The sequence below is a fragment of the Salinadaptatus halalkaliphilus genome (assembly GCF_006543045.1).
Taxonomy (GTDB): Archaea; Halobacteriota; Halobacteria; order Halobacteriales; family Natrialbaceae; genus Salinadaptatus; species Salinadaptatus halalkaliphilus.
In genome coordinates, this window is the sequence record NZ_RBZW01000003.1 from 1 (window position 1) to 109872 (window position 109872).

Consider the following 109872-nt stretch of genomic DNA (forward strand, 5'->3'; position numbering starts at 1 on the left):
CCCTACGAAGAACTTCGCCGAGTCGTCAACAACAATGAGATGATCTCACGGACTCACGCTGTACCGGCTGTCGAGACTTCGGGGTAAACTCATACCAGTAAAACATTCCACGATGGTGGCGTCTGCGGGATCGACGTCCTCCTCTTCCGTCCGTCTGGCGACGACGTCGTCGACGTAGTACCAGGCGATCGTGTTCCCGTCGATGATCTCTCCGGTGTTCGGGGTCACTTCCAGGGCCACGAAAGTCTCGTCGACGGTCACGTAATACTCGTCGTCCTCACCTCGGGTAGACTCGAGGGGATCGGTCAGCAGAGAGTAGTTCTGATCGCGGTCTCGCCACCGCTGTAGCTGGTCTTCGTCGACCGCTTCGGCTGCGGTTTCGGCAGCGAGTGCGGCGTCGTCCGGAAGGTCGTCTCCGTCGATCGGCTCGACATCGTCCGGAACCTCTTCTCGCGGTTCGGCGCTGATCGTGACGTCTTTTCTGGTATTCGCCGACCAGATTGACTGCGTCTCCGCGACGAGCCCCGTCCCCTCCTCTTCGAGATCGTCGACCGACGTGTTCGGGGGAGCGGGAATGTCCCAGCCGTCGTAGGACGCTTCGATGTCTGCCAGCACGTATTCCGATTCGTACTCCTCGAGGAACGAGTCGACTGCGTTTTCGTCGACTTGCGCTGGCGGGGTGACCTCGAGGTCCTGCGTCACTGGACACTCCCGTGGCGTGTCCGCCTCGTCACTGTCTGCTCGGCCATTCGTCTCGTTGGTGGCTGACACACTCGAGTTGTCGGTCGTGTCGTCCGCTGCACTGTCGTCGAAGACGCATCCAGAAAGGCCGATCGTCGCTCCAGATCCCGCGAGCGCGAGGCAGCCCCGTCTGTTCATATTTCCAACAGATGGTTCGGCAGCCAAGTACTTTCTCCACGTCGGACTGGTCGAAACGGTGGGTGTTTCGCTCCTTCGTGCTGCTGTGTGTCGCCTCGAGTTCACTCTCGAAATCGTTACAGCAGACCGTCTCATACGGATTGTTGTAGCGTTTTACCGGTGATCACCGACTCCGTCCGGCTGATCACCGGTAAAGAACTACAACGGTCCGTATCAGTGGTTACTATAGACCCCCTCCTCACGAAAACGAACCACGTCGACGTCGATTGGGAGCGTCTCGAAGTCGTCATCACCGCCGGCGACGAGTGTCGCATCCGTCTCGTGGGCGAGTGCAACGCCGTGGGCGTCCGCAAACGAGATGTGACCATCTGCCTTCACCTCCGCGGCAAGCCGCCAATCCGCTCGCTCGATGTGGATCCCCCACCGCTCGAGCGCACGGAGATCGCGATCCGCAGTGCGAAGTGAGTCCATCGTTGGCTCGTCGTCGATCCCTTCGAAGCGAGCAACGAGATAGAGCACTTCACCGGCGTTTGTCTCTGCCAGCAATCCGTCGACAGTCCCGTCCCGAACATCTCCAAGAAACCGTTCGACGACGTTTCGACCCGGCTCGTCGTAGAGATATGCGATGATCGCTTCGGTGTCGAAGACGTACTGGTCGCTCATTCATCCTCCGTATCGGTCGGCCGGAGTCGATCACCACGGGCATCTTCACGCCGTCGTTCCTCGTGTTTCAGTTCACGAACTCGTTCGAGTACATCGCCACGCTCGCGGTCAGTATCAGCGTGAATCCCACCCAACTCCTCGAGTGACGGGATCGGTTCGACGATGATTCGCTCGTCTTCTTCGTAAATGAACACCTCTCCTGGGGTGTCGATCCCAAACTTCTCTCGTAACGCCTTCGGGATCGTCGCCTGCCCCTTCTGTGAAATACGTACAACTTCTGGGTTACGGGTGCTACTCGACATGTTAGGTTGTACTATGTTATCGGTGTACTACTAACTGTCGGTGACCCTCTCTTTCCGGTTCGTTCTACGTACCCACGTACTGGGATCCGGATTCGCGAAACCGATCTCCCCCTCCTCGAGTGTGTTCGTTGTTGTCGTTGCCACTATCGCCACTGGCCGTTTCCGCAACACCTCGAGAAAATCCGCTCGAGAACCCCTCAAACCGAGGGCAACTCGAGTTCCTCGCCGTCGACGAGCACGGTCGGCTCCCGGACGATTCCGTCGAGGTGCAGGGGTGCCTCCGTCTCGCCGCCGATGCCGGCGTTGTCGCCGATAGCGATGTGGACGGTGCCGGCAGCTTTCTCGTCTAACAGCACCGACCCAATCAGTTCGGTGACGCCGACGTTCGTCCCGATGCCGAGTTCGGCGAGGTTGTAGGCGGCGTCGCCGACCGTTTCGGCTCCCGCCTCGACTTGCTCTCTGATCTCGTCGTCGGAGATTTCGGTGACGTAGCCGCCCTCGACGACGAACTCGAGTTCCTGTCCCTCCTCGAGCAGGCCGTGGGGTCGCATCGTCCCGTCGACGACGTAGGTGCCGTCGGCGGATTTCGGGCTGACGAAGACCTCGCCGGCAGGGAGGTTCGAAAAGGAGCCGGGTTCGCTCACGTCGCCGGTATCGTCGTGCCACTCGCGGTCGCCGATGGTAAACGTGATGTCGGTGCCACGGTCGGTCGTGACCCGAATCTCCTCGGCGTCGGCGACGCGCTCGAGGGTGCGCTGGCATTCTGTGAGGATACGATCGTAGTCGGTCTCAAGGCCGGTGACGAACACCGCCTCGGTGATGCCCGGCAGCGTCGCGCCCCGGGCGCCGGCCTCGGTCGCGTCAGAGCGGGCCCGCGTGTGACTCAAGCTCTTGGTCGTCGGCGCGAGGAAGGCGTCGGCGCCCTCGAGGGCAGCTGCGACGGGGGCCGGCGGTTCTTCGCCGTGCTGGTCGCCCGGCGGGTACCGCACGATAGCGACATCGTCGGTGATCTCGCTCGCGACGTCGTAGAGCACCTCGCCGATGGGTTCGCGCTTGTCGTCGGTGACGATCACACACGACTCGTCGGCCCCGAGAGCCAGACACTGCTCGACGGCCGTCTCGGCGGCCGGACGAAGGTTGGACATACCTACGGTTCCCTCGAGGAGGCCGATAGGTCTTGCTGTCGGCTCGGCGTCGCACTCGATCGGTGAAACGGGACGGCCGTCGTCCGGTCGAGGCGCGGACCACGTCTGGATACCGGCTGCCGTCCGAAAGAACTCTGCGGCGAGTAAATCTCGGCTGAAACACCTCGAAACGATTATCAGCGTCGGTACTGCACATCCGACTACATGATTCAGGTCGCGATCAACGGCTACGGAACGATCGGCAAACGGGTCGCGGACGCCGTCCGGCAACAGCCGGATATGGACGTCTTGGGCGTCGCCAAGACCCGTCCGAACTTCGAAGCCGAGACCGCCCTCGAGAAGGATTTTGCCCTCTATGCGGCCATCGAGGAACGCGCCGACCAGTTCGCCGAAGCCGGCCTCGAGATCGCGGGGCCCGTCGAGGACCTCGTCGACGAAGCCGACATCGTCGTCGACGCCACACCCTCCGGCATCGGCGCCCAGAATAAGTCGATGTACGAGGCCCACGACACCCCCGCGCTCTACCAGGGCGGCGAGGATGCCGACCTCGTCGACACCAGTTTCAACGCTCGCTCGAACTTCGACGACGCGACGGGCGCGGATCACGTCCGCGTCGTCTCCTGTAATACGACCGGCCTCTCGCGGGTTATCGCGCCGCTACGGGAGGAATACGGCGTCGAAAAGGTCCGTGCGACGCTCGTCCGTCGCGGCGGCGATCCCGGCCAGACCGATCGCGGCCCGATCAACGACATCCTCCCGAACCCGGTGACGATTCCCTCACACCACGGCCCCGATGTCGAGACCATCTTCGCCGATCTGGACATCGACACGCTCGGGATGAAGGTCCCCGCCACGCTGATGCACATGCACAGCTTAAATGTCACCCTCGAGGCCGAGCCAGACGCGGCCGAGGTCCGCGAACTGCTTGCAGACGAATCGCGACTCTTTATCATCCCCGAGCGGATGGCCATCGACGGCAGCGGCAAACTCAAGGAGTACGCGATGGACGTAGGCCGTCCGCGCGCGGACATCTGGGAGAACTGCATCTGGGAAGAGTCGATCTCGACCGTTGAAGACGATCTCTACCTCTTCCAGGGCATCCACCAAGAATCGGATGTCGTTCCCGAAAACGTCGACGCGATCCGTGCCGTACTGGGCGAAGCCGACGCCGCCGAGAGCATCGAGCGGACCAACGAAACAATGGGCATCGGCCTGTAGCGTACCCGCTGCCCGCACCCGACGACCCCTCACGGAACCGCTCGAGTAGCGCGTCCGAAACGCCGTCGGAGGTCGTCAAGATCGACTCGACGTTGATGGCCTCTACACCGAGGTCGAAGAGCCACTCGAGGTGATATCCTCCCCGTGGTGAACTGAGAGGGATCGACGGCGATCCGATCAGCAAACGTGTTCCCGCCTTCGACAGCGAACCTGATCCACAATTCTACAGCCGTCAGAAAGTTTTTGCCACGTGGCCCCCAAGGTCACCCTATGCGACGAGACGACCGCGACGAGCCCTTCGACGACCTCTTTCGTGAGATCGAGCGCATGATGAACGAAATGATGAACGGTGCCGACCGAAACGTCGACTTCGACTCCCAACACGGCGCTGAGAACGGATTCGGCATGGACACTCACGTAGATATTCACGAGACCGACGACGAAGTTCGCGTTATCGCCGACCTCCCCGGGGTCGAAAAAGACCACATCGAACTCGAGTGTGACGGCACCGTGTTGACCATCTCCGCCGGCAGCGACCGACGCCAGTACGACGAACGCGTCTCCCTGCCGACCCGGGTCAACGAACACACCGCCGCCGCGACCTACAACAACGGCGTTCTCGAGGTCGTCTTCGAACCCGCCGAACAGTCCTCGGATATCAGTCTCGAATAACGTCGTCGCGGTCGCCGCGCTGTCGGTAGCTGTCCGTCGGTTTCTGGTTTTTGATCCATAGGACGACTCGTCTCAGTCCATCAGCGTCCGCTCGAAGAACTCCTGGGCCGCGTCGGCGACCGGCGCTTCCTGTCCAGCGAAGAAGTGGCCGGCCGACCGCTCGCTGACGTCGTCGCCCCGGTCGGTCGCGCGGTCGACGATCGGTTCCCACTCGACGCTCGTATCGCGCTCGCCGTACTGAATCTGTACCGGCACCTCGAGCACCTCGAGGGCCTCGAGAGCGTCCAAATCGGCCGCCAGTCGGGCGGTCGGGGCGAGCGCCGAGACGGCGTCGATCTCGCCATCGGTTTCGAGGTCGGCCGCGGCCAGTAGCGCAAGCGTCGCACCGAAGCTATAGCCGAAGAGTCCAACCCGTTCGTATCGCTCGGCGGCCCACCATACGGCGCTGCAAACGTCCTCGCACTCGCCGTAGCCCTCGTCCCACGCGCCGTAATCGAAGCGCAGGCAGGCGATGCCCGAGTCGGTCAGCGTCTCCGCGAGCGTGACGAGCCGACCGTCGTGTCTCGAGCCGCCGTGTTGGGGATGGGGTGGGGCAGCGACGACGATCACATTCGTCTCGGTTCCTGGCTGTGCATGCGTCGCACGGACATCGCGATTTCCGGGGATCACCACGCTCATGCGCGCTCGTTGGACCCGATCCATTGCAATCCTTTCGTCGGTGACTGTCGTTGATGTGATGTTTTTAAGGGTGCCCAGCGTTACATACGAGTATGGGCATCCTCTCTCGGACCTCCTACGTCATCCGGTCGAAGATCAACTCGCTGCTCAACCGGGCCGAGGACCCGACGCAGACGCTCGACTACTCCTACGAGCAGATGCGCGACCAACTCCAGGAGGTCAAACGCGGCATCGCCGATCTCACCACGCAGAAAAAGCGCCTCGAGATGCAGAAACGCCGCCTCGAGGACAACGTCGAGAAACACAACGAACAGGCCCGCACGGCGGTCCAGCAGGACCGCGAGGACCTGGCGCGACGCGCCCTCGAGAAGAAGAAGACGAAGATGAACCAGATCGAGGACCTCGAGCGCCAGATTTCGGAACTCCAGAGCCAGCAAGATCAGTTGATCGAGCAAAAAGACGAACTCCAGACCCGCATCGAGGAGTTCCGCACCAAAAAGGAGACGATGAAGGCCCGCTACGAGGCCGCCGAAGCGAGTTCGACCGTCTCGGAAGCGATGACGGCTACTGGCGAGGAGTTCGAGGATGTCGGTCGCGCCATCGAACGCGCCGAAGAACAGACCGAAGATATGGAGGCTCGCGCCGCGGCGCTGGACGAACTCCACGAGACCGGCGCCTTCGACGACGTGATGTCGGACAAGGACAACATCGATCGCGAACTCGAGGAGCTGTCGGCTGGCAGCGGCGTCGAAGCCGAACTCGAGACGCTGAAATCCGACGTCGGTGCCGAGGGCGGCGACGGCGAGACCGAGCCCGAACCGCCGGCGGAGACGGAGGTCGAAGGAGACATCGACGAATCCGAACTCGAGGACCTCGAGGCCGACGTCGAGGATAGCGAGGTCGAAGCCGAACTCGCGGAGCTGCAGGACGAGGAACGGTCCTCCTGACGCGGCGTCTCGGAACGCGATTGGTTCGCCCGCACGGTCGATTCGGCACGTGGCACCGAGGACAAGGATTACCACACTTGAGAACGATAGTCCTGTATGGCAGTCAATTCGATCGAGGATACGTTATCCCGAACTGAGCAGGTGGTCCTCCTCGGCGTCGCATACGCCCACCGAGAGGAACTGACGCCGGTCCAGACTCACGACCTGCGCCGGCTCTGTCGATCCAGCCTCGAGACGGGTGAGACCGATCTCGTCGGCACGCTCTCGGAGGCCGACGTCATGCGATCGCTGTACACCCTCGAGGCGACGGACGTCGTCGAGGAAGTCGAGACCGACGGGACCTCCCCGACCGGGAAAGGTCGCCCGTCGTATACGCTCGCGGTCGGCATCGACGTGATACTCGAGGGCGTCGACGACGATCTCGCCGAGTGGGCGCTGTAAGTCCCCGTCTGGGCGCTGTAAGCACTGGTTGTCGCCGCGGCGTTTATTTTGCACTTCCTCTTTCTCGGGGGACTCGCCTGGGCGATGGGTCAGCCATTTCTGTTCCCGAGTCTCGGCCCGTCGGCCTATCTCATGGCGACCGGCGAGCAACCGCGGGCGGAAGGGGCCTACCACGTGGTCGGCGGCCACGCGATCGCGACGGTCTGTGGACTCGTGGCCTATCTCACGATCGCCGACGGACTGCTCGTCGTCGACGCGTTCGACCAGGGTAATGTAACGGTGAGCCGTTCGCGACGGAAGTCGCCAGGCTGGTCGTCAGCGCGATCGTCGCGATGGTCCTGACGACCGTCGGCATGCTCTGGTCCGATACGAATCACGCAGCGGCCTGTGCGACGACGTTGATCGTCGCGCTTGGGCTGATGTCGACGGTCCCGGAGGGCCTCGTCATCATCGTCGCGGTGATGCTACTGGTTGGATTTCACGACATCGTCGTCGAACGTATCCAGGACAGTTACGGTATCGAACCGGAGGACGCACGGTGAGCCGTCCCGAGCGGGTGTCCTATCGGTCACGTCGGCGTTCCCAGAACGGTCACGTCGTAGCTGGCGATGTCCGCGGGCGACTCGAGCAAAATCACCTCGAACGACCACTCGTCGCTACCCTCGAGGTCGCCCGTCGTATCGAGGTATCGGCCCAGTTGAGCGTCGTCCGCGTCGTAGAGCCGAACGCGGAGCTCGACGAACTGGATGCGATCGTCGCCCGTGTTTTCGACCGTTCCTTGGACGGTCGGCCCGTTGAAACCGTCCTCGAGAACGAACTCGTGATCGACGATCGTAAGCGCCTCGAGCGGCGTGACGCTCTCGTGAATCTCCTGTTCGGCCAGCGCTTCCGCCGCCGTCATCTCTTCGGGTGTGCGGTCATCGCCGTCGACATCCTCGGCGGTGCCGTCTTCGTAGGCAGGCGATTCCTTGCCGCCGACGCCGGCACAGCCGGAAAGCGTCGAGACGACACCGAGTCCGGACACTGTGAGCAGTCGACGGCGGGTCGTCGACCGGTGCCGACTCATCGCCACCGAATTGGGGCGGGCTGGCGGTTGCTGTGGCTGATCATGGACGAGAGGATGGCATGGACGCATTTGAGTCTGGGCCCTGCAGGCTCGAACGCCGGATACGCGTCAGATCGCGCGGATATACAGCGGGATGTGCAAGGGGGACCTTATCGGTCGTGGAAGATGCGTGAGAGGATATGGGGTCCGCAGATAGCGAGGAGACGCTCGAGTCCTACGGGACCGATATCGGCAAACGGAAGCGGTCGCTGTCCCGACTACGGGACTGGGTGCTCGTGGAAGCCGATCGGTTGTTCGTGTCGACGGTCATCTCGGTGGTTGTGTTTCTCCTCTTTCTGGGGTTGCATGCGGTCGGGATCATCTCGTTCGTCAACGACGATTCGATCACGCGACTGGCCGGCGGCATGATCGCCGGCACCTTCTCGCTGGTCACCCTCGTCGTCTCGATCAACCAGCTCATCCTCTCCCGGGAGTTCGCCGCCGCCGGCGAATCCGAAGACCAGATCCAGGGCGTCATGTCGTTTCGATCGGATACCGCCGACGCAGTCGGGGTGCCGGCGACGCCAGCCTCACCGACGCGGATACTCGAGTTGCTCGTCGAAGCGATTCACGACCGGTCGGAGACGTTGGCAGCTGCAGTCGCCGATCACGATGATCCGGACGCGACGGAGCAGATAACCGCGTACACCAACCACGTCCAAGAGAGTACCGAGCGAGTCGACGAGACCCTCGAACACACGAAGTTCGGCACGTTTCGCGCCGTCTCGGCCGCGATCGGCTACGACAACGCCTGGCAGCTGTACGCCGCCAAACATCTGCGCGGGCGCTACGGCGATGGACTCCCCAGAGAGGGGACGGACGCGCTCGAGGGGCTCATCGACACCTTACAGCTATTCAGCGTCGCCCGCGAACACTTCAAGACCACGTACCTCCAACGCGAACTCACGCGATTCTCGCAGTTGACGATCTACTGTGGCATGCCGGCGATTCTATCGGCGATGCTCATCGGCTTTCTGTACGCCGACCTCGGCGGAGCCTCGATCAGTCTGGATTATCTACCCTACGTCGTCAGTGCGTTGATCGCCGTCGTCGTTTCGCCGCTTTCGTTGCTCGCGTCGTTTATCCTCCGAACGGCCACCGTCACGCGGCGGACCGCGTCGGTCGGCCCGATGCTCCCGAAGAAAGATCCCGACGAAGGCCCCTTCGACGTCAGCTACGGCGCGGAGCCGGGATCCCAAACGCCGACGGGATCGGACTGATATCGACGGCGTCGAGGGGACGAACCCCCGGCGACTAGATCATTCCGGGGGAGGTATTTTATCAATCGACGTGATGTGTGCTGACAGTCGTGAGTGATTCGGACGACGACTCGAGCGAGCAGGATCGGTTGGGCGGGCCGCGACTGTGGATACTACTGCAACTCAACCGGTGGATCCTCACGGGTGTCGTTTTGTCCGGCGTCTTCGTCGTACTCGTCGCGCTCAGCTTTCTCGAGTTGACGCCGCTTCGGGAGATTGTCGAGAACCAGGACGGTCTCGAATTCCTCTTTTCGGCCTTTATCGGCGCGATCATCACCGGCACCTCGATCGTCGTCACGATCAACCAGCTGGTGCTCTCCCAGGAGTTGGGTGCGGTCGGCGAACAACGCGACCGGATGCAGGATGCGATGGCGTTCCGACAGGACGTCGAGGACACGATCGACGAGGATGCGAGTCCGCCCGAACCCGCAGCCTTCCTCTTCGAGCTCGTCGATGGCGTCCAGGAGCGAGCGACCGAGCTCGAGAACGTCATGGAAGACGAGCGCGACAAGGAGCTCCGCGAGAAGATCGCCGACTACGTCGCCGACGTCGACGAAAACGCCGAAAGCGTCAAGAGCGAGCTCGAGAACGCCCAGTTTGGCAGCTTCGACGTGCTCTGGGCGGCGCTGAACTTCAACTACTCGCGGAAAATCTACGACGCCCGCAAGATCCGTGCCGATTACGGCGACTCCTTCTCCGAGGAGGCAAGCGAGAAAATCGACCACATGATCGACACGCTGAAACTGTTCAGCCCGGCCCGCGAACACTTCAAGACGCTGTACTTCCAGTGGGAACTGATCAACCTCTCGCGGGCGCTGTTGTACATTTCGGTGCCCGCCCTGACCCTGATGGCGTTCATGATCATGTACGTCGACGGAAGCGCGTTGCCCGGATCGGCGCTCGGGGTCGACTACCTGGTCTGGCTGACGAGCGCCGGCTTCGTCGTCGGCATCTCGCCGTTCGTCGTCTTCATCACCTACATCCTCCGGATCGCGACCGTCGCGAAGCGAACGCTGGCGATGGGACCGTTCATCCTCCGCGAATCCGAACGCGACGAAGACCTCGGTTAACAACTTCCCCGCGCGAATCGGGTCACATAGGCGACTCCGCACGAGCAGTGACAAAAACGTGCCTCTCGTAACAGCCGCCCTTACACTCCGTTCGTATGACACTACCGTCCCAAACTCCTATACGGTCGCAGCGGAATTGAGTAGCCATGTATACGGTCGTTATGCCGGTCAAATCCGATCGGAGTCTCGACACAGCAGCGTACGTCGCTGGACTGCCAGACAGTGAAACCGATGTCGAGGTCATCGTCCTCAACGTCTTCGAGGAGTTCGAAGTTACCGACGAGACGGGCGTTGTCCGCTCGAAAGACCTCTACGAGGACGCGACTGTGCCAAACAGCGTGACGGAAGTCGCCGAGTACCTCGAGGACCACGATGTCGATGTCACGGTCCGACGCGAACACGGCGATCCGGTCGAGGAGATTCTCCGGGTGAGCAACGAGGCCGACGCCGATACGATCGCAATCGCCGGGAGACGGCGATCCCCAACCGGGAAAGCGATCTTCGGCAGCGTCGCCCAGCGCGTCCTCCTCGAGTCAGATCGCCCGGTCACCGTGATGACCAGCGACTAATACTGGGGACGACCCGCGTTACGGATCAACGATCACCTTCGGTCGATTTATCTTCCGGCCCACCCTTGGCCCGGTATGAGCGAGGCCGACGCCGAGGCGGCGGAGCCAACCCCCGGCAAGACCGAAGTCTGGATCGAGAAGTATCGGCCGGAGCGACTCGACGAGATCAAAGGCCACGAGGATATCGTCCCGCGACTCCAGCGCTACGTCGAGCAAGACGACCTCCCCCACCTCATGTTTTCGGGGCCGGCGGGTGTCGGAAAGACGGCCAGTTCACAGGCCATCGCTCGCGAAGTCTACGGCGACGACTGGCGCGAGAACTTCCTCGAGCTCAACGCCTCCGACCAGCGGGGGATCGACGTCGTCCGCGACCGGATCAAGGACTTCGCGCGGTCGTCGTTCGGCGGCTACGATCATCGGGTTATTTTCCTCGACGAGGCCGACGCCCTCACGAGCGACGCCCAGTCAGCGCTGCGTCGCACGATGGAGCAGTTCTCGAACAACACCCGCTTTATCCTCTCGTGTAACTACTCGAGTCAGATCATCGATCCGATCCAGTCCCGGTGTGCGGTCTTTCGCTTTACGGAACTCGGCGAGGCAGCGATCGAAGCCCAGATCCGCGAGATCGCCGAGATCGAAGGAATCACGGTCACCGACGACGGCATCGATGCCCTCGTCTACGCCGCCGACGGCGACATGCGCAAGGCGATCAACGCACTCCAAGCCGCCGCCGTGATGGGCGAAACGGTCGACGAGGAGACTGTCTTCGCGATCACCGCGACCGCCCGCCCCGAAGAAGTCGAGGCGATGGTCGAACACGCCATCGGCGGCGACTTTACGGCCGCGAGAGCCGCCTTGGAGGAACTGCTGACCGATCGCGGACTCGCCGGCGGTGATGTCATCGATCAACTGCACCGGTCGGCCTGGTCGTTCGACATCCCCGAGAAAGAGACGGTGCGACTGCTCGAGCGACTCGGCGAGGCCGATTATCGCATCACGGAGGGCGCGAACGAGCGGCTCCAGCTCGAGGCGCTGCTGGCGTCGCTCGCGCTCGAGAACTGATCGAATCTGTTTCTACTGGGCGCTCGAGAACGCGACCCTACCCCGGCAAGAGGACGTTGATCCCGGCGACGACGATACCGGCCAGTCCCATCCGCACGGCCGCGACGTACCACCGCTGGCGCGAGATCGACGCCAGGTAGATGCCAAACGTCGCCAGAAGCAAGACGCCGACGGCGATCGAGGCGAGGACGGCCTGGAGCATCGAGAAGACGATTCCCTCGAGTGTCAGCGGGACGAGCGTGAGCCCGATTGCAAGGAGTGGACCCGTCGCACTCGCGATCGCGTGAACGATCTGAGCCGCCCGATTCTCGCGCTGGACGCGGGTGTCCTTGAGGTCGGTGAGCATCGCCCGTTCGAGGCGTTGTTGGTCGGCAAGCGCTTCGGCGCGTTCGATCTCCCAGACGCTCCAGACGCCCGAGGTTCCGAGCCCGACGGCCGCGCCGAGACCGATCGCGACCGCGGTGAGTCCCTCGCCGATGCCCGAGAGATACGCGCCGACGACGACGCCGATGCTCGTGAGCGTCCCGTCGAACCCGTTGGCGATGAAGTACCGCCGCGAGATCGAACGGACCTGTTCTTTCTCGAGGACGCGCCGGAGTCGGTCGAGTCGAGCACCCATTGTCAGCGCCCGAGCAAGGGATCCTCGACGATTTGTGAGCCGCAGGCAACCTGATCGACCGAGTGGATCGACGCGCTCAGATCCTCGATTTCGGCACGAACGCTCTCGAGATCGAGGTCGCTGCCTGCGATCGTCACCCGGAGGGTCTTGACGCTCTCGTCGACTTCGATAACCGTTGCAGTCGCGCCATCGATACCCTCGAGATCGCTTAGTTGCCTCGTGAACGTGACGACGCTCGGATCGTGGGGTTTCAACACGTCGAGAACGAGTCGCGTAACTGGTGCCATGCCCGTGGAGAGGACAGGGCGACAAAAAGAGCTACGGGAACCGGTGTGACCTCGATCGGCCCTGACCTGGCTGGACGGCAATCTCTTGTGCGGTCCCGTGATAATCCCGATATGGCCACCCTCGAAAAGCCGATCGAGATCGGCGGCGTGACGGTTCCAAACCGACTCTACCGCGCGCCGCTGCTCGAGTGTGCAGGCAACGGACCCGACGCCGTCGACGCGTTGATCGACGACCTCGAGCCGGCCGCTGAATCCGGCGTCGGGCTCGTCTGTCAGGGGGCGACGATCGTCCGCGGCGAGGGCGGCTGTGCCGCGCCGGGGATGACCCGCGTCCACGACCCCGCGTTCGTCTCGCGACTCTCGCGGCTGCCCGATCGGATTCACGACCACGGGAGCCGAATCTTCCTCCAGCTCGAGCACGGCGGCCTGCGAAGTATGGAAACCTGGCACGCCCAGTACCGCAGCCGCCATCCCGACCTCGAGCAACTCGCCGTTTCGTCGTTGCCCTGGCAGTTGCGCCTGCTCGATCGGGTCGGCGCACTGTCGTTCGATCCCCGCGTTCTCTCGAACGATGAAGTGTACGATCTCGCGGCCGATTTCGGTCGCTCGGCTGCGCTGGCCGTCGAGGCGGGCTACGATGGGATTCACCTCGCCGGGGCGAACATGGGGATCGTCCAGCAGTTTCTCTCGCCGTTTTACAACCGCCGTGACGACGAGTTCGGCGGCTCCCCCGAAGCCCGCCTCGAGTTCCTCGCGCTCGTCCACGACGAGATTCGGGATCGAGTGGGCGACGTGCCGTTGATAACGAAAGTTCCCGCCGAGACGCCAGCGCCGCCTGCACCGATCGTCAGCCACAAACTCTCGCTCGACGACGGCATCGAGATCGCACGCCGACTCGAACGGATCGGCTACGACGGTCTCGTTCCCGTCCAGACCTCGGTCGTCTGGGATATGAGCATCGTCCGCGGCGAGTACCCCGACCGCGCCTGGGACAACGCCACACTGCAGGACGGCTACGACGCCGCCTTCGGCGGCCCGTGGCGCAAGCGACTCGTCGCGCTGGGCAACAAACTGCAGTCGCTGCAATACGACCACGAGCCGGCCTGGAACGAGGACTTCTGTCGGCGGGTTCGCGAGCAGGTGTCCGTTCCCGTCCTCGCCGAGGGCGGCATTCGAGCGCGCACCGAGATGGATCGGCTGCTGGGGTGCGATCCGAACGCCGACGCGACGGCGTCGGCCGGAATCGGCTCGAGCGACGATGCGAACGTGGCGACCGATTCGACGCCAGCATGCGACATGGTCGGTATGGCTCGGCCGTTCTACGCCGAACCACGACTCGCGGCTCGACTGCTCGAGGCCGATACCGCCGACACGCGGGCGCTCTGTGAGAGCTGTAACAACTGCACCGTCCCACAGGTAACGGGTGCGCCGGGGATCTGTCGGACGCCCGCCGTACTAGGTAACCGCGGCGAGCTCGAGCGGGCAGGGGCCTACGAAACCGAGTGATACGGATTCCTGTATCGAGTTACGCACGGACCACGTCGTCCGTAAACTCCTCGAGCGACCCTTTCCGCGTTTCCTCGGGCGTCTTGAGTTCGACGACGGCGTCGGTCGGGGTGTCGACGAAGTGCAACGAGAGTTCGTATCGGCCGTCGTCGCCGATCCGCGAGGCTTCGCGCTGGCCGGTTTCGGGCTCTCGAACGAGGACCGTCTCGCCGGCGTGGACCGAATCCGTCTGCCCTCGAATCTCGTAGGACGTCAACTCGGCGTCGACGTTGCTCTCGGTCGCGTAGCCGTTTTCCCGCCACGGATTGAATCCACCTGCGAGGCCGTAGACGTTCGTATATCCCTCCTCGAGCAACGTTGCCCCTCGTTGGCCCGCCTGCGCGATCGGACAGACGCAGTAGGTGACGATCGGGGTCTCCGTGCTCCACGCTGCGACGGGGTCGTCCGCCTCGAGGCCGTCCGGCGCCGGGCTGAAGACTGCGCCGTCGATGTGGGCTTCGTTATACTGTGGTTCGGTTCGAGCGTCGACGAGCTGTACCGCATCTTCGTTCCACCAGTCGTAGACGGTCTCGAGGGGAACGAACGGTACCGATCGTTCTCCGAAACTCTCCGTCTCGTACTCGTCTGGCTCCTCGAACTCGCCCGACGTGGGGTTCTCGCCGTCGCTCGAGTCGGAGCCGAAACAGCCGGCGACGGCGCTGATACTTGCTGTCCCGACCGCCGACAGTACCGTCCGCCGATTCATATTTTGATACAGTATCCAATGAATTATAATAGTATCGACAGTCGTGGAATTCGATCGAAGACGGCCAGCAGTCGGACGACGACTCGAGTGTCGAACCCCCTTCATTTCGAGTGGAAACCCGGAGAGGGCGTAGGGAATAGCCTCGAGTCGAACGAACCGAAGAAGTAGTCCATGCTGGATTCGAACCAGCGTCTCGAGCCCCAGAAGCTCGAAGGATTGGCCGCTACCCTAATGGACTTGACACGTTCAGTCGGCCTCCATTACCGACGTACTCATCCGTACTCGGCGTTCGTATTAGAGTGTTACGAACTCGTACGAGAGTGGAGGAGAAGGCGGGGAAGTCATACTATCGGACAGCAGTCAATACGAAGCCGATCGTGAATTCGGGGTTGTCGCCGACGGTGACGATCCCAGCAGACCGATTGGCTTCACGTCGTTCTGTCCAACAGTATCAGTTCGTCGGTGCCGTGTAGTGTTCGGCCCGATGGCAGTTCGCACAGGGCACGGTGCATCGTTCCATCTCAGAACGAATGCGCTGCTTCGATTTGTTGTTGGCGGTCAGTTCCGCGATGGTCGCATCCTTTTCGTCTGTGGTGTGGTGAAAGTCTAAACAGCTAGGATCCGATTCTGAGCAGCGATCACAGCCACCAGCGTCTCGCTTGCGGCCGTATACCCAGCGTCGGAGTTCACTCTCCGGTGGCGAACGATGAGTTTTCCGATGACAATTTGCACACAGTATTTCGCATTTCTCGATTTCGGTACGAATCGCCTCCGTCCCGTATCCGTACGTCACCATTCGTCCGACTGCCAGTAGTTTCTCTTCGTCTTCGACGTGATGGAAGTCCAGGCAGGCAACAGTATCGGTCCCACATCGGGAACACGCTTCTCCGGACTTCTGATCGTACAGCCAGCACCGAAGCCGGGACCGACGACGTAATGTCCGTTCCGTATTCCACTCGACGTTTCGGTAATGCCACCGCTGGTCGACTGTCAATTCGTCCCAGGACGTTCCCGCCGGAAGTTCGACATCGTCCGGTTTCGGCCCGACGCGGGAACCCCTCGAGTACGCCGTTTCCAATCCTGCCTTTTCCTTCGCGTCGTTCCAGCCGCCACACGTTCGGATGATCGTCGCGGATGCCGGCGTCAACCCGAGTTCCTCGTACTGTGCTTTCGTCGGCGACTCGCCGAGTTCGTCCGCCGCCCGTTGCAACGCCTCGAGACACTCGCCTTCCGTCGTCACACCGGTCTTCGCCGCGCTTTCCCGTATAAATCCGTGGTCAGAGCCCACGTGAGTCCAGCCACGAGCCTCGAGTCGGAACCGACATCCCTTTTTCCCGTTCGCGCGCACCGACGAGTATGTACGTCGGACGATTCGTCGTCGTCGGTCCCGAAGTGGGCGCCTACCGCGTCTCCTCACGCTCGTTTCCCAACCGCGAAATCACGGCTCGAGACGAGGCTCTGACCGTGGGACCCACCGAAGATGCCCCCGAGACGGACAACCCTTACGTCTCCTACAACTGCCTGCGCGTCGTCGAAACGCCGACGGGCGAGACGGCCGCCTTCGGTAACGGCTCGCACGTCGATCCGATCGCGGAGAAACTCGAGTTGGGCTATCCAGCTCGCGACGCGCTCGCGGAGTGTTTGCTGGCACTCGATTACGAGAAAGACGACTACGATACGCCCCGCATCGCAGCGACCATCGGCGGCGACGGCGAGGCGATGATCGCTACCGTTCGCAAGGACGCACTGCTAGTCGAAACCGTCGACGAGCCGACGCTCGTGGCGACCTACGAGAAGGACGCCCCCGAATCGTACGCGTTCGACGCTGAGAACGCAGCCGACGCCGCGAGCGAGGCCTACGGCCTCGAGTTCGAACACGCGGTCTGTGCTGCCGGCGTCGCCCGGACCGCCGACGGCTTCGAAACGGCGATCGAGAACGGGGAGTGAACGCCTCGCTGCCGACCGTTTTATTCGACTGGACGCCGACCGTATTACCGATGGTCGAAGAATCCGTGTCCGACCACCAGACCGAGACTGGTGACGAGTCACCGACCCGCTGGGAACTGCTGGTCGCAGCCGTGACCTCGCTGTGGGCAGTCTGGATCCTCGCAACCGCCGACACGGTCGTCTGGAGTTGGGTTCTCGCCGGGTTCGTCGTGTTCGCCGTCGGGATCGGACTCGGCGCATCTTCGCCGGTCGGTCAGCGATTCGGTGCTTGGTTTCGGGCGATCGGGGTCGTGGGTCGGGGCGCTGTCGTCGTTCTCGTCGCAACCGTGATCTGGGGAGTACTGGCAGGTTCGGTGCTTCCGGTGGCCGCGACGGCCGGGTTCGGCGCCGGCGGACTCCTCGGTATCGGCGCGGTCGTGGTCGCTACCCTCCTCCGGTGACGGGCCGATGGTCGGACTCGACCAGCACAGGCCGCGGCCAACCTACAAATCACTCGCGCCGACTAGCTTCGAGCATGAAAATCGGACTCATTTCGGACGTCCACGGTAACCGGGTCGCCCTCGAGGCCGTTCTCGCGGACATGCCGCCGGTCGATCGGCTGTGCTGTGCGGGCGACGTCGTCGGCTACAACCCTTGGCCAGCCGACTGCGTCGACGAACTCCGCGACCGGGAGGTACCGACGGTGATGGGGAATCACGATGTTGCCACCGCCGACGAGACTGCCTTTCAGTTCAACGGCATGGCGCGGGCGGGTGTCGAACACGCCAGGGCGGAACTCTCGAGCGAGCAACTCGCGTGGCTGGCCGACCTCCCCGCAGAACGACTGCTGTGTGACGGTCGGCTGAAACTCGTACACGGGAACCCGGACGACCCGAAGCGCTACACCACGTATACGTATCCGCGACAGTTTTCGCCCGAGTTACTCGGCGAGGAGGACATCCTGGTACTCGGTCATACGCACGTCCAGTGCGTTCGCGAGTACGACGAGGGTATCGTCGTCAACCCTGGCAGCGTCGGCCAACCGCGCGACGGCGATCCGCGGGCGAGCTACGCGGTCCTCGACCTCGAGGCGATCACCGTCGACACCCACCGCGTCGAGTACGATATCGCGGCCGTCCAGAAAGGGGTCGCCGAGGCGGGCTTGCCGACTCGGATCGGCACCCGACTCGAGCAGGGCAAGTGACCTCGTCAGCGGGCGAGACGAGCGTCGCGCGTGTCGCCGCCGGGGCGCACCGGGAACGAACCCTTTTAGACGACCTAGCCAAGAAGTCCCTGGCATGAGAGTCACCGGTTACACCGCGTGTACCGAGTGGAACCGACCAGCGCACGCTCCGTACCGGTGTTCGTGTTGCCCGTCGACAGGCGACGGGACCCACGCACGACCTCTTGCCATCTCACCCCGGAGGACAGATGCTCAGTCGGCTGCGTGAAGATACCCGGGCGATGTGCGATCGAGACCCCGCCGCGACGGGCTGTCTCGAGGTCGCGCTCTGTTACTCGGGCGTCCACGCCGTGTGGGGTCACCGCCTCGCCCATCGGTGCTGGAACGCCGGCTTTCAGTTACTCGCCCGCTTGCTTTCCCAACTTGTTCGCTTTCTGACCGGCGTCGAAATCCACCCGGGGGCGACGATCGGTCGGCGCGTGACGATCGATCACGGGATGGGCGTCGTCATCGGTGAGACGGCCGAGATCGGCGACGATGTCCACATGTATCACGGCGTCACGCTCGGCGGGGACACGAACGAGCCGGTCAAACGCCATCCGACACTCGGCGACGAGGTCACGATCGGTGCCAACGCGACGCTACTGGGCGCCATCACGGTCGGCGACGGCGCGACCGTCGGTGCGGGATCGGTTCTCACCGACGACATCGAAGCCGGGAGGACCGTCGCCGGCGTCCCGGCACGACCCGTCGACGGCTGACGACAGGCCTAACTCGAGTGCGGTCGAACACTCGGGTATGACCGACGCCGACGCATTTCTCGAGACCGTCCGCGATCAGAACCAGACCGCCCTCTCACGACTCGGGTCCTCGAAATCGCTCTACGCCGACACCGGCGGCGACATCGACACCGAACCCGTCCTCGAGGCGACGGCAGACGCCGAATACGCCGCTTGCCAGACGTTTAGCGCGTGGGCCGACGACGAGGACCACGCCGACGCGAGCACGGCCTTCGAGACCACCGCCGCGGAGGAACGCGAACACTTCGAGACGGTCTGTGACCGCCTCGAGACCGACGACTACGAGCCCGAAACGGTGCCCGCCCTCCACGAGTACCTCCGCGAGCGCGAGTCGACGGTCGAACGCGTCGGCGCGTTCGTGGGCCGTCTCCTCGCGAGCAAACGCTCGAAAGAACAGGTCGTCGGCTACTTCGTCGGCGACGCCGACCCCCAAACTGCCGGCGTCTTCCGCGAGTTCGGCGACGATCTGGACGTCCAACTCGAGCGAGCCAGCGAGCTACTCGAGACCGTCTGTGCGAGTGACGACGACCGCGAGCGAGCGCTCGAGGCCGCGACGGGGGCGATCGAGGCGGCCTACGGCGAGTACGTCGAGAATCTGGAAGCGATGGGCGCGAATCCGAAACCGGTCTGTTGACGACCCGCGGACGATCAGGTGGCCCGTTCGGTGTGCGTTTCATACGGATTACTGTAACGATTTACCGGCCCAGCCGCCGCCCGGGTTGCGGGTGCGCCGGAACTGACTGACAGTAAACCGTATCAGACGCCTTCGACCGTCTCCCGGTAGGCGCGAATCGACTCGAGAGCGTCCTCGATCGCCGCTTCGACCTCGCCGCCGGTATCGTCGGCGATTTCGGTGAGTACGTGCTCGTGGCGGGCGAGTTTCCCGTGGTCCGGTCCGCGTTCGGCGTCGGCAAGCGCCGCGAACTGTGCTGATTGCGTCTGGAGCCGATCACGCGTCTCCTCGTCGGTGGCTTCGCCGGCTGCACTCTGCAGTGTGTTGGCTGCTGCTGTGAGCTGGTCTCGCGTCATGTGTGTCCTTTGGCTACCGGCGCTCAAAACAGTTTCAGGTGATCCGTTCGATCCGGTCCTCGAGGTCGAACGTGTCGGCGTCCTCGCCAGCCAGTCCGGCCACGGCGTCGTGGAAGTTCCGGCGGTAGCTCGCCGGGCCATCGTGGGCCATCTCGGCGGCGCGCTCGCCGGCGATACCGAACGCGAGCGTCCCGTAGAGCGCAGCAGTCAGATCGTCCGAAAGCGCCGCGTCGAACGCCGCGAGGGAGGCCCCGAGCATACAACCGGTGCCGACGACGGCCGCGAGCATCTCGTCGCCGGCCGATACGCGGTAGGACCCATCCGCGTCCGCGACGATATCCTCTACGCCCGAGGCGACGACGACCGCGTCGGTCGACTCGGCCACTGCCGTAGCAGTGTGTTCGATCTCGTCGTACTCGCCGACCGATTCGACGCCCTCGACCTCGGCTTCGACGCCCGCGAGGGCGCTGATCTCGCCGTAGTTGCCCTTGATAATCGAGAACTCGAGGTCCTCGAGGAGGGTTTCGGCGACCGACTCGCGGGTCGGGGTCGAGCCGACGCCGACCGGATCGAGGACGACGGGAATCTCGCGTTCGTTCGCGGTTCGGCCGGCCTCGTGCATGGCCTCGACGCGACCGTCGGGTACCTGGCCGATATTGATGAGCAAGCCGGACGCGCCCTGGGCCATCTCCCCGGCGTCGCCCGGCGAGTCGGCCATCACCGGGAGCGCGCCCCAGTGCAACACCAGGTTCGCGACATCGTTGATCGTCACCGTGTTGGTCAGCGACTGGACGAGCGGCTTGGACTCGGCGATCGTCCGCAGCGAGTCGGCGAGGTCGTCGCCGGATGGATTGACTGGATCGGTCATCGGTCCTGTTGTTCGCCGTCATCGGTCATCCCAGTTTCGACGGCTTCGGCGAGCGCTTCGGTCGCTGCACGCGGATCGTCGGCCGCGGTGATCTCGGAGACGACGGCGACGCCGACGGCTCCAGCGTCGACGACCGGCGCGGCGTTGTCGGCCGTCACACCACCGATCCCGACCACTGGGATCGACACCGCGTCGGCAATATCGGCGACGCGTTCGGGGCCGACGCCGTCTTTGTACGCTTCGACGTCCTTCGAGGACGTTCCATAGATGGTCCCCACACCCAGATAATCCGCGCCGTCGGCCTCGGCCGCTCGCGCCTCCTCGAGCGTGCTCGCCGAACAGCCGACGATCGCGTCGGGGCCGAGTAACTCGCGCGCGACGGCGACCGGGAGGTCCGTCTGGCCGACGTGGACGCCGTCGGCGTCGATCGCCTCGGCGATATCGACGCGGTCGTTGACGATCAGATCGACGCCCGCCTCGGCCGTGAGTTCCCGGAGTTCGAGGCCGAGTTCGTACCGCCAGCGGGTGTCGGTCTCTTTCTCGCGCAGTTGCACGACGTCGATGCCGCCGGCGATCGCCTCCCGGACGATCTCGAGGGTCGATCGGCCCGCCGAGATCGACGCCTGGGTGACAAGGTAGGTCTGCCAGTGATCGGCAATCATACTCGATACGGTGGGAGAGAGCTACTAAGCGACTTCGATCGCGTCTTCGCCGGTTCGGACGACCGACTCGAGGTCGGTGTCGACAGTCGACTGCAGATCGACAAACGGCGTGATCGGCTCGGGATCGGCGGATTTTTCGCCGATCGATCGGCGCCACCAGGCGACGTCTCGCCAGTCGTCGTCGCTGTAGCCGATCGCCGGGAAGTCGACCAGTCGATCGAATCCGAGCCGCTCGTGAAAGGCGACGGTCTCGGGGTTGGGCACCGTCGTAACGGCATAGACGTCACAGATACCCTGGCGCTCGAGGATCGCGAACAGCGACTCGTAGAGACCGCGACCGACGCCGGATCCTCGAGCGTCGTCGGCCACGTATACCGAGAGTTCGGCGACCCACTGGTAGGCCCGGCGCTTTCGCAACGAACTCGCGTAGGCGTAGCCGACGGCCTGTCCGTCGTGTTCACAGACGAGCCACGGATAGGTCTCGAGCGTCGACTCGATGCGGTCTGCGAGTTCGGATTCGGTCGGCGGCGTCTCTTCGAAGGTGACTGCCGTCGACCTACAGAACGGTGCGTAGATCTCGCGGGCGGCGGCCGCGTCGGCTGGTTCGGCAACTCGAATTCGGGTCGATGACGCTGTCCCCATCACTGCCTATCGGTCTCGACTCGAGAACTATAGTAACAACGAGCGTGTCATAGAAAGCGTCACGTACGAAGCAGCAGGGTGCGAAAAGTGTGTCCAGCACCAGCGCAACCCTGCAAGACGTAGCTTCGGTACAGCGTGTCATAGAATATGTCTTACTCTTGACCGGGCAATTATGCACCTCGCATTTCGCGTGTAACCTGTGGACCTCGCTAGTCGTAGGCTCTGTTCAAGATCAAGTCATCGGATAATGGCAAGAGAGTCATCGGATGCTAGCGAGATGGGAAATAGAGCGAAAGAACTCCCTGTATAGCACCACCTTATGACCAGAAGCACTTAAAGAAACACGCCTGTTCGACACGACGTGGTGGGACCGTATGAAGACTCATGGTGGCTATCGTGATACGAACAAACATTGCTTCCGGAATATGTGGGTTTACGGAGCGGGTCCCAGGAGGAGACCGACCAACTCGAAGTACGTAAGCACGCCACCGATTACGACGGCGATCACGAGGAGGAACGGAATTGTATTGCGAATTGGTACGGCCATACAGAAAGAGAGTCGACTCGAGCATAAATATTTTCCTTGAGTAACAGGTTTCGGTGACAGTACGGCGTCGGTGAAAGACAGGCTACTCGATAGAAGAGTACTACTCCCGAAAACGTGACGACCAGCGGTCTCCCGTCATAGCTCTACCTTGTGACCAGAAGCACTTAAAGGAACGCGGCGATCGGGGGTGCTTTAGAACTCGTAGCCGTCGACGACCGTGTAGCCGTCCATGTCGTACTCGTAGATGTCGTAGACGACGGCCTCGAGGTCGCCGTTCTCGTCGAAAACGATGTCGCCGGAGGCGCCCTGATACTGGACGGATTCACCGGCGGCAGCCATCTCGAGGCCCTCCTTGAGCGTGTCGGGCGTCACGACCTCGCCGTCGGGGTTTGCGACTTCGCGAATCTGGTCGCTCACCGCGGAGCCGGTCAACTCGTCGGCCGCGACGTTTGCGAGCAAGAGCACTGCCGTCGCGTCGTAGGCTTCGGCGTTGAAGACGCTCGGTGAACTGTCGTACTCGGCCTCGTACAGGTCGGTAAACGTGTCGTGACCCGGCCCAGCGCCGGAGGGAGCCGTGCCGACGACGTTCTCGAGCGGGTTGTCGACGGCACCCGGCAGGTCGTTATCGATGAGGCCGTCGGGAACGAGGATCTCCGTGCCGTCGTCGAACTCCGAGTAGAAGTCCCGAAAGATCTGTTCACCGCTGTCGGGATAGCCGACGACGAGCAGCATCTCCGGCTCGCTGGCCAGTGCCGTCTCGAGTTCGGAGTCGTAGGACGGCTGCTCGGACTCGAACGCGAGTTCGTCGTAGATCTCGCCGCCCAGGTCCTCGAAACTCTCGACGAACGTGTCGGCCAGTCCTTGCCCGTAGTCGTCGTTGAGATAGAGCGTCGAGATGGTGTCGACGCCGCGCTCTTCGACGGCGATTTCGGCCATTACCTCGCCCTGCCAGGCGTCGCTCGGACAGGTTCGAAGCAGATAGTCGCCGTCCATCTCGGTAATCGACGGGGTCGTGCTGGCCGGCGAGATGCCGACGACGTCGTTCGGAAAGAGGACGTCCTCCGCGACGGCGATCGTCACGCCCGAGGAGAGTGCGCCGTTGATCGCCGGATAACCCGCGTCGACCAGCGATCCGGCCGCGGTGATCCCTGCCTCGGGATCTGTCTCCGTGTCCTCGACCCGTACGTCGAGTTCGAACTCGGCGCCCGCGTCCTGTAGTTGCGCCTGGGGCAAGATTGCGCCGTCCCGAATCGGACCGCCGACCGAACTCAGATCGCCGGTGATCGACTGCAGGACGCCCACTCTCGCATCCGGTTCGACGTCGTCACTGCTGAGACAGCCGGCGACGCCGGCTGTAGCCGCTGTACCCATCCCCGCCAGCAGCGACCGCCGATTGATAGCGTTCTTCACGATACCTGATCACAGTGAGAGGGGTGATAAAAAGGTATCTCTGTACGAGTGGCTGGTAAAAACTGCCGGAACGATCACTCGACAGTGCTACCTCGCGTCGTCGATGGACAAACGATCAACTCGGGATGGCTGTGACAGTTCGGAACGACTGCGACTCCAGAACACCACCGAGAGTGACTCCCCGTCATAGCTCTACTTTGTGACCAGAAGCACTTAAAGAAACGATGGCCGGGGGGTCGTGTCTCGAGTGGGGGATCGAGCGGATTCATACGGTGTACTGTACGTTATTTCCGGCCCAGCCGCGACCCGGGCGGGGGTGTGCCGGTAACTCGGTACAGTAATCCGTATCAGCCGCCGAAAAGGGCTTAGTGACCCTGATCGTGGGGGTTCAGCGCCGTCCCGTAGTTCTCGGCGTGGTCGGTGTACTCGATGAATCGCGGCGCGTCCGGCTCGAACGGTCGCTCGAGACTTTCGAAGGCCTTCTTCTTGTCCCAGCCCTGAAGCTTACCGATCGCGGACTTATCCTCGAGATCGTGGTAATCGAGTTTCGGCTCGGTGAGTTCCCAGGCGTCGACGCCCGTCTCAGTCCGGAGGATGACGCTCGAATACTCGTCGGAAGAGCCGACGGAGCCGACGGTGATGTCCGAACAGAAGCCGGTGAAGTCGGCACACTCGTCACAGCCTTTCAAGGCGGCGTCGTGGAAGTTCTCGATGTCTTCCTCGACGATCATCTCGCCGTCGTGATCGTAGACCATCATCTTCCCGTTGAGGACATCCATCTTGCCGATTTCGGACGGCGATATGCCGCGCTGTTCCTCCAGTTGCTCGCCCATGAGGCTGTGGTAGTTGAAGTTCTTCGTACACATCAGCGCGATCGTGTACTCGACGGCCTGGATGCCCTCGTTCTGGGCCTGATAGTCCCAGTCGAAATCCTGGAGCGCGCGGATGCCCTCGATCTCACACGGCGTGCCGACGATTGCGATACTGAGTTCGTCCCAGGACTTGTCCGGAAGCTTGTGCTCCCACTGCCCGAGGTCGAGGTTGCCGAGCGCCATCGTCTGGTTGTAGACGGTGCCGGCGTTTTCGATGAGTTCCTCGGTCGTCGTCGCGAGGTAGCTCTCGGCTTTCCACTCTTGTTCGTCGCTCTCGGTCGCGACGAGCGCGCCGTCGATCTTGCCCTCCTCGAGCAGCGTCGAGAGGATACCGGTGACGACGCCGCCGTCCTGGGCCTGGTCAGTCCAGTCGTCGTCGACCTTCGCGGAGAACTCCGTGATCGGGTCGCCAGCACCCTTGACGTTGTCCTCGCCGCCGGTGATCTTCCACTGGCGCTCGTAGCGCAGGCCGCCCCGGGGACAGAAGTCCCAACAGAGCGAACAGCCGGTACACATCTTGACGAGTTCCGGCTCGCCGTCGTCGCCGATGCCGATCGAGTCGGACGGACAGGCGGCGACGCAGGTCCCACACTGGATACAGCGGCCGTCGTCGATGACCGCCTCGTCGAGTTCCATGAACCAGGTCTTCTCGTCCGGCGTCTCGATGTCGTTCATCTGCGACCGAATCGAGTACTCGGGGGTGTCGAGGTCGACACCATCCGGAATCCCGACGCGCGTATCGGGTGCGTCGTCGTAGACATCCTGACTGACGTCTTCAGCGGGCTCGGTGAACTCGAGGTCGCCGAGGTCGCCGGTCTCGTCGACGTTGGCGACGCCCGCACCGTCGGCACGAAGCGTCGACGAGGATCGCGAACCTCCATCGGAACGTTCTGCGTCCCACTCTGGATCGCGCTTGCTTTGCTCGCGCTCACCGTCGGTTCCCTCACCACCGCCGGTGGCGACGCGCTTGTCGTCGGTGTCGGCCAAGCCTGCGGACGCGGCCGGTTCGGCCGTCTTTTCGCCGCAGGTGCAGGTATTGGGCGAGCAGCTGTCGTCCTCCGCGTTACCGCCGTTGGTCTCGATGGCGCCCTCGCGGCCGTGGTTCGTCTCGTCTCGAGACTGCGCACCAGCACCCTCGGGGACCATCACGGCCGCATCGTCATCCGTGTTCGACTCGGGGACACCGGGGAAGACGCGCTCGTCCTTGCCGTCAGTCCCCATGGGCAACACCTCCGGCGACGGGAGCTTCGGCACCTTGCATAATCGTTCGTAGCCGCTCGTTGTCGACGCGGCGACACCACGCGTAGAAGCGTTCGCCGTCGTGACGGTCGTCGGCGTAGGCGTCGAAGAGTTGCTCGAGTGCGGGGATCACGGCGTGGGCCGGGACGGCGCTTTCGATCCAATCGAGGAACTCGTTGTCCGCCCCGAGCGAGCCGCCAAGGCCGAAGTCCATCCCTTCGACGAGATCCTCGCCTTCCTCGTTCGGTGCGTCGATGTGGTCGGGTGCCTCGTCTTCGGACAGCTTGACGGTCTCGCCCCGGAAGCCGATGTCGGCGATCTGGGGCTGGGCACACGAGGCCGAGCAGCCGGACATGTGCATCCGGATTGCCTCGATATCGTCGGGGACATCAATGCGCTCGTCGAGTTCGCGAGCCCAGCGCTTGGTCCGCTTTTTCGTCTCGATGATCGCGTAGTTACAGAACTCGTTGCCCGTACAGCCGACGGCGCCCCGGGAGAATGCGCCCGGATCGGGCTGGTACTCCTGGGCGAACGGTTCGGCGAGCAGATCCTCGAGGTTCTCGTCGGGAATGTGGGTGACGAGGAAGTTCTGGTCGGTCGCCAAGCGGACGGAGGCGTCCTCGGTGCCGTACTGCTTGGCGGCGCGGGCGGCCGCGGCGAACTCGTCGCCGCCCATGCGACCGGCGATGACGTTGAAGCCGACGTAGTTGAGGCCGTCCTGTTTCTGCTCGTGGACGCCGACGTGGTCGCCCTGGTAGCCGACGGTCAGGTTCTCGCCGCCGGTCGGGAGTTCGATCGTCAGGCGGTCGCGGATCGCCTCCTCGAACTTCTCGGGGCCGAGCTGTTCGACGAGATAGCGCATGCGACAGACGCCGCGGTTGTTGCGGTCGCCGATCTCCTTGAACGTCTGGGCGACGGCGCGACAGAACTCGACGGCGTCTTCCGGCGGGATGAAGACGTCGAGTTCGGAGGCCATTCGCGGACCGTCTGAGAGGCCGCCGCCGACGCGGGCGTGGAAGCCGTAGTAGTACTCCCCCTCGATTTCTTTTTTCGCTGGGACGAGGCCAACGTCGTTGATCTGGGACTGGGCGCAGTCGTGGGCACAGCCCGTGATGGTCATCTTGAACTTCCGCGGGAGGTTTGCGTACTCGCGATTGCCGGTGAAGTAGTCGGAGACGGCTTCGATGACCGGCTGGGCGTTGAAACACTCGTGGTCGCTGATGCCGGCTGCGGGGCAACCGAGAACGTTCCGGGCGGAGTCACCACACCCCTGGACCGTCGTCAGGCCGACCTCGTCGTAGCGCTCCCACATCTCGGGAACGTCTTCGACGCGAATCCAGTGTTTCTGAATGTCCTGGCGGGTCGTGATGTCGAGATAGGCGTCGCCCCAGAGTTCGTTCTGTTCCGTGCCGCCGTACTCCTCGGGAGCGACGGCCAGGTCGTCGGTGACCTCGCCGATAACCTCGGCCTGTTCGGGCGTGAGCTTCCCGCCCGGCACCTTGGTCCGGATCATGAAGTAGCCCTCCTGTTTCTGGGCGTACATACCGGCCCACTTCAGCCGTTCCCACTCGCCGCCCCCGGCGCGCTCCTCGATCTCCTCGAAAGAGAGCCCACCCTCGGCGTACTCGTACACGTCGTCGATCACGTCGAGGGGGTGTTTGTTCTGTTTGTACTGTTCGGTCGTGTTCATCGAGACCACCGTGGCTCGAGGTCTCGGTTCGGGGATCGATCCGTAGAACTGCCTTCAAAGCCCATTGTTTAGCGGATACAAACACCCCACAAGTATACCTCTCCGTAATGTGGCGAAAGCTGACGACGGTCCCTTTATCCGGTTAGTATTGCCTCGACTATCGCTCGATCTCACGCGGGAAACTGGCGATCGGTCCGAACACGTTCGAACGCAGCGGTTTCTGAACCGGCCGTCGTACGATCGTCATCGGTCTCGGCAAGTATCTCCGATGGGGTGCCCTGTGACTCGTTGTGATAGGTCGATCAGCTGACGTTCTGGGCACTGAGCGACCGATTCGTCGTAGCTTCATACGGTTTACTGTAAGTCGTTTCCGGTACAATCCGTCCCGTCCTACGGTTGCACCGGTAAACCGTATCAGTCACGAGCTACCACGCTCGCTCGAGGTAGGTCTCGAAGCGGTTGAACGGGACGTCGTGATCGGCTCGGAGGTCGTCGATAGGGGAGTCGTAGCCGTGCTCGTTGAACCAGGCGAACATGTCGGCGAACTCCTCGCCCTGACTCGACTCGACCTCGTCGATCGACAGGTGCTGGGCACGAACGTCGATCCCGAGTTCGTCCGCGAATCTAGCGGCCATCGCCCGGAGGGGGAGTTCGTCGCTCGCGAGTTCGTAGGCCTCGCTGAGGTAGCGGTCCGGGTTGGCGAACACTTCGGCGACGAACGCTCCCAAATCCTCGATGTCGAGGATCTGCAGCGGCGAGCGGGGCTCGAGGCCCATCGCGAGCGTCCCGTCTTCGATCGAGTCGCGAAAGCCCTCGAGGTTCTGTGCGAAAAAGACCGGCCGAACGACGGTCGTCGGCAACTCGAGGTCGGCGAGACGCTGTTCGATCTCCCACTTCGACTCGAAATGGGAGATGCCGGTGTTGCGCTCCGCGCCGCCGACCGAGGAGAAGACGAGGTGGTCGATACCACCCTCGGCCGCGAGTTCGACGACGTTCGTTCCCTGCTCGACCTCGTCGTCGTAGCCGTGTTCCCAGAAGTTCGTCACCAGGAAGACGCCGTCGGCGTCCTCGAGCAGCGGTTCGATCGTGTTTCGCTCCGCGATGTTCCCCTCGACGAGGGTCCCACCCTGTTCGACCAGCTGGTGGGACTCGTGTTTCGTCGTATTTCGGGTCAGGGCCAGTACCTGGACGTCGCGCTCGAGGAGGTGTCTGGCGACTGCGCCGCCTTGGGTTCCGGTCGCGCCGACGACCAGAATTGTCTCTCGGTTCACGGTCGTCGCTTCGACGACGGGGATCAAGAAGCTACCACGGGCAGACGCAACGCCTGTCCGCGTTCCATCGCTGGTCGGAACGGATGGCCGTGGCCTACTCGTCCTCGAGCAGCCGATCCACCATCTCGTCGGGATCGAACCGCTCGACGTCGTCGTAGCCCTGGCCGACGCCGAGGAACAGGATCGGCTTCCCGGTGACGTGGGCGACCGAGATCGCCGCCCCGCCGTTGGAGTCGGCGTCGGCTTTCGTCAGGATCGCGCCGTCGATCTCGGCGGCGTCGTCGAATTCGCGGGCGCGGTTGACCGCGTCCTGGCCGGCGACGGCCTCGTCGACAAACAGGGTCATGTCGGGATCGACGACCCGATCGATCTTCTCGAGTTGGTCCATCAGCCCCTCGTCGGTGTGGAGCCGTCCGGCAGTATCCCCGAGGACGACGTCGACGTCGTTGGCTTCGGCGTACTCGACGGCGTCGTAGAGGACGGCAGCGGGGTCGCCACCCTGTTCGTGGGTGATGAGTTTCGTGTCCAGCGTGTCCGCGTGTTCCTGGATCTGCTCGTTGGCACCCGCCCGATAGGTGTCGCCGTTTGCCATCACCGTCGAGTAGCCACGCTCTTCGAAGTAGCGACTCAGCTTGGCGATCGAGGTGGTCTTGCCGACGCCGTTGACGCCGGTAAAGACGATCGTGACCGGCTTGTCCTCGATCGCGATGCGCTCGTCGAAGTCGAACTGGCCGACGCTGATCACGTCGTAGATTGCGTCCCGCAGCGCTTCCTCGACGACCGCGCCCGTCGAGGTCGTAAACGTCCGCGTCTCGCCGACTAACTCCTCGCGGATGTTCTCGAGGATCTCTTCGGCGACACCCATCTCCACGTCACTCGAGAGCAGCGCCATCTCGAGTTCGTGCAGCGGCCCCTCGAGATCCTCTTCTTCGATGACGAACTTCCCTTTGACGAGGGATTTGGCCTTGCGGCCGAACCCGGTCGAGTTGCCGTCCTCAGCATCCGCCTGGGCGTCGTCGTCGGCCTCGGCGTCGCTCTCGACCGCGTCGTCGACATCCGTCTCGGCCGCGTCGTCAGCGGACTCGAGTGTCGTCGCCGAGTCCGCCGGGGATTGACCGGCGGCTGGCGAGTCCGTCTCCGACGGCTCGGCCGACACGTCAGTGTCTGCCGTCGATGGTTCGGTACCCGCCGTCGCCGCGTCGCTCGTCGCGTCGGTAGCGGCCGCGTCGTCGGCGAGATCGGTTTCCGCAGCCGCCTCGAGGTCGTCGTCCTCGTCGACATCTTCGACCTTCGCGTCGGCGGCTTCTTCGGCGTCTTTGCGGAAGCTTCCGAGTTTTTCTTTTAGGTTGTCAAACATGGCTATCGGTAGCGCCCCGGCTTATTCGTCGGGGCCCTGGCCCATGCCCTGCATCTGCTGTTGCATCGCCTGCTGTTGGAGCTGTTGAGCCTGCTGTTCGAGCTCCGAGCTCTCGGACTCGAGGTCGTCGATCTCGTCGGTGAGTTCGTCGATGCGGTCGTCGAGGTTGTCCTTCTTGTTGTCGAGGGCGGTGACGGCGCCGTCCTGCTCGAACTCGGCAGCGTAGTCGGCGCCGAGTTCGACGATCGCTTCGTCGATGTCTTCGATCGTCGCCCGGAGGTACGCGCCGCCGCCGAGTGGGACCTGCACGGTCGAGCCCGATTCGAGCGTCTCGAGCGCCTCGATGGCCTCGTCGACCTCGTCTTTCTCCTGTCTAACCTCTTCGACTTCGGCTTCGAGGGCTTCGATCTGTTGTTCGAGTTCCTGCAGTTCCTGGGAGAGCTGCTGCAGTTGCTGCTGGCTCATTGTGCGGAGACCTCCTCGAGGTCGATCTCCGTTCGCTTGAGCCCGTGCTGGCTGCCGAGTTGGGAAAGGGCGTGTTCGCGGGCGACGTTTTCGTTTTCGGCGTCGATCGTCGTCTCGAAGTCCGCGAACCCGTCGCGGCTCTTGAACCGGCCGGTGACCGTAAATTGACTCATGGCGTTCACTCCGGCGGGCAGTCGGAAGAATCTTCCCTTCCATCGGAGGCGGAAACGACTTCCGCCCTCGCACCCGTACGACATCCCATGAGCGAACTCGATCCCGGCGAGTTGCTACCGAACGAACGGATGCAACAGCAGGCCCTCGCGGGCGACGTGACACAGATCCACCGCGGTCACCAGTACGCCGACGCGGGCGACACCTTCGACATCGACGGCGAGACGTTCGAACTCACCGACGTGACCGAGCGGACGCTCGGCGATCTGACCGACGAAGACGCCCAGGCCGAAGGCATGGACGATCTCGAGGGGTATCGACGACTGCTCGAGCGGGCTCACGACAATTTCGAGTGGGACGACGACAGTGAGGTTGTCCGTCACCGGTTCGAACGGCAGTGAGCCGGCCACCGTATCCGTGTTAGGCAGCCGTAGCTGGGGTAGCCGCGGAGCTGTCGCCGGACTCACCGTCGGTAGCTTCGAGACGGGTGTAGTACGACGTGTGGACCGCGAACAGGTACGCGTAGCCGATTCCGGTCACGACGGCGGCCGCCAGTAGCGAGAGAGCCTGTCCGATCGTTTGGTCTACGTCCACGAGCCCCGGTTCGACGAGGACGAGCTCGAGCCCGACCAGTGGCATGAAGGCGACGGACCAGACCACGAACCACAGCAGCGAGTAGCCGACGACGTTCAGGAGGTTCGCACGGACGAGGCCGAGGCTGTGGGAGAACGCCTCGATCGCCCCCGTCCCGTCGACGACGATCGCCGTGTTGAAAAACTGCAAGAAGAGGTAGACGAGAAACATGAACAGCATGATCGCGAGGAACGCGAGCAGTACCACTCCGATGCCGGCCACTGCGCCCGTTTCGCTACCGACCGCTGCGATGACCGCACCGGCACCGAAGACGACTACGATCATGCTCACGAAGACGATGCCGAACGTGACCACGGCAAACAGGATCGTCGCCGCCAGCAACGTGACGTAGAACGTCGTCCCCGACTGGACGAGTTGGTCGAGCGATGTCGTCGATCCCTCGAGCGCCTCGAGCGCCATGCCGATCAGCCCGCCGACGAAGAACGGGCCGAGGAGGAACGCGACGAGCGCGCCGACCCCGGCGACGGCCAGGGAGTCGACGATCTCGCCGGCGGCTGCGACTTGCGAGACGAACGCAAAGAGGAGTCCAGCAAGCAGTATTACGGGATTCGATCGGAGGACCGATACGCCGTCTTTGAACGCAGGGACTATTGCCATAGCAGTTACTCGTTGGCTGTCACCGGAGTAAGTACTCACGATGGCTCAAATTCGATTTTGAGTCTTACCAGGGCGTCTACTTCCGGATACCGACGATCAATCGTCGATCGGCCGGCCGTCTTCGGTCGGCGGCGCGACGTGGTCGACGTATTCCTCGAGAGTCGGCTCGAGGACGCGAACGCGGACGGCGATCTCGCCGAGTTCGTCGGGTTCGCCGACCGAGAAGTTGATCCGATCCTCGAAGGCCGCCTGTTTTTTCAGCGCGAAGGTGAACGTGTCGCCCTCGCGATTCGAGAAGAACTCGCCGCGGGCGGTGTCGAGGATCTCCTGGCGGTGTAGCAGCTCCGAGACGTGATCCATCGAGTGGGCTTCCCCGTGGATCTCGCCGAAGGACTCCTCGAGGTCGGCGTTGGGGAAGATATTGGCGACGGCGTCGGCGACCCGGCTCGTCACCTCGGTGTCGTAGACTGGGGCCGTGATCTCGATGTCGACGCGATAGATGTCGGTCACGGCTGGGACACCTCCCGGTCCTCGCGGACGATCGCCCGGACGCGGTCGTGAAAGGCCTCGAGCGAGTCGGTGTTCTCGAGGACCACGTCGGCGCGATCCATCGCGTCGTCCATCCCGAACCCGCGTTCGCGCTCGTCGCGGGCGGCAAGTCCCTCGCCGCCGTCTTCGGTGCTGGCATCGCGGCCGCGAGTGTCGATTCGCTCGGCGCGAACCTCGAACGGCGCTTCGATGCTCACCAGCGTGAACGCCTCGCCGAACCGGTCCTCGAAGACATCGACCTCGGTATCCGAGCGGATGCCGTCGACCAGGACGGCGTCGGTTCGCTCGAGGCGATCTTCGATCATCGGGAGCGAGCGCTCGGCGATCGCCGCCGGGCCGTTTTCCTCGCGCAGCGCCTGGGCGACCGTCCCGTGATCTTTCGCCGGATCGAGGCCGCGGTCGGTCGTCTCCTGGCGGACGACGTCGCCCATCGTCACCACGGGCAGTCCCTCCTCGCGCGCGACGGTGGCGGCCTCGCTCTTCCCGCTGCCGGGCAGCCCCACCGTTCCGATGACGTGCATCGACTCGAGGTAACACTGAGAGGCGCTTAAGGACTGTGTCTCGCGCCGAGTATCGGGTACCGATACTGTGGGAAAACGGAGACTGACGCGCGCGGCGTGGCAGCTACCGCAACGTGGTGAATCGAGCCGAAAAATATACGCCAGTGGCAAAGACTATGCGATTGTTACACAAAGAAAGATCGTAGGAAACAGATGACGACTAGCAAAATAGTTATCCCGACGGATGGGAGCGAATATGCCGAAAATGCAGCCAAAAACGGATTCGAGATTGCGGAGCGAATGGATGCGACCGTCCACGCGTTGGCTGTCGGAGACACGAACCTCACCCACCTCTCGTCGGTCGGCGGTCCCCCGCCGAAAACCGTAGACGACGTCGCCGAAATCGCCGCCGAGTGGGCCGACGACCTCGTCGACGACGCCGAAGCGGCCGGTCTCGAGGCCGAGGCCGTGGTTCGATCCGGGATTCCCGCCGAGGAGATCGCCGACTACGCCGAGGCGATCGATGCCGACATGATCGTCATGGGAACCGCGGGCCGCAGCGGGTTCGAACGCATGGTCGTCGGCAGCGTCACGAACAAAGTCGTTCGAACGGCGCCCGTTCCCGTCGTGACCGTTCGTCCGGACGGAACCGTCGACGCCGCCTGAGACGCGGGGAGTGACCTGTTCGACCACACCACCCCTGCACCACTTTGGTCCTCGAGGTGGATCGTTCGATATGCGCCTCTCCACGAAAGTCCTCGTCGTCGCTGTCCTGCTGATCGTGATCCCGATCCCGATCCTGCCGCCGCTGGTCGGAGCTGCTATCGGCTTTGCCCTGCTGGTTGTCGGTCTCTTCCTCCGATTCATGGATTTGTGATACGGTCTGATACAGCCGCCAGACCGTGGCGGTCCACAAGGCCTATCCCCACCTCGAGCCCCAGTACGGCCATGACACAGCGGTCCCTGTTCGTCCGTGCGATCTGGTTCGTCCTCGTCGGCTGGTGGCTGACGCCCATCGTCGTCAACCTCGCGTGGGCGTTGACCGTGACCGTCATCCTGGCCCCGGTCGGGATCAAACTGGTCAACCTCGTGCCGACAGTGTTGACGCTGGCTGCACCGCGGTCGCTCTCGGACCCGAACCTGGGCCGCGAACAATACTCGCTCGTGGTTCGGGCGCTCTACTTCGTGCTCGTGGGCTGGTGGCTGAGCTTCCTCTGGGCGAACCTAGCTGCGTTCCTGGCCGTGACGATCGTCGGGCTACCCGTTGCCGTTTGGCTCGCGAACCGCCTTCCCTACGTCACGTCGCTGTACCGTTTCCACGGATAGCGATAGTAGCCACTGCAATGCAATGCACACCTGATCGCGCGACGGCTGCGCGATCACTGTGTAAATCGTTGCAGTTGGTACTAGAGACCGACGACTGGCGAGGATCCGTCCGGAAACCCGCATCGCTTATAATGTTCGGTCGTTCACTCGTACTCGAGGGCGCGTAGCTCAGTCTGGACAGAGCGTCGGACTTCTAATCCGATGGTCGTGGGTTCTAATCCCATCGCGCCCGTGTAACGAATCAACTGTTCGTGCTCGAGTCGATCGAGGGCGGCACACACGGTCTTTGCGAGCACGTCGACGAACTCGAGGTGGGCCGCAGACATCGACTCGTCGCCGTGAGTGGTCTATGTGATGGCGATCGCGACGGGTATCTCTCGGTCGTCTTCCCGAACGAGCGTAACGTCAGTGGTGACTGCTGTCTCTTCGACTGCGCGCCGTTGGAGGCGGACGAACGTCGGCTGCTGATCGGCCGGCACCAGGTCGTCGATCGACGACTCGAGCAATTCGCCGGGCCCGTAGCCGAGCAGCTCCGCCGCGGCTCGGTTCGTAAAGAGAATCGCGCCATCGTCTTCGTAACTGAGGACACACTCGGAGACGACTCTCGTCACGTCCTCGAAAAACGTATCGTCGACTCGAGGTGAAGTGATCCCCATTAGTTGTCACCACGTTCTCAACCAACATAACTACGCAGTTACGACGACAGAAACTATCCCACCAACCAGAACGAAAGCTGCTAACGACTCGACGGGTCTCTCGTGGGAAGAAGCCCGCACCTCTGGCACACGCGCGCCCAGCGTTGAAGTATCGGGTCGGTGTCTGCAACCGTATCGCCGCCACCGGAGTCAGTACCGATGACACAGCTTGGCTACCACGCCTCTCACGAGCAGTTCGCACCGAGTGACCTCCTCGAGTACGTCCGCCTCGCCGACGAGGCGGGCTTCGATCACGCGCTCGCCTCGGATCACTTCCACCCCTGGAGCGAGAACCAGGGCGAGTCGGGACTGGTCTGGTCCTGGCTCGGCTCGGCGCTGGAAGCGACCGACCTGACCTTCGGGACCGTCAACGCGCCGGGCTATCGCTATCACCCCGCGATCATCGCCCAGGGAGCCGCGACGCTGCGGGAGATGTACCCCGAGCGTTTCTGGCTCGCCGTCGGCAGCGGTCAGTTGCTCAACGAGGGGATCACCGGCACCGACTGGCCGATCAAGGACGAACGAAACGCCCGCCTCGAAGCGTGTGCCGACGTCATGCGGCGACTCTGGAGCGGCGAGGAGGTAACCCATCACGGACGGGTCACCGTCGAGCAGGCCCAACTCTACTCCCGCCCCGAGACGCCCCCGCCGCTGATCGGCGCCGCGCTCTCGGAAGCCACCGCCGCCTGGCTCGCTGAGTGGGCCGACGGGATGATCACCATCGCGACACCCGACCACGAGGCCGACGCCGCCCGCGTCGAGGCCTTTCGGGAACACGCTCCCGACAAACCGGTGTACCTCAAGGCTCAACACGCCTACGAGGCCGACGAAGACGCCGCCCTCGAGGAGGCCCACGACCAGTGGAGCACCAACTGCATTCCGGGGCCGGTGACCCAGGAACTCCGGACGCCCGAGCAGTACGATCAGCTTCGAGAAACGGTCGACTACGGCGAGGTCGAGGCCAACGTCCGCGTCTCGAGTAGCCTCGAGGACCACGTCGAGTGGCTCGAGACCGACCTCGCGCTCGAGGTCGACCGCGTCTTCGTCCACAACGTCACGACGAATCAGGAAGCGTTCATCGAGGCGTTTGGGGAGAACGTCCTGCCCGAACTCGAGTTCGGGAAACAGTAGTGGCGACGCCCCACGGCCACCTGCGTTGGCTCGCTCGTCTCGAGAGACCGGCCGCGACGAGGATCGTCGTCTGGCCACGTCAGCAACTACTGTGCAGCCACGTGGGGGTGTCAACGCTTGCGGAATTCGTTGACGGCTCGTTTCGCATCCTCCGGTGTCACCTGGAAACTGAGTCGTTCACCGTTCGGAAGGGAGACAAGCAATCCTTCTCGCGGTAGGGCATACAGATAAATCGTCATCAACAACCCGAGGAGTACGAACCAGCCCGAGACGAGTGACGCCGTATCACTGATAGCGGACGCTCGAGAAATCCCCTGTTCGGCACTGAGCAGCCGCGAGACCCCGATCAGAATACCGCTGTAATAAGTCAACAGAAATGTCACAGTAATGGCGCTGCGAACGCTATCAAACAGATTTAGCAGTGTCCGGAATTTGAGTATTGGATAACTACCGCCGATAAGTAGCACCAGCCCACCGAAATAGACGAGTCCGACGGCTTGTGCGGAGCCATCGACGGTTTGTGCGAACCCAATTGCGGAGAGGATGACACCGAGAGAAACACCGACGACTGCCTTCCGAGAGTACAGCGAGGCGCGCTGTTCGACGCTGACGACGTTCGCTTTGACGAAATGATAGGTGTAGTTAACTGCATACAGCGACGTATTGACCGAGCCGCTCATGCTGATATTGGTCGGTGTCTTCGAGGTGAACTCCGACTCAAGCCGAGCCGGGTCGTCGGTCGTCAAATCGTCGCGACCGCCGAGCGTCCCGATCGAGAGACCGTTTCTCGGGCTGAGGACGAGCCATACGGCGCCAAGGATCACGAAGACGAGAAGGACGAGCCGAAAGCCGCCAACGAGTAGTCCGAACAAGATTGCACTGAGTAATAGCATCGCAAGAAACAGTTTGAAACTACGTCGGAGATGAGTGTCGACAATCTCGAAATACGAGATGGCCTCGAGATTGTAGTGTCGATTTTTCCCGGCCCCGAGATTGAGTGTGATTCGACTCTGTTTTGGTCCCTCTCGAGACGTGTTCCGCCCTCTCCCGTCTCCGCCACCGTCCTCGAGAGCGGTACCACACGATGAACAAAAGGAATCGCTTGCTGGCACTTGCTCCCCACAGTTCGGACAATATGGCATTACGCCATTTTGCTCCAACAGGGTTTAAATTCTGATGGCAGTCTGGTACCCGGTACTGTTCAACACCACGATCTCGAATACCAAATACGATCTCGAGACGTTCTCGCGACGGACCAAGATGGGCAATAAGTATTTTTTTGTGTACTCACATTGAGAGTGTATGCCGGACTCATGGCGATCCAGTCGGAGGGCGTATTTGCGGTACACGGCTCCGGTCGCGGTGGGCGTTCTCGCCGGCTGTCTCGACGACGCCAGCGAACTCGTCGGGGAGCAACAAGAGCCTGACACCCTCGTGACTCTGCGGGAGACGATATCGTTCTCGGACGGGCTCGATACCTACAGAAGCGACTCGATCTCCTCGCCCTGGGGTAACAACGAACTGGTCACCTTCTATGGGGCCGGAATGATGCTTACCGAGCAAATCAAGTACGGTGGTCTACTGGGCATCATCTTCGAGTTCGCCGGTGAGGAGGATATCGATTACAACCGCGGTAAGGAAGACATGCTGGAGAATTTCGAAGACGCCTTTGAACTCGAGGACGGTGGATTCGACCCAACCGAATACGAGGAGGACGACTTCGGTGAGCAGGTGATCGAAGATGCACTCGAGTTCGATACCGGTCCGGATTCATTCGAGTTCGACGAGGAAGCATTAGAGGGTGAAGCTGCTGTCGGCGGTGACCCGGAAACGGCCGACGCGAGTGACAACCACCGAATTCTCTATAGCGGTGCGGATCGAAATACGCTGGTCGTAAACGAGATAGAGCCGACCACTGGGTCGACGATCGTCGGCCGCGACGGAGAGTGGCGATTGCTTATGTCCGCGCCCACACACTGGCGGGTCCACGTCGCCTCACTCCAGTACCCACACCCAGAGCCGCCGACTCCACCGGCAACGGTTACCGGGCAGGGGTCCTCGATCACTGGCGCAGTGGAGGTTGCGGAACCGGTCACGGTCACCGGCGAGTTTTACGGCGATGATCCCGTCCAGGTACGAGCAGTTGAAGAACGGCATGGTCGAGACGAGTTGATTTTTACCATAAGCGAGTCCGGGCAGAATATCGTCGAGACGGAGATGACACTCGAAGGGCAACTCTGGTTCGACATCGACGCACCCCGTGGATGGAGCCTCGAGTTTGAGACCGCCTGATCTGGATCGTTGCAATTACCTACTGCTTCGATCACACATAGCACTCTTATTCCCGTTTGCCTTCGAATCGAGTGACCGCACCATATCCGACAGTATAAGGCCGATCGTAGCAAATTCGCTGTCATGACGACGCTTTCGGTGGCCGGCGGGCAGGTCCTCGAGCCCGACTTGACGGTCACGCGCGCGGACGTACTGATCGATCAGGACAGCGGCGAGATCCTCGAGATCGGCCCCGATCTCGCGGGCGACGAAACGCTCGATGCGACGGGCGGGCTCGTCACGCCGGGGTTCGTCAACGGCCACACGCACGTCGCGATGAGCCTGCTTCGGGGCTACGCCGACGACAAGCCCCTCGACGCCTGGCTGCAGGAAGATATCTGGCCCGTCGAGGCCGAACTCACGGCCGAGACGATCCGGGCCGGCACCGAACTCGGCGTCCTCGAGTTCATCAAATCCGGGACGACGTCGTTCGCGGACATGTACTTCTTCGTACCGACGATCGCGGACGTCGTCGAGGAGGCGGGGCTGCGCGCTCGGCTCGGCCACGGTGTGATCTCCGTCGGCAAGGACGAGGCGACGGTCCACGAAGACGCTCGCGAAGGCCTTCAGGTCGCCAAGGAACTGGACGGGATGGCCGACGGCCGGATCCGGACCGCCTTCATGCCCCACTCGCTGACGACCGTCGACGGCCAGTACCTCGAGGAATACGTCCCGAAAGCCCGCGATTTGGGCGTCCCGATCCACTACCACGCAAACGAGACCCGTGACGAAGTGACGCCGATCGTCGACGAACACGGCGTCCGACCGCTCGTCTACGCCGCCGAGAAGGGGATGCTCGAGGCCGGCGACTTTATCGCCCACGGCGTCCACGTCGACGAGAGCGAGATCGGCTTGCTCGCGGCGGCCGAGACGAGCGTGATCCACTGTCCAGCCTCGAACATGAAACTCGCCAGCGGAATGGCGCCCGTCCAGCGCCTGCGCGATGCCGGCGTCACCGTCGGGCTGGGCACCGACGGCGCGGCCTCGAACAACGACCTCTCGATGTTAGACGAGGCCCGCGACGCGGCCATGCTCGGCAAGCTCGCGGCCGAGGACGCGAGCGCCGTCGACGCCGAAGCGGTTGTCGAACTGCTCACCAGCGCCAGCGCCAACGCGATCGGGTTCGAGACGGGGCGCCTCGAGCCCGGCGCGCCCGGAGACCTCGCCGTCATCGACCTCGAGGCGCCCCATCTCACGCCGGCCCACGACCTCGTCAGCCACCTGACCTACGCAGCCGCCGCGTCGGACGTTCGCCACACTGTCTGTGACGGCCGGGTGCTCATGCGCGACCGCGAGGTGCTGACTCTCGACGAGGATGCCGTTCTGGAGCGAGCCGGCGAGGCGGCCGAGGCGCTGGTCACTCGAGCCGAATCCTGAGGGCGAACCGTCGTTTCGAACGATTCGTATCAGGTTGTGTGAACGGTTTTTAAATCCTCAAAACGATCGATAAACGCTCTGAACGGTTTTCGAATGGTTTTACTGGAACCGAACCGTCACAAACTGCCGCGGGGGTTTATTCACGGATCCGTGAAAGTCTCGACCGGATGTTCAGGCACAGCACCCTCGCAGTGACGATGGCTATCCTGATGGTACTCGCCGCGCTCGCCCCTGCCGGTGCGGTCGCGGCCCAGCCGGACGACGACGGGCTGTCGCTCGTGGTATCCGACGACGGCGTCGTGACGGTGACATCGAACGGCACCGCCGTCGAGAACGCGACCGTCGAGGTATCGGCCGCCGATGGAACGTATGCGGGCACGGGTAACTACTCGACCGACGATGACGGCGATGTCGACCTTCCCGACCCCGACAACTCGGTGACGGTCACGATTACCGCGTCGACGACCGCCGACAGCGTCACGCTGGAGACCGTTCTCGAGCCCGCCGAGGACGACGAGGACGACAAAGACGACGAGTCGTTCGAGCCGTTTGGCTCGATAGTCTCGGCGTTCGTACAGAGCGTCCAGACCGACGGGCCGCCCGGACAGATCATCGCTGACTTCGTCACCGCGAACAACCCTGGTGATTCGTCGGCCGATGCTGGCCAGTCGAACGCGAGCAACGGAACCGATGGCCAACAGGGCCCACCGGACCACGCAGGCCCGTCGAGCAACGCTACCGACGGCGACGGTGAGGAGAGCCAGCAGGGTCCGCCGGATCACGCCGGACCGAACGGCAGTTCCGGAACTGACGACAGCGGCGGTGGACCGCCGGACCACGCTGGCCCGTAGCGATCGATGCCTGTTCATCCGCGACACTGACGCCGGACGACGACACGATCGGTTTGCTGTCAGAGGCACGGCTCGTCGCCGGCGTCGGGTTCGATTGTGGCCCTGTCCGTCTCCGTTTGCGGTGATGGGACGCCACGGTGCTGGTCGGTCGTGTACAATCGGTTGGCGTCTACGAGACGTCTCTCCGCGACCGACCGATACGGCCCACTGCGCTGCCCAAATCGATCGGCGCTGCGATACGATTTCGTCGACGCGTCCCCCGCCGATCCGAGTGCCGACCGCCGGCGGTCGGATCGGTTTTCGCTTCGGCCCGCTTCGGTAGGGTTTTGGCGCCTCTCGTGCTTTGTCGAGTCATGACCGAATCTGCGTACCCGTCGATCAGTAGCCAACTGGACGACGTCGAATCCGCACGCGAGGAGGGCCGTCGGAAGATGGACTGGGCGACCCAGCACATGCCCATCCTCGAGGCCGTCCGCGAGGAGTTCATTGCCGACCAGCCCTTCGCGGGCGAACGAATCGGGATGGCGATGCACGTCGAAGCAAAGACCGCCGTACTCGTCGAGACGCTCGCCGAGGGCGGTGCCGATGTCGCCCTCACGGGCTGTAACCCGCTGTCGACCCACGACGACATCTCGGCGGCACTCGACGCCCACGAGTCGATTACCAGCTACGCCAAACGCGGCGTCGACGACGAGGAGTACTACGAGGCCATCGAGGCCGTCATCGCTCACGAGCCGACCGTCACCGTCGACGACGGGATGGACCTCGTCGCCGCCATCCACGAGGACTACCCCGAACTGATCGACGGCATCGTCGGCGGCGCCGAGGAGACGACGACGGGCGTCCACCGACTGCGCGCGATGGACGCCGACGACGCCCTCGAGTACCCCGTCTTCGCGGTCAACGATACGCCGATGAAGCGGCTGTTCGACAATATCCACGGCACCGGCGAGTCGTCGCTTGCTTCTATCGCCATGACGACCAACCTCTCGTGGGCTGGCAAGACGGTTGTCGTCGCGGGCTATGGCTACTGTGGCAAGGGCGTCGCGAAGAAGGCCGCCGGCCAGAACGCGAACGTCATCGTCACCGAAGTCGAGCCCCGACGCGCGCTCGAGGCCCACATGGAGGGCTACGACGTGATGCCGATGGCCGAGGCCGCCGAGGTCGGCGACGTCTTCATCACGACGACGGGCAACCGTGACGTCATCGTCGAGGACCACTTCGAGCGGATGCAAGACGGCGTCTTGCTCTCGAACGCCGGCCACTTCGACATCGAGGTCGACCTCGAGGCCCTCGACGACCTTGCCGTGGATCGGTACGAGGCCAGAGACGGCGTCGAAGCCTACGAGATGGACGACGGCCGCAAGCTGAACGTCATCGCCGAGGGCCGTCTCGTCAACCTCGCGGCACCGATCTCGCTCGGTCACCCTGTCGAGGTCATGGACCAGAGCTTCGGCATTCAGGCCGTCTGTGTCCGGGAGATTTTGGCCAATTCCGACGCCTACGACGCGGGCGTCCACGACGTTCCCGACGAACTCGACCAGGAGATCGCCGAGATCAAACTCGAGGCCGAAGGCGTCGAATACGACTCGCTTTCGGACACCCAGCGCGAGTACATGGACAGCTGGGACCACGGAACCTGAGCATGAAAACCGACGGTGGAACCGCGGCCGCGAAACGGCGAGCGGGCGAACGGGCAGCTACGGCCGTCGAAGACGACTTCGTCGTCGGACTCGGCACCGGCTCGACGGCCGCCTACGCGATCGACGCGATCGGTGCCGCCGTCGCCGACGGACTCGACGTTCGGGGCATTCCGACCTCGTTTCAGTCCCGACAGCGCGCCCTCGAGGCCGGGATTGCGCTGACGAGTCTCGACGCCGTCGACCGCGTCGACCTCGCGATCGACGGTGCAGATCAGGTCGTCGACGATCCCGGCGCCGATGCCCACGGTGCGCTGATCAAGGGCGGCGGCGGCGCTCACGCGCGCGAGAAGTTGGTCGATGCGACGGCCGAGCGGTTCGTCGTCGTCGTCGATCCCTCGAAGTTGACCGCCCGCTTCGATCGGTCGGTACCGGTCGAAGTCCTCCCCGACGCCTACACCGTCGTCGCCGATCGAGTTCGCGATCTCGAGGGCGAGCCGACGCTGCGCTCGGCCAAGCATAAGGACGGGCCAGTCGTCACCGACAACGGGAATCTGGTGCTCGATTGTGAGTTCGACCCGATAGACGATCCCGGGCACCTAGCAGCGACGCTCTCGGGAATCCCCGGCGTCGTCGAACACGGGCTGTTCGTCGATTTGGCGGATACGATCTACGTCGGTCTCGAGGACGGCGTCGACGTTCGGGAGTACTGATCGGTCAGTCGGGTGTCGCTGGTTCATCAACGTGGTCGTGGTCGTCCGTCGGCGCATCGACGAGACCGGGAGCCAACCCGAGTACCACGTACAACACCCCGATCACTCGAGTTGCCGGGAGCAGCCAGGGCTTGGCCTCGAGGTCGAGCGGGTTCTCGTAAGCGATCGCGAGCCCGGCGGCAAGCATCCGTCGCGGAACCGTCGCGAGCAGGATTCCCAGCAGTGCAAACGGTGCCTGGAGGGGCTTTGGCAACCCACCCCGGAGAACGAGTCCACAGAAAGCCAGCCCCTCGAGTCGCGCAATCGGGAGCGTAATCCGTCGAAGTTGCCCGTCGTCGGGGTTCTCGAACGCGAACCGTTCCGCCATCTCGACGATCCGTCCCGGAACGACAACCCAGATGAGTCCGACGCAGAGGCCGAGTGCTCGGTTCATCGGACCACCGTTGTGTCGGGGGCGTCCGTCCCGGTACCGTCGACTGATGCTCCCCTCTCGTCGTCGGTCGATCGCATCGAGAGCCCGACGACGAGCAGGTACACCCCGCCCAGCAGGCGAGCCGCGGGTGTCACCCACGGCTTCAACTCGAGATCGTCCGCGTTCGTGTAGACCAGCGACTGGCTGAGTTGGATGATCGGCTGTGGAACGAGGACGATCACGACGCCGGCGACGCCGAGGAGCCCGCTGACGAGCCGCGATCCTGATTCTCGCCGCGCGAGCAGCCAGACGAACAGCACCCCTTCGACTCGAGCACCCCATAGCACGAGCGGGCGGCGGTCCGCGTTTTCGGGGGTTGCGAGGCCGATACGTTCGCAGGCCTCGATGACCGGTTTCGGTTTGGCGACCTCGAGGAGCCCGAACGCGATCAGTAGTGGTCTGAGCATCGTGACGTGGTACGGTGTCAGGGGGCAAAAAACTCGAGTTCCCTCTCGGTACGTGTGTGGGTCGTCTCTCGAGCGACCCATCGCTGCCTAACAGGGATGATTGGAGGGTGAAATCGGGCACACGTCATCGATTTCACGCATCGGCCGACGGTTGGACCGGTACGAGCCGTCAATGGACACCTTTTCAATGGTGTTGGACGACGTTCCGAGTGAGAGATTCGATGCCCGAGACATCCGACCGGAAAGACGATCACATTCGAATCATCGAAGACGAGGACGTCGAGACCTCCGGAACGGGGTTTGCCGAGGTCGAGCTCGTCCACGAGGCACTCCCCGAAATCCATCGTGACGAGATCGACACGTCGACGACGCTGTTCGGGCACGAACTCGAAGCCCCCATCGTCATCGAGAGCATGACCGGCGGCCACCCCAACACGACCAAACTCAACCGCGCGCTCGCGGCGGCCGCCCAGGAGACGGGCGTCGCCATGGGCGTCGGCAGCCAGCGCGCCGGCCTCGACCTCGAGGACGACGCCGTTCTGGAGTCCTACACAGTCGTTCGGGAGGCCGCACCCGACGCCTTCCTGTACGGCAACGTCGGCGCAGCCCAGTTACTCGAGTACGACATCGGTGATGTCGAGGCGGCCGTCGATATGATCGACGCCGACGCGATGGCGGTCCACCTGAACTTCCTCCAAGAGGCGGTCCAGCCGGAAGGTGACGTCGACGCGCGGGGTTGTCTCGCCGAGATCGAACACGTTGCCGATCGGTTGTCGGTTCCCGTCGTCGTCAAGGAGACCGGCAACGGAATCTCGCGAGACACCGCCCGGCGACTCGCCGATGCGGGCGTCGACGCCATCGATGTCGCCGGGCAGGGCGGGACGACGTGGTCCGGTATCGAGTCCCACCGGGCCGCCGCGGTCGGTGCCGACCGCCAGGCACAGATCGGACAACTATTTCGCGCCTGGGGCGTCCCGACCGCAGTCAGCACGCTCGAGGCCGCCGGCGAACACGACTGCGTCATCGCGAGCGGCGGCGTCCGCTCCGGACTAGACATCGCAAAAGCGATCGCACTCGGGGCACGTGCTGGCGGCCTGGCAAAACCGTTCCTGGGTCCTGCCGGCAAGGGCACCGATGCCGTCGTCGATCTCATCGAGACGATTATGCTCGAGTTACGGACGGCGATGTTCGTCACCGGCTCGGAATCGGTCACCGATCTCAAGACGGCAGACTACGTCTGTCTCGGGCGGACACGCGAGTACCTCGATCAGCGATAGCGGTTCGTGTCAACCGCGACGAGTTCGCGTCGTAGTGGCGCTCCTCGGTACGTCGATTCGAGCACAGCGTCGCAACTACCGAGTGTATCGCGTAAAAAACTGTCTCGAGTGGCGTTCCTTACAGGTCGCGCGGCTGGACCGTCTTCCGGTCGTTGGCTTCCGCGCGTCGGGCGGCGTCTTCGAGCAGCTCGTCGACTTCCTCGTCGAGTGCGTCGTAGAAGTCGGAGGCGACGTTCTTGTCATCGAGCGCTTCTTTCACGGCGGCTTTGACGATAAGGTCTGCCATACGGTGTATTCGTTCCTCCTTCCATGATATAAGTGTTGTGGTTATGGATGGAAATACGGGGGCCACAGCGGTTGATTCGACCGATTCGATGGGGGTCGCCACCGGAAAGTATATGGCTAATGAGCGATCGAACGGATCGTTTCCCCGATTGAATCGGTAAATCGGGCTCGCGCGCGGTGTGTGGGCCACTAGCGCCCGTTCTGTCGGTTCGATCCGGACCAGTTCGGGATTACAACCGCGCCCGCCGGTCGACGGATTCGAGTACGATCGACCCGGAGAACGGGTATGCGCGAACTCCTCGAGGCCGTCGCCGATGGCTCGCTTTCGCCGGCACAGGCACAGGCACAGTTACAGGGGTACGTGACCGACGATGCGGGTCGGTTCGACGCGGCCCGTCACGATCGTCGTGGCATTCCCGAAGCGATCCTCGCCGAAGGCAAGTCGGTCGAACAGGTCGTCACACTGGCCGAAACCGCCCTCGAAACCACCGATCGAGCGTTGCTCACTCGTATCTCGGACCGACAGTACCGCACACTCGCGTCGAGTCTCGAGGAGTCGGCTCCCGACGCGACCCTCGAGCGACGCGGATCGACGGTTCGTGTCTACACGCCAGCCCACGAGCCACCGACGCTCGAGGCGACGGTCGGGATCGTCACTGCGGGAGCGGTCGACGAAGGGGTCGCCGACGAGGCCCACGTCGTCTGTGCGGACGCGGGTGCGACGATCGATCGCGTCGACGACATCGGCGTCGCAGCGCTCGATCGCACGCTGGACCAGGTCGACCGGCTTCGCGAGGCGGACGTCCTGATCGTCGCTGCCGGCCGCGAGGGCGCACTTCCGACCGTCGTCGCCGGCCTCGTCGATACGCCCGTTATCGGCCTCCCGGTCTCGAGTGGCTACGGTCACGGCGGCGATGGCGAGGCGGCGCTGGCCGGCATGCTCCAATCGTGTACGGTGCTGTCGGTCGTCAACGTCGACGCCGGCTTCGTCGCCGGCGGACAGGCGACGCTGATTGCTCGCGCAATCGACGCCGCCCGGAACTGAGTTGGTACGCGTCTCGAAAACAAATTCTTTCGCTACCACAAAATCAGGGCGCGTTTGGCAAAGCGCTTTTAAGCTATCGGCGGGTAGATTTTGGTACCGGCCCCGGCCGGTGTGACCAATGCCCACGTGCAATCACTGCAATGGACACGTTTCCGAGCGCTTTGCGCGCGTCTTCGCGGACGAAAACGGGGAGATTCACGCGTGTACCAACTGTTCGGCGAACGCAGGTATCGCTGAAGCTGCCAAAGAGCGAGCTCGCAGCGCATAGAACCGGCGCCACTGAGGCTGTGCAGTCGAGGCCCTTTTTGGACCCCTATTCGTATCCGCTCACGATGAGCGGCGATCACGTCGTCTACGTCCTCGAGTGTGCAGATGGAAGCCTCTACACCGGTTATACGACCGATCTCGAGCGTCGCGTCGCCGAACACGACGCCGGTCGCGGCGCGAAGTACACCCGCGGACGGACGCCGGTCGAACTTCGGTATCACGAGCGATACGATACCCGATCGGCGGCGATGTCCCGCGAGTACGAGATCAAACAACTGACGCGCGCGCAGAAAGCCGACCTCGTCGGTCTCGAGTAGTCGTTCGTCGGTTTCGCGTACCGCCACACTCAAGGTGACAGGATAGTCTCGTATTCGAGTCGCTCGACCCCGAAAAATACATACCTGCGGTGCTAGTCTCGAGACGACATGGATATCGACATCGTCGAGGAACTCAAACAACCGGAATACACCGGCGAGAACCGGTGTGAACCGTGTACGATCGTGAACGTCGCGATCGCCGTCGTCGCCGGATCGCTCGTCGCCCGCCGATCCAGAATCGGCGGTGTACTCGCCGTGGGCGTGTCCCTCGCGCTCATCTATCTGCGGGGCTATCTCGTCCCCGGCACACCGACGCTGACGAAACGCTATCTGCCGCCGGCAGTCCTGCGCTGGTTCGGCAAGGATCCCGACCTCGAGACGGCGACCGGGTTCGACGGGCAGGAACTCGTCGCCGAGTCCGCGGCCGAGTCGACGACCGAGGAACCGACGGTCCCACAGTCGGAGACGCCACCCGACGAGCACGCTGTCGACGCTCCCGAGACCGAGGAGACGCCGGCTACCGATCCCGAACCCGAGTCGGCACCGATCACCGACCTCGAGACGTACTTTCTCGACCGAGACGTTCTCGAGCCCTGTGCCGATCGGGACGACCTCTGTGTGACCGCCGATTTCGAGCGGGCGTGGTTCGCGGAAATCGATGCACTCGAGGCGTCGGATCTCGATGCGCCGACGGCCATCGAGGCCTTCGGCTTCGACGTCGAGGCCGAGGAATTCTCGCTCGAGTACCGCGAGGACGCCGTCCTTCTCGTCTCGAAACGAGGGATGGCGGGCCGTTGGCCCTCTCGAGCGGCAATTCTTGCCGATGTCGCCGCGAGTCGTGCCCTCGAAACGTGGGTCAACGACTGGGAGACTGTCGATGCCGATACCAGGGGCCGGATCTGCAACGCGTTGCGGATGTTCCTCGAGCGCTGTCCGACCGGGGGCGACGTCGAGATGGGCGAGGAGGTCGTCGAATCCTGCTGTAGTTCTCACGACGTCATCGCGGTGACCTGCGAGGAGAGCGGGGAGCGTCTGTTCGAACAGCGCCTCGATGCGGTCGATCAGTGATCGGGATCGACCGGCGCGCACTCGCCGTAACCCCTCCGTACGGGCGACAGCTTTAGGCGACCGAATGGAGTAGCGACGGTCGATGGCGTTTAGCACCACCCCCGACTGGTTTCACATCAGCGACGACGAGGAAATCGTCTGGGAGAGCCGGCCACACCCGATCGAACTGGGGGCCGGCGTCCCGGTCGGGGGCGTGCTGGCGTTTACCGGTCTGGGGCTGGCCGGTTGGGGACTGACCGAGGGGAGTGCCCTGTTGACGGTACTGGGACTGGTCTGTCTGCTCGGCGGCGCGGCTCTCGTCGGCGTTCGGTACCTCTTCTGGACGAACACCCGCTACGTGATCACCTCGAGCGAACTCTACAAGAAACACGGCGTCGTCTCGCGGGACGTTACCCAGTTTCGACTCGAGCGCGTCCAAAACACCAGCCTCAAGCAATCGATGACCGGCCGGGCGCTCGGCTACGGTGATCTGACCGTCTACACTGCCGGCTCGGGCGACCCCGAGTTGACGTTCGAGCGCGTCCCCCGGCCCGAACACGCCTCGAGCATACTCAGTACGCAACTGGGGAAGGTCTCGAGTCCGGAGCCGTGAGTGTCGAGGCGGCGACAATCACTCCTTCAAAACACAAAACCTATTACATCAACGCCGGTCGGCCACTGTACAATGTCACAACAGCGACTCGCAGCCACGGACCGGTCGGTATCGCGCGCCTCGAGCGTCGCCGCGAGTGCGGGACTGGGAGTGATCGCTGCCGTCGTCGGCTATCTCCTCACGTACGTCCTTGCCGCAAGCCAGGTCCGTGAGGTCGTCAGTGACAGCGTCCCGGAGTGGATCGGCGTCGCCTGGTTCTACTACAACGCACACTTAGTCGAAATCGAGACCACCGGCGAGTTCGGCGGTCTCGGTGGGACGACGACCGTCGATTTCCTCGCCGAATCCGAGAGTACACGAACGGTGTTGCTGTATGCCGTGCCGCCGCTCGTACTCGTCGGCGTCGGCGCGCTGTTGGCCTACCAGCTGGGCGTGACCGACCTCGGTGGGGCCGTCATCGTCGGTGTGCCGGTGACGATCGGATACGTCCTCGTCATGACCATCGGTGCCGTCGTCGCCGAGACGAGTTCCGAAGGCTCGTTCTTCGGTATCGAGGCGTCGGGCTCGATGTCGCCGGAACTCCTTCCCGCCATCGTCCTCGCTGGCTTGCTGTACCCGCTCGTGTTCGCTCCCGTCGGAAGCGTTCTGGTGACCGTTATGCGAGATCCATAACAACTATTTGATTACTTTGCGGACACTCCGGTCGCCGTCCAGAACGCGGCGACGACGCCGCTCCTGTCTGTTCAATATATTTATGTTGCACAAATATACTATGGTTGTGTAGTGTCAGTCATGATCGAAGACAGCCTCTCGTATCCCGTCCGCAACGATTGGATTGGTCGTATACTGATCGGTGGCGTACTGACAGCGCTCGGTGTCCTGTTGTTCCCCCTCTTTTTGGTGATGGGGTACTACGTCCGAGTACTCGAGGCGACGACAAACGGCGACGCCGATCCGCCGGAATTCACCGAGTGGGGTGGACTTTTCGTCGACGGACTCAAGGCCACGGTCATCGCATTTGTCTACTCGTTCGTGCCGTTTCTCCTCTGGGGCGTCGTCGTGTTCGGCCTGGTCGGTGCCGGCGGCGCAATCGGCGGTGACGGCGGTGGTCTCCTCACTGGCCTCGGTCTCGTGTCGATGTTGCTCGTGTTGCCGCTGATGTTGCTAATCTACTACCTCGTCCCAGCGGCCCTTGCGAGCTTTGCAAGCACCGGCAGCGTCGGCGCGGCCTTCGACGTCGACACGCTGAAGCCGGTCTTGCTCAGCAGCGACTACGTCATCGCCATCTTGATTCCGTTCGTCATCGGCGTCGTGTTGAACATCGTTGGATTCATCCTCGGGATGACCGTCGTTGGCATCGTGCTCGTTCCCTTCGTGTCGTTCTACGCGTACATGGTCATCTTCCGACTGTTCGGCCTCGCGTTCGCAAAGCAAACCAGCCGTGGTCGAACCCGCCAGACCGGTGCGATGGCCGGCCTCTGATCGGACCACGTGATCGTCCGCCACGCCTCGAGTGATCCGTCCCACCACGGGCCGCGAAGGAAACGCCTTTGTCCCATCGCCCCCCGCTTTCAGCCAGATGGAGGTCGCCGAGGTTCTACCCGAGTTCGCCGACGCCTTCGCCTTCGAGGAGTTCAATCGGATGCAACGCGAGGCCGTCCCCGCACTGCTCGAGCGCGAGGACAACGTCGTCGCGAGCGCGCCGACGGCCTCGGGGAAGACGGCACTGGCCGAACTCGCGATCTGTAAGACGCTCGCCGAGGGCGGTACGGCGCTGTTTATCGCGCCGATGCGAGCCCTGACCAACGAGAAAGAAGACGACTGGGACCGGTTCGAGGCGCTTGACTACTCGGTCTACGTCGTCACGGGCGAACGCGAGCTGAACTCACGACGCGCGCGCCGGGCCGATATCCTCGTGATGACCCCCGAGAAGCTCGATTCGGCGACCCGCAAACACGATTCGCGACGCTACGACTTCGTCACCGACATCGACGTCTGTGTCATCGACGAAGTTCACCTGCTCGACGCCGACCGCCGGGGCTCGGTGCTCGAGGTGACGATCTCCCGGCTGCGCCGGCTCTGTAAGCCCCGGGTCGTCGCGTTGTCGGCGACGATGCCCAACGTCGACGATGTCGCGGCGTGGCTCGACGCCCCCGCGGAGACGACCTTTGAGTTCGGCGAGGAGTACCGGCCCGTCGACCTCAACGCTGGCGTGAAAACGTATACGCACGGGGAGAACTCCTTTGCCGACAAGTACCGCCGACTGTATCGGGCACTCGACATCGCCGAACCCCACCTCCGGGAGGACGGCCAGACGCTCGTGTTCGTCTCCTCCCGACAAGACACCGTCCGCGCGGCCAAGAAAGCCAGAGACGAGATCGCCGAGCGAGACATCCCGATCGGCGCTCGAGGCGACTACGACTTTCACACCGACGCCAGTGACCTCGAGAACGACACCCTTCGCCAATCGGTCCTCGACGGCGTGGCCTTTCACCACGCCGGCCTCTCGAAGAACGATCGCGACCTGGTCGAGGAGTGGTTCAAGGAAGGCCACGTCGAACTCCTCTTTTCGACATCGACGCTGGCCTGGGGCGTCAACCTGCCCGCCCGCTGTGTCGTCATCCGCGACACGAAACTGCACGATCCCCTCGAGGGCGAAGTCGACATGAGTCCGCTGGACGTCCTCCAGATGCTCGGGCGGGCGGGCCGGCCCGGCTACGACGACATCGGCTACGGCTGGGTCGTCTGCGACGGGGCCGAGGCCGACAAGTACCGCCGGTTGCTTCAAGAGGGCAAAGAGATCGAGTCCCGGCTGGCCGAGAGCTTAGAGACCCACCTCAACGCCGAGATCGCGATGGGGACGATCACCGACTTAGAAGACGTGATGGACTGGCTCGAGACGACGTTTTACTACGTTCGCGGCCAGTCGAAACCCGAGGCCTACGACTTTCCGAACCTGCGCCAGCGCGTCCGGGACTGTCTCGAGGGGCTGGTCGATCGCGGTTTCGTCGAGACCGGCGAGGACCTCTCGATCGAGGCGACAGCCCGTGGCGTGCTCGCCTCGAAATACTATCTGCGACTCGAGACGGCGGCGACGTTCGCCGATCTCTGTGACCGTGTCGGCGATGGAGACACAGCCCTCGAGACTGGTGACATCCTCGAGGCGGTCGCGACCGCCGGCGAGTTCGACTCGGTGTCGGCCCGCCAGGACGAACGCGACGCGATCAGTGCGGTACTGGTCGGCGTCGACACCGAGGATCTCGACGCGGGCGAGCGGAAGGTCCTCGCAATTCTTCGCAGCGCGGCCGACGGCCGACTCCCCACGGAGTTACGAAGCGACGCCTGGGTCATCCAGCGCAATGCGAGTCGCCTCGTGTCCGCGCTCGGGGCGTTCCTCGATCGGTTCGTCGGCCCTCACGCCGCAAACCTCGCCCGGCGAGTCGAGGCCCGCATCGAGAACGGCGTCGCCGAGGACGCCGTCGGGCTGACGGCGATCGACGGCGTCGGCCCCGGTCGGGCGAGCAACCTCTCGAAGGACGGATTAGCGACTCCTGGCGATGTCGTCGACGCCGGCGTCGCAGGACTCGTCGACGCCGGCCTCTCGGAGGGGGTCGCCGAACGCGTTTACGAGGGTGCCCAGTCCCTGCCCGCGATCGACCTCGAGTGGGGTTCGTTCCCCGAGCGCATCGCCACCGGCGAGAACGAGGTCTGTGAGGTTACCGTTCGCAACGTCGGCGAACCCGCTCGGGCGGGCATTCGTGTAACGGTCAACGATGTCGAGATGACGAGGACGGCCACCTATCTCCGCAGCGAGGAGACGGTACCCGTCGGCGTCTTCGGTGCCGACGAAGACGGTCTCGAGTTTAGCGTCAGCGTTGCCTTCCCCGAGGAGCCGCTGCTACCCGTGACGGACTCGCGAACCGTCGACGTTCTGTAGGGCGACAGTTCGCTGTCGGCGCTGACGCGGTCTCCGTCGCCCACGCTGAAATTGTTACGTCGTCTTCAAATACACCGACGACTGGACGGATGTGTTGTCCCTCGCCCATTAGTAATCTATAACGTGTATTTGGAGCGTACAAGATCCGGTACCCACACGTTTATGAACTGGGACGGGCACGCCAATATCGTGGTGGGCAATAACACCCATGAACCCGTCACGACGGAACACAGTGAGACAGTGAATACACTCTCTCTCGACAGCCACAGCCGTCGAATCAAGCGAGGATATCCGTGCCACCAAACGAATCTGAACCGATCCGTCGGAGTATCGAGGTCGAATACTGGGTCGTCGACGAAGCGGGTCGACTCACCGACCCTGGGCCGCTCGTCGACGCAGCACCGGGTGTCGAACGCGAGTTCGTCGAACCGGTCCTCGAGATCAAGACGACTCCCTGCGAGTCGACGGCCCAACTCCGCACAGAGCTGTTCGATCGGCTTCACCAGGTCCTCGAGCGAGCCGACGAGACGGGGATGGGACTCGTTCCGCTCGCAACGCCGATCAATCACGAGGAGATTCGGGAACTGGAGAGCGAACGAACGCAGATCCAAAACCGCGCCATCGGCGAGAACTTCGAGTACGTGCGACACTGTGCGGGAACGCACATCCACGTCGAACAGCAGCCGGGCCACGTAGTCGACCAGTTGAACACGTTTATCGCACTCGACCCTGCGCTCGCGCTCGTGAACTCGTCGCCGTACTTTCGTGGCCGACGTGTCACGGCCGGTGCGAGATCCGAACTGTACCGGCGGATGGCCTACGCGGATCTCGAACACCAGGGCCAGCTGTGGCCCTACGTCGACGCTGTCGACGACTGGGACCGACGCCTCGAGCAACGCTACGAGGAATTTCTCACTGCAGCCCTCGAGGCGGGCGTCGATCGGACAGCCGTCGAGAAACACTTCGATCCCGAAAGTGCCGTCTGGACGCCGGTTCAGCTCCGCGCGGAGTTTTCGACCGTCGAGTGGCGTTCACCCGACGCCACGCTGCCGAGCCAGATCGTTCGGGTGGCCGATCGGCTCGCGACGATCGTCGAACGACTCGTCGACTGCGAGGTCCGTATCGAGGGCGAGCGAGGCGTCGTCACCGACGACGCCATCGTCCTTCCGACGTTCGATGCCGTCTGTGACTACGTCGATGCGGCGATCCGGGACGGCCTCACGCCGCCGGTTCGATCCTACCTCGAGCGAATGGGGTTCGACGTCGATGCCTACGAGCCGGTAACGGCAGCGATCGACGGCAGACGCGACGTCTCGGTCTCGGCGGCACGTCGCATCCGAACCCAGTACGCCGACCGCCTCGAGTCGGACGTTCGTAACGGTGTGTCGAATATTGACGAACAATTTGCATAGATGTGCCGATAAAGGCGGACTATTGGTCGCCTATTTGCGGCAAATATCATCAATTCACGTTCGCTTTTTCACGTAGTGGATGTGTTATGGTACCGAATGGAACGACCCCGGCTGGCGCTGTTGAACGCCGCTCACGAGCCGACAGATACCCGACGAAACTTCCGGCGCGAACTGGACGCCGAACTCGTCGAGTTTCACTGTCCAGACGGTGAGTTTCCCGACGACTTCACCTACGACGGATTCGTCGTGAGCGGCTCACGTGCGTCGGTTTACTGGGATCGGGAGTGGATCGGTCGACTCAAGACCTGGGTCGGTGACGCAGTCCAGGCCGGTCTGCCCGCCCTCGGGGTCTGTTATGGACACCAACTGCTGGCAGACGTCATGGGCGGTCGTGTCGAGGGGATGGGCGAATACGAACTCGGGTACCGAACCGTCGAACAGGACGGCGAGAACCTCCTCCTCGACGGAATCGACGACACGATGACCGTCTTTACGAGTCACTCTGATCACGTCGTCGAGGCACCGCCCGGAGCGACGATCCTCGCGAAAAACGAGTACGGTATCCACGGCTTTCGCAAGGACCACGTCTTCGCTGTCCAGTTTCACCCGGAGTACGACATGGCCACTGCTCGAACCGTCACGACGGGGAAACGAGACGAACTCTCCGACGAGCGCATCGAACAGGTACTCGAGGGCATCCGTCCCGAGCAGTATCGCGCCGCCTGCGAGGTCACACGGCTGTTCGAGAATTTCCTCAACTACATCGACGACACCCAGGACGGACGTGCTGGGTAGCACTGATACGTCTTATACGGTTTACTGTAAGTCATTACCGTCGCATCCGCGACCCGAGCGGCGGGTGCACCGGTTGATTCGCTTCGCTCCGCAACCGAGGCTCGTCTCACACAGTTCGACTCACCGCCGGTACATCGTTACAGTAATCCGTCTTAGTCGACCAGCTCGAGCACCGTCGCTCGAAGTTCGTCGGCCGAATCGACGATCGTGTCGGCCGGCGACAGATCGATGTCGCCGTGGGCGTCGATCCGGTAGGCGACGACCGTTGTCCCGGCTCGATCGCCCGCTTCGATGCCGTTTTCGGAGTCTTCGACGACGACGCAGGTATCCGGCGGGACGCCAGCCTTCTCGGCGGCGTACTCGAAGACATCGGGTTCGGGTTTACTGTGTGCCTCGATGTCGTCTGCGCTGACGACGTGATCGAACTCGCCCTCGAGGTCGAATCGATCGAGGACCAACTCGATCCACTCGTGGGGAGAGGACGAGACGAGTGCCCGAGAGACGCCTCGGTCGTCGAGTTCGGCGAGCAGTTCGTGCAGTCCGTCCAGCACCGCCACGCGCTCGGTGTAGATCTCCTCGGCAGCCGCCTCGAACCGACAAACGAACTCCTCGCGGGAGATCGCAGTCTCGTACGTCGTCGCGAGGTAGTCGTACGTGTCGCGATAGTTCATGCCACTCGTTTCGGCGAGATCGACCGTCTCGTCGGGGACGGCGTCGGGGAAGAGCGCCTCGCGTTCGAAGGTCACCCAGTACTCCTCGCTATCGACGAGGACGCCGTCCATGTCGAACAGGACTGCGTCCATCCTACCCAAAGACCTCGCCGCGGCGCTCGTGGGCCATCTGCTCGCTGACCTCGTTCGCGATTTCCTCGCCGAACTCCCGCTCGAGCAGCCACAGCGCCAGGTCGATACCCGAGGTGACGCCGCCCGCGGTCAGAACGTCGCCGTCGTCGACGACGCGTTCGTCGACCACGTTTGCCGACGTGGCCTCGAGGTCGTCGACCGCGACCGGGTGCGTCGCCGCGGGGCGCCCCTCGAGCAGGCCCGCTTCGGAAAGCACCATCGCACCGGTACAGACCGAGGCGACCGTCGCACCCGCGGTGAAACGGCCGTCGACGGCATCGGCTAGCGCGCCGTCGTCGACGGCGGCTCGCACGCCCTCGTTCGCCGTCGTCCAGCCGCCCCCGGGGACGATCAGGACGTCGGGTTGGCCAAGCGTTCCGTGTGGCTCGACGCGGAGGTCGTGACTCGCGGTGACGATGTCCGTCTCCTCGAGCGTGACGAGATCCGTCTCGAGCGATGCACCGGCCTGAGCGCCGTTTTCCAGGACCTCGTAGGGGCCAATGGCATCGAGTTCGTCGAAGCCGTCGAACAGCACGATTTCGGCAGTGGTATCGACCATGTACGGTAGTCGCCCGGAGCCCGAAAAGGCGTTTCCCCGGAAACGACAGGCGAGATGTCGTCACGGCGTGATACGTTAGACCCGCGAGACGGTGAGTTCGCGAAGCGACTCGAGCAGCGACGCCGACCGCGCGCCGACGAACCAGTCCTCGCCGCGAGCACGCTGCAGTCCGCTTTCGGCGGCGAACAGTTCGCCGAGACGCTGCTCCTCGCGATCCGGTCGATAACAGACGACGCCGTCCAGCGTCCCTCGCGCGAGCAGTCCCCAGTGGACCGTTGGACTCCAGCTCTCGAGGCGGCGTTTGCACCGCTCTTCGATCGCGCGGTTGATCGATTCGGAGACGGCGGCGGACTCGGGCTGGCGCTTTACGTCGTGGCCGATCACGGAGACGACCGTTGCCGTCGCCGGCTCCCCGCCGGGACCGTCGTCGGTGCGAACGGGCTGGCCGTTGTAGCGAACGCCACCGTCGCGGCGCCCGACGTACAGATCGTCGAGCATCGGCACGTAGACGACGCCCAGAACTGGTATCGAGTCGCTCGGGTTCGCCGCTCCGGCGCGCTCGAGGACCGTCACGGCCGTCGCAAACGACGGCAGGCCGGCCTCGAAGTTGTTCGTCCCGTCGAGCGGGTCGACGATCCACTCGTAGGGACCGTCGCCCTCGTGGACGCCTGACTCCTCGGCGTCGATTCGGTGGTCGGGATACTGCGAGCGGATCACCTCGAGCAGCTGCGCTTCCGAGCCCGTATCCGCGCTCGATTTCACGTCGTGTGCGAGCCGGTCGGCCTCGGTATCGCCGGCTCGGTAGGCGTCTCGGAGGGTGCTCCCGCCGGCCGTACACGCCTCGATCGCCGTCCGCTCGAGCGTCGCGAGCGTCTCCATATCCCGAAATGGCGGCGCGGTGCTATTTCGATTTCCTTTTCGGCTGACGGATCGAGGACGACGGTATGGACGATTCCCAACAGCGCATCGCGGAGTTCGTCGAGCGACACGACCTCGAGACGCCGCCGGCGTACCGCCTGCTCGACCTCGCCAGCGAGGTCGGCGAACTCGCGAAGGATGCCAACGAATCGACCGATTACGGGGCCGCGCCCGCGGATCTCGAGATCAACACTGACGAACTCGGCGACGTTCTGTTCGCCACTTTTGCGCTCGCGGACGCGCTCGAGATCGACGGCGACGACGCGTTGCAGGAGGCGCTGACGAAGTACGAATCGAGGCTCGAGGACGGCGATTCACCGGGATCGGGACAGTAGTGCCGCGGTTCCCTTGACACCGAACGTTCGCTACGACCGCGTCCCCCCTCTACTTGAGGCTGTTACGGCTGTGTTTCGATCTCGTCGGCACCGTCCTCGAATTTGCTTCCAGCGCCGCCACTGGACCGTCTGTCCGCGATTTTGTTCCGGCTTCCGCGTCCGAACAGCCGCTCGAAGAACGTCCGATCCGAGGGCCGTTCCGTGAGCAGTACGGAAGCGTCGATTTCGCTGGTGACTTGCATATGTAGCGAGCCGGAGACGAGTCGCGAGAGAAGTCCCTTTTCGGTCGCGCCGATCAATACCAGCGTGTTGTCGGCGGCTTCGCGTTTGATAGCCGCCTCGATGTTGCCAGAATCATCGACGGTGCACGTGGCGCCCTCGAGGTTGTGTTCCCGCGCCCACTCCTCGAGGAACCGCTCGCCGGCGTCCCGGTCGTCGGCACTGTCGACGACGTGGAGCAACTCGACGTCCGCGCCTGCACTCGCCTGGAGCGTGCAAGCGAGCTCTGCGCTGAGGGTGGAGTCTGGCCCGCCGGCGGTGGGCAGCAGGATCCGCGATGGGTCGAGGCCGCGATCTTTCGCGATGACGAAGTCGCACGGAAGCTTGTTCGCCAGTTCGTCGATCGGCCGCTCGGCGCGGGCGGAAGACCATATCTGGTCGTCTCCCCATCCCATTACCACGAGGTTAGGTCGGGTACGTCTCGCGCGGTCGAAAATCTCCTCGAACGACCGCGGCGAGACGATCGTCGAGGTCTCGAACTCGACGTCGTACTCCGCGCCGGTCGCTTCGAGGTCGGCCATGGTACGTTTGGACTCTGCCGTAATCCGGTCGCGCTGGCCGTGTTCCGCCTCGAGGATAAGTTCTTTGCGTGCCTGGACGATGTGCACGACGTGGACCGTCCCCTTCTCGCGCTCGCTTGCGATCCTGCAGGCGAGTTCGACGAGCGGGGCTTCCGTCCGCGGGTTCGAGATCGGGACCAGCACGCGATATCTCTCGGAATCCCGGACGAACTCCTCGACGGTATCGAGGACGGGGACGTAAGAACGCCCGGCGAGGTTACCGAGCAGCATCTCGCGGACGGAGAGCCGACGGACCCCCTCGAACTGATCGACTTCGAGCCGGCGCTCGCTGGTCTGGTAGTAGTTGACGACGGTGACCAAGAGCACGCCCCCAATCGTGTTCCCCAACAGGACCGGGAGAATAAAGCCAAACATCGCCGTCTGGACCGCTAGATCGGCGACGAGCATAAGGTACACTGCCTCGGTAAACGAGACCACGACGTGGAAGAGCTCTCCCAGTGGAATCGCCAGGAAGGCGAGATAGACCACGACAATACGCGAGATCGTATCCTGGGCAGCGAAGTCCATCCAGACGACGCCGGCAACGATCAGCCCCGCGAAGGCCGCCTTGAAAAAGAGACTCCAGGGCGACGTATCGACGCCAGCCTGGGCGATATCTGCCGCGTAGACGGCGGCCTCCGGGCTGAAGACGCCGCCGTACGCGAGGACGACCGCACCGATGGTCCCCCCCGCGAAGTTCCCCGCGAGGACGATCAGCCAGTGGCGAAGCAGCGTCGGAATCGAGGCGAGCCGTTCTAACGTGAGTGCGACCGGCGGCAGCGTGTTCTCGGTGAACAGCTGGTAGCCGCCGATGATGATGTAGATGAACCCGAGCGGATACAGCAACGCGGCGGCGACAGTGCTGTCGGTCGTGGCTGACATCGAGACATAGAGCAGGAACGTGATCGTGATCGCAAAGCCCGCTGCCAGCCCGCTAAAGAACAATTCACGCGTGCCGCTGGTGACCTCGTGATCCGCGTCGGCGACGATCCGTTGAAACAGTTCGTCGGAGGAGAACCGATCGGGGACGACCTTTCCTCTGGTGGGAACACCGCTCTCCGACGTCTGTGACTCCTGCATGAACGGATCGTCGGCGGTCATTGTAAGGTAGCGGTGGCGGAGTCACTAAGAGCTTCTTTTTCAGGAACGGCCAGGTCCTCGACGTCGAGAGCGCCTCCGCGCCATCACAGGCAGGTGGTGCGGACGATATCGGGATCCGTATCGACGCTGATTCGACGACCGAAACGAACCGATCGACGTCTCTCCCGCCTGAGACGACGCTTCGGTACGACCACTGGGTCGTCGTCGCACGCGGCCAAAATCGACTTACGAGGCGGGCGTAGTCGACGAATGCCCTGCGAACCGCTCCCACCACCAGTCAGACCTCAATCTTGAGCACCGACGCCGCGGCCTCGCCGACGGCTTCGAGCTCGTCGTCCGGCGCGTAGACGCCGAGGCGCCACATCTCGCGGGCACAGGCGTCCAACCCGGCGACGAGCGAGGACCGTTCCTCGAGCCGTCGAACATCGCCGTCGACGACGATTCGAGCCCGCGATTCGGGCGAACTGGGTTCGGAGGGGCTGTCGACGACGACGACCGCGGGATCGACGCCGGCGATCGCGGCGATTTCACGCTCGAGGGACCGGACGCGGTCGTACTCGAGGCCGACGAAGCGGTCGGGGACCGTCCGGCGTCGAGCCCAGATTGCTCGCTTGTACAGCCGGCGTTCGCGGAGTCGACTCGCGACATCGGCGGTCGGCTCGTAGTCGGCGAAGGTCGCGAGCAACTGCGCGTCGGTCAGCCGAGCGAAGCGCTCGGGGGAAACGTGGCCGTCCGCGAGCAGCCGCTCGCTGGCGCGATCCAGCAGCGCCCCCGCGATCCGGGAGACGTGGTGGCGATAGACGGTCGCGTTCATCAGCGTCCGGGCGATCAGCGCGCTCTCGGCGGTCGCGACGGTGTCTTCCTCGAGGGCGAGTTCACCGTCGACGATCCGCAGGGCGTACAGCAGACGGGCGTGATCGATCGTGCCGTAGGGAACGCCGGTGTGGTGGGCGTCCCGGACGAGGTAGTCCATCCGATCGACGTCTAACGCGCCGGAGACGAGTTCGCCCAGGGGCCCGCGACCGTCGACAGTCGCCGCGACCGCGTCGGGTTCGAGGCCCTGTGACTCGAGGACCGAACCGAGGTCGGTCTCGGCGAGGAGCCACTCGATCTCGTCGTGGTGGCGACCGAGGTGGCGCTCGATCGCAGCCTCGGTCTGGTGGCCGAAGGGACCGTGGCCGACGTCGTGGACCAGCGCCGCCGCTCGCAGCCGGTCGGCGAGTTCGCCCTCGACCTCGAGTTTCTCGACGGCCTCGCAGGCGAGATGGTAGACGCCGAGACTGTGTTCGAAGCGAGTGTGATTCGCAGACGGATAGACGAGCTGGACGGTGCTCAACTGGCGGACGTCGCGCAAGCGCTGCATCTCGGGGGTATCGAGCAGCGCGGCCGCAGTCTCGTCGAGCTCGATGTAATCGTGGACACTGTCCTTGATCGTGGTCATAGTACATCTCCTCGACAAGTCGTCTTAGCCGCGGTGGTCTCGCTCGAGTCTGGGCTCGACGATCGCGCGGTCGAGCTGTCGGTAGGTCGCCTCGAGGCTCCCGGAGTTGTCGATTTCGACGTGATCGCGCTCGAAGGACTCGAAGGAGTCCTTGACGAGGTGATACACCCGACGATCGGCGTCGCTGACGGAGTCGGTCCGCTCGGCGAGGCGGCGCTCGACGACGTCGACGTCACACGTGACGTGAACGAACTGGCGGTCCGCGTCCGTCTCGCGGGCGAGGGTCGCTCCCCGCGAGCGCAACGCCCGCGTCCGAAAGGTCGCATCGAGGACGACGCTCGAGCCAGCCTCGAGCTCGGATCGAGCGCGCTCGAGTAACTCCTCGTAGGTGGCGTCAGTTTCGGCGGCCGTGTATTCGGGCTCGGGAAACAGCTCTTTACGAATCTCGTCGCTTCGATACCGTTTCACAGCCAGTTTCTCAGCCGTGTAGGCCGATGCGACCGATTTGCCGACGCCGGGAAGCCCGCAGTAGACGAACAACGATGGACGGTCCACGGCTGGTCATTGCGGGGATTCCTCTTAACTCTTACAGGCTAAGTCCCCGTCCTCAAGGGGCAACGCAACGAGCGCAGCGAGTGAGTAGCGTTAACGAGAGCGGATCCCTCGTTCGCACATCAGAAATCAAATATTTCTGAGGACGCAGTAGGGCGGGGATACAGCCGTACGCTATCGCCACTCTCCACCGAAAAGACCAAATATATACTGAATATATAGTCGTGTATGGGCACGTTCGAATTAGAAGGCGAAGAAATCCTCGACCGCGAAGCGAAAGAGTTCGGTGGGAGTGCCCACGTCACCGTTCCCAAAGACTGGCGTGGTGCGGACGTGAAAGTCATCCGCGTCAGCGACCCCGACGAAACCGACGACGAAGAGTGACACGGTGAACTACAACTACAGGTATCGCATCGAGCCGAGCGAAGCCGTCGAAGCCGCGTTAGAACGGCATAGCGATACCTGTAGACAACTCTACAACCACTTCCTGTACGAACTCAGCAACACCGACGAGTACCTCTCGTACACGGCGATCCAGAATATGGTCCCCGACCTGAAAGACTGGTGGGACGAATTGAACGACGTGTACTCGAAGGTGTTGCAGATGGTTGCCCGCCGCGTCAGCGATAACCTCGACCGTCTCATACGGATTGTTGTAGCGTTTTACCGGTGATCACCCGGACGGGGTCGATGATCACCGGTAAAGAACTACAACGGTCCGTATCAAAGAAAAGAAGGAGAACGGGCGCAAGGTCGGGATGCTCAAGTGGAAGCCACCGCGAGAGTATCGGAGCCTCACCTACAACCAGTCTGGTTTCGAACTCAAGAACACGAGTGACCAGACCATCCTTGAACTTTCCAAGATAGGCGAGATGCCGATACACTTCCACCGCGACATCCCTGACGATGTTCATGTGAAACAGGTCACGGTCAAGCAAGAGGAAACGGGCGAGTGGTACGCCACCTTCGGCATCGAAACCGAAGACGACGCACCCGAGAAACCCGCACTGGATGCGGTTGACCGCGAGGATATGGTCGGCATTGACGTGGGCATCATCAAGTACGCCCACGACACCGACAGCACGATGGTCGGCAGTCTCGACCTCGAAGACGAGTACGAGCGGCTTGAACGCGAGCAACGGGCGTTGAGCCGCAAAGAGGAAGGATCGCAGAATTGGCACGAGCAACGCCGTCGCGCGGCTCGAATCCACGCTCGCATCGTACGGAAGCGCCGAGACTTCTTGCACAAACTTTCGGCGTACTACGCTCGGGAGTACGACCTTGTAGCCGTGGAAGACCTCAACGTTCACATTTGCACGGAACGTCGTCCTCGGCGGTTGTGGACGGACCAGCGACTCTGTCGGTCTGTTGAACCGACGGACGGACCCGACCGCCGTGTCCAAACGATTCGTGTGGGGGTATCTCCGAGACGTATGTAGCTGTATATTGTGATTTAGTGCCCAATTGACCTGCTATCAGTGAATTTATAATGAATCAATTATGGTTGTACGTATGGTCCGACAGTCAGACTGTGGGGACAGTTCGCGACGAACGTTTTTGAAAGCATCCGGCGGGGTCGCAGTCACAACCGCCATCGCCGGTTGTCTCGGTGGTACTGGGAACGGCAACGGCAACGGCAACGGTACCAGCAGCGACGATGGGAACGGCGGAAACGGAGACGGTGACCAGACCGTCGAGTTCATTCTGAATCCGGCCGAAGCCGACGTCGCGATCGAAGAACAGTACTCGCCCATCTTCGACTATCTCGAGGAAGAGACGGGTGCGACAATCGAGTCGACGCGGACCGAATCGTACACCGAGACGCTGACGGCCATGCGGGACGGACACGGTGAAATCGCGGACATCTCGCCGTCGGCCGTCCTCGCCGGCACCGACATCGTCGACATCATCGGCATGCGACTGGCCTTCGGAGCGGCCCAGTACTTCACGACGGTCGTCACGACGCCGGACAGTGGTATCGAGGAGCTCTCCGATCTCGGTGGCGAAACGGTCGCTTTCAGCGATATTCTGTCGGTATCTGGCTCACTCGTGCCGCTGACGATGCTCGCGGAGGCCGGCCTCGATACTGGCACCGCACCCGACGGCGACCCGGTCGATTTCGAGGCCGAGTGGTCCGATCACACGACGGCCGTCAACCAGATGTACAACCGCGACGATGTCGCTGCCGCGGGCGTCGGTGCCTTCGCTGGCGCGCCGCATCTTCCGGAGTCGGCGTTCGACGACTACGAGGAGTTTCGCGACATCTCCGCGGAGTACCCCGACAACGTCGGCGCCGACCTCGACGAGATGGAGTTCGAACTCGTCGATGTCTCGAATCCACTTCCGCGCGCACCACTTGTCTCGCGAAGCGACTGGAACGATCCGATCCGAGAGGACATCGAGGAAGCGCTACTCGACGCCCCCGAAGATGTCTTCCAGGCACCCGACGGGGTCGAGGAACTGTGGTTCAGCGGCGTCGAACCCGCGACGGTCGACGACTACGACCCGATCCAAGACGTCATGGACGAACTCGGACTCGAATTCGAAGACCTTGAATAAAGTCCGGCCACGAGTCGAAACCGTCTCAAATCATATCCACAGATGAGCAGAATAGCTGTAACCAATCTAACGAAAGTCTACGGGGATGACACCATCGCCCTCGACGACGTTTCGTTCGAGATCGACGAGGGTGAGTTCGTGATCGTACTCGGCGTCTCCGGCTCGGGGAAATCGACGCTCCTGCGGTGTCTCAGTTCGCTTACGTCGCCGACCGAGGGAACGATCGAGATCGATGGCGACGAAGTAACACAGACCCACGACGACATCGCGATGATCTTCCAGCAGCACAACATCATCGGGCAGATGACCGCCTACTCGAATGCGCTCTCCGGGTCCCTCTCTCGATCCGACTTCGTCGAAAGCGTGTTCCAGCTACAGGATTCGGCGGAGAAATACCGTGCGCTGGAAGCACTCGAGACGGTTGGGTTGCTCGAGGAGGCACAGTCGAAGGCCCGAAACATGTCCGGCGGCCAGCAACAGCGCGTCGGCATTGCCCGCGCGCTCGTCCAGGAGCCCCGGGTCATGTTAGCCGACGAGCCGGTTGCGAGTCTCGATCCGGGAAGCTCCCAGCAGGTCATGCAGTACCTGCTCGAGGCGTCGGTCGATCGCGACCTGACGACGATGATCAGCCTCCACGAAGTGAATCTCGCCCGAAAGTTCGGGGAACGGTTCATCGGTCTGCGCGACGGCAAGAAAGTCTTCGACGGCTACAGCGAGGACTTTACGATCGACATCATCGACGAGATTTACGGTGACATCGACATCGACGGTATCGTCGCGGAGGATGGTGCCGACACGAACGAGACCGAGACCGGAAAGCGAGCGACGAAGGGAGGGTCCGCCGTATGAGCGAGGGGGCTGGGACGGCGGATCGATCCGACGACCGAACGCGCACCGATGGGGGAACGGCTGACACCGCCCCGCGATCGGAGACCGTCTCCGACGATGTCCAGACCCGATTCGATCGGATCGCGAAAAGCCGCCGACGGCGCTGGATCGGCATCTCCGCGGTCGTCGCGGTCGTCGGCTACATGTTCATCAACGCGCTCCAAGCGGTCGAGTGGTTCGATGCGAACCTCACGCAGTATCTCCCGACGTTCGCGGAGGCACTACGGGATTTCTTCCCGTTTCTCGTCATCCTGGACGGATTTCCCTTTATCTGGATCGACTGGTCGGGCTTCGGCCAGTACTGGGCGTTCATCACCGAACAAAACCTCATCTACGACGACGAGTTCTTCGCGGACGCGACCAGTCTGGTCGATTACCCGATTACCCTCCTGACCGGCCCCGGGGGTCCACTCGGTGTTCTGGGCGTTGCCGGAGAAACCCTGGCGATGGGTATCGCGGGGACGCTCATGGGCCTGCCGTTTGCGTTGCTGTTCGGCGTGCTCGGCTCCGGCCGCGTGACGCGGTTCCCCTTTAACTTCATCTTCCGGGGCACGATGTCCGCGATCCGCGCCATCCCCGCACTCATCTGGGCACTCATCTTCGTCCCACTCGGCGGCATCGGCGCGACGACCGCCACCCTCGCGATCGCGACGGACACGATCGGGAACCTCGGTCGCCTCTACACCGACGAACTCGAGGAGATCGAGGACGGCCCGATCGAGGCGATCGAGACCGCTGGTGGGGACAAACGACAGGTCGTTACGTTCGGGATGCTCTCACAGGTCTCGACGCCGTTTATCGCCTGGACGCTATACGTCTTCGAGATCAACGTCCGGATCGCCGTCACGCTGGGGATCATCGGTGGGGGCGGACTCGGACAGGTACTCGTCGTCCAGGAGGGGCTGTTCGCGTACACGAACATGATGGCGACCATCCTCGTCATCCTCGTTCTCATCATCTCCGTGGAGCTGTTCTCCCAGCGGCTCCGCGCCCGGATCCGGGGCGACGAGCCAACAGGGTTCATCGAACTCTTGAAAGGGTTCCCACGGCGGATGGCCGAGTCGGCGCTCAAATAGTCGGTATCACGTACCGACTTCGCTCTCACGACTCGGTGTTTGCAACTGCACGCGCGGCGGCGAGTAGCTCGTCGTGGGCCCCACCGTTGGACGCGACGAGACCGGTGCTGTCGTGGCTCCAGCGCTCGCCCTCGAGGTCGGTCACGACGCCGCCGGCCCGGCGTACGAGATAGACGCCGGCGATGGTGTCCCACGGGTTCGTCTCGACGTTGGTAATCGCCCCGTCGATCGAGCCCGAGGCGATGAGCGAGAGCGTCCCCTGGGCCGAGCCATACCGGCCGAGATCGCCGAATCGGGTGACGATCTCACGACAGGCCGCGGCGTACTCGTTGCGCCGGTCGCGCCCCCACCAGATCGTCGGCGCGACCGTAAACGTCTCGGGATCCGTGCGGTCGCTCACCGTCACCGGTTCACCGTTTCGTCTGACGCCGTCGGCGTCCGCGACGAAGACGTCACCCAGCGCCGGGAGGACGTTCGCCGCCGCCACCGGCTCGCCGTCGGCCACTGCAGCGACACTCGTCGCCCAAAACCGAACGTCGCGCACGAAGTTGTTCGTCCCGTCGATCGGATCGATCACCCAGGCCGGCCCGCTCGAGGGGACGGATTTGAGCGCGTCTTCCTCCTCGCCGACGATCGGGTCGTCGGGAAACGCCTCGCGGATCGTGGCCGTCGCGCGACGCTGAGCGTCGTAATCCGCCTGCGTGACCACGTCTGTCTTCCCGTCTTTCGTCTCGACGTCGATCGCGGATCGAAACCCCTCGAGGGCGACATCGGCACCGCGTTTCGCTGCGTCTACTGCGACGGCGACTCGGTCAGTTGTCATTACGCTTCCGTAGGAACGACGGCGGCATATACGCCGTGACTCGCCGATCCGCTCGAACCCGGATCGCATCGCCGATCGAGTGCTGCGGCGAGCCGTCGACTTCGCCGCGGATTTAAATACTAACACGCGGCCAACGGTGGCATGATCGACGACGCGATTCGCGTCCTCGCGGGCGACTGTACCGTCATCGCCGAGGGCCAGGACCGATCGGAGTACCGCGGTCGGGTAACGACGTTGGTCAAGCCCGACAACACCGTTCTCGTCCACGACATCGACGGCTACCAGCCCGTCGCGTGGCTCACCCGCGCCGACAGCGTCTCGAGCGACCGCGCCAACGACTTCACGCTCGTCGCGAAGAAAGACACCCAGACTGTACGGATCGCCGCCCACGACCAGGACGGCTTCGCCCACTATCCATCGTCCCAAGCGGGCGAGCCCATCGGCGACTGCCCGGACTGTGGCGGCGCGCTCGTGCGCGCTTCCGGCGTCCACTGTATCGACTGTGGGACACGATACGGCGTGCCGGCGGACGCGACGGTTCACACGGATGGCAGTCACTGTGACTGCGGACTACCGCGGATACGCGTCGAACGCGGCCTCGCGTTCAACGTCTGTCTCGATCGCGCGTGTGAGTCGCTCGACGAGGCGGTCACCGAGGCGTTCGACCGCGAGTGGGACTGTCCCGCCGCCGACTGCGACGGCGAGTTGCAGATCCTACGACGTGGCGCGTTAATCGCCGGCTGCGAGCACTACCCCGACTGCGATACCGGCTTCGCGATTCCCGCCGGCGTCGTCGACGGCGAGTGTAGCTGCGGGCTGCCGACGTTCGATACCCAGACCGGCACGCGGTGTCTCGACGCGACCTGTGAACAAGCCCATCACTCGGCGGCTACAGTCGAGACCGCGGGCGACAACTGACGGGGATCGTCGAAAGGCCGACGCAGTCTCCAAGGTCGGCTTCACGTAGGTCCAACAGTATCAGATCGAAGACGACGCGTCGAAGCAGCTAGTCAGGCGCGAAGTCGGCGCTGTGACACGTCGGCCTCGAGCCACGACGCCGCCTCGAGTCGGTACTCCTTTGCCTCCCGTTTCGTCAGCCGCGAGTCAGGCAGCCGATTCGTGAGTGGGTCGTACGCCGACGGCTCGAAGCCGAGTCCCCGGAGGTAGCTGCGGACGCGGCCGTCCGAGCAGCCGTCGGTGATCGCGGCCGTCGTGATCTCCTCGACGGTGTCGAACGCGGGGAGGAAGACGGGATCCTCGGCGGCCGACTCGAGCGGGCGTCTCGAGGGAGCGGAGCCAGCGATGCGTTCGGTATCGCTCCCGATGGCCCCGCCGGTCGCGTCGCCGACGACCGTCCCGTTCGCGTCCGCTCGCATGACGGTCGATCGAACGGTCGCTGCGAGCTGGAGCACGTGACTCGGGAGCGCGGCGTCTGGCGAGCGCCACTCGACGGTCGGCATCGCCTGGCGGAGTCGGACGGGCGTCCAGACCGCATCGTAGGGATCGAACTCGTCGTCGAATTCGGCCGGATCGACGCCGCGTTCGAGGGCGCGCTCGCGGAAGCAGTCGTAGGCGTCCTCGAGTCGTCGTTCCCACTCGGCGACGCTGTCGACGTAGGGCCAGAGCTGTCCCTGTTCGGGGCAGGCGCTGTAACAGGAACGCCGGTAAAGGTGTGACCGGGCACATTCGAGGATCGGTTCCCCGCGGTAGTGTGAGGAACTTGCGACGAGCGCGAAGGCTGGATCGAGCGCCGTCAGCGTGTTTAGCTGGTCGACGACGTTCGATTGTTCGAAGTGAATGTGGGTGCCGGCACAGACGCGGGCGTCGTCGAACGTCGGGCCGACGATCTGTCGCTGGAGCTCCGTGCCGCGCTTGTCGCGGTACGGTACGTCGGCCGGCGACGCGTACAGCGGCGTCGCCAGCGGGACGAGTCGTTTGTCGTGGTCGTGGGCAGCGCTGACGACCTCGCCGACGAGGTCGAGAAACTCCTCCCGGAGTTCGGTCAGCGACGAACACGGTGTCGTCTTGAGTTCGAGCATGGGCTCGACGAACTCGGGATCGATCTGTTCGGAAACGTCGAGCAGTGGTCCCGGTGAGACTAACTCACCGTCATCGTCGATAACCCAGTACTCGACCTCGAGGCTCGTATTCATATGGATTGGTCCGTGGATAGAGGGGGCGGCCCTCGAGCGAGTTGTCATAGGGCCATCTTCGTGCGGAGTAGTTGCCGGCGACCGAACTCGCGTCGGCCGGCGGCATCTCCCGCCGCTTTGCTATCGATCGTATCGTAGGGTGGTGCTATCTGAAGCCATTGAGCCTGCGTACGCAGGGGATAGATTCCGTGTTTGTGACCAGCACACACAGTGAGAGCGCCGATTTTGGTCACGAGAGCGAATCACAGGCGATACGAACGGAACGGTAATCGCACCTTACGGGCGCTGTTGGGGCGTCCGGCCGCCGTAGCTCTCGCTGGCGGTGTAGGACCGGCCACTAACACTAGTGTCACGTGGTGGCTCCGGGGTTTCTGCTGGGTTCATACGGCTATGGTAACATAGTGTAACTACGATGAGCGACCAACCGACTGCGGACGAGTCCGAGCAAAGCCCATCGATTATTGTCGTCGGGGGCGGCCCCGCCGGCCTGAGCGCGGCGCTGTTCGCCGCGAAAAACGGCCTCGAGACGACGGTGTTCGACACCGACGAGACGTGGATGCACAAGGCCCATCTGTTCAACTACCTCGGTATCGGCTCGGTCGGGGGTACCGAGTTCATGGCGACGGCGCGCCAGCAGGTCGACGACCTCGGTGCCGACCGGCGCCAGGGCGAGGCCGTGACCGGCGTCAGCGAGTCGGACGACGGCTTCGCCGTCGAGACCGACGACGACACCTACGACGCGGACTACGTCGTGCTGGCGACGGGCGCGAACCGCGACCTGGCCTCGGAACTCGGCTGTGCGTTCACCGACGAGGAGGTCGTCGATGTCGACGTCGATATGGAGACCAGCGTCGCCGGCGTCTACGCCACTGGCGCGATGGTCCGACCCGAGGAGTGGCAGGCCGCCATCGCCGTCGGCGACGGGGCCGCCGCCACACTCAACATCCTCTCGAGCGTAAAGGGAGAGTACTACCACGACTTCGACGTCCCCGAGGACGCGACGCAGGTCTTCGGGGAGGCAGTCGCGGAGTAACGTCACCACCATGTCCGACGAATCCACTCACCCGGTTACGCCCGAATTGCCCGACAGCCCCGTCCACATGACGGGTACCGACCACATCACCATCTGGGGGAGCAATGCCGCAGACACGATCGAGTTCTACCGCGATCTGCTCGGCATGCCGCTGGTGCTTCGCCAGCCAAACCTCGACGATCCGTCCCAGACCCACCTGTTTTTCGATACGGGTGACGGACGGATCCTAACCTTTTTCGTCAGCGACGATCGCCCCTCCGCGAAGGGACAACGCGGCGGCGTCGGTGCCGTTCATCACCTCTGTTTCAGCGTCGATCCCGACGAGTACGAGGAGACGATGCAGGCTCTCGAGGACGCGGGCTACCAGTACAACATCTTCGATCGGGGAATCTTCCACTCGATCTACACGCGGGACAACAACGGGCTGGTGATCGAACTCTCGGCCGACAAGTACGAGATTCCCAACGACCGACGCGGTGAGATCCTCGCGAAAGCCCAGCAACTGCGCGAGGACGACGGCGCCGACTACGCCAAGGACGAGCACCTCCGGGGTGCAATCGAGGCGCTCGGCCTCGAGGTCGTCGAACACGATCTGCCGGAGGCGAGTTCGGGGACCGGTGGCCTCTGATGAGCGGGGCCGATCCGATCGACGGACCGCACCAGGACCAGCCCCTCGTCACTGACGGGACACCACTTCCCGAGGCCGAGGCGGCGATGATCCTCACCCACGGCCGCGGTGCGACGGCTCGCAGCATCGTCCAGATGGGCAGTGAGGTCCACCAGGAAGGACTCGCCCTCCTTGCCCCGCAGGCCGCGCGAAACACCTGGTACCCGAACTCGTTTCTCGCACCCGTCGAGCGCAACGAGCCAGGCCGGTCGTCGGGACTGCAAGCCATCACGGACGCCATCGACGAGGCGGCAGCCGCTGGCATCCCGACGGATCGCACGATGCTTGTTGGCTTTTCGCAAGGAGGCTGTCTCGCCAGCGAGTACGTCGCTCGCAATCCGCAGCGTTACGGCGGACTCGCGGCCTTGAGCGGCGGTCTTATCGGCGAGGACCTCGACGATACGTATCCGGGCGACCTCGAGGGAACACCAGTCTTCTTGGGCTGTAGCGACGTCGATCCACACATCCCCGAAACGCGCGTCCACGACACCGCCGACGCCCTCGAGGCGATGAACGCCGACGTCACGAAACGCCTCTACGAGGGGATGGGCCACGGCGTCAACGAGGACGAACTCGAAGTCGTCGGCGAGATGGTCGCGGACCTCCTCGAGTAGCGCGCTTCGGAGGGCCGTTGTGGGACCGGTGAAACCCCAAATCGGTCCGACTGCCCGCCTCACTTGTTGGACCGTCTCGCTCGTTTCATTATCCGGGAGCGGAGGGTTCAATGTGTCCCGGTTCGTACGGGCGAGCATGAACTGCCACTACTGCGACCGCGAGGCCGCCTTTGCAGCCGAGTCTGAGGGCCTCAAAGTCGGTCTCTGTGAGGAACACTTCCGCGAGCGTCTGCAGGAACTCGCCGAAGCCGACGGTCTCGAGACCTTGAAAGAGAAGGTAGATGTCGACCGCGCGGAGTAAGCGTCGTTTCTAAGCGGTTCGGCCTGCATCGACGTCGATCGCGTCGACCGGACAGACATCGACACAGAGCATACAGTCGATACACTGGGCTTCGTGGGTCGGTTCGGCCTTTTTCTCGCTTTCGGGATGGCCGGGTGTATCCACCCATTCGAAGACGTCGACGGGGCAGTCCTCGAGACAGGCTCCATCGGCGATACAGAGGTCGAAATCGACGGCAACGTGGGTTCCGCGGATGCCAAGTTCCTCGGGTTCGTCGACGGGCCCCCAGACTGAGACGCCGTTCTCTTCGCCGACCTGCTCTCGGTTCTCGTGGAATTGTGGGTCTATGGCCATTGCTAGCAGATGCAAACGGTCGATGCGCACTTAAAAGTACGGACTCGGTACACCGATCGTCGCGGGTGGACAACCGTGAGGTGAGACGGTCTCTGGTCCCGATGTGACATCGAAAGCGCGGGCAATCGTCGGTTCCACCGGGGCCGAGTTACGCGGTCGTAGGAGGGGGCGACTTTTCAGGGTGGATATCCTACCGTCACCCGAATGAGGCTCCAGTATGCGTAAGGACGCGTCAGGGCCGGGACAGTCGTATCCGCCGCGGTTGGTCTTCGACGACGTCTGTGGGTTCTGTACCTGGTGTGCCGTCTTCGCGGCCAAACGCGGCGAGTTCGAACTCGTCGGCTTTTCGGATCTCTCGCCCGATCAGTTGGCTAGACTACCCGACGACTACGAGGAGTGTACCCACCTGCTGACCGACGAGGCGGTCTACTCCTGTGGCGAAGCCGTCGAGGAGACGCTGGCTCGCGTCGAAACGCCCTCCCGGCTGCTGGCACAGGCGTTTCGACAGCTCCCGAACCGCGAGACGACTCGAGAGTCGCTCTATCGGGAGGTTGCCGACCGTCGAGACGTGTTCGGTCGCCTCGTCAGCTGTACGCCGCCGGCACGGCAAGAGTGACGCACTCGAGCGAAGCCGTCAATATCCCAGCGAGAGCGCCCAGTTGACGACGATTGCGACGAACACGCCTGCGAGTATGGCGCCGAGAATGGCGAAGGCGACGCCCCAGCCGAACAGATCCGCGAGCAGACCCGTCCCGACCGATCCCAGCGCGCCGATAAAGCCATACACCGTCCTAACGAGCCCGAAGCCGGCCCCGCGTTCGGCGTCCGTGAGGACATCCATGAATCGGGGTAACAGCGCGGCGCCCCAGCCGAGGCCGGTGCCGACGAGGAGGACCGCAACGACGAGCGAGACGGGGCCGGGAACGGCGATTAGGAGGGCGATTCCGATGACCGACAACACCATACAGCCCGCCGTCGCGAAGTCACGCCCGATCCGATCCGATACCGCGCCGACGCCGACTTGAGTGATCGCCTGCACGACGAAATAGCTCGCGAAGACGACGCCGGCGAGTTCGGTCGAGTGGCCGCGGTGTTCGACCAGAAACGTCGGGAAGAACGACGAGGTTGCCTGCCAGACGAACGCAGCGCCGATCGACAGGCAGACGGGAAAGGCGATCTCCGGTCGCGAAAGCAGTTCGACGAGCGGCTCGAGTTCGAACCGTTCGGCCATCGCCTGGTCCGGTCGGCGCGGCTCCGTCGGCCGGACGCGCCAGACAAAGAGGACGAAGATGGGAACGGCCATCGCGGCACCGATCGCGACGGCCGGTCGCCAGCCATAGCGGACGCCGATCCAAGCGGCGATCGGCGGCGCGACGAGTCCGGCGAGCGGGCCACCGCTGTTGTGAACGCCGATCGCGGTGCCGATGTCGTCGTAGGTCCGGCTCAAAAGCGTCGTCGCGACGCTGTAGTGCAGTCCCGCGACGCCGCCGAGGACGAGCGTCCCGAACAGAAAGAGGGCAAATACCGGCGCAATCGCGAGAAAAACGCTCGCGATGGCCGTCCCGCCGACGGCGATCAGAATGATCGGGCGCTCGCCGAACCGATCCGCGAGGATCCCGCTCGGGAACTGTGCGGCGAAGTACGCCATCCACATGCCCGTCAGCGCGATGCCGACGACCGTATTCGAGACGGTAAACTCATCGATGATCAGCGGCACGACGGGACTGATCGCCAGTCGGCCGACCATCGTCGCGAAGAAGGCGAGCGTACACAGCGTCAACACCGTTTCTCGGTAGCGCCAGCGCATCGTATTCCCGACCTGTACCAGCTCACCAGCCACCGACGACTCGCGAGCCGACACGACAGTTAGCTATCCGTCACTGTCCGGGACAAATGAGGGTGTTGCTCCCGGCAGTCGCCGCCTCGAGGGACGCGTTAGCAGCTATCACTGCGGTTGTCTCGAGCGGGCGCCTCGCCAGGGCTCGAGCGCATCGTTTTTGCGCCTCCCCCCGAATGCCCGCGTATGGATCTTACACATCGCCCACGCCGGCTTCGCCAGGATGGCGTTCGCGGGCTCGTCAGCGAAACGAGCCTCGAGGCGTCGGATCTCATCGCGCCGGTGTTCGTCGATGCGACGACCGAGGAGCGCGTGCCGATCGAGTCGATGCCCGGTCACGAACGCGTGCCGATCGACGAAGCCGTCGCTCGCGTCGACACAATCCTCGAGACCGGCGTCGAGGCCGTCATGCTCTTTGGGATTCCCGAATCCAAGGATCCCGAGGGGACCCGCGCGTGGGCCGACGACGGCGTCGTCCAGGAAGCGACGCGGCGGATCACCGCCGAAACCGACGCCTACGTCATCACTGACGTCTGTCTCTGCGAGTACACGGACCACGGTCACTGCGGGCCACTCGAGGCGAGACTCCGTGGCGAGAACGGTCACGGACACGGGCCGATCTGCGACCACGATCCCACGACGACGGTGGACAACGACGCGACGCTCGAGGCGCTCGACCGTATCGTCGTCTCTCACGCCGCGGCAGGGGCGGACATGGTCGCGCCAAGCGGAATGATGGACGGGATGGTCGATGCGATTCGCCAGGCGCTCGATCGCGAGGGCTACGAGCACGTGCCGATCATGAGCTACGCGGCGAAGTACGAGAGCGCGTTCTACGGGCCGTTTCGGGACGCTGCCGACGGTGCACCCTCCTTTGGCAACCGGCGACACTACCAGATGGACCCCGCGAACGCACGCGAGGCGTTGCGAGAAGTCAGGCTGGACGCCCAGCAGGGTGCCGACGTAATGATGATCAAACCGGCACTGCCGTACCTCGATATTGTCAGCGCCGTTCGTCGGGAGTTCGACCACCCCGTCGCCGCCTACAACGTCTCCGGCGAGTACGCCATGCTCCACGCCGCCGCGGAGAAGGGCTGGCTCGACCTCGAGGCCGTCGCACACGAGTCACTGCTATCGATCAAACGGGCCGGTGCGGATCTCATTTTGACGTATTTCGCCGAAGATGTCGCACGTCGACTGGACTGATTGTTGACGACCGTTCATTCGCGTTCGTGACCGCTCACCAGACCGGCAATACCTGCCGCGCGCGAGCCGAACCGCGTGGGTTTCGCTCGCGTGCGACTGATTACCATCAGTTAGCTAACTGATTGTGGGTTGACGATCGTCCAGTATATTACTATCGAAGGAAACGACCACAGATTTCAATACCATTATACACATTACATTCCCTTTAGATCTGTAGCTTCTTTCCTATTACGGGCGCATTTTGAACGATTGGGAACGCTAACCCTTATATTAGGCAAGTCCATGCCAGTTACACGTGACTCAGAACACAAACGAAACGGTTTGCAGTAGTAGTATGGACGTATGTCTACCGATATGTGGTGGATCGATAGGATCCACGGAGGGATGGGAATGATCGACCCGGTCGTCCTCGAGGCCACCGCCGCGGACCTAGAACAGCTCGCGACGGGAATGAACCTGATGTGGGCGCTGACGGTCACGTTCCTCATCTTCTTCATGCACGCCGGCTTCGCGATGCTCGAGGCGGGGCAGGTCCGCTCGAAGAACGTCGCGAACCAGTTGACGAAGAACATGCTGACCTGGGCGGTTGGTATTTTCGTGTTCTTCATTATCGGGATGGGGATCTCGAACAACGTCGGGGCGGCGCTTGGCGGCGGCGAATCGTCGCCGCTGACGATGTTCGGTGAAGGATCGTTCGACTGGGTGATGTGGCTGTTCAGCGCGGTGTTCGCGATGACCGCGGCCACGATCGTCTCCGGTGCTGTCGCTGGCCGCGCGAAACTCCGCGCGTACGTGCTCTACACGTTCTTGCTCGCGGCGGTCATCTACCCGGTCGTCGCGGCGATGGTCTGGTACGCACCTGGTGGTGAGCCAATCCTCGCGGCGTTTGGCTTCGCTGACTTCGCGGGCGGGATGGTCGTCCACGGCGTCGGCGGCGTCGCCGGGCTGACCGCCGCCTGGATTCTGGGCTCCCGGATGGACAAGTACAACGACGACGGCAGCGTCAACATCATTCCCGGTCACTCGCTGACTTTCGCCGTACTGGGGACGCTGATCCTCTGTTTCGGCTGGTTCGGATTCAACGTCGGAACGGCCGCGACGGTCATCGATCCGGGGACGTTCGAGCTCGCCGACTTCGATTACGTCGGTAGCGTCGCGATGGTCACCGCCCTGGGGATGGGACTCGGTGCGATCGGCGCGTCGACCCTTTCGATCGTCCTCAACGGGAAGGTCGACACGCTGTACGTTGCCAACGGGATGCTTGCAGGTCTTGTCGGTGTCACGGGTCCGACGGACCTCATCACCCCGATGGGTGCGATCGCGATCGGCTTCCTCGCCGGCGCACAGCTCCCACTCGTGTTCCGATTCGTCGAACAGACGCTCAAAATCGACGATGTCTGTGCGGTCTTCCCCGTTCACGGCAGTGCGGGGATGCTCGGTCTGATCCTCTACCCGCTCTGGTCGATCGAGGGAACGGCGATCGGCGGCGGCGTCATCGCTGGCGGCATCCTCTCGATCGAACCGGCCGCGTTCGGACCGCAGATCCTCGGCGTCGCCGTAATCACGGTCTGGACGGTGCTCGCGACCGCAGCCGTCTGGGGCGGCCTCAAGGCGGCCGGCCAGGCACGTGTCACCCCCGACCACGAGCGTGACGGTCTGGACCTCGCCGAGCACGGCGTCGACACCTACCCAGAGTTCGGCGGCCCAGACGTCGCGACCGACGGTGGCCAGATAGACGGCGATCAGTCCGAGGAGCGAATTATTCGTACTGACGGCGGCGAACCAGTCGACGAGACGCGTCCCGTCTCGGAGCTTCGTACCGACGGCGGTGAGCGGTTCGAAGAATCACGATCCTCGTCGGAGCTTCGCGCTGACGGCGGCGAGGAACCAAACGACGGCGAGATCAAGATGGTCACGGCGATCATCCGTCCGGACCGCCTCGGCGCAGTCAAGAAGGCACTCGCCGAAACCGGTGCCCCGTCGCTGACCGTCACTAACGTCTCCGGACGCGGCTCTCAGCCCGCGAAGAAGGGACAGTGGCGTGGCGAGGAGTACACCGTCGACCTCCACCAGAAGGTCAAAATCGAGTGTGTCGTCGCCGACATCCCCGCTCAAGATGTCGTCGACGCGATCGCCGATGGCGCCAACACCGGCGAACCCGGCGACGGCAAGATCTTCGTCCTGCCCGTCGAAAGCGCCTACCAGATTCGAACCGGCAAAAGCGGAGAGGACGCGGTTTAACGCCGCTCGAGCGAACCACCACTTCTTGTCTGGCGGTCTCGCCGATATTGGTCTCCGGGCGAGCTATCGGGGCTCATTTTGTGTACTGACGATCACCGAGTCGGTTGGTCGTGAGTCGACCTCGGTACTACTTTGCCGTCCCAACGCGAACGCTTCGCGCATGACCGACGACAACTCCCGTGCTCTTTACGATCGGGCGCTGTCCGTGATGCCAGGTGGCGTCAACTCCGCCGTTCGCGCGGCGATCGAACCGTATCCGTTCTTCGTCCAGAAAGGCGACGGCGGGCACGTCATCGACGCGGACGGCAATCGCTACATCGACTGGGTGATGGGGCTCGGTCCCCTGTTGCTCGGGCACGATCTCCCCGAACCCGTTCAGGCGGGCATCCAGCAGAAAGCAAGCGAGGGGCCGATGTACGGCACTCCAACCGAGATCGAAGTCGACCTCGCGGAGTTCGTCGTGCGCCACGTGCCAAGCGTCGAGAAGATCCGCTTCGTAAACTCCGGCACCGAAGCGACGACCTCCGCGGTCAGGCTCGCGCGTGGCTACACCGGCCGGAACAAGATCGTCGTCAACCAGGGCGGCTACCACGGCGCCCAAGAGTCGACGCTAGTCGAGGGCGACGCCGAGAATCCGAAACCGTCCTCGGCGGGCATTCCGCAATCCTTTGCCGAACACACGATCCCGGTACCGTTCAACGACGAGGACGCTGTGCGAGACGTCTTCGAGAAACACGGTGACGACATCGCGGCCATCCTCACCGAGCCGATTCTTGGCAACTACGGCATCGTCTACCCCGAAGACGGTTACCACGAGTTCCTTCGCGAGATCACCGACGACCACGGCTCGCTGCTGATCTTCGACGAAGTCATCACCGGCTTCCGCGTCGGCGGCCTCGGCTGTGCACAAAGCGAGTTCGGCGTCACCCCCGATCTCACCACGTTCGGCAAGATCATCGGCGGCGGCTTCCCCGTCGGCGCCATCGGCGGTCGCGCCGAAATCATCGAGCAGTTTGCGCCGTCCGGACCCGTCTTCCAGGCCGGTACCTTCTCCGGCCACCCCGTCACGATGGCCGCCGGCCTCGAGACGCTGCAATTTGCCGCCGAAAACGACGTCTACGACCACGTCAATTCCCTCGGCGACGACCTTCGCAGCGGCCTGACAGACATCGTCGCCGATCAAGCCCCCAGCTATACCGTCACCGGCACCGATAGCATGTTCAAGGTGATCTTCACGCGTGACGGCCCAGGCCCGGAATCGCTCGAGGAACAGTGTTCGTCCGGCTGCCGACAGAACCCGACCTGTCCGCGGTACGATAGCTGTCCGAAACACGCCGGCGACGTCAAAAACGCCGAAACCGACCGCTGGCGGCGCATCTTCTGGGGGAAAATGAAAGACCAAGATATCTTCCTCTCCCAGAATCAGTTCGAGTGTCAGTTCGTCAGTTACGGCCACACCGACGCCGATGTCGAGGAGACGCTCGAGGCGTACAAACACGCACTGTGAGGAGCGTACACGACGACCGACGGCGTCGCCGACGCTGACCGCAACATGGCTCGAGTCCTGACTGTCGTTGGTGGACTCGAGTGGGCGCGGCTCGTCGAGCGGCTGCTGTACTGTGTCCCGCCGGTCGTCGGTGTCGGGATCGTCGGTGTCCTTCAGGAGGCCGATCCCGACGTGGTCGCGCTCGAGGTGGGGTTGGTTGTGATCGGTACCTTCGGCTACACGCTGTTGACGGTCGGACTCGCGGTCGCGCTCTTTGCCGATGCGAGACGCGTTCGCCGACGGACTGGGGCGAGTGGGAATTGGCGCCCGAACCCCTGGCTCAACGGCCTGTTCGCACTGCTTTGGGCGCCGCTTGCGGGCGTGTTCTACCTGTACCGTCGACACAAACGGTTCGGGACGCCGCCCGGCTGGTCGGGCTGGTGGCTCGTCGTTGCCGTCTCGCTGTCGACGAGCGTGATCGGACTCCTCGCCGCGATTGTCGCCGTCGTCTTTGCGGTCCCTGGCCTGTTCGGTACGGCACTCGGGCTCGCCGGCGCGATCGCGTTCGGCGCGTTCCCGATCGCAATCCATCAGGATGCCGCCTACGTCAGCACCTACAGCGACTCCTGGCGCCCCAATCCGGGGCTCTACCTCGGGCTCGCCTTCGCAAGCCTCTCGCTGGCCCCGTTACAGCCATTACTTGCGGGGTACTATCTCTGGCGGCGTCGACAGATCGTGCTCTCGCGGCGGAGTTGATCCACGCCGCACAATCTCGAGTTCGGCGGACAACGGCAGCCGCCTCAATCTGCAGCCGTGACGATCATCTCCTCGTACCCCCCGAACTCGGACAGGACAGCTTCCCGATCCGCGTCGTCGACGCCGAGGGCCCCGAATTCGTGGCGCCCAGTCCAATCGTCGCCGAGTGACAGTCACGCACAAGCGAATCGCTGCGGTTCCGTCCGACAAGCGTGCGGTTTTCATACCCCAGGCGACGACTGCTTCCTATGAGAACGCGCGGGACGCTGCGGCTGGCGACACGGGGGTCGACGCTCGCTCGGCGACAGGCCGGGCTGGTCAAATCGGCACTCGAGGACAGACGCTACGAGGTCGAACTCGTCACCGTCGAGACGACGGGCGATCAGATCACCGACGAGTTGATCCACCGACTCGGCAAGACGGGTGCGTTCGTCCGCGAACTGGACGAACGCGTCCTCGAGGGCGATCTCGACGGTGCGATCCACTCGATGAAGGATATGCCCACCGAACAGCCCGACGACCTCGTCACCGCCGCCGTTCCCGAGCGCGGGCGACCGGGCGACGTCCTCGTGACACCCGAGGGATCGACGCTCTCGGAGTTGCCCGATGGCGCGACCGTCGGCACCTCGAGTCTGCGCCGTGGGGCCCAACTGCAGGCCGAGCGGTCGGACCTGTCGGTCGAGCCGTTGCGGGGCAACGTCGATACGCGCCTCGAGAAGTTGCTCGCGCCCGCGTTGCAGGCCGAACATCAGGAGCGGTCGGAGGCCGACAAGGAGCGGAAAGGAAACACCGGCAACGAGAACTTCGAACCCGAGTACGACCGCACCGTCGAGGAGTGGTTCGACCAACTCTCAGAGCTCGAGCGCCAGGCGCTGGGCCGCGAGGTCGCAACCGAGTACGACGCGATCGTGCTGGCCGAGGCCGGCCTCGAGCGAAGCGGACTCACCCACCACGTCGACTACGAGCAACTTCCAACCGGGACGTTCGTCCCCGCGCCGGGACAGGGAGCACTCGCGGTGACGGCGACCGACGGCGAGACCGCGCGCGAGATCCAGTCGGCGATCGACCACCCCCGGAGTCGCGTCGAGACGACGGTCGAGCGGACGATTCTCGCGACGCTCGGGGGCGGCTGTATCGCACCGATCGGCGTCTACGCCGTGATTCAGGGGGAGTACGTTCACACCGCGGTCAGCGTCTTCGATCGCGACGGCGAGGAGTCGGTGACTGCGACGCGGGATCTGCCAGTCGAGACTCACGCCGACGCAGCACGCGCATTCGCCGACGACCTGGCCGATCGGGGCGCAGCAACGCTGATCGAACGTGCGCGCGAGGCGGCCGACGACGAAAATGGTGCCGTCGCCGAGGAAGATAAACCACAGGGGACATAGGTAGCAGGTAGGAGATGGCCACAGACGACACCCAGCCGGCCGACGGAACCGTCTATCTCGTCGGCAGCGGGCCCGGCGATCCCGAACTACTCACACTCAAAGCGAAGCGATTGCTCGAGGACGCGGACATCGTCCTTCACGACAAGCTTCCGGGACCGAAAATTATCGACATGCTCCCCGACGACGGCTGTATCGATGTCGGGAAACGCGCCCACGGCGATCGGACCCCCCAGTGGGAGATCAACGAACGACTCGTCGAACTTGCCCGCGAAGGCAAAAGCGTCGTCCGACTGAAAGGCGGGGACTCGTTCGTCTTCGGCCGCGGCGGCGAGGAGGCGACGTATCTCGCCGAGCACGGCGTCCCGTTCGAGGTCGTCCCAGCAGTAACGTCGGCGGTCGCCGCCCCAGCCGTCGCCGGCATCCCCGTCACTCACCGCGATCACGCCTCCTCGGTCTCGTTCGTGACCGGCCACGAGGATCCGACCAAACCCGAGTCGGCGGTCGACTGGGGGGCCCTGGCTGCCACCGGTGGCACCATCGTCGTGCTGATGGGCGTGACGCGGCTGCCGCTCTATACCGAGGCGCTTCGCGAGGCCGGGATGGATCCCGACACGCCGGTCGCGCTCGTCGAACGGGCCACCTGGCCCGGCCAGCAGGTCGCGACGGGCACCCTCGAGACGATCGTCGAGGCCAGAGACGAGGTCGACATCTCGCCGCCGGCCGTGACGGTCATCGGCGGCGTCGCTGGTACGCGCGAGTCCGTCGTCGAGTTCCTTCGCAACGATTACACGCCGTCGGACCAACACTCCGACGAGAATACCGATGACTGACTCCCCCGCAGTCGCCGTGTTTCGGCCCGACGACGACCGTCTCACGGCTGCCATCTCGCTGCTCGAGTCGCTCGAGGCCGAGCCCGTCCCCGATCCGATGCTCGCCGTCGAACCGACCGACGCGACGCCCCGTACCGACGCCGACGCCGTCGTCCTGACGAGCAAAACCGGTGTGGAACTCGTCGCCGCGGCCGGCTGGGAACCCGGCGAGGCGACCGTCTGTGCGATCGGCCCCGCGACGGCCGAGGCCCTCCGCGACGAAGGATACGCGGTCGATGTCGTCCCCGAGGAGTACACCTCGAGCGGGCTCGTCGAGGCTCTCGCGGACGATATCGACGGCCAGCGCGTCGAAGTCGCCCGCAGCGATCACGGCAGTCCGGTGTTGCTCGAGGGGTTCGAAGGCGCGGGCGCGTACGTCCACGAGACGATCCTCTACCGTCTCGTCCGACCGGAGGGAAGCGGTCGATCGGTCGAGCGGGCCGCCGACGGCGAGCTCGCGGCCGCCTGTTTCACCTCGTCGCTGACCGTCGAACACTTCCTCGACGCCGCTGACGAGCGCGGTGTTCGCGAGGACGCCCTCGCCGGACTGGCGGATGCGACGGTCGGCGTCATCGGGGAGCCAACGGCCGACACCGCCGCCGAACACGGGCTCGAGGTCGACGTCGTTCCGGCCGAAGCGACGTTCGAGGCGCTCGCTCGCGAGACGCTCGCGGCCGTGCGCGACGGCGAGGAGTAACTCACTGAAACTGACGATACCGACCGTGTGAATCCGTTTCAACCCGAGATCGCAAGGCCAATTCCTACTCTCGCGAGTCCCCTCTCTCCGGACACTGTGACAGTCGAAGCACCACTCGAACGACGAGTCGATCCACCCGATCCGGTGACTCTTCGCGTCGCCTTCGCCATCCTCTGGGGAATCGACGCGATCGCCGCCACGCTGTTCTTTCTCGTCCCGTACGCGACCGAGCTGAATCCGGTCACCGTCCTCTTCTATCAGGTGTTTGGACTACCGGGCGTCGTGCTCGCGGCCGCAAGTTACGCCGCGGTCATCGTCGTCATCGGGCACGTCCTCTCGAAGCCGTTCGACAGCCTCTTCGTGGCGATCATGGTGTTGCTGTATTTCCTCCTCGCTACGAACAACGTGTTGTTGTTACTCCTCGGCGAGACGCTTCCGGACCTGTTCGTACCCGTGCTGTAACGGTCGGCGCGCGTTCGTGACCGGAGGTTTATCCCCGATGCCGACTCATCATCGACCGATGACAGGGCCGGTTCCCGAACTCGCGGAGCGAGCGACTGCGTGTGCCAACCGTCTGCTCGAGGCCGATCACGTCCTGCTTGCCTCCCACATCGACGCCGACGGGCTGACGAGCGCTGCGATCGCCGCACAGGCTCTCGAGCGTGCGGACATTCCGTTCGAGACGGTCTTCAAGAAACAACTCGACGAAGACGCCATCGCGGCGATCGCCGACACCGCGTACGAGACCGTCCTCTTTACCGACTTCGGGAGCGGCCAGCTCGACGTTATCGGCGAGTACGAGGATGCGGGCAAGCTAACGCCGATCATCGCCGACCACCACCAGCCCGCCGATCGCGAGACCGAGTACCACCTCAACCCGCTCCTGTTTGGCATCGACGGCGCCTCGGAGCTGTCGGGTGCCGGCGCGAGCTACGTGCTTGCTCGAGCGCTCGCGGACGCCCAGGACGGCGGTGCTGCAGCCGCGGCCGACGGCGGCACTCTCGAGGCTGCCGACGAAACGACTGCCCGCGCGGACAATCGCGATCTGGCCGCGCTAGCCATCGTCGGTGCCGTCGGCGACATGCAAGCGTCCGGTGGCGAACTCCACGGTGCGAACGCGGGTATCGTCGAGGAAGGCGTCGAGGCCGGCGTCCTCGAGACCGGCACCGATCTCGCCCTCTATGGCAAACAGACGCGACCACTGCCGAAGCTACTCGAGTACGCGACCGACGTTCGCATTCCGGGTATCTCGAGCGACGAAGCCGGTGCCCTGTCCTTTCTCGAGGATCTGGACCTCGAGTTGCAACGCGACGGGGCGTGGCGCCGCTGGGCCGAACTGACGAGCGAAGAGAAACAGACCGTCGCCAGCGCGCTGGTCAAGCGGGCCGTCTCGCGGGGCGTCCCCGCGTCAAAGATCGACCAGCTCGTGGGGACGAGCTACGTCCTGTGCGAGGAACCCGTCGGCACCGAACTGCGCGACGCCAGCGAGTTCTCGACGCTGCTCAACGCGACCGCGCGCTACGAGCGTGCGGATGTCGGCCTCGGGGTCTGTCTCGGTGACCGAGGGGAGGCGCTCGAGCAGGCCCGGACGCTGCTTCGATCGCACCGTCGCAACCTCTCGGAGGGGATCGATCTCGTGACCCGGGAGGGCGTCACCACCGAGGAGCACGTCCAGTGGTTTCACGCCGGCGACCGCATCCGCGAGACCATCGTCGGCATCGTCGCCGGGATGGCAATGGGCAACGCGGGAATCAGCCGCTCGAAGCCGATCATCGCTTTCGCCGAGAAGAACGACGAGGAGTGCAAGGTCTCAGCGCGTGGCACCCACAGCCTCGTGGGACAGGGACTTGACCTTTCCCACGTGATGAGCGAGGCCTCGCAAGCGGTCGGCGGCGACGGCGGCGGCCACGATGTCGCGGCGGGGGCGACGGTTCCGAGCGGACACGAAGACGAGTTCGTCGCCCGCGCCGACGACATCGTTGCCGATCAACTCTCCTGACTGATACGGTTTACTGTCCGTCAGTTCCGGCCCAGCCGCGACCCGGGCGGCGGCTGGGACGGTACATCGGTACAGTAATCCGTATGAGCCGCTGGCCACGGGTTCGTGGTGGACTCTTCTTCCGAGTAGTCCCCAGATCACCCGTGGCGTCGGGTCGTGTTGTGGCGACTCGAGTCGCCAGCAGCCGCTTCTATGCCCGATGAGGGCTAGACGGTCGGCGGGAATGGTGACAGCACTCGAGGAGCAGCGACGACGGCACGCTTGACTACGCGGGAAACGACCACGCAGGAATCGAACGAACCCCACACCGGCGCTGCGTCGCGATCGACGAGCGTGCAATCCGTATCAGTCGACGAAGTCGATGTCGTCGCCCATCTCGGGCTGGACGGACTCGCCGTCTGGCTGACCGTAGATCTGTGGCGACTGGACGCCCGTGACGACGATCATCGTGCGCATGCTGCCCTCGAGCGTTTCGTCGATAGAGGTTCCCCAGATGATACGGGCGTCGGGGTCGATCCGGTCGTAGATTTCTTCGACGACGCCTTCGGCTTCCTCGATGGACATGTCGTTGCCGCCGGTGACGTTGACCAGCGCGGAGTTGGCCCCGGAGATGTCGACATCGAGCAGCGGGGAGCGCAAGGCGGTCTTGACGGAGTCTTCGGCTTTCGCCTCGGAGTCGGCTTCGCCGAGGCCGATCATGGCGACGCCGCCACGTTCCATGACGGTTCGAACGTCGGCGAAGTCCAGGTTCACGAGACCGGGTTTCGTGATGAGTTCCGTGATGCCTTTCACCGAGCGCATCAGCACCTCGTCGCTCACCTTGAACGCCTGGCGGACGGGAAGCTTGCCGACGGAATCGAGCAGGCGGTCGTTCGGGACGACGATGACGGTATCCGAGACATCGCGCAGGCGCTCTAAGCCGGCCTCGGCGTTCGTTCGCCGGACCTCGCCCTCGGCGGTAAAAGGCGTCGTGACGATCGAGATCGTCAGTGCGCCGGCCTCGCGGGCGGCCTTGGCGACGACGGGCGCGGAGCCGGTACCGGTGCCACCGCCAAGGCCGGCCGTGACGAAGACCATATCCGAGCCGTCGATGGCGTCGTAGATGTCCTGCTGGCTCTCGAGGGCGGCTTCCTCGCCGACTTGTGGGAGCGAGCCGGCACCGCGGCCGCCGGTTTTCTCCTCGCCCATCAGGATCTTGGTGTCGGCTTCGATCTCGACTAAGTGCTGGACATCGGTGTTGGCGGCGACGAGTTTCGCGCCGTGGATGCCCTCTTCGTCCATTCGGTCGATCGTGTTGCCGCCGGCACCGCCACAGCCGACGACGGTGATATCGGTCTGGAGGTCTTGGAGGACATCCTCGAGTTCTTCGTCCGTCATCGTTCCCGTCGTGGGGCTACTCGATGACCCCTCGGTTGACTGGCCGTCGGCGGGGGCTTCAGGGGGCTCCCCGTCTTCGGCCTCGTCGATGGCGTCGTCGATGAGTGAATCCATTCTTGGGCCCTTCTATACGACGGAGCGTAATTACCTTTCCCCTGTTTGTCTGCCACGCGTCAGACATAGTAATGGATCAGTACATATCAGACAATATAGTCATGCGATAGCCCCGGATGCTGGTAGTATGGTCCCATTACCGTTGCCTTCCTGACCACTCAGATAGGAAACCTGTGGGTTCGTCGGGTGTGAACGCGATCCGGATCGATCGTCTCGCCGTCGACGGTGACCGGGTCGCCGTCCGCGAGCGTGCCGAACTTTGGGCCGTCGGGAACGCCGGCATCTCGAGCCAGTGCCGGATCGAACGCCGTCTCCTCGGCGACGACGACACCCTCGGCGACGGTCACGCTGTCATACGATTCCTCGAGCACGGTCGCCAGCGAGTCGACGATCGACCGCCGCGACGCCTCGAGGTCGTCCTCGGGAAAGGCCGCCCGTGTGCCGACTCGACTCCCGCCGTTGGTCGTCTCGAATGCGACGGTGTCGGTGGTGATAATTTTGCGAACGCGGTCGGGATCGACCCCCTGGGCGGTCTCGAGGAGGGCGTTCGGCAAGTCGCGGACGGTGATCGATCCGTCGGCGCGGTCGCCGAACCGAGTGCCGTCCGCGATCGGTCCAAGCGCTGACTCGACCACCTCGACGAGTTCGAGCGGGCGGTCGTCCGTCTCGCGAAGCCAAGTTTCGCTGACGACGCGGTACTCCATCTCGGCTAGCGTCTCCTCGAGGACCGGCCACTCGCCGTCGATAACGGCGACGTCGGCACCGCTCGCGTCGAACGCCCGCTCGAGGACGTCTCGATGGGGGTCCGGATGGCCCATCGCCTCGAGTGCCCAGTCGGCGGCGACGTGGCCGACCGACCAGGACGTGTCGCGGACGATACGCTCGAAGCGAGGCGCGTAGTGGTTGCCGCCGAACCCGACGACGGTTCGTTCGCGATCGGGAGAGACATCTCGAAGCTCGAGGATGGCGCGGGCGACGGCCTCGGCACCCGCCGGATCGTCCCACTGCTCGTCGTCGCTCCCCAGTTCCGCAAACAGCGACGGGCAGCCGACATCGGTGGGGCCGTGGTGGGTACACTCGAGGCCGACATCGTAGCCGTCGGGTGCGTACGCCTCGAAGGCTGCGAGCAATCGAGCGAGCGCGTTCGGTGCGGCCTCGGCGAGGGCGTAGTCCTCGCCGCCGAACTCGGCCGGGCCGAAATTTCCGGTGTGGTGGGCGGTCAACAGCGCCCCCGTCTCGCCCGAGTGTCGCGAGGCGAAGACAAGCAGCTCCGGATCGCAGTCGAAGGCCTCGGCGGGGTACTCGAGCTCGAGGTGGAGCTCCTCGAAGGTTCGAAGTTCAATCCCATCCGTTCGGTAGTACGTCCCACCCCCGTCGCCGTCGGCTCGATCGCTATCCTCCCGGATCGTCCACTCGAGCAGGCCCCGAAGCTGGTCGCAGATGTGGACCGACGCGCGGTCGGCGCGGCTCTCGACGATAGCCAGGTCGGTCATACTGGCTCTCGAACGGCCAAGACAGTTAACTCGCCGGATTCGTCTCCATCCGTTCTTTCGGCGCCACCATCGCTTCGCAATCGGTTGTCGACGGCGGTAATCGGTCGGGCTCGATTGCGTCGGAAATTTGTGCCCCAAATGGTTTGTCTTGGGACATGGTAACAACACCCAGTACCGCGACAACAGACAGCGTTCGACCGTGTCAATGGAAAACAACGATACAGAGCCGGTACCGAACGGCGCTGGGAGCGATGCAGGCCTCGGTTCGGTTTCCGATGTCACGCTCGAGATTGGCGAACTGACCGCCCTCGTTAGCGATCACGCCGTTGCACTGTTCGACGCCGATGGCCGCGTTGCGAGGTGGAACGAGGGCGCAAGACAGGTGACCGGCTACGACGAGGAGTCGGCTATCGGCACGCACTACCGCGTTTTCTTTCGGGAGGCCGAACGCGAGGGGGGCCGGCCAGATCGATTCCTCGAGGCGGCACGCGCCGACGGTCGAGCCAGCGACGACAGGTGGCTCGTTCGTCGCGACGGGAGCCAGCTGTGGGTCCACGAGGTGCTCGCACCGATCTGGCAAAGCGGCGCGGTCGGCGCCGTCGATACCGACGGCATCGATCTCCTTGGATATGGCTGGTTCGTTCACGACCGGACCGCCGAACGCGAGCGCAGACAGCAACGCCGCGAGGAGACGGCGATCCTCGAGAGCATCATCGAGGCGCAACCGGACATCCTCTACGCCTACGATGCCGACGGCAATCTGACCCACTGGAACGATCGATTCGAGCAAGAGATCGGCTACGAGACCGACGAGCTCGCCGGGATGAGTCCGCTTTCGTTTATCGCGCCCGAGGACCGCGATCGTCTCGGCGACGCTATCGATCGGATCCTGACCGCCGGTGAACGAATCACCGCCGAAGGCCGGGTGCTCACCAAAGACGGGACGCGGATACCCTACGAGTTCAACAGCGCTCGGATCATCGACGACGACGGTACCGTCCTCGGCTTTACCGGCATCGGTCGCGATATTAGCGACCGCAAAGCCCGCGAACGCGAACTCGAGCGCCTCGAGCGCCTCAACGCGGTCGTTCGAACGGTCGACGAGACGATGGTCGCGGCCGAGACGCGCGAGGCGATCGAACGCACCGTCGTCGAGACGTTCGCGGCGGCCGAACCGTACCGATTTGCCATCTTCGGCCGGGCGGCGGATGGGGGCTCGCCGGAGTCTCGCTGGGAGCCACGCGCCTGGGCGGAGATCGACGAGTCGACGGCCGACGACGTGCTCACTTCGTTCGTCGATCCACCGGCTGAAGCACCCGGTCAGTCGGTACTCGAAACCGACACCGTCTCTCGGTATCGGAATCTCGCGTCGAGCTCGGTCGAGCGCTGGCAGGCACACGCTGCCGAACTGGGACACGAGGCCGTCGCGGTCGTTCCGATCGTTGCGAGTGAGCGTCGGTTCGGCGTCCTCGTGATCGGTGCGGCCGAGTCGGCGGCGTTTAACGACCGCGAACGCGAAGTTCTCCAGGAGTTCGGCGGCACGATCGGCCACGCGATCAACGCGATGGCCGTCAAACGACTGCTCTACGTCGACTCCGTCGTCGAACTCGAGTTCGAATCCACGGACCAACAAGACATCTGTACCGATCTCACGGCCCAGGCCGACTGCCGACTGATACTCGAGCACGTTCTGCCGCTCACCGACGAGGAATTCGTCTACTACCTGACTATCGCCGGTGCCAGTCCCGAGCACATTCGTGATCTGGCGGCTGCCCATCCCCAAATCGACAACTGTCGCGCGCTCGAGGTCGACGGCGAGGAGACCCACTGGGAGCTCGTCGTCCAGGGGGCGTCCATACCGAGTCTGTTAGCCGACCACGGCGCTCGAGTCCGATCGAAGATCGCCGACAGTGGCTCGTCGAATACCATCGTCGAAGCCAGTCCCGATATCGATGTCCGCGAACTCGTCGACGCGGTGACGACGGCCTATCCCGAGACGTCGCTGCGATCGAAACGGACCACCGAACGGCCGGCGACAACCACACGGGACTTTCACCAGATGGTCGACGCAAAACTCACCGACAAACAGCGTCTGGCTCTCGAGACGGCCTACTACGGCGGGTACTTCGATTGGCCGACCCGTACCATCGACGCCGGCGACATCGCCGATCGGCTGGGTATCGCCCGCCAGACGTTCCACCAGCACCTCCGGGTCGCACAGGAGAAGCTCTTTGCCGCCTACTTCGACTCGCAGTCGTAGCTCGGTAACCGGCTCCCAGTCGGTCGATCGGAGCCGATATACTCGGTGTCACGACTGAGGAATACCAGACTACGCTGGTACACCGCTTTCCCGTCTTCGGGCGCTTTCTCCCGATAATGTCCCAGCCTTCCGCCGCCGAGGAATCACTCGACGTTGCAACTGCAGCCCTCGCCAAATCGGAGCGCCGACATCTTCTCGCCGTGCTCTCCGATGACGTCGAGCCAGTGACTTCACCGGCGTCGATGGACGGCCCAGTCCCCCTCGAGACGCTTGCGATCGCGGTCGCGAGCAGCGTTTACGCGCATCCGATCGTCACGGACGAGCAGTGGACCAACACACGAGACTCGCTCGAGCACGCCCATCTACCGCTCCTCGAGGACCACGGTCTCGTTCGACGCGTCGAGCGCGAGGAGACCACGATCGTCGTGCTGTGTTCGCACCCGCTACTCCAGGCCGGCTGGGTGCAATCGCTGCTGTCGGACCCGACCGGCGGCGCGATCGAAGACGAAGACGTTCTCGACAGAACCCTCGAGGTGTTGCGATCATCGCGCAGGCGCCAGATCTGTCACCTCCTCGCGCGCCGGCGTGACACCGTCTCCCTCGAGGATCTCGCCGTATCGGTCGCCGCTCGAGAGGGGAACACGGGACTGCTCGAGGTTGCCGAGACGACGGCCCGGACGGTTGCGACGGATCTGGCACACAGCCATCTCCCGGCCCTTGCCGACGCCGGTCTCGTCGCGTACGACCGGCCGGAGCGAACGGCCGAACTCCGGACGGATGCGCCCCAGTGGCGGGCCGATTGGCTGCAAGCGAGCCCGCTTGGCGACATTCCAGAGCAGCTCGGTCTCTCGAGCGAGGCGCCGGCCGCCGCGGATGAGACGCCGTCCTCGCAGGCAGGTACCTGCCGGACGATCGAGGGAACCGAGAACATCGTCAACAGAGGCCACGAGATCGCCGACGGAACCGACGACGAACTCTTCGTCACCGTTTCGGACGACGGGTTCCTCCAGCAGCGTTGTCTCGAGCGCTGGAAGGCGGCTGCCGATCGTGGCGTCGACGTCTTCGTCGGCTCGCGCTCACCCGAAGTTCGTGAGATCGTGCGCGAGGCGGTTCCGAGCGCGACCGTCTGTGAACCCCAGCTCGACTGGCTCAACTTTCCCGCCGACTGTATCCACCACGGCCGAGTGATCTTCTCGGATCGGGACTGTGTCATGCTCGTAACGGCCGAGGAGACCGATCCGGACGATCGAACCTATGCGACCGCGATCACCGGCGAGGGAGAGACGAACGTGCTGGTGTCGCTCGTCCGCGAACAGGTCGGGCCACGACTGGATCGTCTCAAAAGCGACCACCTCGAGGCCGACGGGATCGACGGGACGCGATCGCTGCCGATGTAGCCCCCGACCGGACGGGTGCAGCAGTCCGTATCACTCGTCGGTGGCGAAACCACGGATCGTCGGGTTTCGCTTCGCCAGTAGATCGGACCAGCAGGCCGTGTTAGGGGACGAGCAGGTAGATGAACGCGCCGTAACCGATCACGAGTCCGGCACCGTCGAGCCGGGAAAGCCGCTGGTCGTACCCCATCATCGCGACGACGAGGACGGTAAACGTGACGAGAACCGGCAGTTCGAACAACAGCGTCTCCCGCGAAACCGAGATCGGCGTCACCAGCGCGACGATACCGAGGACCGCAAGCACGTTGTAGATATTCGACCCGACGACGTTGCCGATCGCGAACCCCGTTTCGTTCCGAACCGCCCCGACGACCGACGCTGCTAGCTCCGGCAACGAGGTGCCAAGCGCCAGCACCGTCAGCCCGACGAACAGTTCCGAAAAGCCCAGCTCGAGCAACAGCGTCGAACCGCCGTCCACGAGCCAGCGCGAGCCAAGTACCAGCGCGAGGAGACCGCCGAGTACCAGTGCGATGTCTCGCGCCTCGATACCCGAACGCGCAGCCGGTTCGTCGACATTTGATGAAGGATCGACGGCCGCGTTATACACCATATAGGCAGAGAATCCGGCGAGTGTCAACAGAAAGATCCCGCCCTCGAGCCGACCGATGGTCCCGTCGAGGCTAGACACCACGAGCAAGAGTGCCGCAAAAACCATGAACGGGACGTGGCGCTTCATCACGGCGTCGCCGACCGACAGCGGCCTGACGAGCGCCGTGAGGCCGAGGACGAGCCCGATGTTGGCGATGTTCGATCCTAACACCGTCCCCAGCCCTGTATCGGTCGAGACGCCGAGCGAGCCGACGATCGCGACGAACAGCTCCGGTGCGGTCGTCGCGAACGCGATCACCGTCACGCCGACGGTTGCCGCTCGGAGACCGACGCCAACGGCCAGCCGACCGGCGCCGGCCACGAGCAACTCCGCGCCGACGTATAGCGCGAGGACCCCCGCCAGCAAAACGAGTACGGGCCACGCGCCGGTGAGCATAGTCACGACTATTCGAGACTGCGGTATATGTTGCTCGCTCTCTCCCCGATCGCCCCTGAATCTCGGCGTTCACCCCGACACGGCCGTCATTCCGTCCGTAGCTGACCGACGCCGTCCAGTGGCACCAGCGAGTATTCGACCGTTTCGACCCCGTCGATCGCTCGACAGCCACCGACGAACGTTGAGACCTCCTCGAGCAAACCCTCGAGGACGAACACGTCGAGACAGTACGCGTGTGCTGACTGATCCGAGCCGTCAGCGCTCGGGGCGACCGATGGACAGCAGTCGTCGTCCCCGACGTGGCTGTGATCGGTCGAGGCGACGATGTCGCCGTGATCGTGGCGCAGGGCAGTCAACTCCCGTTCGATCCGCTGGTTGCCGTACGCGTAGAAGATACCGACGATACCGGTCAACGGTCGTCCCTCGAGTCGGTCGTCGTCGAACTCCGATAACAACGTCCGGGCGCCTTCGCGGACGACCTCGCTACGGCCGGTGTAGTCGTGATCGGTGACGACGGCGTCGAGTTGGTCGATCAATTCGGCGGGCATCGAGACGCTAACGACGGGCATATATGAAGATAGTCCTCTCGGGTAATAGATATTATTATTCTTGCCGTCCCTCAAACGTAATAACTAACATTAACAAGGGCCCGAGTGGTATTCACAACTCGTTATGGTCAGCGATCGCATTCCAGTGACAGTCCTCAGTGGTCCCCTCGGTGCGGGAAAGACGACCGTGCTCAACCACGTCCTGACTGCCGACCACGGCCTCGAGGTCGCCGTCGTGGTCAACGACATGGGCGAGGTCAACGTCGACGCCGAACACGTCACCCAGCAGTCCGATCTGGGCGGCGACCAGGAGATCATCGAGATGTCAAACGGCTGTATCTGTTGTCGCCTGCGCGGCGACATGCTCGAAGAGGTTGGCCGCCTCGCCGACCGACGCGAGTTCGACTACCTGCTGGTCGAATCGTCGGGCATCTCCGAGCCGATTCCGGTCGCACAGACGTTTGCGATGGGGTTCGAAGACGCCGACTTCGATCCGACCGACACCTACGAACTGGATACGATGGTGACGGTCGTCAACGCCCACAGCTTCTGGGAGTCCTTCGACTCCGGCTCGGCCCTGACCGAGCAGGAACTCGACGACGACTCCGGGCGTGTCCCCGAGGAAGTCCTGCTCGATCAGATCGAGTTCTGCGACGTGTTGCTGTTGAACAAGTGCGATCTCGTCCCCGACGACGACCTCGAGGAGATCGAAACCGTCCTCGAGCGCCTCCAGCCCCGCGCCGAGATCGTCCGAACCGAGTTCGGCGATGTCGCCCCCGACGACATTCTCGGGACCGACCGCTTCGACTTCGAACGCGCCCAGAGCTCCGCGGGCTGGAAACACGAACTCAAACACGATCACTACCACGATCCCCAGGAGGAACACGGCGTCACCTCTTTCGTCTACCAGCGCGACCGGCCGTTCCACCCCGAACGGATCGCCGCGTTGCTTGCGGACCTTCCGGACGAACTCATCCGCGCGAAGGGGTTCTTCTGGAGTGCGGGTCGGGAAGACGTCGCGATGGGCATCGACAAAGCTGGGACTTCCGTGCGCGCTGGCCCCTCGGGCCAGTGGCTCGCGAACCTCCCGAAAGCCCAGCGCGAACAGTACTTCGCCGCCCGACCCGGACTCAAAGACGACTGGGACGAGGAGTGGGGCGACCGAATGACCCGCCTCGTCTTCATCGGCCGCGAGTTCGACGACGAGCCGCTGATCGAGCGCCTCGACGACTGCGTGCTCTCCGATACCGAGATGGACGAGGACTGGGGCCGCTACGCCGATCCCTTCGAACCGGAAGACCGACGTGAACTCGCGCTCTCGAGTCGATAGATGCTGACTCCGGTTACCGTCCTCTGTGGCGAACTCGGCGCGGGAAAGACGACCCTGCTGTCGGGCCTGCTCGAATCGACCGATCGCGATGTCGCCGTGCTCGTCAACGATGTCGGCGCGGTCAACGTCGACGCCGACCTCGTCGAAGCGCGTACCGACCTCGCGACCGGCGAGGAGGTCGTCGCCCTCGAGAACGGCTGTATCTGCTGTAGCCTCGGCGGCGAACTCTCCCGCTCGGTGGTTCGGCTCCACCGCGAACACGCCTTCGACCACCTCGTTATCGAGGCCTCCGGCGTCGGCGAACCCGAGCCGATCGCCCGCCAGTTCGTCCGCGGCCCCGCCGCGGGTCCCTACGACCTCTCGAGCGTCATCACAGTCGTCGACGCCCCCCGGTTCCACGATCGCTTCGCCGACGGTCCGAGCGCGGCTGCCGGCAGCTCCGGGCCGCCGTCCACGACACCACCAGCGGACGAAACCGACACCGCACCCAGCCGCCAGGGAGCCGACGAGACGGGGACGAAACCGCTCGCCGACCTCGTCCTCGAGCAGGTCGAGTTCTGTGACCTGCTGATCGTCAACAAGTGCGACCTCGTCACCGACGCCGAACGCGACCGCGTCGTGGCGATCCTCGAGACGCTCCAGCCCGCCGCAGATATCGTGGCGACCGAGCACGGCGTACTCGAGCCCGAAACGATCCTCGAGGTCCAGCGGTTCGACCTCGAGGAAGCGACCGACGCAGCAGGGTGGAAACGAGCGCTCGAGGGCGAGGAGTCGGCGGACGAGCACGACCACAGCCACGGTGATCACGACGGTCACGAGCACAGTCAGGACGACGTTGACAGTCACGATCACGCACACGACGGTGATCACAACCACGCACACCCACCCGAGCAGTACGGCATCGTCGTCGACAGCTACCACCGACGACGGCCGCTCCACCCCGAGCGATTCGCCGCCCTGCTTGAGGACTTGCCGGCCGAACTGATCCGAGCGAAGGGGCTGTGCTGGATTGGCGGCCGGGAGCGCCAGGCGATCACGATGAGCTACGCCGGGACCGAGACGACCCTCGAGGTGACGGGCCGCTGGATCGCCAGCTTCTCCGAGCAGCGCCAGGAGACGTACCGGCAGGGCCAGCCCGATCTCGAGTGGGACCAGCGGTGGGGCGACCGTGAGACGCGACTCGCACTGATCGGTCGCGATCTGGATCTCGAGGCCCTAACCGCGCGCCTGGACGACTGTCTCTGTACCGACGCCGAACTCGAGGGCGACTGGTCGTCGGTCGACAACCCCGCACCGACGTCGTCGGGTGAGAGTACCGTCGTTTCGACAGGCACCGATTCGAGCTAGGGTGGGGTCGTCGCTCTCCCGTGGTGACGCGGTTGCGCCGTTCGGCCGTGAACCGACTGGTGGACGTCGCTCAGTACGTTTGTTCGCCCGGGATGACCCCGCGAATCCCACCGGTCGGATCGTCTACGTCCCCTTCGTATCGCGGGATAATGTGCCAGTGGAGGTCGGTATCGTCTGCCCAGCGTCCGTGCCGTTGTTGACCCCGATAGTGGTCGCATCCGGTTCGTAGATAGCGTTTACCTTCGCGAGCGCTTTCTGCAGGAACTCGAACATCTGTGTATCGCAGACGTCTTCGAGATAGCGCACGTGAGTCTTCGGGATCACGAGTGCGTGGCCCTCGTTGACGGGGTATGCATCGAGGATACAGAGATACGACTCCGATTCGAGAAGCGTCTCCACCCCGTCTCTGTCGTCGATAATCGAACAAAACGTGCATCCGTCTGCCGAGCTCATACGAGGAGATGAACCGCTGACATTATAAGTCGCCGGCGTTCGGAGGCGGCTGTTTCGGATCGGGCTGTACTCGCTCGAGTCTCCCCAACACTCCCAGTCGGTACGCTATTGTCGCCCTCGGGCGTTGGTCGACACACATGGCAACTGATCGCAACGACCGACGCAGCACCGACGACCACGGCCACGAGCTCATCGATCCGCTCTACGTTGGCATCGTGACCGTCTCGAGTTCTCGCGCAGCGCAATCTGACCCCGACGACCCGGGCGGGGATACCATCCAGGAGTGCTTCGAAGCCGAGGGCCACGAGATACGGGAGCGTCTGCTCGTCCGGGACGACTACTCGGCGATTCGGACGGCCGTCAGGGGTCTCGTCGCCCGTCGAGACATCGACGTCGTCCTCACGACGGGCGGCACCGGTGTCACCGCCGACGATGTCTCGCCCGAGGCCACCTCGTCGCTGTTCGAGCGTGACCTCCCCGGCTTCGGCGAGCGCTTTCGCGCGCTGTCGTGGGACGAAATCGGCACGCGGGCGATCGCCTCGAGGGCGACGGCAGGTATCGCCGTCGACACGCCGGTCTTCTGTATCCCGGGCAGCACCGGCGCCTGCCAGACGGCCTGCGAGCAACTCATCGTTCCCGAAGCGCCCCACCTTGCGGGACTGGCGACGCGCCACCGCACCGACGTGACCGACCAATCGCTGTCGGCCTACGAGAACGACGAGTAACTTCTTTTGTAAACACCGCGGCCTGCTCCGCCGGTAGCGCCCGACGGTTCGCGATCGAATGCGTCCGACGCGCTGTCCGCGAAGCCACAGCCCCCACTCGGTGCGCGTTGGCGCCCACTCGAGTCCGCTGTCTACCGTCGAAACCGATCGCCGGGGGACGTAGCTTTTTCTCGCCGGACACGGAGATGCTACCATGACCCAACCGCTGACGCGCTTGACCGCCGCCGCTCTCGCGCGACGGATCCGGGACGGGGAGCACTCGCCGACGGCCGTTACCGAAACGTTTCTCGAGCGGATCCACGAGCGAAACGACCGGACGAACGCCTTCGTTACCGTCACCGAGGAGTACGCTCGCGAGCGGGCCGAGGCGGCCGAACGTGCGCTCGCGGACGGCGAGGTACTCGGCCCGCTACACGGCGTTCCCGTCGCGATCAAAGATCTGGACGACGTCGCGGGCTGTCGGACGACGTCCGGATCGCTGCTGTTCGAGGACCGAATCGCCGACGACCACTCGCCGTTCGTCGCCCGACTCGAGGCGGCTGGTGCGATCGTGGTCGGCAAGACCAACACGCCCGAGTTCGGCCTGGGGACGACGACGGACAACCGCGTCGCCGGACCGACGGGAACGCCGTTCGATCCCGACCGCGTCTCGGGGGGCTCCTCGGGGGGTGCCGCGGCGGCGCTCGGCGACATGCTGGTGCCGCTGGCGCCAGGATCGGACGCCGGCGGCTCGATTCGCATTCCGGCGAGTCTCTGTGGCGTGTACGGGTTGAAACCGACCTACGGACTGATTCCGAACGTGAGCCGGCCCAACGGGTTCGCCAGCCATACGCCGTTTTCGCACAAGGGACCGATGGCCCGGTCAGTCGAAGACGCGGCGCTCGCGCTGGACGTGATGGCTGGTCCCCACCCGCGCGATCCGTTCTCGGTGCCGGCACAGGAGTCCTACCGCGAGGCCGTCTCCCGGCCGATCGACGAGCTAAAAATCGCCTACAGTCCGGACATGGGTATCTATCCCGTCGAGCCCGCGGTTCGCGACGTGCTCGACGACGCGATTGCGGCGTTCGAACGGGCCGGCGCGACCGTCGACACGGTCGACCCCGAACTCGGTCACGACCAGACCGAGATCATGGATGCCTTCTACACGATGGCGACCGTCCGCTGGCAGTCGCTGTTCGACGAACTGGAGGATCAGGGATTCGACCCGCGCGGAAGCGACCGCGACCGGCTCCGGCCGTATCTCGTCGACCTCATCCTCGAGGCCGAGACGCCGACGACGCCGGAGGCCAAGCGCGCAGACGTGGTTCGAACGAACGTCTTCGACGGCTTGCAGGACCTCTTTGCGGAGTACGATCTTCTGGCGACCGCGACACTGGCCACGACGGCGTTTCCCCACGGCGAAGAACCCGAAACGATCGACGGCACCGAGATCGAACCGCTGCGAGGCTGGGTGCTCACCCAGCCCTATAACCTCACCGGCCATCCCGCGGCCTCGATTCCGGCCGGACTCAGCGACGGACTGCCCGTCGGGCTTCAGCTCGCCGGACAGCGACACGCCGACGATGCCGTCATCGCCGCCAGTGGGGCCTTCGAGCGCCAGCGGCCGTGGGACGACGACTACCCCACCTAACTCACTGATCACTTTCACTCCGGTGGCGGTATTTTAAATACTATCGGGCGCGAACAGGCGTATGCCTCCCACTGAAAGCAAAGAGGAGGCGTGAGACAATGAGCGACGTACGACAGCACGCAGACGACATTCACGAGCAGTTTTCGGACCACCTCGAGCTCTCGCTCGAGGACGTCGAGGAGCGCCTGACGACGCTCGTCGACGAGTATAAAGTACCCATCGACGAAGCCAGACGAAGCGTTACCAACCACTACCTGGAGGAGGCTGGCTTGGAGCGCGACGACATCTCCCAGGGCGGCAGCGAGGCCGCCAATATCGAGGACGTCGACGAACCCGAGCAGTGGATCGACATCACCGCGAAGGTCATCGAACTCTGGGACCCCCGTAGCGACTCCGTCGCCCAGGTCGGCCTGCTGGGCGATCCGACGGGGACGATCAAGTTCACCAAGTGGGCCAAATCCGACCTCCCCGCACTCGAGGAAGGCGGCGTCTACGATCTTCGTAACGTCGTCACCGACGAGTATCAGGGCCGGTACTCGGTCAAACTCAACTCGACCACGGTCGTCGAGGAACGCGACGAAGAGCTCGAAGTCGGCGACGACACCAGCGAGGTCGAAGGCGCACTCGTCGACATGCAACGGGGCAGCGGACTCATCAAGCGCTGTCCGAAGGAAGACTGTACGCGCGTCCTCCAGAACGGCCGCTGTAACGAACACGGCGAGGTCGAAGGCGAGTTCGACCTCCGGATCAAGGCCGTCGTCGACGACGGTATCGACGCCCACGAGGTCATCTTCGACAAGGACGCCACCGAGGATCTGACCGGACTCAGCCTCGAGGAGGCAAAGGAGATGGCGATGGACGCACTCGATACGACCATCGTCGCCGACGAGATCATGGACGATATCGTCGGCACCTACTACCGCATCGAAGGACCGACCTTCGGCCGCTACGTGCTGGCCGACGAGGTCGCCGAACTCGACGGGCCGGCCGATGCAGAACAACTGCTGATCAGAGCGAGGTCGATGTGAGATGAGTCAGACAGAACTCACCCGCGAAGTCGCCCGTCGCGTCTTCGCCTCGGAATTCAACGATTCGACGTACACGTTCAAAGAGAGCGACGACGAGCGCGCGCCAAACTACGCCCTCCTGCCGACGGGCGACCGCGCCAACCGTGTCTTCATCGCCGGCACCCTCACCGAGACCGAGGACGTCGGCGACGACAGCGAGTACTGGCGTGGCCGCGTCGTCGATCCGACCGGCACGTTCTTCGTCTACGCCGGCCAGTACCAGCCCGAAGCTGCTGCCGTACTTCGCGATACGGAGCCACCTGCGTACGTCGCAATCGTCGGGAAACCCCGTACCTACGAGACCGACGACGGCACCGTCAACGTCTCCGTCCGACCCGAATCGATCGCGGTCGTCGACGCCGCCACCCGCGACCGCTGGGTCGTCGAGTGTGCCGAACGAACCCTCGATCGCATCGAGGCATTCGAAGAGTGGGAAGCCGAGCAAGAGGCGCCCGAAAGCGGTTCGACTGCACCCACCAACGAGTACGCTCAGATGGCCCACGAGCGCTACGACTCACCCGTCATCAACTACCGCAACGACGTAATCGCTGCCCTCGAGCAACTCGAAGAGACGGACGACGTCGAAGCGACGGCGTAATCGCCCCTCGACACACCACCGAACCATTTTTGCCGGCGTCTCCAGTGTTCCGTCGAACCTCATCCGGGAAGGCTATCGTTCTAGCGGTGGTCCGATGTAAGTATCAAAACGATATTGAGACAGGATATGATACCCATCCATCATATGATTAAAAATAAATAATTGTGTATCGGAGGGTATACATATGTTGACGATTTAGGTATATAATGTCACTTCGCGGAGCCGACGATAGTCGACCGAGCTATCGACGTGTACTACGGACCAACTGCAACGATTTGCGGATCCAACACACTGACGGCTACGTCACGGTAGCTCTTGGGGGTCACTCTGAGATACGCATGCCGACTGTGTATTTTGTATATCGAGTCAGTGGGAGACACAGATGGTCGCTGGACGATGTTCGTACTCGTCAGTGGGATTTCAGGTTCTGGAGAAGCCATACGTCGTTCTCACTGTCGCTTTCGGTTCGTCCGACCGTTGCCGATACCGGCCCGAAAGAAATAGTAATATATCACATACACAATATTATCAAATAGTGTAATAGATATATTTACTATCAGTATTTATAAGTGAGTTCGATCCGGTTTACCGTTTCGAACAGCGAGTCGAGCAACGATGCTTGCACGTCGGGTTTCGACAGTCGATAGGCCGGTCCAGAGATACAGACAGCGCCGAAGACTCGTTCGTCGAGGACGATCGGGACGCTGAGTGCGTAAATACCATCGGCCGTCTCCTCGTCGTTTGTCGCGTACCCCTGCTCGCGGATCGTCACCAGTTCTCGCTCGAGTTCTGCCCTCGAGGTGATCGTATTGTCCGTTTCTGCGGGGAGTCCGTGTCGCGCGATAATTTCGTCGACGGTCTCGTCGGGGAGATGAGCGAGGATCGTCTTTCCGGAGGACGTACAGTGCAGATACGTCCGCCAGCCGACGCGAGCGACCTTATAATCGTCGCCACCGTCGAGGTTTGCTGCATCGACGACGACGGCCCTGCCGTGGTCCTCAGTGTACAGCCAGACCGGCTCGTCGATTGTTTCCGCGAGCGCTCGAATTTCTTTGGTGGCGACATCGAACACCGTCCGTTCGTTTCGCGCGCGAATCCCGTGATCGAACCACTTGAGGCTGAGACGGTACCGGCCCTCGTCGTTGATCAGGTAGCCGAGCGACTCGAGCGTCGAAAGGTGGCTGTGGATCGTACTCTTCGACCGATCCAGTTCCTCGGCCAGCTCGAGTACGCCGACGGTTCCGCGGTCTGCCACGACATCGACGATCTCGAACGTCGTCTTCGTTGCTTTGATCGGCCGATTCGGCGTGTGATCGCTCATCACACCCATCGTTTCGCACTCGTCCATTTAATTATTCCCACCACCGGTGTGGGACCACTCGATCACATTCGACAACGACGAATGGCAGCGACCGTGCGACGGGCCGTACGCTTGCGTATACAGGCATACATACGTAAACGCCCGCGGAGTACCCGAGTGGTGGTCGCACGCAGCCACGCTTCTCGTATCGGTTCGTTGGAGCCGCGAGTTGACCTACTGATACTGTTGGACAGAACTATTCAACGATCGGTCGCAGTACTGCGGCCGCCACCGTAAGGACGGCCGCGAATTCGCGACCGACGTTTCACTGACTTCTGTCCGACAGTATGAGACACGACGCCGAGTATCTGACGTTTGGCGGGCGTTCGGCGGGTTGTGGGACCGATCGTCCACGTTTGGTATCATCGAACGGCTCGCGAGATCCCGCATCTCGCAGTCGCCGGCTCGATGGCGACGACTCGTGACCGTCACGACGAAGCGACTACGCCCGGACGGCCGTCGTGATCATGTCGTGAAGCCGGGGGAATACGTTCGCGACTATCGAATCTCGCTAGTGGGTGGCCGAACCAAACGTATACGGTCGTTCCGCATGACAGGTACGTAGCCATGTCAACACCGACGCTTACCGACGAGCAGCAAATGATCGTCGACGCCGTCACGGAACTCGCCGAAACCGAGTTCGCCGATACCGCGTTTACCTGGGAGGGTGACTTTCCGTGGGAGAACCTGCAACTACTCGCCGACCGCGGATTTTTAGGGATCAACTTTCCGACGGCGTACGGCGGCGGTGGGTTGTCCGAGTTCGAGGCGATGTTGCTCGTCGAGTCGATCGGCCGCGTCTGTCCCGATACGGCGATGGCGGTGATGTCGACGCACTTCGTCGCCCCGCGGGCGATCTACATGTTCGGCAGCGAGGCGGCCAAGTCCCGGTACCTCCCGCCGGTGATCGAGGGCGACGAACAGATCGCGATCGCCATCTCGGAACCGCAGGCGGGATCGGACGTCGCCGCGATGACCACCACGGCTGAGGCAGAGGGCGACGGCTACGTGCTCGACGGCGAGAAGACCTGGGTGACTGATGTCCCTTACTGTACGGCGGCGGTCACCTGGGTCCAGTTCGAGGACGGACTCGGCACGGTCGTCGTCGATTTCGACGATCCGGGCGTCGAAATCGCCGAGCACCACACCAACATGGCCGGGAAGACACAGACCCAGTACTACCTGAACGACGTTCGGATCGACGAAGACGATGTCCTCGTCCGCGGTCGATCGGCGTTCAAAGAGCAACTCAACGCGCTCAACTGGGAACGCGTCGGCGGTGCCGTCCTCGCAAATTCGACGGCCCTGTGTGCCTTCGAACGCACGCTCGAGTACGCCCAAGACCGAACCCAGTTCGACCAGCCGATCGGCGAGTTCCAGGGAATCCAGTGGAAACTCGCCGATATGGCCACGCAGATCGAGGCCTCGAGGGCGCTCACCTATCGGACAGCACAGCGAGCGCTGGCGAACGATCGGGTGCCGGATCGACTCGACACCTCCCTGGCGAAGCTGTTCGCCGCAGAGATGGTCGACGACATCGTCGACGAGGCCCTCCAGATCCACGGTGCGAACGGGTTTCAGCAAGGCCATCCGATCGAGTACCTGTACCGGCGGGCGCGTGCGCGCCGGATCGCCGGTGGCACAGCCGAAATCCAGCGAAACACTATTGCCGAGACGATCACGGACGATCGATTCGACGGACTCGCCCAGTGACGCCCGGCAGGCCGATGACGCCCGCACCGAGCCCCGTATAACACGGCTCCACACTGCTGTCCGGGAACGATCTCCCGTTCCGATGCGAGCCTCTTTCGCCGCGAAAGAGTGTTTCGACACCTGTACTGACACGACGGCAAACACTAAGTGACGGTATCGCCCATCAGTCTCTATGGGTTCAAAAGCGATTGCTACCGCCCTCGAGCGCTATGAAGCGCTGTACGGCGACCGCCGCGAGGAGTGGATCGATGCGGATTACTGGCCGAACACCACGTTTCCGGAACGGGCGTTCGAGACGATCGCGGATTACCCCGAGAAACGAGCGATCGGGCCCAATCGAACGGAAACGTTCGCGTCGCTCGGTGACGAGGCCAGACGCGTCGCGGCAGGACTCGAGGCGCGCGGGTTCGGGCCGGGCGACATCATCGCGTACTCGCTTCCCAACTGGGTGACCACGAGCGCCGTCTACCTCGCTATCGCCTCGATCGGTGCGATCGCGGCGCCGATCGTTCCGATCTATCGCCACCGCGAGTTCGAATTCATCCTGAACGACGTCGAGGCGTCGGCGATCGTCGTGCCGGACGTGTACGACGGCTTCGCCTATCCACAGATGATCGACGACATCGCCGACGACGTGCCGTCGCTCGAGGAGACGATCGTGGTCGGCGACGCGCCCGCGAACTGCGTCGCCTACGACGACCTCGCCGCCAGCGAGCCGACGGAAATCGACCCCGATATCTCGCCCGACGATCCCTACGTGATCATGTACACCAGCGGGACGACCGGCGATCCGAAGGGCGTCGTCCACACCCACAACACGCTCGGCGCCGACGAGATTTTGATGATCGATCGGCTCGAGTACACCCCGGAGACGAAACCGTTCCACGCGTCGCCGGTCACGCACAACACTGGCGTCGTCAACGCACTGGAGATGCCGTTTCTGGTCGGTATGGAGTTCGTCTTGATGGACGAGTGGGATCCCGGGGAGGCTATCGAGATCATTCGCGAGGAGGAATGTACTCGAACGGCCGGCGCGACGCCGTTCCTACAGGGACTGATGAAGGAAGCACCCGAGGACTGGGATAGCCCGCTCGAGGTCGTCGCCTGTGGCGGTGCCTACGTCTCGCCGGAACTCGTCCGCGAAGCGCGGTCGAAACTCGACTGTCGCGTCTATCGGGTCTACGGACTGACGGAGTATCCGGGAATGACCAAGACGCCGCTCACTGCACCCCCTGCAAAGTGCGCCGAGACGGACGGCAAGCTCCAACGCGGAACGACGGTGAAGATTACGGACGTGCACACGGACGAGGAACGGCCGATCGGTGAGGAGGGAGAAATCCTCGTTTCCGGCCCGAACCTGATGGTCGGCTACCTAAACGAGGACCACAACGAGGCGGCGTTCGACGGCAAGTGGTTCGAGACGGGCGATATCGGTCGTCTCGACGAGGACGGTTACCTGACGATAACCGGGCGTAAAAAGGACGTCATCGTCCGTGGCGGCGAGAACATTCCGGTCAAAGAAGTCGAGGATGTCCTCTACGAGCATTCGGCCGTCGACGAGGTCGCTATCGTCGCGATGCCCGACGAGGCGATGCAGGAGAAGGGTTGTGCGTACGTTCGTCCCCATCCCGACGATTCCTTTTCGTTCGACGAGATGATTGCCCACCTCGAGTCCTACGACATGGCGACACAGAAGTATCCCGAGCGACTCGAGCTCGTCGAGACGTTCCCGCGGACGGGAAGCGGAAAGATTCAAAAAACGGATCTTCGGGAACGAATTGCTGACGAACTCGGTATGGATCCGGTAACGCGTTGACCACCACATCGCTACAGCGACTGAGTTTTTACCTCGCTACCGACCTACTGCTGCAAGTGGCACAGTCGTCAATCGCCATTCTCGAACAACGCGTTATAGGATTGATTACCACTATTCCACACAGACACATACGCTGGTCCATACACACACGCTGGTCCCACCGTTGTCGTGCGATCAGGTGTGCAGTGACATACAGCGATCACTATAGTCGATGGCGATAACTATCTAATGCCAGCAGACTTATGAACCCGTTCGTGGACGAATCGTCCAACAATGAGTGACGGTGTCACAATTGAAATCATTACGACGATCGCGGCCCGCGAGGGTGTTGATCCAACCGAATTGCCACCGCTGTGGGATGCTGTCGACACCGAAGCGCTCAATCGCCTCTCTCAGTCGGCGGCCAGCAATTCCTCGCTTCACGTCCGGTTTTCGTATCAGGGCTACGATATCGTCGTGGACGGAACGGATTCAGTCGCGATTACCCAATCCACACAACAAGTACAGTAGGGGCCGAGATTGGACGCCGACTCCTCGTTTTGCGTCTGTTCTCGAGCGGATGTAGCGACCGTGTGGAGCTCGCGGACGTACGTTACGGTTATAAAACATGTCTGATTCACATAGTAGTACGTTAACCAGATTATCCATAGTATCGTAAATTTATATTGGATATACTATAATGTGTCTACGAAGACTATTGGAATCAGCAAATCTTGGCCGTTCCAGAGATTAGACGAATTCCGGGAGCAGGCCGAATATACTCGGTCCAACGATCAGATACAAGTAGCTGACAGTATATCTAGTACCGTGTCGTCATTCTGGTCAAAGCCAGCATTTTGATTCGTACGGGGTAGATCTATTTTATTAATGCTGTATACAATCCCAAATATAAACGTTTTTGAAGAGTTCCATCTGAAAAGTAGTCTGGCTACAGAAATATACATTTACTGGTAAAAATTAGATAGTGCTAACTAACTGGTACTACCTCAAAACAGTTTTCGCCGAGCACTCCCGTTCGTCTCGACGTACAAGCGGTACGATAGCTATCGGATACGGATCCCGAGTCAGTCCTCGAGCAGATCCATACACATCGTTCGTATCGCGTCGAACTCGTCGTCGGTCACCTCGTGACCGACATCAGGATAGGAACGCTCGTCGACGACGGCTCCTGCCTGCTCGAACGCCCGCGCCGTCTCGGTAACGCGAGCCGAATCGAGTTGCGCGTCGGCGTCGCCGTATCCGACGAGTACGGGCGTTCGCTCGAGCTGCCCGTCGATCGATCGGTCGTCGTCGCTCCCGCCGGGAAGATGGCCGGAGAGGAGACAGACGCCGCCGTAGCGCGCCGGCTTCCGGCGACAGTATTCTGCGACGACGCTGGCCCCCTGGGAAAATCCGGCGAGAAGCGTTCGTTCCGGCGGGATGGCTATCGCCCGTGCAGCTTCGAGTGTGGCCCCGACGGCGTCGACGCTCGAGGTGAGCCAGGGCTCGTTGTCCCCACGGGGAGCGCTCGCGGGTCGAGGGTACCAGCTACTGCCCGCTGCCTGCGGGGCGAGGAAGGCGATGCCGTGGCGGTAGACGGGATCGAACAGGTTGATGACTCCCTGGGCGGTCGCGCCGCGACCGTGACAGGCGACGACCGCGACATCGGCCCCTCGAGCCGGTGCGCCGGCGGTTATCAGCGGCTGGTCGCCGTGGGGGCCGGAGACGTCGGGCAGCCGTCTGTCGGTGGCCGTCACGGGTCGGCGCCACCCCGACTCGACGCTGGTGATTCGTGTCGGTCCGTCGGTCGTCTGAGCGCCGGCAACTGGCTCTCGATCAGCTCGCGGTCCGGCTCGAACCAGTCGGGCAGATAGATCGACGGATCCTCGGTCGATTCGGGATCGCGGACGGCGACGCCGTCCGTCTCGGTCGCCAACTCCAAGAGGATTCCCCCCGGTTCGCGGACGTACAGCGAGTGAAAGAAGTGTCGATCCTTGACTCGAGAGACATCGTACCCGCGGTCGTCCAACCGCTCGCGCCACTCGACGAGTGCGGCTTCGTCCGAGACTCGTAGTGCGACGTGGTGGATCGTCCCCGGTCCTTCCCGACCGAACTCGGCCTCGAGATCGAGAACGTCGACGATCGTCGCTTGCGTTCCCGGCGTCCGGTAGCGAACTCGGCCCACGCGTTCGTCGTCGTACTCGAGTCCGAACAGCTCGAGCGTTCTCGCGGTCGCGTACGGATCGACGGGGAGTATCGAGACGCCGTCGAGACCGCGGATGGCGTGTTCGATCGGAACCGGTCCCGAAGATGGGGGTTCGATCGCGGAGTCGATCGTGTCGGGCGATCTGGCCACGAGTTCGAGGCGGGTCCCGACGGGATCTTCGAACCGCAACAGCCGATCGTCGAATCGCGTGACCGGCCCCTCGACGGCGATATCGTGCTCCTCGAGTCGGTCACGCCAGTACTCGAGCGATCGGTCGGGGACGGCGAAGGCGACCGCGGCCGGCTGTGGACTCCCGATTCGGCCCGGTTGTGCATGCGGATCGGGAAAGGCCGTGAAGACGCTGCCGGGCGTCCCCCTCGTGTCGCCGACGTAGAGGTGATACTGAAGGATGTCCTCGAAGTTCACGGTGACCGTTCCGAGATGCAGTCCGAGGATCCCGGCGTAGACGTCGACGGTCTGTTGGGGGTCGCCGACGAGTCCCGTTACGTGGTGGATTCCCCGTGGGTCCGTGGGCATGGCAGTGCTTACGGTATTGCGACGGATAGCCCGTCCGGTCACGCGGTCCGTTGTCGTTCGGTACCGGTGATCGTTCGAACAGGGCAGCACTCACCCGTAAAACGCTACGACGATCCGTATCAGTTGACTTCTCGCCCCACCGACGATTTGTGCCCGTCTGACGAACTGTTAAGTGCGACCAACGGTAAGTACAGTGACGAATGGGCAACAAGAACAAGACGATCTCGTTTCGCGTCAACGAGGACGCCTTCGCGGCCCTACAGGATATCGCCGAGGAGCGCGACATCTCGCTGTCGGCGGTCTTTCGGGATTACGTCGACCAGCTCGTCGAACACGACGGCCAGATTTCGGTCGTTCCCGATGCCGACTTAGAACACGAGCAGCCGGCAGCCGACGACGAAGCGGATCTCGCCTTCCCGCCGACCGTCGAGGTGCCAAAGAGCTTCATTCGCGAGCACGAACGCCTCGAGCTCGAGGCCGACCACCTTCGCGAGCAACTCGACGAATACAAATCCTACGTCAACGAGCTTCAGGACCGTCTCGAGGACGAACAGGACGAAGTGCTGTTGCTCGACGAGTTAGACGACGACGAGGAATCCTATCAGCTACGATAGTCGGCGCTCCCGGCGGCTGTGGTGGCGGCCCCGTTACTTCGCGAGATCGCGTTTTGCGTCCCGAATCGCGTCCTGCTGATCGGGTTCGCCGTCGACGCGAGCGAGCCCTTCGGCTGCCTCGAGCGTGCGCACGCCGTTGTCCAGAAACGAGAGCACGTCGCCCGGATAGGCATACACCATGTAATCGTCGCTCATCACGTCGACGATGGCGTCGGGGCCGAGTCCCTGGGCGCGCAACTCGAGGAGGTAGCGCATGAACTTCCGTTCCGGACAGCCACAGTAGGGATTGTCGTCACAGTCACAGTCCAGAAAGTCCTCCGTGAAATCGAGAACGCGATCGCGGGTGGCGTCGTCGAGTTTCTCGAGCCCCTCGCCCTGAAAGAGCACGTCGAGTGTCGCCCCCTTGAACGCACCCTTTGGGATGTTCGTCTCGAGCTGGGAGCTCAACTGCCGGTGGTTCTTGACGTAGATCTTGTCGGTGATAGCCACGCGTTGGGCGTGTCTTTGAGACTGCGAGCGAAAAGTCTCCCGGTCCCGACCCGTGAGGAACCGCCGCGTTGTATCTACTGTCGGACAGCAGCCGCTGAAGCGAATTCGCTGGATGGGCGCGGCGAAGCTCACTATAGTAGCCACTGCAATGCAATGCACACCTGATCGCGCGACAGCTGCGCGATCAGTGTGTAAATCGTTGCAGGTGTTACTATAGTTCCGTCCGGCAGTATCGGTACCGATAGCAAATCTCGCGGGAGAAGATCACACGGCGCGTACTCGAGTCGTAACGTATTTCAGGTCGACCCGGCCTACTATTGGTTGCAAGCGTGTCCGGGTTGGGGTAGTGGTTATCCTTCAGCCTTGTGGAGGCTGAGACGCGGGTTCGATTCTCGCACCCGGACTTTTTCCATAGCGCCGTTCCTGCATCGGGTGCTCAAGGTCGTCGGTCGTCGCAGTCGTTTTTATCGTCGGCGACGGAGGTCCACTCACACATGAGCGACGCAGAACCCATCGTCCGTCAGGCGGCGGCTATCGAGTACGAGTCAGTCGACGCTGCGGACGGGATGTCGAAGGGCGTCTTGATCGGTGACGACCACGGTGCGCCGAACGTCGCGATTCGGCGGTTCGTCCTCGAGGCCGGCGGCGCGGTCCCCGAGCACACGAACGCAGTCGAACACGAACAGTACGTCCTCGAGGGCGAGTACACGGTCGGTATCGGTGACGA

Annotated in this window: 118 protein-coding genes, 3 tRNA genes and 2 pseudogenes (1 of these 123 only partly in view); 73 read left to right on the plus strand and 50 right to left on the minus strand. The window is 63.4% G+C overall.

Features of this window, described 5'->3' with window-relative positions; all coding sequences use genetic code 11:
- Nucleotides 1-45 precede the first annotated feature (45 nt).
- The 4 genes from D8Y22_RS00035 to D8Y22_RS00050 all read right to left on the minus strand — a co-directional run bounded on the left by D8Y22_RS00035 (nt 46) and on the right by D8Y22_RS00050 (nt 2989).
- The gene (locus D8Y22_RS00035) at nt 46-879 is read right to left on the minus strand and encodes a hypothetical protein (protein ID WP_141462520.1); all 834 of its coding nucleotides are present in this window, start codon (nt 877-879) and stop codon (nt 46-48) included.
- A gap of 213 nt (nt 880-1092) precedes the next feature.
- The gene (locus tag D8Y22_RS00040) at nt 1093-1542 is read right to left on the minus strand and encodes a PIN domain-containing protein (RefSeq protein ID WP_141462521.1); all 450 of its coding nucleotides are present in this window, start codon (nt 1540-1542) and stop codon (nt 1093-1095) included.
- Entirely contained in the window at nt 1539-1844 is a 306-nt protein-coding gene (locus tag D8Y22_RS00045; RefSeq protein WP_141462522.1) for an AbrB/MazE/SpoVT family DNA-binding domain-containing protein, read from the minus strand. The genes D8Y22_RS00040 and D8Y22_RS00045 overlap by 4 nt, the downstream gene beginning before the upstream one ends.
- A 197-nt stretch (nt 1845-2041) precedes the next feature.
- Complete coding sequence (locus D8Y22_RS00050; RefSeq protein ID WP_141462523.1) at nt 2042-2989, minus strand: aminopeptidase; 948 nt, start codon at nt 2987-2989, stop codon at nt 2042-2044.
- Between the two features lie 204 nt (nt 2990-3193).
- Between D8Y22_RS00050 and D8Y22_RS00055 the strand changes: the two genes are divergently transcribed.
- Nucleotides 3194-4207: a type II glyceraldehyde-3-phosphate dehydrogenase gene (locus D8Y22_RS00055; protein ID WP_141462524.1), complete on the plus strand. Its 1014-nt coding sequence runs from the start codon at nt 3194-3196 to the stop codon at nt 4205-4207.
- A gap of 270 nt (nt 4208-4477) precedes the next feature.
- Nucleotides 4478-4879: an Hsp20/alpha crystallin family protein gene (locus D8Y22_RS00060; RefSeq protein ID WP_141462525.1), complete on the plus strand. Its 402-nt coding sequence runs from the start codon at nt 4478-4480 to the stop codon at nt 4877-4879.
- A gap of 72 nt (nt 4880-4951) precedes the next feature.
- On the opposite strand, the gene D8Y22_RS00065 is transcribed toward D8Y22_RS00060, so the two are convergent.
- Nucleotides 4952-5581: a dienelactone hydrolase family protein gene (locus tag D8Y22_RS00065; protein ID WP_246084313.1), complete on the minus strand. Its 630-nt coding sequence runs from the start codon at nt 5579-5581 to the stop codon at nt 4952-4954.
- Between the two features lie 68 nt (nt 5582-5649).
- Between D8Y22_RS00065 and D8Y22_RS00070 the strand changes: the two genes are divergently transcribed.
- From D8Y22_RS00070 to D8Y22_RS22725, 4 genes are all read left to right on the plus strand, one after another.
- A complete protein-coding gene (locus D8Y22_RS00070; protein ID WP_141462527.1) occupies nt 5650-6504 on the plus strand; it encodes a PspA/IM30 family protein in 855 nt (284 codons plus the stop codon).
- Nucleotides 6505-6600: 96 nt separating this feature from the next.
- The gene (locus D8Y22_RS00075) at nt 6601-6945 is read left to right on the plus strand and encodes a hypothetical protein (protein ID WP_141462528.1); all 345 of its coding nucleotides are present in this window, start codon (nt 6601-6603) and stop codon (nt 6943-6945) included.
- An 84-nt stretch (nt 6946-7029) separates the two neighbouring features.
- Entirely contained in the window at nt 7030-7287 is a 258-nt protein-coding gene (locus D8Y22_RS22720) for an HPP family protein (RefSeq protein ID WP_246084314.1), read from the plus strand.
- On the plus strand, nt 7278-7487 hold the full coding sequence (locus D8Y22_RS22725) for a hypothetical protein (RefSeq protein WP_246084315.1): 210 nt from the start codon (nt 7278-7280) through the stop codon (nt 7485-7487). The genes D8Y22_RS22720 and D8Y22_RS22725 overlap by 10 nt, the downstream gene beginning before the upstream one ends.
- A gap of 26 nt (nt 7488-7513) precedes the next feature.
- Here the strand turns inward: D8Y22_RS22725 and D8Y22_RS00085 are convergent, their stop codons facing one another.
- Nucleotides 7514-8011, minus strand: coding sequence for an FxLYD domain-containing protein (locus D8Y22_RS00085; RefSeq protein ID WP_141462529.1), 498 nt, complete (start codon nt 8009-8011; stop codon nt 7514-7516).
- Nucleotides 8012-8190: 179 nt separating this feature from the next.
- Between D8Y22_RS00085 and D8Y22_RS00090 the strand changes: the two genes are divergently transcribed.
- From D8Y22_RS00090 to D8Y22_RS00105, 4 genes are all read left to right on the plus strand, one after another.
- A complete protein-coding gene (locus D8Y22_RS00090; protein WP_141462530.1) occupies nt 8191-9270 on the plus strand; it encodes a hypothetical protein in 1080 nt (359 codons plus the stop codon).
- 89 nt (nt 9271-9359) lie between these two features.
- Nucleotides 9360-10379 (plus strand): hypothetical protein, encoded by a 1020-nt coding sequence (locus D8Y22_RS00095; protein ID WP_141462531.1) that lies wholly within the window; start codon nt 9360-9362, stop codon nt 10377-10379.
- Between the two features lie 146 nt (nt 10380-10525).
- Complete coding sequence (locus D8Y22_RS00100) at nt 10526-10948, plus strand: universal stress protein (protein ID WP_141462532.1); 423 nt, start codon at nt 10526-10528, stop codon at nt 10946-10948.
- A 75-nt stretch (nt 10949-11023) separates the two neighbouring features.
- A complete protein-coding gene (locus tag D8Y22_RS00105) occupies nt 11024-12010 on the plus strand; it encodes a replication factor C small subunit (RefSeq protein WP_141462533.1) in 987 nt (328 codons plus the stop codon).
- Nucleotides 12011-12047: 37 nt separating this feature from the next.
- Here the strand turns inward: D8Y22_RS00105 and D8Y22_RS00110 are convergent, their stop codons facing one another.
- A complete protein-coding gene (locus D8Y22_RS00110; RefSeq protein ID WP_174811705.1) occupies nt 12048-12629 on the minus strand; it encodes a VIT1/CCC1 transporter family protein in 582 nt (193 codons plus the stop codon).
- Between the two features lie 2 nt (nt 12630-12631).
- On the minus strand, nt 12632-12916 hold the full coding sequence (locus D8Y22_RS00115) for a DUF211 domain-containing protein (RefSeq protein ID WP_141462534.1): 285 nt from the start codon (nt 12914-12916) through the stop codon (nt 12632-12634).
- 111 nt (nt 12917-13027) lie between these two features.
- Here D8Y22_RS00115 and D8Y22_RS00120 point away from each other — a divergent pair, with 111 nt between their 5' ends.
- Nucleotides 13028-14422 (plus strand): oxidoreductase, encoded by a 1395-nt coding sequence (locus tag D8Y22_RS00120; RefSeq protein WP_141462535.1) that lies wholly within the window; start codon nt 13028-13030, stop codon nt 14420-14422.
- Between the two features lie 19 nt (nt 14423-14441).
- On the opposite strand, the gene D8Y22_RS00125 is transcribed toward D8Y22_RS00120, so the two are convergent.
- The 3 genes from D8Y22_RS00125 to D8Y22_RS00135 all read right to left on the minus strand — a co-directional run bounded on the left by D8Y22_RS00125 (nt 14442) and on the right by D8Y22_RS00135 (nt 16407).
- Nucleotides 14442-15167: a rhodanese-like domain-containing protein gene (locus D8Y22_RS00125; RefSeq protein WP_141462536.1), complete on the minus strand. Its 726-nt coding sequence runs from the start codon at nt 15165-15167 to the stop codon at nt 14442-14444.
- A 165-nt stretch (nt 15168-15332) separates the two neighbouring features.
- Nucleotides 15333-15405, minus strand: a tRNA-Gln gene (locus D8Y22_RS00130).
- A gap of 213 nt (nt 15406-15618) precedes the next feature.
- Nucleotides 15619-16407, minus strand: a complete 789-nt coding sequence (locus D8Y22_RS00135; RefSeq protein ID WP_141462537.1) for a homing endonuclease associated repeat-containing protein — start codon at nt 16405-16407, stop codon at nt 15619-15621.
- Nucleotides 16408-16523: 116 nt separating this feature from the next.
- On the opposite strand from D8Y22_RS00135, the gene D8Y22_RS00140 reads away from it, so the two are divergent.
- The 5 genes from D8Y22_RS00140 to D8Y22_RS00160 all read left to right on the plus strand — a co-directional run bounded on the left by D8Y22_RS00140 (nt 16524) and on the right by D8Y22_RS00160 (nt 19710).
- Nucleotides 16524-17114 (plus strand): IMP cyclohydrolase, encoded by a 591-nt coding sequence (locus D8Y22_RS00140; protein WP_141462538.1) that lies wholly within the window; start codon nt 16524-16526, stop codon nt 17112-17114.
- Between the two features lie 50 nt (nt 17115-17164).
- Nucleotides 17165-17554, plus strand: a complete 390-nt coding sequence (locus tag D8Y22_RS00145) for a hypothetical protein (RefSeq protein ID WP_141462539.1) — start codon at nt 17165-17167, stop codon at nt 17552-17554.
- 74 nt (nt 17555-17628) lie between these two features.
- Nucleotides 17629-18297, plus strand: a complete 669-nt coding sequence (locus tag D8Y22_RS00150; protein ID WP_141462540.1) for a metallophosphoesterase family protein — start codon at nt 17629-17631, stop codon at nt 18295-18297.
- A gap of 227 nt (nt 18298-18524) precedes the next feature.
- Nucleotides 18525-19037 (plus strand): serine O-acetyltransferase, encoded by a 513-nt coding sequence (gene cysE / locus D8Y22_RS00155; RefSeq protein ID WP_141462541.1) that lies wholly within the window; start codon nt 18525-18527, stop codon nt 19035-19037.
- A gap of 37 nt (nt 19038-19074) precedes the next feature.
- Nucleotides 19075-19710, plus strand: a complete 636-nt coding sequence (locus tag D8Y22_RS00160; RefSeq protein ID WP_141462542.1) for a rubrerythrin family protein — start codon at nt 19075-19077, stop codon at nt 19708-19710.
- A 122-nt stretch (nt 19711-19832) separates the two neighbouring features.
- Here the strand turns inward: D8Y22_RS00160 and D8Y22_RS00165 are convergent, their stop codons facing one another.
- The 11 genes from D8Y22_RS00165 to rpl18a form a co-directional block, all read right to left on the minus strand.
- Entirely contained in the window at nt 19833-20105 is a 273-nt protein-coding gene (locus tag D8Y22_RS00165; protein ID WP_141462543.1) for a DUF7553 family protein, read from the minus strand.
- Nucleotides 20106-20139: 34 nt separating this feature from the next.
- Nucleotides 20140-20973, minus strand: a complete 834-nt coding sequence (gene thiM, locus D8Y22_RS00170) for a hydroxyethylthiazole kinase (RefSeq protein ID WP_141462544.1) — start codon at nt 20971-20973, stop codon at nt 20140-20142.
- Nucleotides 20970-21635, minus strand: coding sequence for a thiamine phosphate synthase (thiE, locus tag D8Y22_RS00175; RefSeq protein ID WP_141462545.1), 666 nt, complete (start codon nt 21633-21635; stop codon nt 20970-20972). Before thiE ends, thiM begins: the two co-directional genes overlap by 4 nt.
- Before the next feature lie 24 nt (nt 21636-21659).
- Nucleotides 21660-22277 (minus strand): GNAT family N-acetyltransferase, encoded by a 618-nt coding sequence (locus tag D8Y22_RS00180; protein WP_141462546.1) that lies wholly within the window; start codon nt 22275-22277, stop codon nt 21660-21662.
- A gap of 739 nt (nt 22278-23016) precedes the next feature.
- Nucleotides 23017-24234 carry an ABC transporter substrate-binding protein gene (locus D8Y22_RS00185; protein WP_141462547.1) on the minus strand — a complete coding sequence of 406 codons (1218 nt, stop codon included), beginning with the start codon at nt 24232-24234 and terminating at the stop codon, nt 23017-23019.
- A gap of 365 nt (nt 24235-24599) precedes the next feature.
- Entirely contained in the window at nt 24600-26327 is a 1728-nt protein-coding gene (locus D8Y22_RS00190) for a Coenzyme F420 hydrogenase/dehydrogenase, beta subunit C-terminal domain (protein WP_141462548.1), read from the minus strand.
- Entirely contained in the window at nt 26317-28035 is a 1719-nt protein-coding gene (locus tag D8Y22_RS00195; protein WP_141462549.1) for a nitrite/sulfite reductase, read from the minus strand. Before D8Y22_RS00195 ends, D8Y22_RS00190 begins: the two co-directional genes overlap by 11 nt.
- A gap of 425 nt (nt 28036-28460) precedes the next feature.
- Complete coding sequence (locus D8Y22_RS00200) at nt 28461-29306, minus strand: NmrA/HSCARG family protein (protein WP_174811706.1); 846 nt, start codon at nt 29304-29306, stop codon at nt 28461-28463.
- A 94-nt stretch (nt 29307-29400) separates the two neighbouring features.
- Nucleotides 29401-30663 (minus strand): signal recognition particle-docking protein FtsY, encoded by a 1263-nt coding sequence (gene ftsY, locus D8Y22_RS00205; RefSeq protein WP_141462551.1) that lies wholly within the window; start codon nt 30661-30663, stop codon nt 29401-29403.
- Between the two features lie 21 nt (nt 30664-30684).
- Nucleotides 30685-31128, minus strand: a complete 444-nt coding sequence (gene pfdA / locus D8Y22_RS00210) for a prefoldin subunit alpha (RefSeq protein ID WP_141462552.1) — start codon at nt 31126-31128, stop codon at nt 30685-30687.
- On the minus strand, nt 31125-31301 hold the full coding sequence (rpl18a, locus tag D8Y22_RS00215) for a 50S ribosomal protein L18Ae (RefSeq protein ID WP_141462553.1): 177 nt from the start codon (nt 31299-31301) through the stop codon (nt 31125-31127). Before rpl18a ends, pfdA begins: the two co-directional genes overlap by 4 nt.
- 87 nt (nt 31302-31388) lie before the next feature.
- Here rpl18a and D8Y22_RS00220 point away from each other — a divergent pair, with 87 nt between their 5' ends.
- Nucleotides 31389-31700, plus strand: coding sequence for an ASCH domain-containing protein (locus D8Y22_RS00220; protein ID WP_141462554.1), 312 nt, complete (start codon nt 31389-31391; stop codon nt 31698-31700).
- A 19-nt stretch (nt 31701-31719) separates the two neighbouring features.
- On the opposite strand, the gene D8Y22_RS00225 is transcribed toward D8Y22_RS00220, so the two are convergent.
- The 3 genes from D8Y22_RS00225 to D8Y22_RS00235 all read right to left on the minus strand — a co-directional run bounded on the left by D8Y22_RS00225 (nt 31720) and on the right by D8Y22_RS00235 (nt 33620).
- Nucleotides 31720-32550, minus strand: coding sequence for a DUF7847 domain-containing protein (locus D8Y22_RS00225; protein WP_141462555.1), 831 nt, complete (start codon nt 32548-32550; stop codon nt 31720-31722).
- 96 nt (nt 32551-32646) lie between these two features.
- Nucleotides 32647-33060, minus strand: coding sequence for an RNA-binding domain-containing protein (locus D8Y22_RS00230; protein WP_141462556.1), 414 nt, complete (start codon nt 33058-33060; stop codon nt 32647-32649).
- Nucleotides 33057-33620: an AAA family ATPase gene (locus D8Y22_RS00235; protein WP_141462557.1), complete on the minus strand. Its 564-nt coding sequence runs from the start codon at nt 33618-33620 to the stop codon at nt 33057-33059. Before D8Y22_RS00235 ends, D8Y22_RS00230 begins: the two co-directional genes overlap by 4 nt.
- Before the next feature lie 192 nt (nt 33621-33812).
- On the opposite strand from D8Y22_RS00235, the gene D8Y22_RS00240 reads away from it, so the two are divergent.
- The 4 genes from D8Y22_RS00240 to D8Y22_RS00250 all read left to right on the plus strand — a co-directional run bounded on the left by D8Y22_RS00240 (nt 33813) and on the right by D8Y22_RS00250 (nt 35157).
- Nucleotides 33813-34265: a universal stress protein gene (locus D8Y22_RS00240; protein ID WP_246084316.1), complete on the plus strand. Its 453-nt coding sequence runs from the start codon at nt 33813-33815 to the stop codon at nt 34263-34265.
- 70 nt (nt 34266-34335) lie between these two features.
- Nucleotides 34336-34476 (plus strand): hypothetical protein, encoded by a 141-nt coding sequence (locus D8Y22_RS22105; protein WP_174811707.1) that lies wholly within the window; start codon nt 34336-34338, stop codon nt 34474-34476.
- Nucleotides 34477-34547: 71 nt separating this feature from the next.
- Complete coding sequence (locus D8Y22_RS00245) at nt 34548-34925, plus strand: YccF domain-containing protein (RefSeq protein ID WP_141462558.1); 378 nt, start codon at nt 34548-34550, stop codon at nt 34923-34925.
- A 157-nt stretch (nt 34926-35082) separates the two neighbouring features.
- Nucleotides 35083-35157 (plus strand) — tRNA-Arg (locus tag D8Y22_RS00250).
- A gap of 115 nt (nt 35158-35272) precedes the next feature.
- On the opposite strand, the gene D8Y22_RS00255 is transcribed toward D8Y22_RS00250, so the two are convergent.
- The gene (locus D8Y22_RS00255) at nt 35273-35581 is read right to left on the minus strand and encodes a PAS domain-containing protein (protein ID WP_141462559.1); all 309 of its coding nucleotides are present in this window, start codon (nt 35579-35581) and stop codon (nt 35273-35275) included.
- 198 nt (nt 35582-35779) lie between these two features.
- On the opposite strand from D8Y22_RS00255, the gene D8Y22_RS00260 reads away from it, so the two are divergent.
- Complete coding sequence (locus tag D8Y22_RS00260) at nt 35780-36751, plus strand: TIGR03885 family FMN-dependent LLM class oxidoreductase (RefSeq protein WP_141462560.1); 972 nt, start codon at nt 35780-35782, stop codon at nt 36749-36751.
- 110 nt (nt 36752-36861) lie between these two features.
- Here the strand turns inward: D8Y22_RS00260 and D8Y22_RS00265 are convergent, their stop codons facing one another.
- Together D8Y22_RS00265 and D8Y22_RS23265 are read right to left on the minus strand one after the other, a co-directional pair.
- Nucleotides 36862-37644: a hypothetical protein gene (locus D8Y22_RS00265; RefSeq protein ID WP_246084317.1), complete on the minus strand. Its 783-nt coding sequence runs from the start codon at nt 37642-37644 to the stop codon at nt 36862-36864.
- 180 nt (nt 37645-37824) lie between these two features.
- Nucleotides 37825-37893 (minus strand): annotated as a pseudogene (locus D8Y22_RS23265) (zinc-ribbon domain-containing protein); the annotation flags it as partial.
- Nucleotides 37894-38089: 196 nt separating this feature from the next.
- On the opposite strand from D8Y22_RS23265, the gene D8Y22_RS00270 reads away from it, so the two are divergent.
- From D8Y22_RS00270 to rpiA, 5 genes are all read left to right on the plus strand, one after another.
- On the plus strand, nt 38090-39043 hold the full coding sequence (locus tag D8Y22_RS00270; RefSeq protein ID WP_141462562.1) for a hypothetical protein: 954 nt from the start codon (nt 38090-38092) through the stop codon (nt 39041-39043).
- A 123-nt stretch (nt 39044-39166) separates the two neighbouring features.
- Entirely contained in the window at nt 39167-40459 is a 1293-nt protein-coding gene (locus D8Y22_RS00275; protein WP_141462563.1) for an amidohydrolase, read from the plus strand.
- A gap of 167 nt (nt 40460-40626) precedes the next feature.
- Nucleotides 40627-41310 carry a hypothetical protein gene (locus tag D8Y22_RS00280; protein ID WP_141462564.1) on the plus strand — a complete coding sequence of 228 codons (684 nt, stop codon included), beginning with the start codon at nt 40627-40629 and terminating at the stop codon, nt 41308-41310.
- 353 nt (nt 41311-41663) lie between these two features.
- Nucleotides 41664-42953 carry an adenosylhomocysteinase gene (locus tag D8Y22_RS00285; protein WP_141462565.1) on the plus strand — a complete coding sequence of 430 codons (1290 nt, stop codon included), beginning with the start codon at nt 41664-41666 and terminating at the stop codon, nt 42951-42953.
- A 2-nt stretch (nt 42954-42955) separates the two neighbouring features.
- On the plus strand, nt 42956-43663 hold the full coding sequence (gene rpiA, locus D8Y22_RS00290) for a ribose-5-phosphate isomerase RpiA (protein WP_141462566.1): 708 nt from the start codon (nt 42956-42958) through the stop codon (nt 43661-43663).
- Between the two features lie 4 nt (nt 43664-43667).
- On the opposite strand, the gene D8Y22_RS00295 is transcribed toward rpiA, so the two are convergent.
- Together D8Y22_RS00295 and D8Y22_RS00300 are read right to left on the minus strand one after the other, a co-directional pair.
- Nucleotides 43668-44096, minus strand: coding sequence for a hypothetical protein (locus D8Y22_RS00295; protein WP_174811708.1), 429 nt, complete (start codon nt 44094-44096; stop codon nt 43668-43670).
- Nucleotides 44093-44542: a hypothetical protein gene (locus tag D8Y22_RS00300; RefSeq protein WP_141462567.1), complete on the minus strand. Its 450-nt coding sequence runs from the start codon at nt 44540-44542 to the stop codon at nt 44093-44095. Before D8Y22_RS00300 ends, D8Y22_RS00295 begins: the two co-directional genes overlap by 4 nt.
- Before the next feature lie 221 nt (nt 44543-44763).
- Here D8Y22_RS00300 and fni point away from each other — a divergent pair, with 221 nt between their 5' ends.
- On the plus strand, nt 44764-45819 hold the full coding sequence (gene fni, locus D8Y22_RS00305; RefSeq protein WP_141462568.1) for a type 2 isopentenyl-diphosphate Delta-isomerase: 1056 nt from the start codon (nt 44764-44766) through the stop codon (nt 45817-45819).
- A gap of 118 nt (nt 45820-45937) precedes the next feature.
- On the opposite strand, the gene D8Y22_RS00310 is transcribed toward fni, so the two are convergent.
- A complete protein-coding gene (locus D8Y22_RS00310; RefSeq protein WP_004267503.1) occupies nt 45938-46105 on the minus strand; it encodes a DUF1931 family protein in 168 nt (55 codons plus the stop codon).
- A gap of 285 nt (nt 46106-46390) precedes the next feature.
- On the opposite strand from D8Y22_RS00310, the gene larB reads away from it, so the two are divergent.
- The 10 genes from larB (at nt 46391) to D8Y22_RS00355 (ending at nt 55537) form a co-directional block, all read left to right on the plus strand.
- Nucleotides 46391-47149, plus strand: coding sequence for a nickel pincer cofactor biosynthesis protein LarB (gene larB, locus D8Y22_RS00315; RefSeq protein ID WP_141462569.1), 759 nt, complete (start codon nt 46391-46393; stop codon nt 47147-47149).
- A 118-nt stretch (nt 47150-47267) separates the two neighbouring features.
- Nucleotides 47268-47417, plus strand: coding sequence for a DUF7563 family protein (locus D8Y22_RS23465; RefSeq protein WP_449421043.1), 150 nt, complete (start codon nt 47268-47270; stop codon nt 47415-47417).
- 64 nt (nt 47418-47481) lie between these two features.
- Nucleotides 47482-47733, plus strand: a complete 252-nt coding sequence (locus tag D8Y22_RS00320; RefSeq protein ID WP_141462570.1) for a GIY-YIG nuclease family protein — start codon at nt 47482-47484, stop codon at nt 47731-47733.
- Between the two features lie 108 nt (nt 47734-47841).
- Nucleotides 47842-48801: a hypothetical protein gene (locus D8Y22_RS00325; RefSeq protein WP_141462571.1), complete on the plus strand. Its 960-nt coding sequence runs from the start codon at nt 47842-47844 to the stop codon at nt 48799-48801.
- Between the two features lie 82 nt (nt 48802-48883).
- Complete coding sequence (locus D8Y22_RS00330) at nt 48884-49393, plus strand: PH domain-containing protein (protein WP_141462572.1); 510 nt, start codon at nt 48884-48886, stop codon at nt 49391-49393.
- A gap of 72 nt (nt 49394-49465) precedes the next feature.
- The gene (locus tag D8Y22_RS00335) at nt 49466-50065 is read left to right on the plus strand and encodes a hypothetical protein (RefSeq protein ID WP_141462573.1); all 600 of its coding nucleotides are present in this window, start codon (nt 49466-49468) and stop codon (nt 50063-50065) included.
- Nucleotides 50066-50185: 120 nt separating this feature from the next.
- Nucleotides 50186-50875 (plus strand): DUF4013 domain-containing protein, encoded by a 690-nt coding sequence (locus tag D8Y22_RS00340; protein WP_141462857.1) that lies wholly within the window; start codon nt 50186-50188, stop codon nt 50873-50875.
- Between the two features lie 97 nt (nt 50876-50972).
- Complete coding sequence (locus D8Y22_RS00345; RefSeq protein ID WP_141462574.1) at nt 50973-53330, plus strand: DEAD/DEAH box helicase; 2358 nt, start codon at nt 50973-50975, stop codon at nt 53328-53330.
- A 293-nt stretch (nt 53331-53623) separates the two neighbouring features.
- On the plus strand, nt 53624-54742 hold the full coding sequence (locus D8Y22_RS00350) for a glutamate-cysteine ligase family protein (RefSeq protein WP_141462575.1): 1119 nt from the start codon (nt 53624-53626) through the stop codon (nt 54740-54742).
- Between the two features lie 96 nt (nt 54743-54838).
- Complete coding sequence (locus D8Y22_RS00355; protein ID WP_141462576.1) at nt 54839-55537, plus strand: type 1 glutamine amidotransferase; 699 nt, start codon at nt 54839-54841, stop codon at nt 55535-55537.
- 152 nt (nt 55538-55689) lie between these two features.
- On the opposite strand, the gene D8Y22_RS00360 is transcribed toward D8Y22_RS00355, so the two are convergent.
- The 3 genes from D8Y22_RS00360 to D8Y22_RS00370 all read right to left on the minus strand — a co-directional run bounded on the left by D8Y22_RS00360 (nt 55690) and on the right by D8Y22_RS00370 (nt 57817).
- Nucleotides 55690-56340 (minus strand): HAD family hydrolase, encoded by a 651-nt coding sequence (locus D8Y22_RS00360; RefSeq protein ID WP_141462577.1) that lies wholly within the window; start codon nt 56338-56340, stop codon nt 55690-55692.
- Between the two features lies 1 nt (nt 56341).
- Nucleotides 56342-56938: a DJ-1/PfpI family protein gene (locus D8Y22_RS00365; protein ID WP_141462578.1), complete on the minus strand. Its 597-nt coding sequence runs from the start codon at nt 56936-56938 to the stop codon at nt 56342-56344.
- A 75-nt stretch (nt 56939-57013) separates the two neighbouring features.
- A complete protein-coding gene (locus D8Y22_RS00370; RefSeq protein WP_141462579.1) occupies nt 57014-57817 on the minus strand; it encodes an inositol monophosphatase family protein in 804 nt (267 codons plus the stop codon).
- 65 nt (nt 57818-57882) lie between these two features.
- On the opposite strand from D8Y22_RS00370, the gene D8Y22_RS00375 reads away from it, so the two are divergent.
- Nucleotides 57883-58191, plus strand: coding sequence for a MazG nucleotide pyrophosphohydrolase domain-containing protein (locus tag D8Y22_RS00375; RefSeq protein WP_141462580.1), 309 nt, complete (start codon nt 57883-57885; stop codon nt 58189-58191).
- Between the two features lie 62 nt (nt 58192-58253).
- Here the strand turns inward: D8Y22_RS00375 and D8Y22_RS00380 are convergent, their stop codons facing one another.
- From D8Y22_RS00380 to D8Y22_RS00390, 3 genes are all read right to left on the minus strand, one after another.
- Nucleotides 58254-60131 carry a formate/nitrite transporter family protein gene (locus tag D8Y22_RS00380; RefSeq protein ID WP_217350851.1) on the minus strand — a complete coding sequence of 626 codons (1878 nt, stop codon included), beginning with the start codon at nt 60129-60131 and terminating at the stop codon, nt 58254-58256.
- A 277-nt stretch (nt 60132-60408) separates the two neighbouring features.
- Entirely contained in the window at nt 60409-61572 is a 1164-nt protein-coding gene (locus D8Y22_RS00385; RefSeq protein WP_141462581.1) for an HD domain-containing protein, read from the minus strand.
- A 24-nt stretch (nt 61573-61596) separates the two neighbouring features.
- The gene (locus D8Y22_RS00390) at nt 61597-62127 is read right to left on the minus strand and encodes an AAA family ATPase (RefSeq protein WP_141462582.1); all 531 of its coding nucleotides are present in this window, start codon (nt 62125-62127) and stop codon (nt 61597-61599) included.
- A gap of 225 nt (nt 62128-62352) precedes the next feature.
- Here D8Y22_RS00390 and D8Y22_RS00395 point away from each other — a divergent pair, with 225 nt between their 5' ends.
- The 5 genes and pseudogenes from D8Y22_RS00395 to D8Y22_RS00420 all read left to right on the plus strand — a co-directional run bounded on the left by D8Y22_RS00395 (nt 62353) and on the right by D8Y22_RS00420 (nt 66647).
- A complete protein-coding gene (locus D8Y22_RS00395) occupies nt 62353-62508 on the plus strand; it encodes a DUF2080 family transposase-associated protein (RefSeq protein ID WP_141462583.1) in 156 nt (51 codons plus the stop codon).
- 4 nt (nt 62509-62512) lie between these two features.
- Nucleotides 62513-63428: pseudogene (locus D8Y22_RS22730) on the plus strand (RNA-guided endonuclease InsQ/TnpB family protein); the annotation flags it as partial.
- 208 nt (nt 63429-63636) lie between these two features.
- A complete protein-coding gene (locus D8Y22_RS00410; RefSeq protein ID WP_141462586.1) occupies nt 63637-64683 on the plus strand; it encodes a substrate-binding domain-containing protein in 1047 nt (348 codons plus the stop codon).
- Nucleotides 64684-64725: 42 nt separating this feature from the next.
- On the plus strand, nt 64726-65532 hold the full coding sequence (gene phnC, locus D8Y22_RS00415; protein ID WP_141462587.1) for a phosphonate ABC transporter ATP-binding protein: 807 nt from the start codon (nt 64726-64728) through the stop codon (nt 65530-65532).
- Entirely contained in the window at nt 65529-66647 is a 1119-nt protein-coding gene (locus D8Y22_RS00420; RefSeq protein ID WP_141462588.1) for an ABC transporter permease subunit, read from the plus strand. The genes phnC and D8Y22_RS00420 overlap by 4 nt, the downstream gene beginning before the upstream one ends.
- A 25-nt stretch (nt 66648-66672) precedes the next feature.
- On the opposite strand, the gene D8Y22_RS00425 is transcribed toward D8Y22_RS00420, so the two are convergent.
- Nucleotides 66673-67470, minus strand: a complete 798-nt coding sequence (locus tag D8Y22_RS00425) for an inositol monophosphatase family protein (RefSeq protein ID WP_141462589.1) — start codon at nt 67468-67470, stop codon at nt 66673-66675.
- A 141-nt stretch (nt 67471-67611) separates the two neighbouring features.
- Between D8Y22_RS00425 and D8Y22_RS00430 the strand changes: the two genes are divergently transcribed.
- Nucleotides 67612-68388 carry a PDDEXK family nuclease gene (locus D8Y22_RS00430; RefSeq protein WP_141462590.1) on the plus strand — a complete coding sequence of 259 codons (777 nt, stop codon included), beginning with the start codon at nt 67612-67614 and terminating at the stop codon, nt 68386-68388.
- Between the two features lie 92 nt (nt 68389-68480).
- Here the strand turns inward: D8Y22_RS00430 and D8Y22_RS00435 are convergent, their stop codons facing one another.
- Nucleotides 68481-69623: a glutamate-cysteine ligase family protein gene (locus tag D8Y22_RS00435; RefSeq protein WP_141462591.1), complete on the minus strand. Its 1143-nt coding sequence runs from the start codon at nt 69621-69623 to the stop codon at nt 68481-68483.
- A 412-nt stretch (nt 69624-70035) separates the two neighbouring features.
- Between D8Y22_RS00435 and D8Y22_RS00440 the strand changes: the two genes are divergently transcribed.
- From D8Y22_RS00440 to D8Y22_RS00455, 4 genes are all read left to right on the plus strand, one after another.
- Complete coding sequence (locus D8Y22_RS00440) at nt 70036-70656, plus strand: FAD-dependent oxidoreductase (protein ID WP_141462592.1); 621 nt, start codon at nt 70036-70038, stop codon at nt 70654-70656.
- 10 nt (nt 70657-70666) lie between these two features.
- Nucleotides 70667-71284: a VOC family protein gene (locus D8Y22_RS00445; protein ID WP_141462593.1), complete on the plus strand. Its 618-nt coding sequence runs from the start codon at nt 70667-70669 to the stop codon at nt 71282-71284.
- Nucleotides 71284-71937 carry an alpha/beta hydrolase gene (locus D8Y22_RS00450; protein WP_141462594.1) on the plus strand — a complete coding sequence of 218 codons (654 nt, stop codon included), beginning with the start codon at nt 71284-71286 and terminating at the stop codon, nt 71935-71937. The genes D8Y22_RS00445 and D8Y22_RS00450 overlap by 1 nt, the downstream gene beginning before the upstream one ends.
- 136 nt (nt 71938-72073) lie before the next feature.
- The gene (locus D8Y22_RS00455; RefSeq protein ID WP_006066091.1) at nt 72074-72238 is read left to right on the plus strand and encodes a DUF6757 family protein; all 165 of its coding nucleotides are present in this window, start codon (nt 72074-72076) and stop codon (nt 72236-72238) included.
- A gap of 9 nt (nt 72239-72247) precedes the next feature.
- Here the strand turns inward: D8Y22_RS00455 and D8Y22_RS00460 are convergent, their stop codons facing one another.
- Entirely contained in the window at nt 72248-72571 is a 324-nt protein-coding gene (locus D8Y22_RS00460) for a 4Fe-4S dicluster domain-containing protein (protein WP_141462596.1), read from the minus strand.
- A 217-nt stretch (nt 72572-72788) separates the two neighbouring features.
- On the opposite strand from D8Y22_RS00460, the gene D8Y22_RS00465 reads away from it, so the two are divergent.
- A complete protein-coding gene (locus tag D8Y22_RS00465; protein ID WP_141462597.1) occupies nt 72789-73187 on the plus strand; it encodes a thiol-disulfide oxidoreductase DCC family protein in 399 nt (132 codons plus the stop codon).
- Between the two features lie 18 nt (nt 73188-73205).
- On the opposite strand, the gene D8Y22_RS00470 is transcribed toward D8Y22_RS00465, so the two are convergent.
- The gene (locus D8Y22_RS00470) at nt 73206-74378 is read right to left on the minus strand and encodes an MFS transporter (RefSeq protein WP_141462860.1); all 1173 of its coding nucleotides are present in this window, start codon (nt 74376-74378) and stop codon (nt 73206-73208) included.
- 216 nt (nt 74379-74594) lie between these two features.
- Between D8Y22_RS00470 and hemB the strand changes: the two genes are divergently transcribed.
- From hemB to D8Y22_RS00515, 9 genes are all read left to right on the plus strand, one after another.
- The gene (gene hemB, locus D8Y22_RS00475; protein WP_141462598.1) at nt 74595-75614 is read left to right on the plus strand and encodes a porphobilinogen synthase; all 1020 of its coding nucleotides are present in this window, start codon (nt 74595-74597) and stop codon (nt 75612-75614) included.
- A gap of 390 nt (nt 75615-76004) precedes the next feature.
- Complete coding sequence (locus tag D8Y22_RS00480) at nt 76005-77855, plus strand: ammonium transporter (protein ID WP_141462599.1); 1851 nt, start codon at nt 76005-76007, stop codon at nt 77853-77855.
- 160 nt (nt 77856-78015) lie between these two features.
- Nucleotides 78016-79362 (plus strand): glutamate-1-semialdehyde 2,1-aminomutase, encoded by a 1347-nt coding sequence (hemL, locus tag D8Y22_RS00485; RefSeq protein ID WP_141462600.1) that lies wholly within the window; start codon nt 78016-78018, stop codon nt 79360-79362.
- A 45-nt stretch (nt 79363-79407) separates the two neighbouring features.
- Entirely contained in the window at nt 79408-80097 is a 690-nt protein-coding gene (locus D8Y22_RS00490; RefSeq protein WP_141462601.1) for a hypothetical protein, read from the plus strand.
- Nucleotides 80098-80345: 248 nt separating this feature from the next.
- Nucleotides 80346-81485, plus strand: coding sequence for a hydroxymethylbilane synthase (gene hemC, locus D8Y22_RS00495; RefSeq protein WP_141462602.1), 1140 nt, complete (start codon nt 80346-80348; stop codon nt 81483-81485).
- A gap of 14 nt (nt 81486-81499) precedes the next feature.
- Nucleotides 81500-82315 carry a uroporphyrinogen-III C-methyltransferase gene (gene cobA, locus D8Y22_RS00500; protein ID WP_141462603.1) on the plus strand — a complete coding sequence of 272 codons (816 nt, stop codon included), beginning with the start codon at nt 81500-81502 and terminating at the stop codon, nt 82313-82315.
- Nucleotides 82308-83051 carry a uroporphyrinogen-III synthase gene (locus tag D8Y22_RS00505; protein WP_141462604.1) on the plus strand — a complete coding sequence of 248 codons (744 nt, stop codon included), beginning with the start codon at nt 82308-82310 and terminating at the stop codon, nt 83049-83051. The genes cobA and D8Y22_RS00505 overlap by 8 nt, the downstream gene beginning before the upstream one ends.
- Before the next feature lie 96 nt (nt 83052-83147).
- Nucleotides 83148-83513: a hypothetical protein gene (locus D8Y22_RS00510; RefSeq protein ID WP_141462605.1), complete on the plus strand. Its 366-nt coding sequence runs from the start codon at nt 83148-83150 to the stop codon at nt 83511-83513.
- A 58-nt stretch (nt 83514-83571) separates the two neighbouring features.
- Nucleotides 83572-85050 carry a single-stranded-DNA-specific exonuclease RecJ gene (locus tag D8Y22_RS00515; RefSeq protein ID WP_141462606.1) on the plus strand — a complete coding sequence of 493 codons (1479 nt, stop codon included), beginning with the start codon at nt 83572-83574 and terminating at the stop codon, nt 85048-85050.
- 345 nt (nt 85051-85395) lie between these two features.
- On the opposite strand, the gene ftsZ is transcribed toward D8Y22_RS00515, so the two are convergent.
- Nucleotides 85396-86541, minus strand: coding sequence for a cell division protein FtsZ (gene ftsZ, locus D8Y22_RS00520; RefSeq protein ID WP_141462607.1), 1146 nt, complete (start codon nt 86539-86541; stop codon nt 85396-85398).
- A 158-nt stretch (nt 86542-86699) separates the two neighbouring features.
- Nucleotides 86700-88034, minus strand: coding sequence for a D-aminoacyl-tRNA deacylase (locus D8Y22_RS00525; protein ID WP_141462608.1), 1335 nt, complete (start codon nt 88032-88034; stop codon nt 86700-86702).
- Between the two features lie 205 nt (nt 88035-88239).
- Between D8Y22_RS00525 and D8Y22_RS00530 the strand changes: the two genes are divergently transcribed.
- Nucleotides 88240-90294, plus strand: coding sequence for a bacterio-opsin activator domain-containing protein (locus D8Y22_RS00530; RefSeq protein ID WP_141462609.1), 2055 nt, complete (start codon nt 88240-88242; stop codon nt 90292-90294).
- Between the two features lie 116 nt (nt 90295-90410).
- The gene (locus tag D8Y22_RS00535) at nt 90411-91691 is read left to right on the plus strand and encodes a DUF7344 domain-containing protein (protein ID WP_141462610.1); all 1281 of its coding nucleotides are present in this window, start codon (nt 90411-90413) and stop codon (nt 91689-91691) included.
- A gap of 100 nt (nt 91692-91791) precedes the next feature.
- Here D8Y22_RS00535 and D8Y22_RS00540 read toward each other — a convergent pair whose 3' ends face one another.
- Together D8Y22_RS00540 and D8Y22_RS00545 are read right to left on the minus strand one after the other, a co-directional pair.
- Nucleotides 91792-92733, minus strand: coding sequence for a calcium/sodium antiporter (locus D8Y22_RS00540; RefSeq protein ID WP_141462611.1), 942 nt, complete (start codon nt 92731-92733; stop codon nt 91792-91794).
- A gap of 86 nt (nt 92734-92819) precedes the next feature.
- A complete protein-coding gene (locus D8Y22_RS00545; protein ID WP_141462612.1) occupies nt 92820-93302 on the minus strand; it encodes a CopG family ribbon-helix-helix protein in 483 nt (160 codons plus the stop codon).
- 103 nt (nt 93303-93405) lie between these two features.
- Between D8Y22_RS00545 and D8Y22_RS00550 the strand changes: the two genes are divergently transcribed.
- Together D8Y22_RS00550 and D8Y22_RS00555 are read left to right on the plus strand one after the other, a co-directional pair.
- Nucleotides 93406-94611: a GTP-binding protein gene (locus D8Y22_RS00550; RefSeq protein WP_141462613.1), complete on the plus strand. Its 1206-nt coding sequence runs from the start codon at nt 93406-93408 to the stop codon at nt 94609-94611.
- On the plus strand, nt 94612-95958 hold the full coding sequence (locus D8Y22_RS00555; protein ID WP_141462614.1) for a CobW family GTP-binding protein: 1347 nt from the start codon (nt 94612-94614) through the stop codon (nt 95956-95958). It begins immediately after the preceding gene.
- Nucleotides 95959-96081: 123 nt separating this feature from the next.
- On the opposite strand, the gene D8Y22_RS00560 is transcribed toward D8Y22_RS00555, so the two are convergent.
- The gene (locus tag D8Y22_RS00560; RefSeq protein WP_141462615.1) at nt 96082-96411 is read right to left on the minus strand and encodes an HIT family protein; all 330 of its coding nucleotides are present in this window, start codon (nt 96409-96411) and stop codon (nt 96082-96084) included.
- A 137-nt stretch (nt 96412-96548) separates the two neighbouring features.
- Here D8Y22_RS00560 and D8Y22_RS00565 point away from each other — a divergent pair, with 137 nt between their 5' ends.
- From D8Y22_RS00565 to D8Y22_RS00580, 4 genes are all read left to right on the plus strand, one after another.
- Nucleotides 96549-97136 (plus strand): MogA/MoaB family molybdenum cofactor biosynthesis protein, encoded by a 588-nt coding sequence (locus D8Y22_RS00565; RefSeq protein ID WP_141462616.1) that lies wholly within the window; start codon nt 96549-96551, stop codon nt 97134-97136.
- A gap of 193 nt (nt 97137-97329) precedes the next feature.
- Entirely contained in the window at nt 97330-98766 is a 1437-nt protein-coding gene (locus tag D8Y22_RS00570; RefSeq protein WP_141462617.1) for an amidase, read from the plus strand.
- Nucleotides 98767-98864: 98 nt separating this feature from the next.
- On the plus strand, nt 98865-99794 hold the full coding sequence (locus D8Y22_RS00575) for a replication factor A (RefSeq protein WP_141462618.1): 930 nt from the start codon (nt 98865-98867) through the stop codon (nt 99792-99794).
- A gap of 1 nt (nt 99795) precedes the next feature.
- On the plus strand, nt 99796-100431 hold the full coding sequence (locus D8Y22_RS00580) for an RPA family protein (RefSeq protein WP_141462619.1): 636 nt from the start codon (nt 99796-99798) through the stop codon (nt 100429-100431).
- Between the two features lie 556 nt (nt 100432-100987).
- Here D8Y22_RS00580 and D8Y22_RS00585 read toward each other — a convergent pair.
- Nucleotides 100988-101779 carry an IclR family transcriptional regulator gene (locus tag D8Y22_RS00585; RefSeq protein ID WP_141462620.1) on the minus strand — a complete coding sequence of 264 codons (792 nt, stop codon included), beginning with the start codon at nt 101777-101779 and terminating at the stop codon, nt 100988-100990.
- A gap of 579 nt (nt 101780-102358) precedes the next feature.
- Between D8Y22_RS00585 and D8Y22_RS00590 the strand changes: the two genes are divergently transcribed.
- The 3 genes from D8Y22_RS00590 to D8Y22_RS00600 all read left to right on the plus strand — a co-directional run bounded on the left by D8Y22_RS00590 (nt 102359) and on the right by D8Y22_RS00600 (nt 105830).
- Nucleotides 102359-103504 (plus strand): acyl-CoA dehydrogenase family protein, encoded by a 1146-nt coding sequence (locus D8Y22_RS00590; protein WP_246084318.1) that lies wholly within the window; start codon nt 102359-102361, stop codon nt 103502-103504.
- Between the two features lie 172 nt (nt 103505-103676).
- On the plus strand, nt 103677-105320 hold the full coding sequence (locus D8Y22_RS00595; RefSeq protein WP_141462621.1) for an AMP-binding protein: 1644 nt from the start codon (nt 103677-103679) through the stop codon (nt 105318-105320).
- A gap of 273 nt (nt 105321-105593) precedes the next feature.
- Complete coding sequence (locus D8Y22_RS00600; protein ID WP_141462622.1) at nt 105594-105830, plus strand: HalOD1 output domain-containing protein; 237 nt, start codon at nt 105594-105596, stop codon at nt 105828-105830.
- Nucleotides 105831-106384: 554 nt separating this feature from the next.
- Here the strand turns inward: D8Y22_RS00600 and D8Y22_RS00605 are convergent.
- Together D8Y22_RS00605 and D8Y22_RS00610 are read right to left on the minus strand one after the other, a co-directional pair.
- Nucleotides 106385-107056 (minus strand): alpha/beta hydrolase, encoded by a 672-nt coding sequence (locus tag D8Y22_RS00605; protein ID WP_141462623.1) that lies wholly within the window; start codon nt 107054-107056, stop codon nt 106385-106387.
- The gene (locus D8Y22_RS00610) at nt 107053-108042 is read right to left on the minus strand and encodes a VOC family protein (protein ID WP_141462624.1); all 990 of its coding nucleotides are present in this window, start codon (nt 108040-108042) and stop codon (nt 107053-107055) included. The genes D8Y22_RS00605 and D8Y22_RS00610 overlap by 4 nt, the downstream gene beginning before the upstream one ends.
- A 200-nt stretch (nt 108043-108242) precedes the next feature.
- On the opposite strand from D8Y22_RS00610, the gene D8Y22_RS00615 reads away from it, so the two are divergent.
- On the plus strand, nt 108243-108656 hold the full coding sequence (locus D8Y22_RS00615) for a ribbon-helix-helix protein, CopG family (RefSeq protein ID WP_141462625.1): 414 nt from the start codon (nt 108243-108245) through the stop codon (nt 108654-108656).
- Nucleotides 108657-108689: 33 nt separating this feature from the next.
- Here the strand turns inward: D8Y22_RS00615 and D8Y22_RS00620 are convergent, their stop codons facing one another.
- Nucleotides 108690-109145: a DUF5814 domain-containing protein gene (locus D8Y22_RS00620; protein ID WP_141462626.1), complete on the minus strand. Its 456-nt coding sequence runs from the start codon at nt 109143-109145 to the stop codon at nt 108690-108692.
- A 332-nt stretch (nt 109146-109477) separates the two neighbouring features.
- Between D8Y22_RS00620 and D8Y22_RS00625 the strand changes: the two genes are divergently transcribed.
- Together D8Y22_RS00625 and D8Y22_RS00630 are read left to right on the plus strand one after the other, a co-directional pair.
- Nucleotides 109478-109549: transfer RNA gene (locus tag D8Y22_RS00625), tRNA-His, on the plus strand.
- Between the two features lie 90 nt (nt 109550-109639).
- Nucleotides 109640-109872: the 5' portion of a cupin domain-containing protein gene (locus tag D8Y22_RS00630; RefSeq protein WP_141462627.1), read on the plus strand. Its footprint extends 139 nt past the window's final position; only the first 233 of its 372 coding nucleotides appear in the window; its start codon is at nt 109640-109642; its stop codon lies beyond the right edge, outside the window.

What these genes read in the sequence shown, in the direction of transcription:
- pfdA (WP_141462552.1), bottom strand. Translation starts at nt 31,128, where the DNA reads ATGAGCCAGCAGCAACTGCAGCAGCTCTCCCAGGAACTGCAGGAACTC.
- D8Y22_RS00355 (WP_141462576.1), top strand. Translation starts at nt 54,839, where the DNA reads ATGGAACGACCCCGGCTGGCGCTGTTGAACGCCGCTCACGAGCCGACA.
- D8Y22_RS00570 (WP_141462617.1), top strand. Translation starts at nt 97,330, where the DNA reads ATGACCCAACCGCTGACGCGCTTGACCGCCGCCGCTCTCGCGCGACGG.
- D8Y22_RS00310 (WP_004267503.1), bottom strand. Translation starts at nt 46,105, where the DNA reads ATGGCAGACCTTATCGTCAAAGCCGCCGTGAAAGAAGCGCTCGATGAC.
- D8Y22_RS00535 (WP_141462610.1), top strand. Translation starts at nt 90,411, where the DNA reads ATGTCCCAGCCTTCCGCCGCCGAGGAATCACTCGACGTTGCAACTGCA.
- D8Y22_RS00365 (WP_141462578.1), bottom strand. Translation starts at nt 56,938, where the DNA reads ATGGTCGATACCACTGCCGAAATCGTGCTGTTCGACGGCTTCGACGAA.
- D8Y22_RS00420 (WP_141462588.1), top strand. Translation starts at nt 65,529, where the DNA reads ATGAGCGAGGGGGCTGGGACGGCGGATCGATCCGACGACCGAACGCGC.
- D8Y22_RS00180 (WP_141462546.1), bottom strand. Translation starts at nt 22,277, where the DNA reads ATGGGGACAGCGTCATCGACCCGAATTCGAGTTGCCGAACCAGCCGAC.
- D8Y22_RS00070 (WP_141462527.1), top strand. Translation starts at nt 5,650, where the DNA reads ATGGGCATCCTCTCTCGGACCTCCTACGTCATCCGGTCGAAGATCAAC.
- D8Y22_RS00330 (WP_141462572.1), top strand. Translation starts at nt 48,884, where the DNA reads ATGGCGTTTAGCACCACCCCCGACTGGTTTCACATCAGCGACGACGAG.
- D8Y22_RS00545 (WP_141462612.1), bottom strand. Translation starts at nt 93,302, where the DNA reads ATGCCCGTCGTTAGCGTCTCGATGCCCGCCGAATTGATCGACCAACTC.
- D8Y22_RS00165 (WP_141462543.1), bottom strand. Translation starts at nt 20,105, where the DNA reads ATGACGCGAGACCAGCTCACAGCAGCAGCCAACACACTGCAGAGTGCA.
- D8Y22_RS00525 (WP_141462608.1), bottom strand. Translation starts at nt 88,034, where the DNA reads ATGACCGACCTGGCTATCGTCGAGAGCCGCGCCGACCGCGCGTCGGTC.
- D8Y22_RS00505 (WP_141462604.1), top strand. Translation starts at nt 82,308, where the DNA reads ATGACTGACTCCCCCGCAGTCGCCGTGTTTCGGCCCGACGACGACCGT.
- D8Y22_RS23465 (WP_449421043.1), top strand. Translation starts at nt 47,268, where the DNA reads ATGCCCACGTGCAATCACTGCAATGGACACGTTTCCGAGCGCTTTGCG.
- D8Y22_RS00325 (WP_141462571.1), top strand. Translation starts at nt 47,842, where the DNA reads ATGGATATCGACATCGTCGAGGAACTCAAACAACCGGAATACACCGGC.
- cysE (WP_141462541.1), top strand. Translation starts at nt 18,525, where the DNA reads ATGCTCAGTCGGCTGCGTGAAGATACCCGGGCGATGTGCGATCGAGAC.
- D8Y22_RS00575 (WP_141462618.1), top strand. Translation starts at nt 98,865, where the DNA reads ATGAGCGACGTACGACAGCACGCAGACGACATTCACGAGCAGTTTTCG.
- hemL (WP_141462600.1), top strand. Translation starts at nt 78,016, where the DNA reads ATGACCGACGACAACTCCCGTGCTCTTTACGATCGGGCGCTGTCCGTG.
- D8Y22_RS00395 (WP_141462583.1), top strand. Translation starts at nt 62,353, where the DNA reads ATGGGCACGTTCGAATTAGAAGGCGAAGAAATCCTCGACCGCGAAGCG.
- D8Y22_RS00380 (WP_217350851.1), bottom strand. Translation starts at nt 60,131, where the DNA reads ATGACCGCCGACGATCCGTTCATGCAGGAGTCACAGACGTCGGAGAGC.
- D8Y22_RS00610 (WP_141462624.1), bottom strand. Translation starts at nt 108,042, where the DNA reads ATGCCCACGGACCCACGGGGAATCCACCACGTAACGGGACTCGTCGGC.
- D8Y22_RS00065 (WP_246084313.1), bottom strand. Translation starts at nt 5,581, where the DNA reads ATGGATCGGGTCCAACGAGCGCGCATGAGCGTGGTGATCCCCGGAAAT.
- D8Y22_RS00240 (WP_246084316.1), top strand. Translation starts at nt 33,813, where the DNA reads ATGACGACTAGCAAAATAGTTATCCCGACGGATGGGAGCGAATATGCC.
- D8Y22_RS00115 (WP_141462534.1), bottom strand. Translation starts at nt 12,916, where the DNA reads ATGGCACCAGTTACGCGACTCGTTCTCGACGTGTTGAAACCCCACGAT.
- D8Y22_RS00035 (WP_141462520.1), bottom strand. Translation starts at nt 879, where the DNA reads ATGAACAGACGGGGCTGCCTCGCGCTCGCGGGATCTGGAGCGACGATC.
- D8Y22_RS00460 (WP_141462596.1), bottom strand. Translation starts at nt 72,571, where the DNA reads ATGGCCATAGACCCACAATTCCACGAGAACCGAGAGCAGGTCGGCGAA.
- D8Y22_RS00450 (WP_141462594.1), top strand. Translation starts at nt 71,284, where the DNA reads ATGAGCGGGGCCGATCCGATCGACGGACCGCACCAGGACCAGCCCCTC.
- D8Y22_RS00050 (WP_141462523.1), bottom strand. Translation starts at nt 2,989, where the DNA reads ATGTCCAACCTTCGTCCGGCCGCCGAGACGGCCGTCGAGCAGTGTCTG.
- D8Y22_RS22105 (WP_174811707.1), top strand. Translation starts at nt 34,336, where the DNA reads ATGCGCCTCTCCACGAAAGTCCTCGTCGTCGCTGTCCTGCTGATCGTG.
- D8Y22_RS00530 (WP_141462609.1), top strand. Translation starts at nt 88,240, where the DNA reads ATGGAAAACAACGATACAGAGCCGGTACCGAACGGCGCTGGGAGCGAT.
- D8Y22_RS00245 (WP_141462558.1), top strand. Translation starts at nt 34,548, where the DNA reads ATGACACAGCGGTCCCTGTTCGTCCGTGCGATCTGGTTCGTCCTCGTC.
- D8Y22_RS22720 (WP_246084314.1), top strand. Translation starts at nt 7,030, where the DNA reads ATGGGTCAGCCATTTCTGTTCCCGAGTCTCGGCCCGTCGGCCTATCTC.
- D8Y22_RS00515 (WP_141462606.1), top strand. Translation starts at nt 83,572, where the DNA reads ATGACAGGGCCGGTTCCCGAACTCGCGGAGCGAGCGACTGCGTGTGCC.
- D8Y22_RS00150 (WP_141462540.1), top strand. Translation starts at nt 17,629, where the DNA reads ATGAAAATCGGACTCATTTCGGACGTCCACGGTAACCGGGTCGCCCTC.
- D8Y22_RS00585 (WP_141462620.1), bottom strand. Translation starts at nt 101,779, where the DNA reads ATGGACGAGTGCGAAACGATGGGTGTGATGAGCGATCACACGCCGAAT.
- D8Y22_RS00280 (WP_141462564.1), top strand. Translation starts at nt 40,627, where the DNA reads ATGTTCAGGCACAGCACCCTCGCAGTGACGATGGCTATCCTGATGGTA.
- D8Y22_RS00320 (WP_141462570.1), top strand. Translation starts at nt 47,482, where the DNA reads ATGAGCGGCGATCACGTCGTCTACGTCCTCGAGTGTGCAGATGGAAGC.
- D8Y22_RS00100 (WP_141462532.1), top strand. Translation starts at nt 10,526, where the DNA reads ATGTATACGGTCGTTATGCCGGTCAAATCCGATCGGAGTCTCGACACA.
- D8Y22_RS00090 (WP_141462530.1), top strand. Translation starts at nt 8,191, where the DNA reads ATGGGGTCCGCAGATAGCGAGGAGACGCTCGAGTCCTACGGGACCGAT.
- D8Y22_RS00265 (WP_246084317.1), bottom strand. Translation starts at nt 37,644, where the DNA reads ATGCTATTACTCAGTGCAATCTTGTTCGGACTACTCGTTGGCGGCTTT.
- rpl18a (WP_141462553.1), bottom strand. Translation starts at nt 31,301, where the DNA reads ATGAGTCAATTTACGGTCACCGGCCGGTTCAAGAGCCGCGACGGGTTC.
- D8Y22_RS00260 (WP_141462560.1), top strand. Translation starts at nt 35,780, where the DNA reads ATGACACAGCTTGGCTACCACGCCTCTCACGAGCAGTTCGCACCGAGT.
- D8Y22_RS00220 (WP_141462554.1), top strand. Translation starts at nt 31,389, where the DNA reads ATGAGCGAACTCGATCCCGGCGAGTTGCTACCGAACGAACGGATGCAA.
- D8Y22_RS00190 (WP_141462548.1), bottom strand. Translation starts at nt 26,327, where the DNA reads ATGGGGACTGACGGCAAGGACGAGCGCGTCTTCCCCGGTGTCCCCGAG.
- D8Y22_RS00430 (WP_141462590.1), top strand. Translation starts at nt 67,612, where the DNA reads ATGATCGACGACGCGATTCGCGTCCTCGCGGGCGACTGTACCGTCATC.
- D8Y22_RS00140 (WP_141462538.1), top strand. Translation starts at nt 16,524, where the DNA reads ATGTACGTCGGACGATTCGTCGTCGTCGGTCCCGAAGTGGGCGCCTAC.
- D8Y22_RS00345 (WP_141462574.1), top strand. Translation starts at nt 50,973, where the DNA reads ATGGAGGTCGCCGAGGTTCTACCCGAGTTCGCCGACGCCTTCGCCTTC.
- D8Y22_RS00275 (WP_141462563.1), top strand. Translation starts at nt 39,167, where the DNA reads ATGACGACGCTTTCGGTGGCCGGCGGGCAGGTCCTCGAGCCCGACTTG.
- D8Y22_RS00120 (WP_141462535.1), top strand. Translation starts at nt 13,028, where the DNA reads ATGGCCACCCTCGAAAAGCCGATCGAGATCGGCGGCGTGACGGTTCCA.
- D8Y22_RS00225 (WP_141462555.1), bottom strand. Translation starts at nt 32,550, where the DNA reads ATGGCAATAGTCCCTGCGTTCAAAGACGGCGTATCGGTCCTCCGATCG.
- D8Y22_RS00040 (WP_141462521.1), bottom strand. Translation starts at nt 1,542, where the DNA reads ATGAGCGACCAGTACGTCTTCGACACCGAAGCGATCATCGCATATCTC.
- D8Y22_RS00480 (WP_141462599.1), top strand. Translation starts at nt 76,005, where the DNA reads ATGATCGACCCGGTCGTCCTCGAGGCCACCGCCGCGGACCTAGAACAG.
- D8Y22_RS00550 (WP_141462613.1), top strand. Translation starts at nt 93,406, where the DNA reads ATGGTCAGCGATCGCATTCCAGTGACAGTCCTCAGTGGTCCCCTCGGT.
- D8Y22_RS00125 (WP_141462536.1), bottom strand. Translation starts at nt 15,167, where the DNA reads ATGAATCGGCGGACGGTACTGTCGGCGGTCGGGACAGCAAGTATCAGC.
- D8Y22_RS00470 (WP_141462860.1), bottom strand. Translation starts at nt 74,378, where the DNA reads ATGCGCTGGCGCTACCGAGAAACGGTGTTGACGCTGTGTACGCTCGCC.
- D8Y22_RS00105 (WP_141462533.1), top strand. Translation starts at nt 11,024, where the DNA reads ATGAGCGAGGCCGACGCCGAGGCGGCGGAGCCAACCCCCGGCAAGACC.
- D8Y22_RS00440 (WP_141462592.1), top strand. Translation starts at nt 70,036, where the DNA reads ATGAGCGACCAACCGACTGCGGACGAGTCCGAGCAAAGCCCATCGATT.
- D8Y22_RS00600 (WP_141462622.1), top strand. Translation starts at nt 105,594, where the DNA reads ATGAGTGACGGTGTCACAATTGAAATCATTACGACGATCGCGGCCCGC.
- D8Y22_RS00060 (WP_141462525.1), top strand. Translation starts at nt 4,478, where the DNA reads ATGCGACGAGACGACCGCGACGAGCCCTTCGACGACCTCTTTCGTGAG.
- D8Y22_RS00285 (WP_141462565.1), top strand. Translation starts at nt 41,664, where the DNA reads ATGACCGAATCTGCGTACCCGTCGATCAGTAGCCAACTGGACGACGTC.
- D8Y22_RS00045 (WP_141462522.1), bottom strand. Translation starts at nt 1,844, where the DNA reads ATGTCGAGTAGCACCCGTAACCCAGAAGTTGTACGTATTTCACAGAAG.
- D8Y22_RS00360 (WP_141462577.1), bottom strand. Translation starts at nt 56,340, where the DNA reads ATGGACGCAGTCCTGTTCGACATGGACGGCGTCCTCGTCGATAGCGAG.
- D8Y22_RS00595 (WP_141462621.1), top strand. Translation starts at nt 103,677, where the DNA reads ATGGGTTCAAAAGCGATTGCTACCGCCCTCGAGCGCTATGAAGCGCTG.
- phnC (WP_141462587.1), top strand. Translation starts at nt 64,726, where the DNA reads ATGAGCAGAATAGCTGTAACCAATCTAACGAAAGTCTACGGGGATGAC.
- cobA (WP_141462603.1), top strand. Translation starts at nt 81,500, where the DNA reads ATGGCCACAGACGACACCCAGCCGGCCGACGGAACCGTCTATCTCGTC.
- D8Y22_RS00340 (WP_141462857.1), top strand. Translation starts at nt 50,186, where the DNA reads ATGATCGAAGACAGCCTCTCGTATCCCGTCCGCAACGATTGGATTGGT.
- D8Y22_RS00560 (WP_141462615.1), bottom strand. Translation starts at nt 96,411, where the DNA reads ATGAGCTCGGCAGACGGATGCACGTTTTGTTCGATTATCGACGACAGA.
- rpiA (WP_141462566.1), top strand. Translation starts at nt 42,956, where the DNA reads ATGAAAACCGACGGTGGAACCGCGGCCGCGAAACGGCGAGCGGGCGAA.
- D8Y22_RS00295 (WP_174811708.1), bottom strand. Translation starts at nt 44,096, where the DNA reads ATGAACCGAGCACTCGGCCTCTGCGTCGGACTCATCTGGGTTGTCGTT.
- D8Y22_RS00410 (WP_141462586.1), top strand. Translation starts at nt 63,637, where the DNA reads ATGGTCCGACAGTCAGACTGTGGGGACAGTTCGCGACGAACGTTTTTG.
- D8Y22_RS00465 (WP_141462597.1), top strand. Translation starts at nt 72,789, where the DNA reads ATGCGTAAGGACGCGTCAGGGCCGGGACAGTCGTATCCGCCGCGGTTG.
- D8Y22_RS00580 (WP_141462619.1), top strand. Translation starts at nt 99,796, where the DNA reads ATGAGTCAGACAGAACTCACCCGCGAAGTCGCCCGTCGCGTCTTCGCC.
- D8Y22_RS00335 (WP_141462573.1), top strand. Translation starts at nt 49,466, where the DNA reads ATGTCACAACAGCGACTCGCAGCCACGGACCGGTCGGTATCGCGCGCC.
- D8Y22_RS00375 (WP_141462580.1), top strand. Translation starts at nt 57,883, where the DNA reads ATGGACGATTCCCAACAGCGCATCGCGGAGTTCGTCGAGCGACACGAC.
- D8Y22_RS22725 (WP_246084315.1), top strand. Translation starts at nt 7,278, where the DNA reads ATGGTCCTGACGACCGTCGGCATGCTCTGGTCCGATACGAATCACGCA.
- ftsY (WP_141462551.1), bottom strand. Translation starts at nt 30,663, where the DNA reads ATGTTTGACAACCTAAAAGAAAAACTCGGAAGCTTCCGCAAAGACGCC.
- D8Y22_RS00300 (WP_141462567.1), bottom strand. Translation starts at nt 44,542, where the DNA reads ATGCTCAGACCACTACTGATCGCGTTCGGGCTCCTCGAGGTCGCCAAA.
- D8Y22_RS00490 (WP_141462601.1), top strand. Translation starts at nt 79,408, where the DNA reads ATGGCTCGAGTCCTGACTGTCGTTGGTGGACTCGAGTGGGCGCGGCTC.
- D8Y22_RS00235 (WP_141462557.1), bottom strand. Translation starts at nt 33,620, where the DNA reads ATGCACGTCATCGGAACGGTGGGGCTGCCCGGCAGCGGGAAGAGCGAG.
- D8Y22_RS00085 (WP_141462529.1), bottom strand. Translation starts at nt 8,011, where the DNA reads ATGAGTCGGCACCGGTCGACGACCCGCCGTCGACTGCTCACAGTGTCC.
- D8Y22_RS00160 (WP_141462542.1), top strand. Translation starts at nt 19,075, where the DNA reads ATGACCGACGCCGACGCATTTCTCGAGACCGTCCGCGATCAGAACCAG.
- D8Y22_RS00385 (WP_141462581.1), bottom strand. Translation starts at nt 61,572, where the DNA reads ATGACCACGATCAAGGACAGTGTCCACGATTACATCGAGCTCGACGAG.
- thiE (WP_141462545.1), bottom strand. Translation starts at nt 21,635, where the DNA reads ATGATTGCCGATCACTGGCAGACCTACCTTGTCACCCAGGCGTCGATC.
- hemC (WP_141462602.1), top strand. Translation starts at nt 80,346, where the DNA reads ATGAGAACGCGCGGGACGCTGCGGCTGGCGACACGGGGGTCGACGCTC.
- ftsZ (WP_141462607.1), bottom strand. Translation starts at nt 86,541, where the DNA reads ATGGATTCACTCATCGACGACGCCATCGACGAGGCCGAAGACGGGGAG.
- thiM (WP_141462544.1), bottom strand. Translation starts at nt 20,973, where the DNA reads ATGACCGATCCAGTCAATCCATCCGGCGACGACCTCGCCGACTCGCTG.
- fni (WP_141462568.1), top strand. Translation starts at nt 44,764, where the DNA reads ATGCCCGAGACATCCGACCGGAAAGACGATCACATTCGAATCATCGAA.
- D8Y22_RS00615 (WP_141462625.1), top strand. Translation starts at nt 108,243, where the DNA reads ATGGGCAACAAGAACAAGACGATCTCGTTTCGCGTCAACGAGGACGCC.
- D8Y22_RS00195 (WP_141462549.1), bottom strand. Translation starts at nt 28,035, where the DNA reads ATGAACACGACCGAACAGTACAAACAGAACAAACACCCCCTCGACGTG.
- D8Y22_RS00145 (WP_141462539.1), top strand. Translation starts at nt 17,165, where the DNA reads ATGGTCGAAGAATCCGTGTCCGACCACCAGACCGAGACTGGTGACGAG.
- larB (WP_141462569.1), top strand. Translation starts at nt 46,391, where the DNA reads ATGCGCGAACTCCTCGAGGCCGTCGCCGATGGCTCGCTTTCGCCGGCA.
- D8Y22_RS00590 (WP_246084318.1), top strand. Translation starts at nt 102,359, where the DNA reads ATGTCAACACCGACGCTTACCGACGAGCAGCAAATGATCGTCGACGCC.
- D8Y22_RS00540 (WP_141462611.1), bottom strand. Translation starts at nt 92,733, where the DNA reads ATGCTCACCGGCGCGTGGCCCGTACTCGTTTTGCTGGCGGGGGTCCTC.
- D8Y22_RS00075 (WP_141462528.1), top strand. Translation starts at nt 6,601, where the DNA reads ATGGCAGTCAATTCGATCGAGGATACGTTATCCCGAACTGAGCAGGTG.
- hemB (WP_141462598.1), top strand. Translation starts at nt 74,595, where the DNA reads ATGGATCTTACACATCGCCCACGCCGGCTTCGCCAGGATGGCGTTCGC.
- D8Y22_RS00110 (WP_174811705.1), bottom strand. Translation starts at nt 12,629, where the DNA reads ATGGGTGCTCGACTCGACCGACTCCGGCGCGTCCTCGAGAAAGAACAG.
- D8Y22_RS00055 (WP_141462524.1), top strand. Translation starts at nt 3,194, where the DNA reads ATGATTCAGGTCGCGATCAACGGCTACGGAACGATCGGCAAACGGGTC.
- D8Y22_RS00370 (WP_141462579.1), bottom strand. Translation starts at nt 57,817, where the DNA reads ATGGAGACGCTCGCGACGCTCGAGCGGACGGCGATCGAGGCGTGTACG.
- D8Y22_RS00435 (WP_141462591.1), bottom strand. Translation starts at nt 69,623, where the DNA reads ATGAATACGAGCCTCGAGGTCGAGTACTGGGTTATCGACGATGACGGT.
- D8Y22_RS00565 (WP_141462616.1), top strand. Translation starts at nt 96,549, where the DNA reads ATGGCAACTGATCGCAACGACCGACGCAGCACCGACGACCACGGCCAC.
- D8Y22_RS00555 (WP_141462614.1), top strand. Translation starts at nt 94,612, where the DNA reads ATGCTGACTCCGGTTACCGTCCTCTGTGGCGAACTCGGCGCGGGAAAG.
- D8Y22_RS00425 (WP_141462589.1), bottom strand. Translation starts at nt 67,470, where the DNA reads ATGACAACTGACCGAGTCGCCGTCGCAGTAGACGCAGCGAAACGCGGT.
- D8Y22_RS00445 (WP_141462593.1), top strand. Translation starts at nt 70,667, where the DNA reads ATGTCCGACGAATCCACTCACCCGGTTACGCCCGAATTGCCCGACAGC.
- D8Y22_RS00455 (WP_006066091.1), top strand. Translation starts at nt 72,074, where the DNA reads ATGAACTGCCACTACTGCGACCGCGAGGCCGCCTTTGCAGCCGAGTCT.
- D8Y22_RS00255 (WP_141462559.1), bottom strand. Translation starts at nt 35,581, where the DNA reads ATGGGGATCACTTCACCTCGAGTCGACGATACGTTTTTCGAGGACGTG.